General features: G+C 62.3%; 87 protein-coding genes, 1 tRNA gene, 1 other RNA gene and 2 pseudogenes (1 of these 91 cut by a window edge). 46 read left to right on the top strand and 45 right to left on the bottom strand.

The window, feature by feature from the left end:
* Window positions 1-8 precede the first annotated feature (8 nt).
* From ACYU7Q_RS02205 to ACYU7Q_RS02175, 7 genes and pseudogenes are all read left to right on the top strand, one after another.
* Window positions 9-724 (top strand): annotated as a pseudogene (locus ACYU7Q_RS02205) (SDR family NAD(P)-dependent oxidoreductase).
* A 39-nt stretch (window positions 725-763) separates the two neighbouring features.
* A complete protein-coding gene (locus tag ACYU7Q_RS02200; RefSeq protein WP_460607799.1) occupies window positions 764-2,089 on the top strand; it encodes a cryptochrome/photolyase family protein in 1,326 nt (441 codons plus the stop codon).
* 61 nt (window positions 2,090-2,150) lie between these two features.
* On the top strand, window positions 2,151-2,780 hold the full coding sequence (locus tag ACYU7Q_RS02195) for a TetR/AcrR family transcriptional regulator (protein WP_460607798.1): 630 nt from the start codon (window positions 2,151-2,153) through the stop codon (window positions 2,778-2,780).
* 7 nt (window positions 2,781-2,787) lie between these two features.
* Window positions 2,788-4,098, top strand: a complete 1,311-nt coding sequence (locus tag ACYU7Q_RS02190; RefSeq protein WP_460607797.1) for an ABC1 kinase family protein — start codon at window positions 2,788-2,790, stop codon at window positions 4,096-4,098.
* A 70-nt stretch (window positions 4,099-4,168) separates the two neighbouring features.
* Window positions 4,169-4,714, top strand: a complete 546-nt coding sequence (locus ACYU7Q_RS02185) for a hypothetical protein (RefSeq protein ID WP_460607796.1) — start codon at window positions 4,169-4,171, stop codon at window positions 4,712-4,714.
* A gap of 40 nt (window positions 4,715-4,754) precedes the next feature.
* Window positions 4,755-5,627, top strand: a complete 873-nt coding sequence (locus ACYU7Q_RS02180; protein ID WP_460607795.1) for a dienelactone hydrolase family protein — start codon at window positions 4,755-4,757, stop codon at window positions 5,625-5,627.
* A 157-nt stretch (window positions 5,628-5,784) separates the two neighbouring features.
* On the top strand, window positions 5,785-6,255 hold the full coding sequence (locus ACYU7Q_RS02175; RefSeq protein ID WP_460607794.1) for an Mpo1 family 2-hydroxy fatty acid dioxygenase: 471 nt from the start codon (window positions 5,785-5,787) through the stop codon (window positions 6,253-6,255).
* A 114-nt stretch (window positions 6,256-6,369) separates the two neighbouring features.
* On the opposite strand, the gene ACYU7Q_RS02170 is transcribed toward ACYU7Q_RS02175, so the two are convergent.
* The 11 genes from ACYU7Q_RS02170 to ACYU7Q_RS02120 all read right to left on the bottom strand — a co-directional run bounded on the left by ACYU7Q_RS02170 (window position 6,370) and on the right by ACYU7Q_RS02120 (window position 17,399).
* A complete protein-coding gene (locus ACYU7Q_RS02170) occupies window positions 6,370-7,086 on the bottom strand; it encodes a phenylalanine-4-hydroxylase (protein ID WP_460607793.1) in 717 nt (238 codons plus the stop codon).
* Between the two features lie 261 nt (window positions 7,087-7,347).
* Window positions 7,348-8,352, bottom strand: a complete 1,005-nt coding sequence (gene aroF / locus ACYU7Q_RS02165; protein WP_460607792.1) for a 3-deoxy-7-phosphoheptulonate synthase — start codon at window positions 8,350-8,352, stop codon at window positions 7,348-7,350.
* 77 nt (window positions 8,353-8,429) lie between these two features.
* Entirely contained in the window at window positions 8,430-9,209 is a 780-nt protein-coding gene (gene trpA, locus ACYU7Q_RS02160; RefSeq protein WP_460607791.1) for a tryptophan synthase subunit alpha, read from the bottom strand.
* Between the two features lie 27 nt (window positions 9,210-9,236).
* Window positions 9,237-10,439, bottom strand: coding sequence for a tryptophan synthase subunit beta (gene trpB / locus ACYU7Q_RS02155; RefSeq protein ID WP_460607790.1), 1,203 nt, complete (start codon window positions 10,437-10,439; stop codon window positions 9,237-9,239).
* Complete coding sequence (locus ACYU7Q_RS02150) at window positions 10,436-11,170, bottom strand: phosphoribosylanthranilate isomerase (protein WP_460607789.1); 735 nt, start codon at window positions 11,168-11,170, stop codon at window positions 10,436-10,438. Before ACYU7Q_RS02150 ends, trpB begins: the two co-directional genes overlap by 4 nt.
* 9 nt (window positions 11,171-11,179) lie before the next feature.
* The gene (gene trpC, locus ACYU7Q_RS02145) at window positions 11,180-12,007 is read right to left on the bottom strand and encodes an indole-3-glycerol phosphate synthase TrpC (RefSeq protein WP_460607788.1); all 828 of its coding nucleotides are present in this window, start codon (window positions 12,005-12,007) and stop codon (window positions 11,180-11,182) included.
* A gap of 50 nt (window positions 12,008-12,057) precedes the next feature.
* Window positions 12,058-13,053 carry an anthranilate phosphoribosyltransferase gene (gene trpD, locus ACYU7Q_RS02140; RefSeq protein ID WP_460607787.1) on the bottom strand — a complete coding sequence of 332 codons (996 nt, stop codon included), beginning with the start codon at window positions 13,051-13,053 and terminating at the stop codon, window positions 12,058-12,060.
* An 87-nt stretch (window positions 13,054-13,140) separates the two neighbouring features.
* Window positions 13,141-13,710 carry an anthranilate synthase component II gene (locus tag ACYU7Q_RS02135; RefSeq protein WP_460607786.1) on the bottom strand — a complete coding sequence of 190 codons (570 nt, stop codon included), beginning with the start codon at window positions 13,708-13,710 and terminating at the stop codon, window positions 13,141-13,143.
* A gap of 15 nt (window positions 13,711-13,725) precedes the next feature.
* Window positions 13,726-15,153 carry an anthranilate synthase component I family protein gene (locus ACYU7Q_RS02130; protein WP_460607785.1) on the bottom strand — a complete coding sequence of 476 codons (1,428 nt, stop codon included), beginning with the start codon at window positions 15,151-15,153 and terminating at the stop codon, window positions 13,726-13,728.
* A gap of 317 nt (window positions 15,154-15,470) precedes the next feature.
* Window positions 15,471-16,694 carry an alpha/beta hydrolase-fold protein gene (locus tag ACYU7Q_RS02125; protein WP_460607784.1) on the bottom strand — a complete coding sequence of 408 codons (1,224 nt, stop codon included), beginning with the start codon at window positions 16,692-16,694 and terminating at the stop codon, window positions 15,471-15,473.
* Between the two features lie 3 nt (window positions 16,695-16,697).
* A complete protein-coding gene (locus ACYU7Q_RS02120) occupies window positions 16,698-17,399 on the bottom strand; it encodes a hypothetical protein (protein WP_460607783.1) in 702 nt (233 codons plus the stop codon).
* A 643-nt stretch (window positions 17,400-18,042) separates the two neighbouring features.
* Between ACYU7Q_RS02120 and ACYU7Q_RS02115 the strand changes: the two genes are divergently transcribed.
* From ACYU7Q_RS02115 to ACYU7Q_RS02100, 4 genes are all read left to right on the top strand, one after another.
* Complete coding sequence (locus ACYU7Q_RS02115; RefSeq protein WP_460607782.1) at window positions 18,043-21,123, top strand: SusC/RagA family TonB-linked outer membrane protein; 3,081 nt, start codon at window positions 18,043-18,045, stop codon at window positions 21,121-21,123.
* 25 nt (window positions 21,124-21,148) lie between these two features.
* On the top strand, window positions 21,149-22,768 hold the full coding sequence (locus tag ACYU7Q_RS02110; protein WP_460607781.1) for a RagB/SusD family nutrient uptake outer membrane protein: 1,620 nt from the start codon (window positions 21,149-21,151) through the stop codon (window positions 22,766-22,768).
* A 66-nt stretch (window positions 22,769-22,834) separates the two neighbouring features.
* Window positions 22,835-23,626 (top strand): SusE domain-containing protein, encoded by a 792-nt coding sequence (locus ACYU7Q_RS02105; protein WP_460607780.1) that lies wholly within the window; start codon window positions 22,835-22,837, stop codon window positions 23,624-23,626.
* Window positions 23,627-23,923: 297 nt separating this feature from the next.
* Window positions 23,924-24,778 carry an N-acetylglucosamine kinase gene (locus tag ACYU7Q_RS02100; protein ID WP_460607779.1) on the top strand — a complete coding sequence of 285 codons (855 nt, stop codon included), beginning with the start codon at window positions 23,924-23,926 and terminating at the stop codon, window positions 24,776-24,778.
* A gap of 95 nt (window positions 24,779-24,873) precedes the next feature.
* Here ACYU7Q_RS02100 and ACYU7Q_RS02095 read toward each other — a convergent pair whose 3' ends face one another.
* Window positions 24,874-27,732: a DUF4961 domain-containing protein gene (locus tag ACYU7Q_RS02095; protein ID WP_460607778.1), complete on the bottom strand. Its 2,859-nt coding sequence runs from the start codon at window positions 27,730-27,732 to the stop codon at window positions 24,874-24,876.
* A gap of 321 nt (window positions 27,733-28,053) precedes the next feature.
* Between ACYU7Q_RS02095 and ACYU7Q_RS02090 the strand changes: the two genes are divergently transcribed.
* The 10 genes from ACYU7Q_RS02090 (at window position 28,054) to ACYU7Q_RS02045 (ending at window position 49,247) form a co-directional block, all read left to right on the top strand.
* Complete coding sequence (locus ACYU7Q_RS02090; RefSeq protein WP_460607777.1) at window positions 28,054-28,929, top strand: DUF2279 domain-containing protein; 876 nt, start codon at window positions 28,054-28,056, stop codon at window positions 28,927-28,929.
* A 134-nt stretch (window positions 28,930-29,063) separates the two neighbouring features.
* Window positions 29,064-30,305, top strand: a complete 1,242-nt coding sequence (locus ACYU7Q_RS02085; RefSeq protein ID WP_460607776.1) for a Smr/MutS family protein — start codon at window positions 29,064-29,066, stop codon at window positions 30,303-30,305.
* A 155-nt stretch (window positions 30,306-30,460) separates the two neighbouring features.
* The gene (locus ACYU7Q_RS02080) at window positions 30,461-31,957 is read left to right on the top strand and encodes a hypothetical protein (protein WP_460607775.1); all 1,497 of its coding nucleotides are present in this window, start codon (window positions 30,461-30,463) and stop codon (window positions 31,955-31,957) included.
* Between the two features lie 48 nt (window positions 31,958-32,005).
* A complete protein-coding gene (locus ACYU7Q_RS02075) occupies window positions 32,006-32,920 on the top strand; it encodes a hypothetical protein (protein WP_460607774.1) in 915 nt (304 codons plus the stop codon).
* Window positions 32,921-33,250: 330 nt separating this feature from the next.
* Entirely contained in the window at window positions 33,251-42,082 is an 8,832-nt protein-coding gene (locus ACYU7Q_RS02070; protein WP_460607773.1) for a beta strand repeat-containing protein, read from the top strand.
* 482 nt (window positions 42,083-42,564) lie between these two features.
* Window positions 42,565-43,194, top strand: coding sequence for a hypothetical protein (locus tag ACYU7Q_RS02065; RefSeq protein WP_460607772.1), 630 nt, complete (start codon window positions 42,565-42,567; stop codon window positions 43,192-43,194).
* Between the two features lie 298 nt (window positions 43,195-43,492).
* Window positions 43,493-44,413 carry a metallophosphoesterase family protein gene (locus ACYU7Q_RS02060; protein WP_460607771.1) on the top strand — a complete coding sequence of 307 codons (921 nt, stop codon included), beginning with the start codon at window positions 43,493-43,495 and terminating at the stop codon, window positions 44,411-44,413.
* Window positions 44,414-44,497: 84 nt separating this feature from the next.
* The gene (locus tag ACYU7Q_RS02055) at window positions 44,498-46,675 is read left to right on the top strand and encodes an RCC1 domain-containing protein (protein WP_460607770.1); all 2,178 of its coding nucleotides are present in this window, start codon (window positions 44,498-44,500) and stop codon (window positions 46,673-46,675) included.
* Window positions 46,676-46,864: 189 nt separating this feature from the next.
* Window positions 46,865-48,730: a M1 family metallopeptidase gene (locus ACYU7Q_RS02050; RefSeq protein WP_460607769.1), complete on the top strand. Its 1,866-nt coding sequence runs from the start codon at window positions 46,865-46,867 to the stop codon at window positions 48,728-48,730.
* Between the two features lie 34 nt (window positions 48,731-48,764).
* Window positions 48,765-49,247 (top strand): hypothetical protein, encoded by a 483-nt coding sequence (locus tag ACYU7Q_RS02045; RefSeq protein ID WP_460607768.1) that lies wholly within the window; start codon window positions 48,765-48,767, stop codon window positions 49,245-49,247.
* A 100-nt stretch (window positions 49,248-49,347) separates the two neighbouring features.
* Here the strand turns inward: ACYU7Q_RS02045 and ACYU7Q_RS02040 are convergent, their stop codons facing one another.
* The gene (locus ACYU7Q_RS02040) at window positions 49,348-49,770 is read right to left on the bottom strand and encodes a nuclear transport factor 2 family protein (RefSeq protein ID WP_460607767.1); all 423 of its coding nucleotides are present in this window, start codon (window positions 49,768-49,770) and stop codon (window positions 49,348-49,350) included.
* A 181-nt stretch (window positions 49,771-49,951) separates the two neighbouring features.
* On the bottom strand, window positions 49,952-53,353 hold the full coding sequence (locus ACYU7Q_RS02035; RefSeq protein ID WP_460607766.1) for an SBBP repeat-containing protein: 3,402 nt from the start codon (window positions 53,351-53,353) through the stop codon (window positions 49,952-49,954).
* A 356-nt stretch (window positions 53,354-53,709) separates the two neighbouring features.
* On the opposite strand from ACYU7Q_RS02035, the gene rnpB reads away from it, so the two are divergent.
* Window positions 53,710-54,122, top strand: an RNA gene (rnpB, locus tag ACYU7Q_RS02030) — RNase P RNA component class A.
* Window positions 54,123-54,197: 75 nt separating this feature from the next.
* Here the strand turns inward: rnpB and ACYU7Q_RS02025 are convergent.
* Together ACYU7Q_RS02025 and ACYU7Q_RS02020 are read right to left on the bottom strand one after the other, a co-directional pair.
* The gene (locus tag ACYU7Q_RS02025; RefSeq protein ID WP_460607765.1) at window positions 54,198-54,638 is read right to left on the bottom strand and encodes a c-type cytochrome; all 441 of its coding nucleotides are present in this window, start codon (window positions 54,636-54,638) and stop codon (window positions 54,198-54,200) included.
* An 8-nt stretch (window positions 54,639-54,646) separates the two neighbouring features.
* The gene (locus ACYU7Q_RS02020; protein WP_460607764.1) at window positions 54,647-55,927 is read right to left on the bottom strand and encodes a PQQ-dependent sugar dehydrogenase; all 1,281 of its coding nucleotides are present in this window, start codon (window positions 55,925-55,927) and stop codon (window positions 54,647-54,649) included.
* Window positions 55,928-56,087: 160 nt separating this feature from the next.
* Here ACYU7Q_RS02020 and ACYU7Q_RS02015 point away from each other — a divergent pair, with 160 nt between their 5' ends.
* Window positions 56,088-57,251, top strand: coding sequence for a sigma-54-dependent transcriptional regulator (locus ACYU7Q_RS02015; RefSeq protein ID WP_460607763.1), 1,164 nt, complete (start codon window positions 56,088-56,090; stop codon window positions 57,249-57,251).
* Between the two features lie 127 nt (window positions 57,252-57,378).
* On the opposite strand, the gene ACYU7Q_RS02010 is transcribed toward ACYU7Q_RS02015, so the two are convergent.
* Both ACYU7Q_RS02010 and ACYU7Q_RS02005 read right to left on the bottom strand, forming a co-directional pair.
* Window positions 57,379-57,756 carry a hypothetical protein gene (locus tag ACYU7Q_RS02010; RefSeq protein WP_460607762.1) on the bottom strand — a complete coding sequence of 126 codons (378 nt, stop codon included), beginning with the start codon at window positions 57,754-57,756 and terminating at the stop codon, window positions 57,379-57,381.
* A 216-nt stretch (window positions 57,757-57,972) separates the two neighbouring features.
* Complete coding sequence (locus tag ACYU7Q_RS02005; protein WP_460607761.1) at window positions 57,973-58,986, bottom strand: acyl transferase; 1,014 nt, start codon at window positions 58,984-58,986, stop codon at window positions 57,973-57,975.
* A 118-nt stretch (window positions 58,987-59,104) separates the two neighbouring features.
* On the opposite strand from ACYU7Q_RS02005, the gene ACYU7Q_RS02000 reads away from it, so the two are divergent.
* Window positions 59,105-59,683 (top strand): hypothetical protein, encoded by a 579-nt coding sequence (locus tag ACYU7Q_RS02000; RefSeq protein WP_460607760.1) that lies wholly within the window; start codon window positions 59,105-59,107, stop codon window positions 59,681-59,683.
* A gap of 32 nt (window positions 59,684-59,715) precedes the next feature.
* Here ACYU7Q_RS02000 and ACYU7Q_RS01995 read toward each other — a convergent pair whose 3' ends face one another.
* Window positions 59,716-62,136: an alpha-ketoacid dehydrogenase subunit alpha/beta gene (locus ACYU7Q_RS01995; RefSeq protein WP_460607759.1), complete on the bottom strand. Its 2,421-nt coding sequence runs from the start codon at window positions 62,134-62,136 to the stop codon at window positions 59,716-59,718.
* A 244-nt stretch (window positions 62,137-62,380) separates the two neighbouring features.
* Here ACYU7Q_RS01995 and ACYU7Q_RS01990 point away from each other — a divergent pair, with 244 nt between their 5' ends.
* From ACYU7Q_RS01990 to ACYU7Q_RS01965, 6 genes are all read left to right on the top strand, one after another.
* The gene (locus ACYU7Q_RS01990) at window positions 62,381-63,151 is read left to right on the top strand and encodes a DUF1573 domain-containing protein (RefSeq protein ID WP_460607758.1); all 771 of its coding nucleotides are present in this window, start codon (window positions 62,381-62,383) and stop codon (window positions 63,149-63,151) included.
* 232 nt (window positions 63,152-63,383) lie between these two features.
* On the top strand, window positions 63,384-64,373 hold the full coding sequence (locus ACYU7Q_RS01985) for a sulfatase-like hydrolase/transferase (protein ID WP_460607757.1): 990 nt from the start codon (window positions 63,384-63,386) through the stop codon (window positions 64,371-64,373).
* Window positions 64,374-64,478: 105 nt separating this feature from the next.
* Complete coding sequence (locus tag ACYU7Q_RS01980) at window positions 64,479-65,567, top strand: hypothetical protein (protein WP_460607756.1); 1,089 nt, start codon at window positions 64,479-64,481, stop codon at window positions 65,565-65,567.
* Window positions 65,568-65,660: 93 nt separating this feature from the next.
* Entirely contained in the window at window positions 65,661-66,182 is a 522-nt protein-coding gene (locus ACYU7Q_RS01975) for a VOC family protein (protein ID WP_460607755.1), read from the top strand.
* A gap of 97 nt (window positions 66,183-66,279) precedes the next feature.
* The gene (gene ald / locus ACYU7Q_RS01970; protein WP_460607754.1) at window positions 66,280-67,407 is read left to right on the top strand and encodes an alanine dehydrogenase; all 1,128 of its coding nucleotides are present in this window, start codon (window positions 66,280-66,282) and stop codon (window positions 67,405-67,407) included.
* A 191-nt stretch (window positions 67,408-67,598) separates the two neighbouring features.
* On the top strand, window positions 67,599-69,509 hold the full coding sequence (locus ACYU7Q_RS01965) for an LTA synthase family protein (RefSeq protein WP_460607753.1): 1,911 nt from the start codon (window positions 67,599-67,601) through the stop codon (window positions 69,507-69,509).
* 44 nt (window positions 69,510-69,553) lie between these two features.
* Here the strand turns inward: ACYU7Q_RS01965 and ACYU7Q_RS01960 are convergent, their stop codons facing one another.
* From ACYU7Q_RS01960 to ACYU7Q_RS01940, 5 genes are all read right to left on the bottom strand, one after another.
* On the bottom strand, window positions 69,554-70,906 hold the full coding sequence (locus tag ACYU7Q_RS01960) for a TolC family protein (RefSeq protein ID WP_460607752.1): 1,353 nt from the start codon (window positions 70,904-70,906) through the stop codon (window positions 69,554-69,556).
* On the bottom strand, window positions 70,875-72,104 hold the full coding sequence (locus tag ACYU7Q_RS01955) for an HlyD family efflux transporter periplasmic adaptor subunit (RefSeq protein WP_460607751.1): 1,230 nt from the start codon (window positions 72,102-72,104) through the stop codon (window positions 70,875-70,877). Before ACYU7Q_RS01955 ends, ACYU7Q_RS01960 begins: the two co-directional genes overlap by 32 nt.
* Entirely contained in the window at window positions 72,079-74,544 is a 2,466-nt protein-coding gene (locus tag ACYU7Q_RS01950) for an ATP-binding cassette domain-containing protein (RefSeq protein WP_460607750.1), read from the bottom strand. The genes ACYU7Q_RS01955 and ACYU7Q_RS01950 overlap by 26 nt, the downstream gene beginning before the upstream one ends.
* A gap of 10 nt (window positions 74,545-74,554) precedes the next feature.
* Window positions 74,555-75,721 (bottom strand): serine/threonine-protein kinase, encoded by a 1,167-nt coding sequence (locus ACYU7Q_RS01945; RefSeq protein WP_460607749.1) that lies wholly within the window; start codon window positions 75,719-75,721, stop codon window positions 74,555-74,557.
* Window positions 75,722-75,925: 204 nt separating this feature from the next.
* On the bottom strand, window positions 75,926-76,084 hold the full coding sequence (locus ACYU7Q_RS01940) for a hypothetical protein (RefSeq protein WP_460607748.1): 159 nt from the start codon (window positions 76,082-76,084) through the stop codon (window positions 75,926-75,928).
* A gap of 657 nt (window positions 76,085-76,741) precedes the next feature.
* Between ACYU7Q_RS01940 and ACYU7Q_RS01935 the strand changes: the two genes are divergently transcribed.
* Window positions 76,742-77,038: a hypothetical protein gene (locus ACYU7Q_RS01935; protein ID WP_460607747.1), complete on the top strand. Its 297-nt coding sequence runs from the start codon at window positions 76,742-76,744 to the stop codon at window positions 77,036-77,038.
* Window positions 77,039-77,177: 139 nt separating this feature from the next.
* Here ACYU7Q_RS01935 and ACYU7Q_RS01930 read toward each other — a convergent pair whose 3' ends face one another.
* Both ACYU7Q_RS01930 and ACYU7Q_RS01925 read right to left on the bottom strand, forming a co-directional pair.
* Window positions 77,178-78,524, bottom strand: a complete 1,347-nt coding sequence (locus ACYU7Q_RS01930) for a T9SS type A sorting domain-containing protein (RefSeq protein WP_460607746.1) — start codon at window positions 78,522-78,524, stop codon at window positions 77,178-77,180.
* Window positions 78,525-79,418: 894 nt separating this feature from the next.
* On the bottom strand, window positions 79,419-79,880 hold the full coding sequence (locus ACYU7Q_RS01925) for a type I restriction enzyme HsdR N-terminal domain-containing protein (protein ID WP_460608725.1): 462 nt from the start codon (window positions 79,878-79,880) through the stop codon (window positions 79,419-79,421).
* A 121-nt stretch (window positions 79,881-80,001) separates the two neighbouring features.
* Here ACYU7Q_RS01925 and ACYU7Q_RS01920 point away from each other — a divergent pair, with 121 nt between their 5' ends.
* Together ACYU7Q_RS01920 and ACYU7Q_RS01915 are read left to right on the top strand one after the other, a co-directional pair.
* Entirely contained in the window at window positions 80,002-80,772 is a 771-nt protein-coding gene (locus tag ACYU7Q_RS01920) for an AMP nucleosidase (protein WP_460607745.1), read from the top strand.
* Window positions 80,773-80,901: 129 nt separating this feature from the next.
* On the top strand, window positions 80,902-82,569 hold the full coding sequence (locus ACYU7Q_RS01915) for an amidohydrolase (protein WP_460607744.1): 1,668 nt from the start codon (window positions 80,902-80,904) through the stop codon (window positions 82,567-82,569).
* Between the two features lie 205 nt (window positions 82,570-82,774).
* Here ACYU7Q_RS01915 and ACYU7Q_RS01910 read toward each other — a convergent pair whose 3' ends face one another.
* Together ACYU7Q_RS01910 and ACYU7Q_RS01905 are read right to left on the bottom strand one after the other, a co-directional pair.
* Window positions 82,775-83,284: a DinB family protein gene (locus ACYU7Q_RS01910; protein WP_460607743.1), complete on the bottom strand. Its 510-nt coding sequence runs from the start codon at window positions 83,282-83,284 to the stop codon at window positions 82,775-82,777.
* A gap of 96 nt (window positions 83,285-83,380) precedes the next feature.
* Window positions 83,381-84,811 (bottom strand): MFS transporter, encoded by a 1,431-nt coding sequence (locus ACYU7Q_RS01905; protein ID WP_460607742.1) that lies wholly within the window; start codon window positions 84,809-84,811, stop codon window positions 83,381-83,383.
* Window positions 84,812-85,040: 229 nt separating this feature from the next.
* On the opposite strand from ACYU7Q_RS01905, the gene ACYU7Q_RS01900 reads away from it, so the two are divergent.
* The 6 genes and pseudogenes from ACYU7Q_RS01900 (at window position 85,041) to ACYU7Q_RS01875 (ending at window position 92,229) form a co-directional block, all read left to right on the top strand.
* On the top strand, window positions 85,041-85,856 hold the full coding sequence (locus ACYU7Q_RS01900; protein WP_460607741.1) for a DUF5602 domain-containing protein: 816 nt from the start codon (window positions 85,041-85,043) through the stop codon (window positions 85,854-85,856).
* Between the two features lie 275 nt (window positions 85,857-86,131).
* Entirely contained in the window at window positions 86,132-89,638 is a 3,507-nt protein-coding gene (locus tag ACYU7Q_RS01895) for a DUF7948 domain-containing protein (RefSeq protein ID WP_460607740.1), read from the top strand.
* Window positions 89,639-89,948: 310 nt separating this feature from the next.
* Window positions 89,949-90,119, top strand: a pseudogene (locus ACYU7Q_RS01890) (sensor histidine kinase); the annotation flags it as partial.
* Between the two features lie 92 nt (window positions 90,120-90,211).
* Window positions 90,212-90,868 (top strand): response regulator transcription factor, encoded by a 657-nt coding sequence (locus ACYU7Q_RS01885; RefSeq protein ID WP_460607739.1) that lies wholly within the window; start codon window positions 90,212-90,214, stop codon window positions 90,866-90,868.
* Window positions 90,869-91,018: 150 nt separating this feature from the next.
* Window positions 91,019-91,882: an SDR family oxidoreductase gene (locus ACYU7Q_RS01880; protein WP_460607738.1), complete on the top strand. Its 864-nt coding sequence runs from the start codon at window positions 91,019-91,021 to the stop codon at window positions 91,880-91,882.
* Between the two features lie 89 nt (window positions 91,883-91,971).
* Window positions 91,972-92,229, top strand: a complete 258-nt coding sequence (locus ACYU7Q_RS01875; protein WP_460607737.1) for a hypothetical protein — start codon at window positions 91,972-91,974, stop codon at window positions 92,227-92,229.
* A gap of 78 nt (window positions 92,230-92,307) precedes the next feature.
* Here ACYU7Q_RS01875 and ACYU7Q_RS01870 read toward each other — a convergent pair whose 3' ends face one another.
* From ACYU7Q_RS01870 to ACYU7Q_RS01835, 8 genes are all read right to left on the bottom strand, one after another.
* Window positions 92,308-93,264, bottom strand: a complete 957-nt coding sequence (locus ACYU7Q_RS01870) for a cyanophycinase (RefSeq protein WP_460607736.1) — start codon at window positions 93,262-93,264, stop codon at window positions 92,308-92,310.
* 212 nt (window positions 93,265-93,476) lie between these two features.
* Window positions 93,477-94,388, bottom strand: a complete 912-nt coding sequence (locus tag ACYU7Q_RS01865) for an isoaspartyl peptidase/L-asparaginase family protein (protein WP_460607735.1) — start codon at window positions 94,386-94,388, stop codon at window positions 93,477-93,479.
* 2 nt (window positions 94,389-94,390) lie between these two features.
* Window positions 94,391-94,810, bottom strand: a complete 420-nt coding sequence (locus ACYU7Q_RS01860) for a hypothetical protein (RefSeq protein WP_460607734.1) — start codon at window positions 94,808-94,810, stop codon at window positions 94,391-94,393.
* Between the two features lie 11 nt (window positions 94,811-94,821).
* Entirely contained in the window at window positions 94,822-95,208 is a 387-nt protein-coding gene (locus tag ACYU7Q_RS01855) for a hypothetical protein (RefSeq protein ID WP_460607733.1), read from the bottom strand.
* Between the two features lie 51 nt (window positions 95,209-95,259).
* Window positions 95,260-96,018, bottom strand: a complete 759-nt coding sequence (locus tag ACYU7Q_RS01850) for a thioredoxin domain-containing protein (protein ID WP_460607732.1) — start codon at window positions 96,016-96,018, stop codon at window positions 95,260-95,262.
* 12 nt (window positions 96,019-96,030) lie between these two features.
* A complete protein-coding gene (locus tag ACYU7Q_RS01845; protein WP_460607731.1) occupies window positions 96,031-96,534 on the bottom strand; it encodes a YciE/YciF ferroxidase family protein in 504 nt (167 codons plus the stop codon).
* Window positions 96,535-96,700: 166 nt separating this feature from the next.
* Window positions 96,701-96,985, bottom strand: coding sequence for a KGG domain-containing protein (locus tag ACYU7Q_RS01840; protein ID WP_460607730.1), 285 nt, complete (start codon window positions 96,983-96,985; stop codon window positions 96,701-96,703).
* Between the two features lie 197 nt (window positions 96,986-97,182).
* On the bottom strand, window positions 97,183-97,311 hold the full coding sequence (locus ACYU7Q_RS01835) for an ATP-binding protein (RefSeq protein ID WP_460607729.1): 129 nt from the start codon (window positions 97,309-97,311) through the stop codon (window positions 97,183-97,185).
* 32 nt (window positions 97,312-97,343) lie between these two features.
* Here ACYU7Q_RS01835 and ACYU7Q_RS01830 point away from each other — a divergent pair, with 32 nt between their 5' ends.
* Window positions 97,344-97,493 (top strand): hypothetical protein, encoded by a 150-nt coding sequence (locus ACYU7Q_RS01830; RefSeq protein ID WP_460607728.1) that lies wholly within the window; start codon window positions 97,344-97,346, stop codon window positions 97,491-97,493.
* Between the two features lie 492 nt (window positions 97,494-97,985).
* Here ACYU7Q_RS01830 and ACYU7Q_RS01825 read toward each other — a convergent pair.
* Both ACYU7Q_RS01825 and ACYU7Q_RS01820 read right to left on the bottom strand, forming a co-directional pair.
* Window positions 97,986-98,073, bottom strand: a tRNA-Ser gene (locus tag ACYU7Q_RS01825).
* Between the two features lie 118 nt (window positions 98,074-98,191).
* Window positions 98,192-99,268, bottom strand: coding sequence for an asparaginase (locus tag ACYU7Q_RS01820; RefSeq protein WP_460607727.1), 1,077 nt, complete (start codon window positions 99,266-99,268; stop codon window positions 98,192-98,194).
* Here ACYU7Q_RS01820 and ACYU7Q_RS01815 point away from each other — a divergent pair.
* Window positions 99,195-100,904, top strand: coding sequence for a malate:quinone oxidoreductase (locus tag ACYU7Q_RS01815; protein WP_460607726.1), 1,710 nt, complete (start codon window positions 99,195-99,197; stop codon window positions 100,902-100,904). The two genes, ACYU7Q_RS01820 and ACYU7Q_RS01815, sit on opposite strands and share 74 nt — an antisense overlap.
* Before the next feature lie 84 nt (window positions 100,905-100,988).
* Here ACYU7Q_RS01815 and ACYU7Q_RS01810 read toward each other — a convergent pair whose 3' ends face one another.
* Window positions 100,989-101,729 carry an SDR family oxidoreductase gene (locus ACYU7Q_RS01810; RefSeq protein WP_460607725.1) on the bottom strand — a complete coding sequence of 247 codons (741 nt, stop codon included), beginning with the start codon at window positions 101,727-101,729 and terminating at the stop codon, window positions 100,989-100,991.
* 123 nt (window positions 101,730-101,852) lie between these two features.
* Here ACYU7Q_RS01810 and ACYU7Q_RS01805 point away from each other — a divergent pair, with 123 nt between their 5' ends.
* Window positions 101,853-102,395, top strand: coding sequence for a GNAT family N-acetyltransferase (locus tag ACYU7Q_RS01805; RefSeq protein WP_460607724.1), 543 nt, complete (start codon window positions 101,853-101,855; stop codon window positions 102,393-102,395).
* A 99-nt stretch (window positions 102,396-102,494) separates the two neighbouring features.
* Here the strand turns inward: ACYU7Q_RS01805 and ACYU7Q_RS01800 are convergent, their stop codons facing one another.
* Complete coding sequence (locus ACYU7Q_RS01800; RefSeq protein WP_460607723.1) at window positions 102,495-103,364, bottom strand: SDR family oxidoreductase; 870 nt, start codon at window positions 103,362-103,364, stop codon at window positions 102,495-102,497.
* A 134-nt stretch (window positions 103,365-103,498) separates the two neighbouring features.
* On the opposite strand from ACYU7Q_RS01800, the gene pncA reads away from it, so the two are divergent.
* Window positions 103,499-104,125, top strand: coding sequence for a nicotinamidase (gene pncA / locus ACYU7Q_RS01795; RefSeq protein WP_460607722.1), 627 nt, complete (start codon window positions 103,499-103,501; stop codon window positions 104,123-104,125).
* A 13-nt stretch (window positions 104,126-104,138) separates the two neighbouring features.
* Here the strand turns inward: pncA and ACYU7Q_RS01790 are convergent, their stop codons facing one another.
* From ACYU7Q_RS01790 to ACYU7Q_RS01780, 3 genes are all read right to left on the bottom strand, one after another.
* Window positions 104,139-107,030, bottom strand: a complete 2,892-nt coding sequence (locus ACYU7Q_RS01790) for an endo-beta-N-acetylglucosaminidase (protein WP_460607721.1) — start codon at window positions 107,028-107,030, stop codon at window positions 104,139-104,141.
* A gap of 204 nt (window positions 107,031-107,234) precedes the next feature.
* Complete coding sequence (locus ACYU7Q_RS01785) at window positions 107,235-108,068, bottom strand: phosphatase PAP2 family protein (protein WP_460607720.1); 834 nt, start codon at window positions 108,066-108,068, stop codon at window positions 107,235-107,237.
* A 112-nt stretch (window positions 108,069-108,180) separates the two neighbouring features.
* Complete coding sequence (locus tag ACYU7Q_RS01780) at window positions 108,181-109,377, bottom strand: DUF1624 domain-containing protein (RefSeq protein ID WP_460607719.1); 1,197 nt, start codon at window positions 109,375-109,377, stop codon at window positions 108,181-108,183.
* 126 nt (window positions 109,378-109,503) lie between these two features.
* Between ACYU7Q_RS01780 and ACYU7Q_RS01775 the strand changes: the two genes are divergently transcribed.
* From ACYU7Q_RS01775 to ACYU7Q_RS01765, 3 genes are all read left to right on the top strand, one after another.
* Complete coding sequence (locus tag ACYU7Q_RS01775) at window positions 109,504-110,784, top strand: zinc dependent phospholipase C family protein (protein ID WP_460607718.1); 1,281 nt, start codon at window positions 109,504-109,506, stop codon at window positions 110,782-110,784.
* Window positions 110,785-110,802: 18 nt separating this feature from the next.
* A complete protein-coding gene (locus ACYU7Q_RS01770; RefSeq protein ID WP_460607717.1) occupies window positions 110,803-111,645 on the top strand; it encodes an ion transporter in 843 nt (280 codons plus the stop codon).
* Window positions 111,646-111,750: 105 nt separating this feature from the next.
* Window positions 111,751-112,836: a mechanosensitive ion channel family protein gene (locus ACYU7Q_RS01765; protein ID WP_460607716.1), complete on the top strand. Its 1,086-nt coding sequence runs from the start codon at window positions 111,751-111,753 to the stop codon at window positions 112,834-112,836.
* Here ACYU7Q_RS01765 and ACYU7Q_RS01760 read toward each other — a convergent pair.
* Both ACYU7Q_RS01760 and ACYU7Q_RS01755 read right to left on the bottom strand, forming a co-directional pair.
* Window positions 112,829-115,114, bottom strand: a complete 2,286-nt coding sequence (locus tag ACYU7Q_RS01760) for a GH92 family glycosyl hydrolase (protein ID WP_460607715.1) — start codon at window positions 115,112-115,114, stop codon at window positions 112,829-112,831. The two genes, ACYU7Q_RS01765 and ACYU7Q_RS01760, sit on opposite strands and share 8 nt — an antisense overlap.
* A gap of 93 nt (window positions 115,115-115,207) precedes the next feature.
* On the bottom strand, window positions 115,208-115,343 hold the end of the coding sequence (locus ACYU7Q_RS01755) for a glucosidase family protein (RefSeq protein ID WP_460607714.1). 2,507 nt of this gene lie beyond the right edge of the window; 136 of the gene's 2,643 nt are visible here — the last part of the coding sequence; its start codon lies beyond the right edge, outside the window; its stop codon occupies window positions 115,208-115,210.

Genomic DNA, 115,343 nt, shown 5'->3' with positions numbered 1-115,343 from the left:
CCCACTCCATGCAGTTTTCTGACAAAAACATCCTGATTATCGGCGCTTCGTCCGGCATTGGCCTGGCTACGGCCACGCTGCTGAGCGGCCTCGGGGCGAATCTTTTCACCGCCTCGCGCCACCGCTCGCCGGAGTTGCAAGCACTGGGCATCGCGCACTTCGACTACGACGCCACACAGGATACCGGCACCGCTTTCGATGCGCTGCCCGAGGTGCTGCACGGCGTGGTATACTGCCCCGGCAGCATCAAGCTGCGGCCCTTTGAGCGGATTCCGGTGGCTGATTTCGCGGCTGATTTCGACCTGAATGTACTGGGTGCGGTGCGCGTCATCCAGGCCACCATCAAACGGCTGAAAAAAGCCGAGGGTACGGCCTCTATCGTACTTTTCAGCACCGTGGCGGCCGATACCGGCATGAGTTTCCACGCCAGCATTGCCACCGCTAAGGCAGCCGTGGAAGGCCTCACCCGCGCCCTGGCCGCCGAGTATGCCGCCAGCGGCGTGCGCGTAAACTGCATTGCGCCTTCGCTCACCAACACGCCGCTGGCCGCCGCCCTGCTCAACTCGCCCGAGAAGGTGGAGGCCGGCGGCAAGCGCCACCCCTGCAGCGCATCGGCCAGCCCGAGGACCTGGCTTACACCGCCTCATTTCTGCTGTCGGACCACAGCTCGTTTGTGACCGGGCAGGTACTGGCCGTGGATGGCGGAATGGGGAAATTGAAGTAGTCAGCCACATGAAAATCTGCATCTGAAGTAGTCAGCCACATGAAAATCTGCATCTTCTGGCACCGACGCGACCTGCGTATTCACGACAACGTGGGCCTAGCGGCAGCCCTGGCCAGTGGCCTTCCGGTGCTGCCGCTGTTTATCTACGACAAGGAAATCCTGGACCACCTGCCCGAGAAGGCCGATGCCCGGCTCACCTTTATTCATGATGAGGTGGAGAGGATAGCAGAGGAAACTGAGGCGGCCGGCGGCACTTTTCTGGCCCGCTACGGCCAGCCGCTGGCGGTACTGGAGCAACTGGTGAAAAACTTCGACGTGGCCGCCGTGTTCACCAACGAGGACTACGAACCCTACGCCACCCAACGCGACACCGCCGTAGCCGCGATGCTGAAGAAGCACGGCGTAGAATTTCATACCTATAAGGACCAGGTCATCTTCGCCAAGGAGGAAATCATGACCAAGTCGGGCACCGTGCCCAAGGTTTTCGGCGCTTACCTGAAGGCCTACACGGCGAAGCTGACCGATGAGCTGCTGGAGCCGCACAATTCCAGGCAAGCCTTTCAGAAGGCCAACCTGTACCACGTGTCCACCGAAAAAGCCGGCCCGCGCCCCACGCTTCAACGCATGGGTTTTGAACGCAAGGAGCAATACTTCCCGCCGGTGAAGCTGCCGGCCGAAAGCATCGTGCGCAACTACCACAAAACCCGCGACACGCCCGCCAACGAGCACGGCAGCACACGCGAGTCGCTGAACCTGCGCTTTGGCACCCTGAGTGTGCGCGAGGTGATGCGCCAGGCCAAAGAGATGAACCCGAAGCTGCTGGCCGAGATTATCTGGCGCGATTTCTTCATGATGCTGCTTTGGCATTTCCCTAATACCGCCACCGAGAGCTACGACCCCAAGATGCGGCACATCCATTACCGCAACAACGAGAACGAATTCCAGGCTTGGTGCGAGGGCCGCACCGGCTACCCACTGGTAGACGCCGGCATGCGCCAGCTCAACGAAACCGGCTATATGCCCAACCGCGTGCGCATGACCGTGGCCGGTTTTCTGGTGAAACACCTCTTCATCGACTGGCGCTGGGGCGAGCGGTATTTCGCCGACAAGCTCCTCGACTACGACCTGGCCAACAACGTGGGCAACTGGCAGTGGATGGCCGGCACCGGGGCCATTTCGGCCCCGTGGTTCCGGGTGTACAGCCCCGAGAGCCAGATGGCGCAGGTCGACCCCGAAATGAAGTACGTGAAGCGCTGGGTGCCCGAAGTGGGTACATCGAAATATCCGGCTCCGATTGTGGAGCACAAGTTTGGCCGGGAACGGGCCGTGGAAGCCATCCGGGCGGCGCGCATTGCCGCATCGTAGCGCGGACTAAAAGTCCACGCTACAATCCGAACCGTACGGCAACCCAACCGGTTGTACTGGCATGGAAAAGGACCGCATCAAACAAGCCTATCTTGACTTCGTGCTCAACGAAGGCCACCCGCCGCAGTCGGTGTTCAAGCTCACGCAGCAGCTGGGCCTGAGCGAGTCAGAATTCTACCAAAGCTACCCAAACTTCGAGGCCATCGACCGCGAAATCTGGGCTGACTTCGGGCGACAGGCGCGCGAAACCGCCGCTGCAGAGCCCGTGTGGGAAAGCTACGGCAGCCGCGAAAAGCTACTGGCGTTCTATTACACGCTCCTCGAAATCCTTAAGAATAACCGCTCCTACGCCCTGATGAGCCTACGCCGCTCGTTGCACCGCATCCCGGCGCTGTCGCCCCGCGTGCTCGACGATTTTCGGCAGGACTTCGAATACTTTGTGAGCGACTTGTTGCGCGATGGTCGCGTGACCGGCGAAATCGCCAACCGCCCACTGGTGCAGGATAGCTACCCGCGCTTTTTCTGGCAGCAGGCGCTATTCGTGCTCGGCTACTTCGCCAAAGACGACACGGTGAATTTCGAGCGCACCGATGCCGCCGTGGAAAAGGCCGTGACGCTGAGCTTCGATTTGGTGGGCCGCAACACGATTGACTCGGCCGTGGATTTCGTGCGGTTTCTGGTGCGGAAGTAATTACATAATGGACGAACCCCAAACTTCCCTGCCGACCACCAAGGTGGCCCGCGCCGCCCGCTTCGCCAAAACCGGCTTCAGCGTTGGCACCAACTACATCAAGCATTACGCCAGGAAGGCCGTGGGTGCCGAATCAACCACTGAAAACCTGCACGCCGCCAACGCCGCCGAGCTCTACGGCACGCTGAGCGAGATGAAAGGCTCCGTGCTGAAAGTGGCGCAGATGCTGGCCATGGAGAAAAACATGCTGCCCACGGCCTATGCCGAGCAGTTTGCCCAGGCCCAGTATTCGACGCCGCCCCTCTCCGGCCCGCTGGTAGTGAAGGCCTTTCGGGATGCGTTCGGGAAGTCGCCGTTTCAGCTCTTTGATGAGTTTGAGCCGGAGGCGCGGCAGGCGGCCAGCATCGGGCAAGTGCACTTCGCGCGCCAGGATGGCAAAACCCTGGCGGTGAAGGTGCAATACCCCGGCGTGGCCGACAGCATCAAGTCGGACATCCGGCTGGTGAAGCCCATTGCCCTGCGCATCATGGGTTTGAACGAAGCCCAGGTGCGCCCCTATCTGGAAGAAGTGGAAACCCGCCTGCTCGAAGAAACTGACTACAAGCTGGAGCTGCGGCGCGGCCAGGAAATTGCGGCCAAGTGCCAGGAGTTGAGGCATCTGCAATTCCCGGCTTATTATCCCGAATTTTCTACGGCCCGTATTCTCACCATGGACTGGCTGCCCGGCCAGCACCTTAAGGAGTTTCTGGCAACGAATCCGTCGCAGGAAATCCGCAACCAGATTGGCCAGGCGCTGTGGGATTTCTACCAGTTCCAGTTCAATACGCTGCACCAACTGCACGCTGACCCGCACCCCGGCAATTTCCTGATGCGGGCCGATGATGGCGGCACCCTCGGCGTGCTCGATTTTGGCTGCGTGAAAGAAGTGCCAATGGATGTGTACGAGCTGTTCATTGCCCTACTGGCACCCGAAACCTTCGCCAACGAAGCCCGCCTCGCTGCCCTGCTCACCCAGGCCGGCGTGCTCCGTGCCACCGATGCGCCGGCTATGCGGGCCCTTTACCTGCGCACCATGCAGGTTTCGCTGGAGCTTGTGGGCCGCCCTTTCCGCCAGACCACTTTCGATTTTGGCGACCCGACCTATATGGCCGCTCTATACGCCCTCGGCGACGACCTGATGGCCGACCCCGAGCTACGCAAGCAGCGCGAGCCCCGCGGCTCCGAGCACTTTATCTATTTGAACCGGACCTACGTGGGGCTTTTTGCGCTGCTCACGGAACTGAGCGCTTCGATTACAACCGGCACTTCGGCCGCATAGCAACCCAGGATTCGGCTTGTGCCCGGGCTGGCCGGCATCGATAAGCGGCAGCCTGGGCTACATTTCGGCCATGAACCTCCGAACCGAGCTACTGCGGGAACACTCGGCGCGCCAGACCAAGCGGCTGGCCGACTATGCCTGCGCCCACCCCACGGCCCTGGCCGAGCTGCTCCAACTATTCTGGTACGGCGCGGAGCGCGAGCGCCAGCTGGCCGCCGACGTGCTAGGCTGGGTGGGCGAGCGGCGGCCCAAGTGGCTGGTGCCCCACCTGCCGGGCCTGCTGGCCGCCGCCCAGCCCGGTCCGGAGCAGCACCCGGCCGTGCGGCGGGCCGTGGCGCGGGCGCTGCAATTTGTGCCCGTGCCCGAAGAATGGCAGGCGCTGGCTTTCGATACCTGCCTGGCGATGTTGCGGGCGCCCCGCGAGCCCGTAGCCATTCGGGCCTACGCCCTCACGGCCGCCGCCCGGCTGGCCGGCCCCTACCCCGAGCTGGCCGCCGAAGTGGTGGCCGCCGCCGAAACTGCCCTGAGCACCACCGACTCAGCCGCGCTGCACAGCCGGGTGGCGCGTGAATTGCCAAAACTTCGCACCATTGCGCGGGAAGTTTTGCCGGGTTAGCTGTTGGATAGGCTCATTCGTTTCAATTCTTACCATTTCCATGAAAAAGATTCTTACTCTCGGCGCGGCGCTGCTCAGCCTCACCTTCTCCGCTTCGGCCCAAAAGATGGCCAGCTGCTGCGCCCGTCCGGCCGGCAACTTGTCGGCCTCGGCCACCGAGGCCTTCGCTATGCTCGCCACCGACAAAGATTTCTCGGGCGGCCACGACGCGCCCCTGCCCTATTCCTATGCCGGCGAGGGCAAAATGATTGAGTTCAAAACCCCGGACGGCACACCCGGCCACGGCTTTGAAATCAAAAGTGCCAAGCCCAGCAACAAATACCTGTTCGTGATTCACGAATGGTGGGGCCTCAACGACTACATCAAGAAGGAAGCGGCCACCTTCGCTAGCGAAATGCCCGACGTCAACGTCATCGCCGTGGACCTCTACGATGGCAAAGTGGCCACCACGCCCGAAGATGCCGGCAAATACATGGGCGAGGTGAAAACCGAGCGCGCCACGGCCATTCTCAAAGGGGCCCAGATGTACGCCGGCCCCAAGGCGCAGCTGGCCAGCATCGGCTGGTGCTTCGGCGGCGGCTGGAGCCTGCAGGAAGCCCTGCTCGGCGGCAAGCAAACGGTGGGCTGCGTAATGTACTACGGCATGCCCGAGAAGAATGTAGCCAAGCTCAAAACCCTGAATTCCGACGTGCTGGGCATCTTCGCCAGCCAGGACAAATGGATTAACCCCGAAGTGGTGGCCCAGTTCAAAAAAGACATGACCGCCGCTGGCAAGAGCGTCACCATCGAAAGCTACGATGCCGACCACGCCTTCGCCAACCCCTCGAACCCCAAGTTCAACAAGGAATACGCCGCCAAAGCCCACGGTCAGGCGCTGGCCTACCTGCGCGGTCGCTTCAAGTCAAAAGCGTAGTTTTTGGGTTTGAAACAGAAAAGCCTTCCCGATTGGGAAGGCTTTTTTTGTGCTACTTTGGTGAGTCTGAAATCCAAGGCCGTAGCGTCGACTTTCAGTCCGCGCCCGTGCTACCCGATTCACACTAAAAGTCCGCGCTACTTCAATTCCCACCGCCATGGTCCCGCTCACTGCCCTCCTCTCCGAATACGGCGAAAGCCACCAGAACCCCACCAACAAGCTGGTGCATTGGGTGTGCGTGCCGCTGATTATGTTCTCGCTCATCGGCCTGCTGTGGGCCATTCCGGTGCCAACGGCCATCCGGCAAATCAGCCCGTGGCTGAACTGGGGTACGTTGGTAATGGCGCTGGCCCTCGTGTACTACGTGCGGCTGAGCGGACGGCTGGCCCTGGGCATGGTGCTGGTGTGGGTGGCCATGGCGCTGGCGTTGCGCGTAGTAGCGGGCGCGGCGGCGCTGCCACTGTGGGGTATTTGCCTCATCATCTTCGCGCTGGCTTGGGTGGGCCAGTTCTGGGGCCACAAGGTGGAAGGCAAGAAACCCAGCTTCCTCAAGGACCTGCAGTTTCTGCTGATTGGGCCGCTGTGGCTGCTGCATTTCGTGTACCGCCGCCTGGGCTGGGGGTATTGATGCTTCGCCTGGTGATAGTCTGTCATCCTGAGCGCAATGAAGGACCTTACCACGTCAGCACAATCTAACGTGGTAAGGTCCTTCGCTGCGCTCAGGATGACAGACGCACTCTCTTTACCGCTGCGCCAGCAGGCCAGCCAACTCCTCCACGCATTCGGTGAGCTGCTCCCAGGCGGGCAGCATGAAGTACTGGTTTTGGTAGCGGGCCCCGGTCACGGGCGTGCGCAGTACGGTGGCCAGGTCGAAGGCCGGGCGCGGGGTTAATTCGTTCACGCAGTGGTGGATTTCACCGGCCGACGACAACAGGCCCGCCCCGTAGAGGTGCGGCTTGCCTTCGTACTGCACCATGCCAAACTCGGCTGTGAAGAAGTACAGTGCCCACAGCTGCTCCCGCGCCGGCGAGCCCGCCGGCTGGGCTACGTAGGCCTGCCCCAACTCGTGCAGGAAGTTGGCCAAGCCCTCATCCAGCAGCATGGGCACGTGCCCGAACAGGTCGTGGAACAAGTCCGGCTCGGGGCTGAAATCAAACGCCTGCATGGACCGGATACGGGTCACAATCGGGAACTTACGCTCAGCCAAAAGGGCAAAAAACGCGGCCGGCTCAAACGGGCGGCCCACCGGGGCCAATTGCCAGCCGGTTTCCTCAAAAATCGTGGCGCTCAGCTCCCGGATGTCGGGGATGGCCTCGCGCCTGTAGCCCAGCCGGGCCAGGTTTTCCCAGAACACCGGCACGGCGCGGCGATGCAGCAGCGCGGTCTGGCGGTCAAACAGCATCTTCCAGATGAGCTGGTCCTGGCTGGCGGGGGTGGCAGGGTTGGGCTTGGTAAACATAGCGTAACGAAAAAGGTAAGCGTGGTTAAAACAGGGCGAAAAAAAAGCCCGATATCCTGACGGATTCGGGCTTTTGAAGGTTTCTAGAGAAAGTCGGGTTTCATGCCTCGTCTTCCGGTAGCGCCAATCGCAGCCCGTACCTGCCCTGTTTGGGGGCAGTCATTAGGGTGTTAATGCAATTGACGAATTGGTGGCGCATGAGTGAGACGAATTTAGGAACCGATTCTGGAAATGCAAGCATCTGCTCACATTAATTTTTCTTTATTCCAGTTCCTGGCGCAACGCATACACGCGCCGCAGGTTGCGAATCAGGCGGGCCGATTCGTCAAAATCCAGCGTCTGGGCCCCGTCCGAAGCAGCGGTTTCGGGCGTTTCGTGGGTTTCGTACACGATGCCGTCGGCTCCGGCCATCACGCCGGCCAGGGCCATCGTGGGCACGTACTCGCGGATGCCGATGCCGTGCGAGGGGTCGACAATCACGGGCAGGTGGCTCTTGGCTTTTAGAATCGGCACTGCATTCAAATCCAGGGTATTGCGGCTAGCGGTTTCAAACGTTCGGATGCCGCGCTCGCAGAGAATCAACTTCTCGTTACCGCCCGAAAACACGTACTCGGCCGAGGACAGTAACTCCTCAATCGAGCCCGAAATGCCGCGCTTCAGCAGCACCGGCTTATCCACGCCGCCCAGCGCATCAAGCAGGTTGAAATTCTGGGTATTGCGCGCGCCTACCTGGAATACATCCACGAAATCGTGCATCTCCTCCACCTGCGACACCTGCATGACTTCGGTCACAATTTTGAGGCCGCGCGCCCGGGCCATGCGGTGAAAATCGCGCAGGCCTTCCAGCCCCAGCCCGCGGAAAGCGTAGGGCGACGAGCGGGGCTTGAACACGCCACCGCGCATCAGGCGCACGCCGTTGGCCACGAGGTGGTCCATCACCTTTTCCATCTGGGCCTCGCTCTCGATGCTGCACGGCCCGGCACAGATGGCCAGCGAGTTACCCCCAATGGTTACGCCGTCGCCGAGGTCGAGCACGGTGGGTTTCACGCGCCACTTGCGGCTCACGAGCTTGTAGTCGTCGCTCACGCGGTGCACGTCGCGCACGCCCGGCAGCTGGCCGATGGTGCGGATGTCGAAGTCCTTTTTGCCGATAGCCACCAAATAGTGGGCGTGCTGGGTCGTGACTTCGGTGGCTTTGTAGCCCTGCTGTTTCAGGTGCTCGGTGATGGTGGCTACCGAAGCGGATTTTTCGAGTTGGATTATCACGGAATGAACGTGTTAGAGTTAGGATGTCGTGCCTCGGCGGCACTCAGCACAACGCCCTTTGGATTGGATGAAACTGATTACGCCTCCTTAATGCCCCGCACGAAGCGCCCGGCGGCGGCCGGTGCATCGGCCACATCTTCCAGCGCGCGGATGAGGGCTGAGCCGATAATAGCACCTTCGGCGTGCTGGCAGGCGCGGTCGAAACCGGCTTTGTCGGCAATGCCGAAGCCGATGAGGCGGGGATTGCGCAGCTTCAGGGCGGCGATGCGCTCGAAATACTGCTCTTGCGCGACAGCATCGGGCAGCGTGGTGCCGCCGGTAGTGCCCGGGCCGGAAACCAGGTACAGGAAGGCTTCGGAGAGGCTGTCGAGGCGCCGGATGCGCTCCTCCGAAGTTTGCGGCGTGATGAGAAATACGGCTTTCAGGCCGTGTTTTTTGAAGGTTTCCTGATAGAACTCTTCGTACTCATCAAGCGGCAAATCAGGCAGGATAAGGCCGTCAACGCCCACAGCGGCGGCCTGGCGGCAGAATTCCTCCACGCCAAACTGCATCACCGGGTTGAGGTAGCCCATGAGGAGCACCGGCGTCTCGGGCACAGCGGTGCGCAGGCCTTTGAGCTGCTCGAACAGCACGGGCAGGTTCATGCCATTGGCCAGGGCCACCGTGCTGCTGCCCTGGATGATGGGGCCATCGGCCAGCGGGTCGGAGAAGGGCATGCCGATTTCGAGGATATCAGCCCCGGCTTCCACTAAGGCTTGGGCCAGCGGAATGGTGTCGTGCAAGCTGGGGTAGCCGGCGGTGAAGTAGGTATTGAGCAGGTTGTGCTTGCTCGCGAAGGCGTGTTTGATGCGGTCCATAAAGTATTAGCGTTGGGGAGCCGCAGGCTACACCAGCTTGTCCATGTTTTTGAGGTAGGTTTCCAAGTCCTTGTCGCCGCGGCCGGATAGGTTTACCACCACCACGTCATCCGGCCCGGCCCCAAGCTGGCCAAGGGCGGCCAGTGCATGGGCCGTTTCCAGGGCTGGGATGATGCCTTCGAGGCGGCTCAGCTCGGCCACGGCGGCTAGAGCGTCGTCGTCGGTGATGGCAATAAACTCGGAGCGGCCCACTGCGCCCAAATAGGCGTGCAGCGGCCCGATGCCGGGATAATCAAGGCCCGCGCTTAGGGAATACGGCTCGGTAATCTGGCCGTGCTCGTCCTGCATCAACAGGGTCTTGCTGCCGTGGATGATGCCCGGCGTGCCCAGCACCGACGTAGCCGCCGAGTGCCCGGAGTGGATGCCGTGCCCGGCGGCTTCCACCGCAATCAGGCGCACCTCGGGTTCATCGAGGAAGTGGTAGAACGCACCAGCCGCGTTGGAGCCACCGCCCACGCAGGCCACCACGAAATCGGGCAGCTCGGAGCCGGTTTTCTCCAGCAATTGCTTGCGCATTTCCTCGCTAATGACGGCTTGCAGGCGCGCCACCAAATCGGGGTACGGGTGCGGGCCGACGACGGAGCCGATGATGTAATGGGTATCAACCGGGTTGGCAATCCAGTCGCGGATGGCCTCGTTGGTGGCGTCTTTCAGGGTCTGGCTGCCGCTTTCGGCGCGGCGCACTTCGGCTCCGAGCAGGCGCATCCGGGCCACGTTGGGGGCCTGGCGCTCCATGTCGATAGCCCCCATGTACACCACGCAGGGCAGGCCCATTAGGGCGCACACGGTGGCGGTGGCCACGCCGTGCTGCCCCGCCCCGGTTTCGGCGATGATGCGCGTTTTGCCCAACCGCTTGGCCAGCAGAATCTGCCCCACGGTGTTGTTGATTTTGTGCGCGCCGGTGTGGCAGAGGTCCTCGCGCTTGAGAAATATGCGGGTGTTGTACTTGGCCGACAGGCGCTTGGCTTCAAACAGCGGCGTGGGCCGGCCCACGTAGTCGCGCAGCAGCCCATGCAGCTCGGCCTGGAATGACGGGTCGGCCATGATGTCCAAGTACTGCGTGCGTAGCTCTTCCACGTTGGGGTAGAGCATTTCGGGCACGAAAGCGCCGCCGAACTGGCCGTAATAGCCGCGGGTCGTGGGCTGTTTGTAAGAGGTTGTAGAAGTCATATCGATGGCGCGCCGGGGCGCAATTGAGTGAGCATTTGGGCCAGGCGGGCAGCGTCTTTCACACCCGGCGCGGTTTCAAAGCCGCTGTTCAAATCGACGCCAGCCAGGCCGGGCAGGCGCAGAGCCGCCAACTCGGCGGCGTGTTCCAGCCCCAGGCCACCGGCCAGAAAATAGGGCACGGGCAGGTGGTAGGCTTGCAGCAAATTCCAGTCGAACGTAGCCCCGTTGCCACCGGGCGCGGCTCCTTTGGTGTCGAAGAGGAAGTAGTCGCAATACGGCACGTAGGGTAGCAGAGCGGTAAAATCAACCTCCTCCCCTACCGAAAAAGCCTTCATCACCAGCAGGCCCGCTTCGTTGAGTTCCGCACATTGCGCGGGCGTTTCCTGCCCGTGCAACTGCACGGCGGCGAGGCCGAAGCGCTGCGCCACGGCGAGGATGTTTTCGGTGGTTTCGTTCACGAACACGCCCACTTTCCAGATGGCCGGCGGCAGGGCGCGCACCAGTTCGGGAGCCAGCGCCCCGCCCACAAAGCGCGGTGATTTCGGCGCGAAAATGAAGCCCAGAAAATCCGGCCCCAGTTTGGCAATGTCGGCCAGCGCCGCCGCGTCGCGCATGCCGCACACCTTCACCAGCAGCCGCGATGGGGTAGCTGGCGCCGCCGAAGTAGCTTCCGCGCCGGGCACGCCAGCGGCGGCGGCTAAATCGGATAAGTTGGGGCGGGGCGTCTTCATTTCGGGCAGCTACGCAACCGCGGCTTCAGTTTTCGGCAGGGCGGCGATTTCCTGCACCAGCATGGCGCAAGCGCGCTCGGGGCGGGCGTGGCGCATGAAAGCCTCGCCCAGCAGGAAGCCGCGGTAGCCGACTTCGCGCAATTGGCCGATGGCGGCGGCGGTGGAGATGCCGCTTTCCGACACCTTCACAAAATCGCTCGGAATGGTTTCGGCCAGCGCCAGCGAGGTATCGAGGCTAAGGCTGAAATCGTGCAGGTTGCGGTTGTTGACGCCGATGAGATTAACGGCCTCGGCATTAGCGGAGCGGGCCAGCTCTTCGCCGTCGTGCACTTCGAGCAGCACTTCGAGGCCCAACGAGCGGGCCAGCCGGCCCAGGGTATCGATTTCGGCGGGCGTGAGGACGGCTGCAATCAGCAGCACGGCATCGGCCCCGATGCTCTTGGCTTCGAGAATCTGGTACTCATCCACCACAAAATCCTTGCGCAGGATAGGGCAGAAATTGAAGCGCCGCGCCGTGGTCAAATCTTCGTTTTTGCCACCGAAAAACTCGGCGTCGGTGAGGATGGACAGCGCCGCCGCGCCGGCCTGCATGTAGCCGAGCGTGGTGCGCTCGACGGGCGCGTACTGATTAATCCAGCCTTTGGAGGGTGACTTGCGCTTGAACTCGGCAATAAGGCCGCTGCCGCCTTCGCGCAGCAGATACTTGCGCAGCGAGAGCGGCTGCGAGTTGAAATAGAGGCTGGTTTCGAGCAACTTGACGGGCACCAGCTCGCGGCGGCTGGCAACTTCCTGGCGCTTGTGCGCGACGATGGTATCGAGAATCGTGGATTGGGACATGACTTGGAGAACAGCAGCGCGCAGCATTTGCTTCGCGCTATGTAGAAAATTTATTGGGTGGCCAGCATCGTTTCAAAGGCCCGCCGGGCCGCGCCCGAGTCCAGCGACTCCCGGCTGAGGGCCAGGGCATCGGCCCAGCTTAGGGCGGGGCGGGCGCATTGCAGGGCCAGGGCGGCATTGGCGGTGGTCACATTACGCTGAGCGGCCGTGCCGTGACCATCGAGCACGTATTTGAACAACTCGGCAGCGGCGGCCACAGTGCTGCCGCCGGCCAGGTCGTCGGCGGTGCAGGCGGGCAGGCCCAGCGTGTCGGCGGTCAGCATCCGCTCGCCTTCGAAGGAGGAAACCACTTTGGCCGTCCCGGTGAGGGCCAGCTCGTCGTAGCCGTCGAGGGCATGCACCACGGCGTAGCGGGTTCCGGTGGGCTGCATCAGGTAATGGTAGAGGCGCTGCAATTCGAGGCTGAAAACGCCCAACAGCTGGGCCGCCGGCCGGGCCGGGTTCACCAGCGGGCCGAGGATGTTGAAGAAGGTGCGCAGGCCCAGCTCGCGCCGCACGGGCCCGGCGTGCCGCATGGCCGGATGGAAGGCCGGCGCGTGCAAAAAGCAGATGCCCGCCCGGTCAAGCTGCCGCCGCAGCTGGTCGGAGCTGGCCTCGAAGTTGTAGCCAAAGTGCGCCAGTACGTTGGAAGCGCCCGACACCGACGACACGCCAAAATTGCCGTGCTTGGCCACCAGCGTGCCCGCCCCAGCCACAATAAAACAGGCCAGCGTGGAGATATTAATCGTGTTTTTGCCATCGCCACCTGTGCCCACGATGTCCACTACTTCGTGCGTGCCCAGCTCCGGGTCGCGGCTGAGGTCGAGTAGCGCCTGGCGGAAGCCGGCCAGCTCGGCCACCGTAATGGGCCGCATACGGTAGACAGCCAGGAAGGCCGCCGTTTCGGCCGGGTTCGCTCCGCCCTCGCCCAACTGGCGCATGGCGGCGTGGGCCTCGGCGTGCGTGAGCGGCTGGTGGTCGAAAAGCTTGGTGAGAATCTGTTTCATGTTTTGAGCTACCGGCTGCTGTCTCCAGGCAGCAAGCATTCATCATTAAATTTTAAAACGCGTGGCTTGAAGCCCGAAGCTTGCTGCTTACGAAAGCCAGTTTTCCAGCAGCTGCGCGCCGTGTTCGGTGAGGATGCTTTCCGGATGAAACTGCACGCCGCGCACATCATAATCGCGGTGGCGGAAGGCCAGCACCTCGCCGTTGGCATCGCGGGCCGTCACTTCCAGCGTCGCGGGCATCGACTCGGGCCGCACTGCCCAGGAGTGGTAGCGCCCCACTTGGAACCGCTTGGGCAGTCCCGCGAAAAGCCGCTCGTCGCTCACAGTTACTTCGGCTTCGTTCGCCACGCCGTGTAGCACGACCGGGATGTTGTAGAGTTCCGCGCCGAAGCTTTCGGCCAGGCCCTGGTGGCCCAGGCACACGCCCAGGATGCGCTTGGTGGGCGCGTATGTTGAGATAATGGCCGGCATCAAGCCCGCTTCGGTTGGAATGCCCGGGCCGGGCGAGAGTAAGATAGCATCGTACGCCGCCACATCTTCCAGTGCCAGCTGGTCGTTGCGCGTCACCGTCATATTTGGGCCGTGGCCGAGCTCGCGCAGCAGGTGTACCAGGTTGTAGGTGAAGGAGTCGTAGTTATCGAGAACGAGGATTTTCATGGCGAAAGGCTGTAATTATTTAACATCTTCAGCAGCCCGTAGCGCGGCGCGCAGGGCCCCCAGCTTGTGGTGCACCTCCTCCAGCTCCGACTGCACTTTGGAAGCCGCCACCACGCCCGCGCCGGCCTGGAAATACAGCTGGTTGCCGGTGCTCAGAAACGAGCGAATCATGATGGCGTGGTTGAAGCTGCCATCAAAGCCCAAATGCCCCAGGCAGCCGCCGTAGTAGCCGCGCGCGGTAGGCTCCAGGCCATCAATCAGTTGAACAGCTCGAAACTTGGGCGCGCCCGAGAGCGTGCCGGCCGGGAAGGTATCGGCCACCACTTGCAGGGTGTCGGTGTTTTCGGCCAGCTCGGCCGTTACCTTGCTTACGAGGTGAATGACGTGCGAGTAGAACTGGATTTCGCGTAGGGTTCGCACCTCTACTTTGGTGCCGTGGCGGGCCAGGTCGTTGCGAGCCAGGTCCACCAGCATCACGTGCTCGGCGTTTTCCTTGGGGTCGGCGGCCAGGCGCTGGGCGGCGGCAGCATCGGCGGCATCGTCGCCGGTGCGGCGGTAGGTGCCCGCGATGGGGAATAGGGTGGCTTCGCGGCCCTGTACCAGCACCTGCGCCTCGGGCGAGGAACCGAAGATTTTGTAGTCGCCGTAGTCGAAGTAGAACAGGTAGGGCGACGGGTTGATTGACCGCAGCGCCCGGTACACGTTGAACTCATCGCCCGAAAAACCCTGCTGGAACCGCCGCGACAGCACAATCTGGAACACGTCGCCGCGCAGGCAGTGGGCTTGGCCCTGCGTGAGGCGCGCCAGGAACTCCTCATCGGTCTGGTTGGTCTGCTCCTCGCCGGCCGTGGCGAAACCGAAGTTGGGCACGCTGGGGTGGCGCACCAGGTTTTCGAGGCGGTCGAGGCCGTCGGCTTCGGCCGGGGCCTCGCCGGCTACGCTGTGCTCGAACAGGTGCAGCTCCTGTCGGAAGTGGTTGAAGGCGATGACGTAGCGGTACACGCCATAGCGAATCAGAGGGATGTCGCCAGCCGGCACCTTCTCCGGATTCAGCTGCACGTCCTCAAAGCTTTGCACGGCCTCGTAGCCCATGTAGCCAAACAGCCCGGTACTGATGAAAGGCAGCTTTTCGGCCGAGGCATCGGGCGTGCCGGCGGCGGCGAAATCGCGCAGCCGCGCCAACGCCTCGCGAGCGTGGCCCAGGTTTTCGGTGGTTTCGGGGGCGCCGGGCAGCACTTGGTGCAGTACGCCGCCGCGCCGCAGCTCAAACGTGGCCAGCGGCTCGCACACCAGGTAGCTGAAGGCATTTTGCTGGCCGTGGTAGTCGGCGCTTTCCAGCAGAAGGCAGTTGGCGTACTGGTCGCGCAAGCGCAGAAACAGACCTACCGGCGTCACGGTATCGGCAAGCAGGCGGCGGGTGCGGGTGATGAGTTGGTAAGACACGAGGATTAAAAAGGGAAGCAGCAAAAACGAAAAAAGCCCAGCTTGTGGGCCGGGCTTTTTGTGATTGCAGGGTAAAATCAGGTTGACTTCACGAGGCGCACAGGAAGGCCGGTCCGATGTTTCGGAGCTGCCACCACCAAGCCTGAGAAATGCGAGTCGAGTTCATGTCGAAAAAGCCGCTTCGGTTGAAACGTGTTGCAAAGATAGAGCTTCGTTTTTGAAATTCCCGCAACTACCAGTGAAATTCTATACAAAGCCAGCAAGTACACGGTTCCATTATCACCAATATTCCAATCAGCAAAAAGGCTTGACATTAACTACTGCGGCTGCCGTTTCGCCCCAGAAGCGTTGGTTTTCACCGCCGAGCCAAACAGAAACCGGTAGGCCGCCGGGAACTCCCGCCGCCAGAACCACTCCCGGTGCTCCCCATCGGCCGGGGCTGAAAATGCCAGGTTGGCAGCCGGCACACCCTCGGCCCGTAGCTCATCGCGCCACTGCGTCATCAGCGGCAGCATGGTTTTCGATTCCTTGGGGCCACACACGAAATAGAAGCGCGCTGTGCGCGCCGCCGGGTGGGTTTTGGCATAGGCCCGCAACGAGTCGTTGCACACCCAGAAGGCCGGCGAAAACGCACCCACCTCGCCAAAAACCTTCGGGTATTTCAATGCGGCGTACACCGAAATCAGACCACCCAGGCTGGAGCCGGCGATGCCGGTATGCGCCGCCTCGGGCCGGGTGCGGTAGTGCGCATCCACGTAGGGCTTGAGCGTGAGGGCCAGGAAATCGACGTAAGCGCTGCCCTGGCCGCCCTGGTGGGGCTGGTCCTTCAGTTCGGCACTGGCCCAGGGAATGTATTCGTCGGAGCGGTACTGGTCGCCGTTATCAACGGCCACCACGATGCTGCCGGTGGCGTCCTGGCCGGCTTTGCGCAGGCGGTCGAGGGTTTCGTCCACGCCCCATTCGCCGCCGAAACTCGTGGCGTCGTCGAACACGTTCTGGCCATCGTGCAGGTAGAGCACGGGGTAGCGCCGGGCGGGGTTGGCTGCGTAATCGGCGGGCAGGTACAACCAGATGCGCCGCTGCCGGCCCAGTTGCGGCATGGAGAAAGAGGTGGACAACAGGCGCACCTGGGGCGTAGTGGTGTGCTTTTTAGAAGCGTCGCTCTGGGAATTCCAGGCCAGCACCTGGTTGGTGATTTCGCGAGCAGTCGTCAGGTCGGCTTTGCGGTTGGCAACCTGGTCGTTTTTGCCGTCTACTTCCACCGTCGGCCAGCTGCCGCGAGTAAACTTGTATTCGATGCTGCCCAGGCTGGACGGCAGGCTAATTTGGTAGGTGCCGTCGGCCTGCTTCTGCAAGGCGTAGCGGGAGCTGTGTGGGTTCCAGTTATTGAAAGAGCCCGCCACGAATAGCGTGTCTTTGGCCGGCGTGGTAGCCGGCACCTGGGTTAGTTTCAGAATGGTCTGGGCACTGGCAGCGCCCCACGCCAAGCTGAAAGCGCTGGCAAGCAGCACCGTGCGTTTCACCTGCAATTGATAATTCATTGGTTAGCGAATGGTTTCGCCAGTGCCGGCGCCTCGCTCGGCGGCTTCGGTTTTGCGCAGGGTGTACACGGCCCGCACCGAGTCGACCCCCGGCAGGCCGTTGGCCTGGAAATCCAGCAAGGCCCCCTTCTTTTGCGGGCCCTTCACGAAATGCCGGTACTCTTCGGCCGATTCGCGTACCACGTACAGAATGCCCGGCGACGGCACTTTCAGGCGGGAGAAAAAGCAACGGCCATCGCCGGCCGGGCGACGGTTGGTTTCGGCCACGGCGCTGGTGCCCAGCAGCCGGTACTTGGCCTCATCGGCACCCGGCGGGGTCAGGTTGCCCAGGCCATCCACAAACACCTCGCGCCGGGACATAAGGTGCTCCAGGTCCAGCGTTTTGAGCAGGGGCAGGTTTTCCTCCGACATGATGAGCTGCTGCACCGTTTTGCCGGGGGCGGGCTCTTCGTAGTACACCAGGACCGGCTTCTTCAGCTTCAGCTTGCTCACCACGATGGGCGGCGGCGCATCCTCGTTGTCGGTGGCGTGCTGGATGGTGATGGGCGTATACACCGGCGGCGGCTTCACCACCCCCCGGGCACCGGGCGCGGGCTTGCCTGCGCTCTTGGGGGCTGGCTTGTGGGAGCCAGGTCGGGACTGGGCCACGGCACCGGTCACAGTGCCGGCCAGTAGCAACGCAAGTAATGGTAGGTGCTTTTTCATTTTCTAAGGAAAAGCCAAAAGTAACGAGGAGAATATGGCCCGGCAAGGCAATTACTGCGCCAAGTGGGGTAAAACAGTGCCATTATGAGCCAGGACCTGCCGGGGTAAGGTAAGGGCAAAGGTGGTTAATCAGAGATTGCCCGGCAGCAGGGCAGCACTTGGGCCTCTGTTTAGCAACCGATTCTGGTGCGCGGTCCCCTTGGGCAAAGGAAAGCACTTGGCTAACGGAAAACCGGCTGAATGAGGAATTACACACCCCAGATGAGGAACTACACACCCAAAATTTTTAGCTCTTTTAAATTTATTTTTTTCTGAAAAATCTCAAAAAAAGCCTCATTCCAAAGCATTGTGCACGTCAATTCCGAATCGTTTGCATTGCACACCTGGAAATTGCACAGGTTACACCACGTATTATAAGCTTACTAAACAGTGTTTTGCTGATTAAATTAATATTATTTTTAAACTGCTTCCTCCCTAAATATCGGCAAAAAATCGTCGAATTTGAGCAAACGTTTTTTCGCTTTCGTTCAAGGCCAGGAATTTTTAAAAAATGCCTTTAAACCTTCTCTGAAGCAAGTTTTTGGTAACTTGCAGCCCCAATCTTTTAAAATTTCCCACCATCAACACATTTAAGAAGTTTCCCATGAGACACCCTTATTTAGCGAAGCTCCTGTTTCTGCTATTGTTAGCGGGCTTTGGCTTCCTCCCTTCGGCGGCCTTCGCTCAGTCGACCGGCTTGGTTAGCGGCCGGGTCACCGACGGCAAAAACGAAGGCATTCCCGGCGCCACGGTCCTCATTGAGGGCACTTCGCTGGGCAGCTCTTCGAGCGTAGACGGCACCTACAGCATTCAGAACGTACCAGCCGGTCCGCACACGGTTGTGATTTCGTTCGTGGGCTACAACGCCGTTCGCCGTCCGGTGACGGTGGTGGCCGGCCAGAACGCCGAAGTCTCGGCGGGCCTGACCGAGAATACGACCCAACTGGCCGAGGCCGTGGTGGTAGGCTACGGCTCGCAGCGCCGGCAGGACCTGACCGGTGCCGTAGAGCAAATCTCGGAGAAGCAGTTTGTGAAGGGCCAAGTAACCAACCCCGAGCAGCTGGTGCAGGGCAAAGTAGCCGGTGTGCAGATTACCACCGGCGGTGGTGCTCCCGGCTCGAACTCGCAGATTCTGATTCGCGGTGGCTCGTCGCTGTCGGCGTCGAACTCGCCGCTTATCATCATCGACGGCGTGCCGGTGGACAACACCAGCCTGGCCGGGGTGTCCAACCCCCTCAGCCTCATTAACCCCAACGACATCGAGAGCATCACCGTGCTCAAGGATGCTTCATCGACCGCCATCTACGGGGTGCGCGCTTCGAACGGTGTGATTCTGGTGACCACCAAGAAAGGCCTGCAAGGTGATGCTCTGCACGTCAATGTTTCGTCGCAAAACTCGGTAGCCAGCGCTTACAAGTACGTGCCCGTGCTGAGCGCCGATGACTACCGCGCCGTGGTGAACCAGTACGGCTCGGCCTCCCAAAAGGCTACGCTGGGCAAAGCCAGTACCGACTGGCAGAAGGAAATTTTCCGTCCGGCCTTCAGCAGCGACAACAACGTGAGCGTGAGCGGCTCGACCGGTGTGATTCCGTACCGCGTTTCGGGTGGCTACCTGAGCCAGCAGGGCATTTTGAAGCGCAACGACCTGAAGCGTTTCAGCGGTGCGCTGAACCTGTCGCCGGTATTCCTCGACGGCAAGCTGCGCGTGAACCTGAACGTGAAAGGCACCTGGATTGACAACAACTTCTCGGACCAGAGCGCCGTGGGCAATGCCGTGAGCTTTGACCCCACGCAGCCCATTACGGTGGACGCCACCGGTGCCCCCACTGCCATCTACACCGGCGCCGCCGGCAACCCCTTCGGCCTGACCAACGCCCAAATCAGCCGGTACGGCGGGTACAGCGAGTTCAGCCAGTTGAACGATGATAAGACGGTTTCGCTGAACACCCTCTCGCCCCGCAACCCCATCGGCCTCATCAACCAGAGCCGCAACCGCAGCACCGTGAAACGGAGCATCGGCAACCTACAGCTCGACTACAAACTGCCCTTCATCGATGGCCTGAGCGCCAACCTGAACCTGGGCTATGACATCCAGCGCGGCCGGGGCACCAACTTCGTGCCGGCCGAAGCAGCCTCGAACTTCAACCGCCAGGGCATTAACAACATCTACGCCCAGGATTTGAACAACACCATTCTGGAAGCTTATGGTAAGTACGAGCACACCGTGGGCCCGGGCCGCTTGGAGCTGCTGGCCGGCTACTCGTACCAGCGCTTTGAAAACCGCAACTATGTGTTTGCCGACTTCCGCGCCAATGGCACAGAGCTGAACCCGGTTTCGCTGAGCTACTCAAATCAGGACACTTACTTGAACACCAACGTGCTGGTGAGCTACTACACCCGCCTGAACTACAATATTCAGGACAAGTACCTCTTCACCGGCACCTTCCGCGCCGACGGCACCTCGCGCTTCAGCCCCAACCACTTCGGCTACTTCCCCTCGGGTGCGTTTGCCTGGCGCATCAAGGGCGAGGAATTCCTGAAGAACTCGACCGCTATTTCGGACCTGAAGCTGCGCGTGGGCTACGGCAAAACCGGCCAGCAGGACCTGGGCGGCAACTACTACCCCTTCCTGGCCAACCTGACGCTCAGCAACCTGTCGTCGTCGTACCAGTTGGGCTACAATGCCGATGGAACTCCCCGCTACATCCGCACCCTGCGCGCCGACCAGTACAATGCCAATATCACCTGGGAAACCACCACTACCTACAACGTGGGTCTGGACTACGGTTTCTTCGGCGGCCGCCTCTATGGCTCGGTTGATTTGTACAACCGGAAAACCGAGGACCTGCTCAATTTCGTAAACATCTCGGCCGGTTCGGGCCTGTCGAACGGCGGCACCTACAACGTGGGTTCGCTGACCAACAAAGGCATCGAAGTAATTACGAACGTGGATGCCGTGAAAGGCGACCGGTTCAACCTCACGATAAACGCCAACGCTACGTTTAACCAGAACCGCCTCACGAAACTCACCGGTGCTGATGCTCCCGGCGACCTGGGCCAGCCCACGGGCGGCATTTCCGGCGGTGTTGGCAACAACATCCAAATCAACACGGTGGGCTACGCCAGCAACACCTTCTACGTAAACCAGCAAGTGTACGGTGCCGATGGCAAGCCGCTGCAGGGCATCTACGTGGACCGCTCCGGCGATGGCACCATCGACAGCAAAGACCGGTACCGCTACAAGTCGTCGCGCCCCACGGTTATCCTCGGCGGCGGGGCCAACATGACCTACCAGAAGCTGAGCCTGGCCTTCACGCTGCGCGCCAACCTGGGCAACTACGTGTACAACAACGTGCGCTCGAACTCTTTCTACGACATCAGCACCAACGGCTTCGTGCCGAACCGCAACCGTGAATTCCTGGATTCGCGCTTCAGCGCGGCTCAGTACTTCTCCGACTACTTCGTGGAGAATGGCTCGTTCCTGCGCATGGAGAACTTGACCCTGGGCTACAACTTCGGCGAGATTATCCGCAAGGGCTCGAACGTGAGTGTGTCGCTGGCCGCCCAGAACCTGTTCCTCATCACCAACTACAAAGGCCTCGACCCCGAAGTAATTGGCGGCATCGACAACACGATTTATCCGCGTCCGCGCACCTTCACGGTGGGCATCAATGTTGGCATCTAAATCAAGGCTTTATTCCTCCCTTACCATGAATCTAAAATTCACCCGTACCCTTGGAATGCTGGCCCTTGGTGCCATGCTGCTCCCGGTTGCATCCTGTAATAAAGACCTCGACCAGATTCCGAGCTACTCGGCTAATGCCGAGGTGGTTTATAAAACCGCGGCCAGCGCCGAGCAGGTACTGGCCCGTCTCTACGCCACCTTCGCGGTGAGCGGCCAGACCGGTCCCGCCGGTAACCCCGACATTTCGGGCATCGACGAAGGCTTCTCAAACTACCTGCGCCAGTACTGGCAGCTCCAGGAAATTACCACCGACGAAGCCATTCTGGGCTGGAACGATGGCAACCTCATCTTCGTGAACACCCTGCAGTGGAACGCCGACAACGAGTTTGTGCGCGCCACCTACGACCGGATTTTCTACGAAATCGGTCTTTGCAACGAGTTCATTCGCCAGACCACTGATGCCCGCCTGAGCGAGCGCGGCGTAACGGAATCGGATGCCAAGCTCATCCGCCAGTACCGCGCCGAAGCCCGCCTGTTGCGCGCCCTGAGCTACTGGCACGCCATTGACCTATTCGGGGGTGGTCCGTTCACCGATGAGAACTCGGCCCTCGGCGTGAACCCACCCTACTACACCCGTCAGCAGCTTTTCACCTACGTGGAGAACGAGTTGAAAAATCTGGACAAAGGCAAAGTGTTGCTGAACCCCCGCCAGGTCTACGGCCGCGCCGACCGCGCCATGCGCTGGACGTTGCAATCCAAGCTGTACCTGAACGCCAAGGTGTACACCAACACCGACCGCTCGGCCGATGCCGTGGTGTATGCCGACAGCGTAATCAACGCCGGCTACACACTCACACCGACTTACGCCAACCTGTTCCTGGCTGACAACAACGTGACCGGCGCCAACGAAATCATCTTCCCGATTACGTTTGACGGACTGCGCACCAAGACATATGGTGGCATGACTTACCTCGTACACGCTCCCGTGGGCCGGGCCGTATCGGCCAGCAGCGCTGGCATCAATGGAGGCTGGGCCGGCCTGCGCGCCAAGCCGCAGCTGACCAACATCATCAACAACACGGGTGCCACCGACTCGCGCAAGGACATGGTGTTTACCCGCGGCCAGAACCCGAACGTGGACACGATTGGTGTATTCAGCAGCGGCCCGCTCATCACCAAGTACCGCAACGTGACCTCGGGTGGAAAGCCCGGCTCCGATACCGTGGGTGACTTCCCGGACACCGACTTCCCCATGTTCCGCTTGGCCGACGTGCTCCTGATTAAGGCCGAAGGCTTGCTGCGCAAAGCCAGCCCCGACAAAGCTACCGCCCTGACCCTGATTAACCAGGTGCGGGCCCGTGCTACCGGTAACCTGAGCAGCCACACCAACGACCTGCCCGCCCTGACCGGCGACGGTCTGGACGACGTGTTCAACGAGCGTACCCGCGAACTGTTCTGGGAAGGCCAGCGCCGCACCGACCTCATCCGCTTTGGCAAGTTCACGGGCTCGACCTACCCGTGGCCTTTCAAAGGCGGTGTGAAAGCCGGTACCGATGTGCCCGCTACCCGCGCACTGTTCCCGCTGCCCACTACCGACCTGGTGGCGAACCCCAACCTGGCCGGCCACCAAAACCCGGGCTACTAAACTTTTTTCGGCCGGCCCGCTGTTCTCGGGCCGGCCACAATGGTTTTAAACTTCTCTTTGATTTTTATGAAAAATTGGTTTCTCTCTTTTGCCACCGGTGCGGCAATTCTGCTGGCGGTTGGTTCCTGTAAAAAGGACGAAAGCCAAGCCGTTCTTGGTGCCAACGCGGCACCACAGCTGACGGCATCGGCTACCACGGCCACCATCAACCGGAACGACACCAGCCCGGCAGTGACGTACAGCTGGAAACCGGCTGACTTCAACTACCCAGCAGCTATAACCTACACACTGCAGTTTGCCAAGGCAGGCACCAACTTTGCCACCACGGTAGACTATAACGTGGGGAATGCGCTGACCAAGTCTTTCAACCAGACCGAGCTCAACGACGTGTACAACTCGCTCGACTGCACGCTTACTCCCGTACCAACGGCGTTGGATGTGCGGGTAAAATCGAGCGTGGGAGATGCGGCGGCCGCTCAAATGTCGGCCTCGAAAACCATCACCGCCACGCCCTATCTGGCCGTGACGCTGCCCAATGACCAATGGGGTCTCGTAGGTCCAGCCGGCGACGGCTGGCCCGGTGCTACTGCTACTGACCGTATGATGCCTTACGACTGCAAAGTCCGGGCATTTGTACAGCGCATGGCGCTGAATGCCGGTGCTTTCAAGTTCCGTCGCAACCAAGACTGGTCTATTAACCTGGGTGGTGTGACCGGTGACTACACCAAAGGGGTAGCACTCACTAAAAACGGTGCTGACCTGGTTATTACTACGCCGGGTACCTACACCGTAAAGCTGGAGGTTAACCGCGATGCTGCCGGGATGCCGGTTGATGGCAAAGTGACCATTACCCCCTGATTTTAGCCGTCGGTCATTCCTGATTGACTCCCTTAAGAAGCCACTAGCCTAAGGCCGGTGGCTTCTTTGTTTTTGGGAATGAAGGTGCCACGGTGCGGGTGCGGCAATGCTGGCGGAATTAACGCGTCCATCTTGTAGATGAACGATGCCTATTAAAGGGTCGGATTTGGCCATTTCAAGCACGAATCACCTTTTTTTATTACAAAAGCTTTTTGCAATCGTTTGTTCAGGTTCGCCCACTCCCCACTTTCCAACCCGAATTACTACTTTCGTTGCCCCTTTATAATTCCCTCTCCTATGATACTTATTGCCGACGGCGGCTCAACGAAGTGCAGCTGGTGCCAGCTCGATGATGCGCACAACCGCGTGTACTTTAACACGGAGGGCTACAACCCCGATTTTATGGATACGGCGGCCATTGTGGCCTCGCTCAACCAGAACCTGCCCAGCACGCTGCCCCACGAAGAAGTGACCGACGTGCATTTCTACGGCGCGGGCGTTTCATCGGCGCAGAAGGCGGAGGTGATTGCGGCGGCCCTGCGCCAGGTGTTCCCCAAGGCCAAGGCCCACGTGACCGAGGACCTGCTGGCCGCCGCCCGGGCGCTGCTGGGCCACAAGCCTGGCTTTGCGGCCATCCTGGGTACGGGCACCAACTCCTGCCTCTACGACGGCGAGAAAATCATTTACAACGTGGATTCGCTGGGCTACTTCCTGGGCGATGAGGGGTCGGGCTCGTATTTCGGCAAGCGGCTGCTGCGCGACTACCTGCGCGACCTGCTGCCCGATGGCTTGCAGGAGATTTTCAAGGAAACCTACTCGCTGGGCACCCGCAACGACATTCTGGACCGCCTCTACAACCAGCCGCTGCCCAACCGCTACCTGGCCAATTTCGCCAAGTTTGCCTACGACCACAACAACGTGAGCTACTGCCGCGAAATCGTGCTCGAAGGCTTCGAGACCTTCTTCCAGAACCTGGTGCTGCACTACCCACGCTTCCAGGAGTACACGTTCAACTGCGTGGGCTCGGTGGGCTATAATTTCCGCGACGTGCTGACGCAGGTGGCCAAAACCCACGACATGGAAGTGGGCAAGATTATCCGCTCCCCCATCGACGATTTGGTGGCGTACCACGACGAGATGCCGGTGCGCTAAATACCGGATTCATTGGCGCTGCCAATATCAATTCCGCATAAAAAAGGCCGCTTCCAAATGGAAGCGGCCTTTTTTGTTGCCTTACCGGGACAGCGCTAGTGCTGCACCACGAGGCGGGTAGTTTGCATCAGTTGGCCGGTGCTCAGGCGCACCACATAAATGCCATTGGCCAAGTCCTGCACGGGCAAGGTGAGCTCGTGCGCGCCGGCGGCCTGCGTGGCGCGGCTGCTGATGGTGCGCACGGTAGCGCCAAGCACGTTGTGCACGGTAACCGTGACGGCGGCCGGGGCAGCCAGCTCATACTGCAGGCTGGCGGTGCTGCTGCTGGGGTTGGGCACGGCCACGAGGCGCAGGGCATCGGTGCGGCGGGCGGTGGTGCTCAGCAGAGTGGCCTTTTTAAGGCGGCGCGTGGTGTAGACGGCGTAGGCCCCGGGCTGCAGCGTGATGAGGGCGTTGGCGTTAGTTACGGTGATGCTGTCGCCGGACAGGTAGTTGTACCACTTGCCGGTGCGCTGGAAGGCAGGGTCGATGGTGGTGCTCACCACGTCGAAGTTGCCGATGACGGTGATGTTCTGAGTGGCGTTGCTCACGTGGATGGACTTGGCGGCGCCGGCCAGCTGCTGGGTGTAGCTGGTGGGGTTCGCGAAGGCGGGCTCCTGCTTTTTGAGGGCGATGAGGGCGCGCTGCACCTCGTAAAGCTGGCGGCGGTTGGCGTCCTGGTAGTAGGTCCACACGGGCTGCTTGGCGCTCAGCTTGCACTGGTCGTTGCCGTAGGGCGTGGGCACGGTGCCATTGCTGCACTGGAAGATGGACTTGTCGTAACCGAGCTCACCAAACTGCCACACCATTTTGGGGCCAGGCACGGTGAAGAAGAAGGCCGAGGCCAGCTCGATGCGCGCCAGGGCGGTGTTGAGGTCGCGGGTGCTGTAGCTGCCCGAGGAGTTGCCGAAGGTGAGGTTTTTGTACATCAGGCGCTCCTCGTCGTGGCTTTCCATGTAGGTCACCAGGTTGGGGCTGTTCCAGCCGCGGCCGCCCTGGGCGGTGCTGCCGTAGTAGCCGTAGCTGAAGTTGGAGTTGGACAGGTAGCCCATCGTGGCCTCGTTGTAGTTAGTAACGGCGTTGCCCCATATCATGAAGCCGGCATCGGCCAGGGTTTTGGCTTCGCGGTTTTCGGGGAAGTGCTCGAGGATGGGGTACAGGTTGGCATCGACGCCAATCATGTGCTGGTAGTAATCCAGCCAGATGTTGATGCGGCTCTGGTCGTAGTTGCCGTAGGTGTTGGTCGTACTTTGCTGCTGCGTGAAGCCGCCGGCCAGGTCAAAGCGGTAGCCATCAATGTGGTACTCCTGGAGCCAGAACGACATCACCTGCTTCGAGAAGTATTTGGTGAAGGCGCTTTCGTGGTTGAAGTCGTTGTAGACGCTGTACGGGTGCGGGGCCGTCACGTTGAACCAGGGGTTGTCGGCCGTGGGGCCGGCCGTGCTGCCGTAGAGCTGCACCATCGGGCTCTGGCCGGTGGCGTGGTTGAGCACCATGTCCATAATCACGGCGATGCCGCGGCGGTGGCACTCGTCAATGAACTGCTTGAAGGCCTGCTTGGTGCCGTAGTATTTATCGGGCGCGAAGAAGAAATCGGGGCTGTAGCCCCAGTTGTCATTACCATCAAACTCGTTGACGGGCATCAGCTCGATGGCATTCACACCCAGGCGCGAGAGGTAGCTCAGGGTGTCGCGCACGGTCTGGTAATCGTGGAAGCCGGTGAAGTCGCGCATCAGCAGCTCGTACACCACCAGGTTGGTGCGGCTGGGGCGCTGGAAGTTGGTGGCCGTCCACACGTAGGGCGTCTGGTTGGTTTGCAGCACCGATACGATGCCCGTGGTGCGGCCCGTGGGGTAGGCCTTCAGGTTGGGATAAGTACGGGCGGGAATGTACTGGTCGTCGTTCGGGTCCAGGATTTTCTCGCAGTAGGGGTCGGCCACGCGCAGGGTGCCGTCCACGAGGTACTGGTAGGCGTATTCGCGGCCGGGCGTGAGGCCGTTGATTTGCACCCACCAGCGGTTGCCGTCGGGCGTCTTGTTCATGTAGCTGGCGTCGGTGGTTTGCCAGTTGTTAAACTCGCCAATGGCGTAGGCAAACTGCTTATTCGGGGCCGTCAGGTTGAGGATAACCGACGTGCCGCCGTTCAAATACGTGATGCCATCCTTGGCCCCGGTGGGCAGCGCGGCAACGGTGACGGCGGGGCGCACCACAAAAACCAGCGAATCGACGCCCTGGCTGGCGCCGCTGGTGGCGGTGAAGCGCACCACGTTGCGGCCGGCGGCGGCCGTCACAGTCGTGGTGAGGGTGGTGGCGCTGGCCTGGGTGGCTACCTGCGTGCCGTTGAGGCTAAAGGCCAGGTTGGCGGTGGCCGAGGCCGTGCCCGTCACGCTGATTTGCGCGCCCAGGTTCACGAACAGCGGGTTGCCGCTGGCGTTGGGCGTAGGGCTGGTGATGCGGGCCGACAGGGCAGCCGTCGAAGCGTCCACGAAAATGTCGCCGCCGCTCGCGGTCCGGCCCACCACGGAGCCGTCGGCATTCTTGAAAATCATGCCCAGGCGCAGCAGCGTTTCGGCGGCCGGAATGGGGTAGAACGTGCGCGGCGTGAAGGTGATGGTGTAGATGTTGGGGTTGCTGGCGCTGCGGGTCATCAGCGCGCTGGGGTCGGCCACGCCGAAGCTGGGGCTGTGCACGTTGCGCCAGTTGGTGTTGCTAGTGCTCAGGTTGGTCACGGTTCCGGTCCAGATATAGACGTTGCCGGTGAAGTTATTCAGCGCCCCGTTGCCCTGGCTGGCATCGTAGGTGATGGTAACTGGGGTGGTGTCGGTGAAGAACACCGGCGAGGTGGTGACCTGGGCTTGAGCGGTCCAGGCCACGAGGGTTAACAGCAGGGCTGTCAGGCGTCGAAATGTTTGCATTGGGAATTTTTAGGATGCGAAATGGTGAGGAAACAGCTAAGGAAGAATGGGTTTGGGTGACTAAAATGGGAGCTTGTCGAAACGTTTGCCAAGCCTGTAATTAATTGTTTTTGTTGGCAAACCAAGTCGCAAGATACGCTACGGGGGCCGTCAGCCGGCTTTATGGAGCATACCTTTGGGCACTATTTCGTAGCCCGCATGGCGCTTGTTTCATTGTTGTTGAATTTGTTTGGGCGCAGGCGTTGGGCTGGGCTGGCGGTGGCCGGCGCGCTGGCAATACCATCACACGGCCACGCTCAGGTTCCGCTTCGTACCGACAGCGTGACCGCCCCGCAGGTTCCCACGGTTCGTACTTCCTCACTCAGTAGTTTTCCGGTCGATTCGGTGGCGCTGCGCAAGCGTCGTTTGCGCCTGCTGGTGGGCGGCTCGGTGCTGGGCTACGGGGCGGTGTATACCGGCCTGGCCACTTCCTGGTACACCGGCGCGCGGGTGCCCCTGCACTGGTTCAACGACCTGCCCGAGTGGCAGCAGCTCGACAAGTGCGGCCACTTCTGGGGCGCGTTTCAGGAAAGCCGGGGGGCCGTGGACATGCTGCGCTGGGCCGGTCTGAGCGAGAAGAAAGCCATTTGGTACGGCTCGTTCGTGGGGTTTGCCCTGCAAAGCCCCATCGAGTACTTCGACGGCCAGGACCCCGAATACGGCGCTTCGGCCACCGATTTGGCGGCCAACTTCCTGGGGTCGGCCGGGCTGCTGGCCCAGCAGCTGGCCTGGCACGACGTCCGCATCATGCCCAAATGGTCGTTTCACCTTACCAGCTACGCCAAGATGCGCCCCAACGTGCTGGGCAGCAACGTGCCCGAGCGCCTGCTCAAAGACTACAATGGGCAGACCTACTGGCTTTGCGCCGACGTGGGCGCGTTCCTCAAGCCCGGCAACCGCTGGCCGCGCTGGCTTCAGCCCGCCTTCGGCTACGGCGGCCAGGACATGGTGTACAACGACGACGGCACCAACGCCGCCCAGGGCCTGCGCCCCTACCGCCAGTTCTACCTCTCGCTCGACGTGGATTTGCGCCGCATTCCCACCCGCAGCGTGCTGCTCAGGCGCGTATTCTACACGCTCAGCATTTTCCATTTGCCGGCCCCGGCGCTGGAGTATAACCCACGCAACGGTTTCGGCTTCCACGGGCTCTACATGTAGGCCGGCCGGGGGCGAAAAAGCGAATATTCAGCCGCAGCGCCCCATCTACCCGTACTTTTGACGAACCCACCCCGTCCCGGCCGCTGTTTCATCCATTCAAGCAACCGCGCCCGCCGGTGTAAATCTGTGATATTATGAACGTAGGAGATAGAGTCCGGCTTTTGACCGGCACCGAAGAAGGAATTGTTACCCGCCTGCTCGACAGTGAGTTGGTCGAAGTGGCAATTGACAATGATTTTACCATTCCCGTGCTGCGGCGCGAGGTGGTGGTAGTGGCCCAGGAAGAAGGCAAGAACTTTGACCGGGCCGCCCCCGACTACGGCCCCGGCCAAACGCCCGGCAAAAACGCCAACGCCAGCAAGAAGGACAACAGCAAGCGTCCGTCGGCCACGCCCACGGCGCCTAAGCCGGTGCAGCCTTCGTTGCAGGAAGCGCTGGCAGCGGCCGCGTCGAGTGGGGCGGGCGTGGCCCGGCCCGTGAACACCGGCCCGGGCAGCCGTGGGACTGCTGCCGCCAGTGGCAAGCAGCCAGCCGCAGCCAAAGGCCTGTTTCTGGCCCTGGTGCACCAGTCGCCGGAGCTGCTGGGCGTCACGCTCATCAACAACACCGAGGCCGACGTGCTCTTCACCTACGGCGAGGAAACCAGTGCCCGCCCCTACCGCGCCCTGGCCGCCGACAAGCTCGGCCCCAAAACCAGCACCAAGCCCCTCTCCTTCCTGCACATGAAGGACTTTGAGGCCTGGCCCGCCGTGGTGTTCCAGCTGCTTCCCACCAAGCTGAATGGCGACGCTGCCTACGAGCTGCTTACCAAGCGCCAGGCCTTCAAGGCCAGTACCTTCTACAGCAGCCAGCGGCCCGCGCCGGTGATTGGCAAGGATGCTTACCTCTTCCAGCTGGATGAGAAAGCCGCCGCTGCCATCGCGCCCGAGAAGCTTGCGGAGGAAGTGCCCGCTCCTGCTCCCGCCGCGCCGGCCAAACCGGCGGGCGTGGATGCAGCCGCCCTCAAGGCCCAGCTCAGCGGCGATGCGCCGGCCAAGCCCGCGGCCGTGGTGGCGGCCGCTGCGCCGGCCCCGGCCGCGCCGGTGGTGGCTCCACCCCATGAGCTTGACCTACACCTCGAAGCCCTCCGCCCCGACAGCAAGGAAGAACTGAGCAACACCGCCATTCTGCGCCTCCAGCTCGACGCGTTTGAGGATGCGCTGAGCCGGGCGCTGGCCACCAACATGCACGAAATCGTGTTCATCCATGGCATGGGCAACGGGGTGCTGCGCAAGGAAATCCACCGCCAGCTGAGCCGCAACAAAGACATTAAGTTCTTTGAAGATGCCCGCAAGGAGAAGTTTGGCTTCGGGGCCACGCTGGTGCGGCTGAAGTAGTTGTTCTGATTCGGCGCTAACTACGCCTTTCCCCTACGAAAAGCACCCATCTGGCCCCGGCGGCCGGATGGGTGCTTTTTATTTGGCAATGAGCATAGATTGGACTGTACTTTTGTAATCCTAAAAATCACTCTTATCACATTGCGGCCAATTTAATGACCAAACTCTACTTTGCGGTGGCCCTGCTGCTGGCGACGCCCGTCGCGGCTCAGGACCTGACCAATGCCGGCGCGACCATCACCGTGCAGCCCGGCACAGACGTGTACGTGGGCACCGGCGGCTTCAGCAACCAGGCAGGTGGCACGCTCACCAATGCGGGCACGCTGCGTGTAGACGGCCCCACCACCAATGCCGGCACCCTGGACCTGGGCAGCGGCGCGCTGGAAGTGCGCGGCGACTTCGCCAACTCTGGCACCCTCGTGCCCGGCACCAGCGCTGTCACTTTCAGCGGCACGGCTGACCAACTGTTGACGCCCGGCGGAGCCACGCTCTACCAATTGTTGCTCAACAAGCCCACCGCCGGAGCCAACACCCTGCGCTTGGCCGGCGACCTCACGGTGAGCAACCTGCTCAGCCTGAGCAATGGGTTCATCAACACCAAAAACGGCGCGACGGTTAATACCCTACGCCTACCCAACGGAGCCACCCTCGCGGGCGAGGCTTCCGGGCGCTATGTGCTGGGCAGCCTCGAAATCACGCGCAATGCCGTGAGCGGGGCGGCCGTGGATTTCGGCCACGGGGCCGTGCTCGACCCCACCACCAACACCCTGGGCACGGTGGCCATCACCCGCACGGCGGGCCTGCTGACGGATGATGTGAGCCGGGGCGTGAACTTCGCCAACACCACCTACAAAGGCATCGACCGCATCTGGACCGTGGTGCCGGCCGCGCAGCCCAGCGCTGCCGTGCAGCTCACCCTGAGCTGGCTGACGGATAACGATAATGGCCTCAGCGACTTTAGCCAGGCCCGCGTGTGGCAGCAATCGGCCCCCGGCCAGCCCTGGGCCGTGCGCAGCCCCGTGGCGAATGCCAGCAGCCGTAGCATCAGCATGAACCCCACTTCGCTCAGCCGCTTCACGGTGAGCAACGCGGCCAACCCGCTGCCCGTGACACTCGTGGACTTCGCGGCCCAAGCCGACGGGCCGGCCGCCGTGCGCCTGAGCTGGACCACGGCCTCGGAGCTGAATAACGCCGGCTTCACCGTAGAGCGCAGCCTCGATGCCCGCAGCTTTGCCGCCATCGGCACGGTGGCTGGGGCGGGCACCAGCGCCATTCGCCACGACTACGCGCTGCTCGACGCGAAGCTGCCCGGTGGCGCGACGCTGCTCTACTACCGCCTGCGCCAGACCGACCTAAGCGGCGACTTCAGCTACTCGCCCGTCCGCACGGTGGCCCTCGCGCCGCAGGCGGCTGGCTTTGTGGTGTACCCCACCCATGTGGCCATCGGTCAGGCCGCCACCTACCTCTACACTGGCCCGATGGAGGCCGGCACCCTGCAAGTGCTCGACCTGCTGGGCCGCACCGTGCGCACCCTGGCCGTGGACGGCCGTGGCACCGGCGAAATGCCCCTGGTCGGCCTGGCCATTGGCAGCTACCTGCTGCGCTACACCACGGCTACGGCGCACTTCACCAGCCGCTGCGTGGTGGAGTAGCCCGTTATTTTTCTTCAATATTATCCCACCCATTATTTGCTGTTCTTGATGAAGGACCTTTTTACTCCTGCTTATTTTTATCGGGGCCTGGCCCTAACGGCATTGCTGGCGGCCGCGAGCTTGGCGGCTCAGGCCCAGGGCGTGCGCATCGGCACGACCGGCACGCCCGATGCCTCGGCCATTCTCGACCTGGTGAGCAGCACCAAGGGCGCACTGCTGCCCCGCGTGGCGGCCACCACCGACGTGGCCAGCCCGGCCCCCGGCCTGGTGGTGTACCAGACCGGGGGCACCGCCGGCTACTACTACAACGCGGGTACCACTACCAGCCCAAACTGGCTGCAGCTGGTGAATTCGACGCAGCTGGCAGCTGCCAATGCCAGCATAAGCAGTCTGAATAACCAGCTGACTACCCAGACAGTCTCTTTGAACACACAAATCAGCTCGCTTAGCTCCAGCGCCGTGATGTCGGCCAGCAACGGCCTGACGAAATCCGGGCAGAATGTTGTGCTCGGCGGCACCCTCACGCAGGCTACCACCATTGCCACGGGCGGCAACAACCTGACCGTTACGGGCACGGGCAACGTGGGCATCGGCACCAGCAGCGCGCCCACCAGCACCCTGCAAGTGGCCGGCACCGTGGCCGTGGGCGTGGTCAACGGCCTGGCCGGCAGCGGGGCTGGCACTCCGCTGGGCAACGCGGGCTACGTGGGCCTCTCGCCCGTCGCCGGGGCCGACTTCTACCGCCTGCCCGATGCCACCTCCTGCCCCGGCCGCATTTATTACGTGCGCAACAACAGCACCAGCAACATTGCTTATCTGAGCACGTCGGGCGGGGCCATTTTTGAGGGCGGGGCTACGAGTGCCGCCGGCCTGCCGTACTTCATGCAAACCAACGGCCTCACCAAAACCGTCATTGCCATCTCCGACGGCACAAACTGGACCCTGCTTAAGAACGGCAACTAGTCAGGAACTACACCAGCTCTCCAGTTCGCCCCTGCTGCCTGGCCGCGCTCCCGGCGGGCGTGTACATGGTGCGCATCGGCAGCAAAGCGGGGCGCCAGACGGTAGAGTAAGACGCCGTTGTTACCAATACCGACGAAGTCGTCGCCCCGCCCGGGGCGGCGGCTTCCGGCGTTTGGGGCGGGGCCGGGCATCGCATCAACATGCGATACCGCCGCATGGAATTAAGCAGGACCTTTGCGGGGAACAGCCCGCACCAACTTTTTAAGCGGGCACCGCGCCTTGCGCTCGGCTTTGTGCCTTACCCCGGGAGCTGGCACTCCCATCTCCTGCATGGTTGTCTTTACCTATCTGATTTCGTGGGCCGCGCGGGCCCGCCGCACCGGGCCGCTGGCCCAGCTAACGCTGCTGCTGGCCCTGCTGGCCATGCTGCTGGCCGGCCGCGTCGCCCGCGCCCAGACCTGCCCCGGCGGCACGCGCCTGTACGTGAACGCAGCCAACCCCACGCCCGGCAACGGCAGCAGCTGGGCCACGGCCTACGCCAGCCTGGCCGACGCCCTGGAAGTAGCTCACGCCTGCCCGGCCGTGGCCGACATCTGGGTGGCGCAGGGTACCTACCTGCCCGGTTACGATGGAGCCGGCAACGCGGCCCCCGCCGACCCGCGCAGCCGCACGTTCTACCTCAAAAGCGGGCAGAGCCTGTACGGCGGCTTCGTGGGCACCGAGACGGCCCTCACCGACCGCACGGCCGGCCACGTCACCGTCCTCAGCGGCGACTTCAGTAGCAACGATGCAGTGAGCGGCAGCGGCGCCACGCTCAGTATCAGCAACAATACCGAGAATGCCTACCACGTGGTGGTGGCGGTGAATGTGAGCACCGCCACCGGGCTCGACGGCTGCACCATTCAGGGCGGCAACGCCAGCGGCGGCAGCATGTACGTGGGCGGCACCTACGTGCCGGGCAACTACGGTGGGGGCCTGTACACGGATGCCCTCACCCTGAGCAACTGCACCTTCACCGGCAACGCGGCCTATTTTGGCGGGGGCGTGTACCGGGCATCGGGCCCGGGCACTATCACGAACTGCGCCTTCACCAGCAACTCCGCTACGACTGGGGGCGGCGCGCTAACCAGCCTGAACGGCGGCACGGGATTAGTGCTGACCACTTGCACCTTCACGGGTAACTCGGCCCCCAAGGGGGGCGCGGCCTTTCTCCAGGGCAGCCCCACGTTCAACGGCTGCACCTTCACCGGCAACTCCTCGCCTCAGGGCGGCGCGCTATACAACGACTCCGGCTCCCAGGCCGCGCTGAACAACTGTACGCTGACCGGCAACACGGCTCCCAACGGCAAGGGCGGTGCCATGTACAGCTACTTTGGCGCCACCCCGGTGCTCACGGGCTGCACCATCAGCAACAACTCCGCCACCAGCGGCCAGGGCGGCGCGCTCTGCATCGACGGCGCCGGGTCGGTTCTGAACAACTGCCAGCTCACCGGCAACTCCGCCAGCCTGGGCGGCGCGGTGTATACGTTTAATACCTTGGGCACCTCCTCCACCACCATCACGATGACCGGCTGCACCCTCAGCAGCAACACCGCTGCCTCGGGCGGGGCCCTGTACACGCAGCCCACCGGCAGCATCACGTATGGCCTAGTGACACTCACCGGCTGCCTGCTCACCAACAACACGGCCAGCGGCACCGGCGGCGCCCTCTTTTCCAGTGGTTTTGTAGGACAGTTCCTCACCGGCTGCACGTTTACGGGCAACACGGCCACCGCCGGCAACGGGGGCGGCATCTACAACACCGGCGTATCCAACTCTTCCATTGCCCCGCTCACGGTGGTGGGCTGCACGCTAAGCGGCAACAAGGCCGGTGGCAACGGCGGGGGGGTATGCAATGCGGCTTCTCTCTACGGGACTACACCCGTGTTCACCAACTGCGTATTCACCGGCAACCGGGCCAGCGGCCTGGGCGGCGGCATGTATTGCAGCGGGGTTACGTCCGGCTCTTCGTTCATTCCGGCACTCACCAACTGTACGCTGAGCGCCAACACGGCCACCACCAACGGCGGCGGGCTCTACTATGACACCAACGCAGGCGGCACGGTAAAGGGCTGCATTTTGTGGAATAACACCAGCACCAGCGCCACGGCCAACCGCCAGAACATCTTCAAAGTGGCCGCCGCCGCCACGCTCACCGTGGGCTACTCCACGGTGGGCGATTTCCTGAGCACGGCCACCAACAACTACACCGTGAGCCCGGCCAGCAGCGTGACCACCGCCGACCCGCGCTTCGTGAACGCCGCCGACCCCGACGGGGCCGACAACGTGTTTGCCACCGCCGACGACGGCCTGGAACTGCAAACCGGCAGCCCCGTTATCAACGCCGGCGACCCCAACGTCACCACCCCCACCACCGACATCACCGGCGCCGCACGGGCGCGCACCTTCGACCAAGGGGCCTACGAATACCAGCCCGTGCCGGCCTGCGCCGGCGGCACGCGCCTGTACGTGAACGCAGCCAACCCCACGCCCGGCACCGGCGGCAGCTGGGCCACCGCCTACGCCAGCCTGGCCGACGCGCTGGAGCGCACCTCCTTTTGCCCGATTACCGAAATCTGGGTGGCGCAGGGCACCTACCTGCCCGGCTACGATGCCAATGGCAACGCCATTCCTACCGACCCGCGCAACCGGACCTTCCTGCTGCGCAGCAGGGTGAACCTGTATGGGGGCTTCGTGGGCACGGAGGCGGCACTGGCCGACCGCACGCCCGGCCACGCCACCATCCTCAGCGGCGACTTCCTGGGCGATGATGCGACCAGCGGCAGCGGGGCCACGCTCAGCCTGACGGGCAACGCGGAGAATGCCTACCACGTGCTGCTGGGCGCGAGCCTGACGGCGGCCTCGGCCACGGCGCTCGACGGCCTAACCATCCGCGGCGGCAGCGCCACGGGCGCGGGCAGCGTCACGGTGGGCGGCTTCGCCATCGCGGCCACCAGCGGCGGCGGCCTCTACAACGTGAGCGCCGCGCCGCTGCTCACCAACTGCACCTTCCTTAACAATGCCGCCACCAGCAACGGCGGGGGCCTGTTCGACACCAACGCCTCGGCGCCTAATCTGACGGGCTGTGCTTTCACTAGCAACACGGCGGCCAACGGGGCCGGGATGTATAACACCAGTTCCTCGCCCACGCTCACCGGCTGCACCTTCACCGGCAACCGGGCCGCCACCAGCGGCGGCGGGCTCTACAACACCAGCTCCTCGCCCACGCTCACCAACTGCGCGTTCGGCAGCAATGCCGCCACCAATGGCGGCGGCCTGTTCAATACCAGCGGCTTGCCGGTGCTCACCACCTGCACCTTCACCAGCAACACGGCCACCAACGGGGCCGGGATATACAATAGCGGCTCCTCGCCCACGCTCACCACCTGCACGCTGAGTGCCAACTCCGCCACCAGCGGCGGCGGACTCTACAACAGCAGCGCTTCCCCCACGCTGAATGGCTGCACCTTCGGCGGCAATACGGCCTCCGGCGTGGGCGGCGGCATGTACAACACCGCTAACTCCGGGCCGAACCTGACCAACTGCACGTTCAGCAACAATACCACGGCGGGCCAGGGTGGCGGGCTGTATAATACCAGCTCCACGCCCCGGCTCACCACCTGCACGCTGAGCGGCAACGCGGCGGCCAACGGCGGCGGGGTTTACAATTCCTCTGCTTCCCCCATGCTGAGCGGCTGCACGTTCAGCGCCAACACCGCCACCATTGGGGCCGGGCTCTACAACTCCTCTGCCTCGGCGCCGGGGCTGACCAACTGCTTATTCACCCTCAACGCGGCCACCGATGCGGGCGGGGGGCTCTGCAACGTCAACTCTTCTCCCACGTTGAGCGGCTGCAACTTCAACGGCAACACGGCCACTAATTCCGGCGGCGGGCTCTACAATGTCTCCTCCTCGCCTAACCTCACCAGCTGCGTGCTGAGCGGCAACGCGGCCGACAATGGCGGCGGGCTCTATAACCGAGACTCTTCCGCGCCGAATCTCATCGGCTGCGTCTTCAGCGGCAATACGGCGGGCAGCGGCGGCGGCGTCTACAACATCGTGTCCGCCGCGCCGAACCTGAACAACTGCGTGCTGACCGGCAATGCGGCCAGCAGCGTGGGCGGGGCCATGTACAGCAGCAACGCCGCGCCGAACCTGGCCAACTGCACCCTGAGCGCCAACACGGCCACCACCAATGGCGGCGGGCTCTACTACGACAACGACGGGGGCGGCACGGTAAAGGGCTGCATTTTGTGGAACAACACCGGCCCCACCGCCAATCGCCAGAACATCTTCAAGACGGCAGTCGTCGCCACGCCCCTTACCGTGTCTTACTCGACCGTGAGCGACTACCTGAGCACGGCCCCCAACAACTACACGGCCACGGCCGTGACCACGGCCGACCCGCAGTTTGTGAACGCGGCCGACCCCGACGGAGCCGACAACGTGTTTGCCACCACCGACGACGGCCTGGCCCTGCAGGCCAGCAGCCCCGTCGTGAACGCCGGCGACCCCAGCGTGACCAGTCCCACTACCGACATCACGGGTGCGCCCCGCCAGAACACCTTCGACCAGGGGGCCTACGAAGCACCCGTGCCGGCCTGCCCCAGCGGCACGCGCCTGTACGTGAACGCGGCCAACGCCACGCCCGGCAACGGCACTACCTGGGCCACGGCCTTTACCAGCCTGGCCACCGCCCTGGAGCAGGCCCGCGCCTGTAGCAACTTCCTCGAAGTATGGGTAGCGCAGGGCACCTACCGGCCCGGCTACGATGCCTTCGGCAACGTGGCCCCGGCCGACCCGCGCAACCGGACGTTCCTGCTGCGCGAGGGGATGAGCGTGTACGGCGGCTTCGTGGGTACCGAGGCAAACCTGACCGACCGCACGGCCGGCCACGCCACCATTCTCAGCGGCGACTTCCTGGGCGATGACGCGGTGAGCGGCAGCGGGGCCACCCTCAGCCTGACGGGCAACACGGAGAATGCCTACCATGTGGTAGTGGCAGTGAGCGTGAGCGCGGCCACCGTGCTCGACGGCTTCACCATCCGGGGGGGCAATGCCAACGGAAGCGACAGCTACTCCGTGAGTTCTTACAACATCGCCAACAACAACGGCGGCGGGATGCACAACAGCGGGGCCTCGCCGCTGCTCATCAGCTGTACGTTTACCAATAACGCGGCCGATAATGGTGGAGCCCTGTATGACGCCAACAACTCGGCCCCCGGCCTGACGGGCTGTGCCTTTAGCGCCAACGTAGCCATCCTGGGCGGGGCCGGGATGGCCAACGACAACTCCTCACCCACCCTCACCAGCTGTCCGTTTACCGGCAACGCGGCGGCTTACGGTGGCGCGATGTTCAACGGCAATAATTCCACGGCCCGGCTCGTCGGCTGCACGCTGAGCGGCAACGCGGCCACCACCAACGGCGGGGCCCTCTACAACGTCAACTCCGCGCCGGTGCTGACCGGCTGCGTCCTCAGCGGCAACACGGCCATTTTGGGCGGTGGGCTCTACAATAACATCAGCCCGCCGAACCTGACCAACTGCGTACTAACCGGCAACACGGCTACCAGCCTGGGCGGGGGCATGTACAGCCTCGGCTCCTCGCCGGCACTGACTAACTGCACCCTGAGCGCCAACACGGCCACCACTGACGGCGGCGGGCTCTACTACGATACCAACGCGGGCGGCACGGTAAAAAACTGCCTGCTCTGGAACAACACCAGCGCCACGGCCAACCGCCAGAACATTTTCAAAACCGCAGCGGCCACCACGCTCACCGTGGGCTACTCCACCGTGAGCGACTTTCTGAGCTCGGCCACCAACAACTACACCGTGAACCCGGCCAACAGCGTGACCACCGCCGACCCGCGCTTCGTGAACGCCGCCGACCCCGACGGGGCCGACAACGTGTTTGCCACCGCCGACGACGGCCTGGAACTGCAAACCGGCAGCCCCGTTATCAACGCCGGCGACCCCAACGTCACCACCCCCACCACCGACATCACCGGGACCGCACGAGTACGCACCTTCGACCAGGGCGCCTACGAGGCCCCGATGCCCACCTGCCCCGGCGGCACGCGCCTGTACGTGAACGCGGCCAACCCCACGCCCGGCACCGGCAGCAGCTGGGCCACGGCCTACGCCAGCCTGGCCGACGCCCTGGAGCTAGCCCGCACCTGCACCAGCATCACCAATATCTGGGTGGCGCAGGGCACGTACAAGCCCGGCTACGATACCAACGGCAGCGTCAGTCCGCCCGATGCGCGCAGCCGCACCTTCCTGCTGAAGAGCGGGGTGAGTTTGTACGGGGGCTTCGTGGGCACGGAGGCGGCGCTGGCTGACCGCACGCCGGGCCACGCCACCGTCCTCAGCGGCGACTTCCTGGGCGATGACGCGGTGAGCGGCAGCGGGGCCACGCTCAGCCTGACGGGCAACGCGGAGAATGCCTACCACGTGGTAGTGGCGGTGAGCGTGACGGCGGCCTCGGCCACCGCGCTCGACGGCCTGACCATCCGCGGCGGCAATGCCACGGGCGCGGGCAGCGTCACGGTGGGCGGGTTCAGCATCACGGTCCTCAACGGCGGCGGCCTCTACAACGTGAGCGCCTCGCCCCTGCTCACCAACTGCGTCTTCCTCAACAACAACGCCTCTTCCAGCGGCGGGGCCCTGTTTGATACCAACGCTTCAGCCCCCAACCTGACGGGCTGTGCTTTCAATAGCAACCTGGCCAACAGCGGGGCCGGGGTCTACAACACCAGCTCCGCGCCCCCGCTCACCAGCTGCATCTTCACCGGCAACCGGGCCACCTTCAACGGCGGTGGGCTCTACAATACCAGCTCCTCGCCCACGCTAAGCGGCTGCGTCTTCAACGGCAACGCGGCCTCCAATACCGGTGGCGGACTCTACAATGCCGGCTCCTCGCCCACGCTCACCAACTGTGCGTTCGGCAGCAATGCCGCCACCAGTGGCGGCGGCCTGGTCAACACCAGCAACTCAACGGCCCGGCTGACCAACTGCTTACTGACCGGCAACACGGCCACCAGCCTGGGCGGGGGCATGTACAGCCTCAGCTCCTTGCCGGCACTGACTAACTGCACCCTGAGCGGCAACAGCGCCACCACCAACGGCGGCGGGCTCTACTACGACACCAGCGCGGGCGGCACAGTGAAGAGTTGCCTGCTCTGGAACAACACCGGCCCCACGGCCAACCGCCAGAACATCTTCAAAGTGGCCGCCGCCACCACGCTCACCGTGAGCTACTCCACCGTAGGCGACTTTCTGAGCTCGGCCACCAACAACTACACCGTGAACCCGGCCGGCAGCGTGACCACCGCCGACCCGCTGTTCGTGAACGCGGCCGACCCCGACGGAGCCGACAACGTGTTTGCTACCGCCGACGACGGCCTGGAACTGCAGGCCGGCAGCCCGGCCATCAACGCCAGCGACCCGGCCACCACCACCCCCACCACCGACATCATCGGGGTTCCCCGCGCGGGCGTATTCGACCGGGGGGCCTATGAATTTGGCGCGGCGCTGCTGAGCGTGAGCCCCAACCAGGGCCCCGTGGGCACGGCCATCGTCCTGACCGGGGCCAACCTGCAGGGCGCTACGGCCATCACCTTCACCGGCAGCAGCACGGCGGTAATCAACTCGGGCTTCACCGTGAACGGCACCGGCAGCAGCATCAGTGGCCTGAGCGTGCCCGCGGGCCTGGCCCTCGGCACCTACACCCTCACCGTGACCACGCCCAGCGGCACCACCAACGGCCTGCTGTTTACCGTGGCGCTGCCGGCGGTGCCCACCCTCACCGCCGTGAGCCCGGCCGCCGAGCTGCCCGGGCAAACGGTTACCCTCACGGGCAGCAATTTCACCGCCGGTAGCAGCGTCAGCTTCGGCGGGGTAGCCGCGGCCAGCGTTGCCTACAGCTCGGCTACCTCGCTCACCGCAACGGTGCCCGTGGGGGCCGGGGCCACCGTCAGCGTTACTACGGCCAACGGGACCAGCCCGGCCAGTGCGTTCACCCTGCTCAACGTGGCCGATGCCGCTACCCTCCCCGTGGGCACCTGCACCAGCGCCACGGCCGCCGCCACCGGCCCCGACAGCAACTGGCACTACCTGCTGGCCGGCGGCCAAGTGGCGCTGGCCTACAACACCCAGGGCCTGAACCTGGGCACCGTGAGCGCCGAGCTGCTGCGGGCCGACCCGGCCGCGCCCGTGCGCGTCGACGGCAAGGGCCACTATTACCTGGGCCGCAACTGGCACCTGACCACCAGCGCCGGCCCCTTCACCGGCAGCACGGTGCGCGTGCGCTTCTACGCCCTGACCACGGAATTCGACCAGCTAAAGATTGCCGACCCGGCCAACGTGCCCACCCTGGCCGCCCTGCGCCTGACCCAGTACAGCGGCCCGAATGAGGACTGCGACCTGGCCAACAACGGCAACCCCGCCGAGCGCCGCCTCCTCACGCCCGCCACCACGGCCGGCCCCGCCGGCAGCAACTTCTTCGTGAGCGAAACCGCCGTGCCCGACCACTTCTCCGAGTTCTACCTCAACGGCGGCGACAAACCCCTGCCCGTGGAGCTCACTGCCTTCACGGCCACGGCCGAGGGCAGCACCGCCGTGCGCCTGGCCTGGGCCACCGCCACGGAGAAGAACAGCCAGGCCTTCGAGGTGGAGCGCAGCGAGGACGGCAAGGCCTTCGGGCGCATCAGCACGGTGGCCGCCGCCGGCAGCAGCAGCGCCCCCCGCGCCTACGAGCTGCTGGATGTCCGTCTGCCCGCCGGAGCGGCCACGCTTTACTACCGCCTCAAGCAGCTGGACACGGATGGCAGCTTCAGCTACTCGCCCGTGCGCAGCGTGGCATTCGCCCATTCACCCATTCACCCATTCGCTCTCTACCCCAACCCTGCCGGGCACGGCCCCGCCCACGGCGGCGCGGTCACCCTCACGGGCGCACAGCCCGGCACCCTGGTCACGGTATTCGATGCGCTGGGCCGGGCCGTGACCACCGCCACGGCTGATGCCGCCGGCACCGCCGCCCTGGTGCTGCCCGCCGGGCTGCCCACCGGCGTGTATGTGGTACGCGCCGGCTCCCGCGCCCTGCGCCTCACGGTGGAGTAAGCGCCCCCCTGCTATTCTCGGCCGCCTGCATGTCGGCCGGGGTAGTTTCCGAAAGCCTCCGGCCAATGGCTGGGGGCTTTTTTGTGGGCAATGGGGTGGAAGCAGGCAGCGGCTTTGGGAGCAGGGCTTTGCTGCTGGAGGGCTCCCCACCGGCCGTGGGGAATGCACCGCCGGAAATGGGGAGCTCCCCGCCGGAAATGGGGAGCTCCCCGCTAGGAATGGGGAGCGCACCGCCGGCCGTGGGAAGCGCACCCCTGATAAAAGCAAGGCTGCGGTTGGGACCGTTGGCAGGCTTTTGATGACGGGGGAGGCCGGTGGGCATTCACAGGCCTTTGCCAAAGCCTGGGGACCGGTGTGGCAACCACGTAGAAGTAAGTGTTTTCAAAATCAGTTATTTACCCGCTATTCAGCAGCTGCCCCGCGCCTAATTTTGGCTTCGCCTTCGGATAATAATTAATCCCGCCACATTTTATTTCTACGAGATGCCCATTGACTGGTACCCCAGACGCGAAGCCGAGCGACGGCTTTTTCTCCAAAACTTTGTCTATGCCATCGACGAGGCCACTGAGCTGATGAAGCTGCCCAAAGACACCTTCAAAGCCGCTACCGACGGGGCGCAGGCCGAGCTAGATGCTTTCGGGCAGCGCGATACGGCCCAAAAAAACCTGGACACGGCCCAGCGCAGGCTCAACGACCAGGAGGAGCTGACTGCGGTGGCCGTGCGGGCCGGTGTGAAGCAAATCAAGAACACCATGAACGTGCCGGCCGATGTGCTCAACCTCCTGGAGCTGAACACCACCTCCGCCAAGCCGATGGACCGCGTGGCCGCCGAGGCCCCCGTGCTCAAGCCAAAGATGGACGGCATTCATCCCAGCATTGGCGGCGTGAAGAATGGCTTCGATGCCATTCAAATCTGGTGCTGCTGCACCGGCGAGAAGGAGTTTACGCCCCTGGCTACCGTCACGCACCTGCCCTATTTCGACAACCGCCCCAATGGTAACCCCGCCGTGGCCGAGCAGCGCGACTACTACGCCTACTACCTGAAGAAGAACGTGGTGGGGGGCCAGAGCGCCACCTACACCCTGCTGGTGCCCGCCGGCAGCCACGTCTAAGCCGGGCAGCTGGCCCCATTGAGCGGCTGAACCCCGCCGCTTGCCCGTATCTGCTGCCCCGAACAGGCCCGCACAGCAGTTGTGCGGGCCTGTGTTTCGTTAATGGGGGTTGGGGAAGCAACTGTAGGGGCGGGGCTTGCCCCTGCCCGTCGTTGAACGGCATCGTTGGTTTTGCGCAAACGCCCGGGCAGGGGCGAGCCCCGCCCCTACATCGTTTGGGCTTTACATTTAAGCCGAAACTACTCCAGGCTGCCCAACGGGCTGGCTCTTCCTCCTGTCATTCCTTTCCTTTTCCCCCATGTACGACCTCATCGGCGACATCCACGGCCACGCTACCGAGCTGCGGCAACTGCTCCGGCAACTCGATTATATCTCTGACACCCACGGCGTGTACCGCCACACCGGCGGCCGGCAGGTCATTTTCGTGGGCGACTTTATCGACCGCGGGCCGGCCATCCGCGAGACGCTGCAAATCGTGCGCGGCATGGTGGACGGCGGCGCGGCCCTGGCCGTGATGGGCAACCACGAGTACAACGCGCTTGCTTTCTGGAGCTTTTATCCCGGCGGCGGGCACGTGCGCCCCCACCTCCCGAACCACATCCTGCAGCACATCGAAACCATTAAGGAATTCCGCAGCAAAGAGCTTTTTGCTGAATGGCAGGAATACCTGGCGTGGTTCTACACGCTGCCGCTGTTTCTGGAGCTGCCCGGCCTGCGCGTGGTGCACGCCTGCTGGGACGCCCGCTACATTGCCTACTTGCGCGCGCAGTTGCCCGATGACCGCCTCACGCCCGAGTTCCTGCTGCGCGCCAGCCGCAAGGGCTGCGCGGAGATGGATGCCGTCGAAATCACCCTCAAAGGGCACGAAACCGCCCTGCCCGGCACCCACCATTTCTTCGACAAAGACGGCCACCGCCGCACCAAGATGCGCACCGCCTGGTGGCGCGACCCGGCCACCTCTACTTACAACGACTATTTCCTCGAGCCCATCGAGGCGCTGGCCGGCCAGCCCGTAGATGTAGCCGCCCTTCCCAACGCCAGCTACTACCAGGACGAAACGCCCGTTTTCTTCGGCCATTACTGGCTGCGCGGCGAGCCCCGGCTGCTCACGCCCCACTCCGTGTGCCTCGACTACAGTGTGGCCCGGGGCGGCGAGCTGGTGGGCTACCGCTGGCACGGCGAGCAGGTGCTCACACCCGCCGGCCTGGTGCGGGCGTGAGCCGGCGGGGTGCCCCGGCACGGCCGGAGGAATATATTTAGGGCCGATTGTGCCCTTCCCCTTCATTTCTTTTTTCTCTTCCTGATGCCCGACAACTCCCCCGCCGCCAAGCCACTGCTACGCGCCCTGCCCCTGCTGCCCACGGGCGCATTCTACGCCGCCGCCGGCCGGTATCACTCGCTGGCCATTCGGGCCGAGGGTTCGCTCTGGGCCTGGGGCGGCAACAGCTACGGCCAGCTCGGCGACGGCACCACCACCCCGCGCAACGGCCCCGTTCGGGTAGGCCAGGACAACGACTGGCGCAGTGTGGCCGCCGGCCCCGGTCATAGCCTGGCCATCCGCACCGACGGCACCCTCTGGGCCTGGGGTCAGAACAGCTATTGTCAACTAGGCGACGGTACCAGCGAAACCCGCCACCGGCCCGTGCAAATCGGCACCGCCACCGACTGGCAGTGCGTGAGCGCCGGCGACAGCCATTCGGTGGGTGTGCGCGCCAACGGCACCCTCTGGGCCTGGGGCTACAACGAGCACGACTTCCTGGGCGAGTTGGGCCCGGACAACACCATCTGCCACCAGGCCCCCACCCAGGTCGGCACCGACACCCGCTGGCGCAGCGTGAGCGCCGGCCTGCGCCACACCCTGGCCGTGCGCACCGACGACGAGGTATTTGCCTGGGGCTATAATGAGCAGGGCCAGCTGGGCGACGGCACCACCGAGCTACGCCTGCGCCCCGTCAGCCTCGGGGCCGTGCGGATGCGCACTGTGAGCGCCGGCACCCACCACAGCATGGGCGTCAGCGCGGACGGCTCGCTCTGGGGCTGGGGCAACAACGGCTGCGGCCAGCTCGGAGACGACAACCCGAACGACCGCCTCACCCCCACCCGCGTGGGCACGGGCAGCAGCTGGAAAAATGTGAGTGCCGGCGAACTGCATACCCTGGCCCTGAGCAGCGAATCCGGCGATACGCCCCGCAGCGGCCATCTCTACGCCTTCGGGCTAAACCAAACCGGCCAGCTTGGCGACGGCAGCACCGAAATGCGCTACGCCCCCGTGCGCGTGGACTCGGCCAATGACTGGGATGCGCAGGGGTTCGGTGCCGGGGCCAGCCACTCGGTGGCGCTGCGGTCCTACGGCCAGATTTGGGCCTGGGGCTACAACGACCAGGGCCAGGTGGGGCACCGCAGCCTGGGCGCGCACGCTAACCCTATTCCTCTGCAAGTGGGCAAGGACCGCAACTGGCGCAGCGTGAGCGCCGGCGGCATGCACACGCTGGCCATCCGCACCGACGGCACCCTCTGGGCCTGGGGCAACAACGGCTACGGCCAGCTCGGCGACGGCACCATCACCGACCGGACCGAGCCGGTGCAGATTACCCGCTACGGCGGCTGGCGCACCGTGCTGGCCGGCATGGCCCACAGCCTGGCCCTGCGCGATGACGGCACCCTCCACGCTTGGGGGGCCAACTTTTCGGGCCAGCTCGGGGTGGGCCAACTGCTAAAGGACTGCTTCTGGCCGACCGCCATCAACAACGAGATGCGGTGGCAGTCGGTGAGCGCCGGCCCCTCGCACACCCTGGCCGTGCGCGACGACGGCACCCTCTGGGCCTGGGGCGAAAACGAGCGGCACGAGCTCGGCATCGGCAGCGTTGACCCCTACTTCGAGCCCCGGCAGGTGGGCCGCGACAGCCACTGGCGCAGTGTCAGCGCCAGCGTTGCCAGCAGCCTAGCCCTGCGCACCGACGGCAGCCTCTGGGGCTGGGGCGAAAATCCGCAGGCCCAGCCCGACCCCGCCCCGAACTACCCCACGCCCACCGCCCTCGCCCCCGGCCAAACCTGGCAGGCCGCCTACGCCGGCAACGGCCAGCTCCTGGCCCTGCGCCCCGATGGCAGCCTCTGGATGTGGGGCCAGCCCCCCGCCGGCCCCTACACCGAGGCTCCGCACGAGCTGCGTCAACTACCCGCCCCGGCCACCGGCGGCTGGCGCAGCATCAGCTTGGGCACCACCCACGCGCAGGCCCTCGACACCAACGGCACCCTCTACGGCTGGGGCTACAACAGCTCCGGCCAGCTCTGCGACGGCACCACCGACGCGCGCCAGCAGCCCGCCGTGGTGTTTCGCGGCCAGCAGTGGCAGTCGGTTGGCGCGGGCAGCAGTCACTCCGCCGCCGTGCGCGACGACGGCACCCTCTGGATGTGGGGAGGCAACGAAGCCGGCCAGTTAGGCCTGACGGTGATGAGCGCCGTGCCGCTCCAGGTGTTCTAGGACTGAATGATGTAGAGCCGGGGCCTGCCCCCGCCCGCCGGTCGCACTGTTTCGACGATTCCGTTCCACGACGGGCGGGGGCAGGCCCCGCCTCTGCATCGTGCGGGCTGCTATCCGGTCTTTCGCCTTGCCCACCGTTCTTTTGTGCTTTGGCGGCGCTGCCGTCGCTTCTTCTGCTTCTTCCCCTTCATGCGTTTCCTCCCCTTTGCCCTGCTACTGCTGGCCGGCCCTGCCCTGGCCCAGCGCCCGCTGCCCTTGCCGCGCAATCTGCAAGCCCCCTACACCAAAGGCACCCGCGCCGAAACCGGCGCGCCCGGCCCCCGCTACTGGCAAAACACCGCCGATTACGACCTGGCCGTGAATTTCAACCCCGGCACCCGCCTCGTGTCCGGCACGGTCGACATCAAGTACATCAACAACAGCCCCGATTCGCTCCGGCAAATCTGGTTCAAGCTCTACCCCAACCTCTACCAGAAAGGCGCCCCCCGCAGCCGCGCCATCGCCCCGGAGGATGTGAGCGACGGCGTTAAAATATTCAACCTCACCATCAACGGCGAAACCTTCGATGTGAGCAAATTGAACCCCGATGCCACCAATATGCCCGTGACGCTACGCCGCGCCCTCAAGGCGCACCAGGTGGCCACGGTGCGCGCCACCTATGCCTACACCCTCAACAAAGGCTCGCACCAGCGCACCGGCGAGATTGAGCCCGGAGCCGATTTCGTGGCTTATTTCTTCCCGCGCATCGCCGTGTACGACGACCTCGACGGCTGGAACAAGGTGCCTTACACCGGCGACCAGGAATTCTACAACGACTTCGCCAATTTCAAAGCCGCCATCACGGTACCCAAAAACTTCGTGGTCTGGGCCACCGGCGACCTCACCAACGCCCCCGAAGTCCTCGCTCCCAAATACGCGCAGCGCCTGCGCGACGCCGAGCAGCAGGACGCCGTGGTGAGCATCATCGGCGAGGACGACGCCAAGCGGCGTGACATCACCGCCCAGGCCGACCAGAACACCTGGCGCTTCGAGGCGAAAAACGTGACGGACTTCGTCTTCGCCACCGCCGACCATTACGTGTGGCAGAGCACCAGCCTGGTGGTAGACCCCGCCACCAAGCGCCGCACCCGCGTCGATGCCGCCTACAATCCCAAGCACGAGGACTACAAGGAAGTCATCAATTTCAGCCGCAAAACGGTGGAGGCCATGAGCTACACCTTCCCCCGCTGGCCCTTCCCCTACGCCCACGAAACCGTGTTCGACGGGCTGGACCAGATGGAGTACCCCATGATGGTGAACGACAACCCCACCGCCACCCGCGAGGACGCCATCACCCTCACCGACCACGAAATCTTCCACACGATGTTCCCGTTCTACATGGGCATCAACGAAACCAAGTACGGCTGGATGGACGAGGGCTGGGCCACCATCGGCGAGTGGCTGATTTCGGGCATCATCGACCCCAAGCTCGACGACGACTACGGCGTGGCCCGCTACGCCCAAAACGCCGCCTCCGAAAACGACCTGCCCATCACCACGCTCAGCACCCAGCAGACGGGCATGCCCTTCTTCCTCAACTCCTACCCCAAGCCCGGCATGGGCTACCTCTACGTGAAGGATATGCTCGGCGACAAGCTCTTCACGCAGGCGCTGCACACCTACATCACCAACTGGAACGGCAAGCACCCCATGCCCTACGACTTCTTCAACAGCATGAACACCGGCGCGGGTCGCAACCTCAACTGGTTCTGGCAGCGCTGGTTCTTCGATGATGGCTATCCGGACCTGGCCATCGCCCGCGTCACAAAAAGCGCCGCCGGCGGCTACGACATCCAGGTGCAGGCCAAGGGCAACAAGCCCGTCCCCGTCGACCTCACCATCACCTTCGCCGACAACACCACCCAGAAAATTCACCGCAGCATCGCCGTTTGGGAAACGGGGGCCAATTCCATCACCGTACCCGTCCCCACCAAGCAGCCCCTGAAGCACGTGACGCTGGGCAGCACCCTCGTGCCGGACAGCAACCCGAAGGATAATGTGTGGGAGGGGAAGTAGTGGCTATATTTAGCCTTCTACTTCAAATAGCTATATGCAAAACAGTGACAATTCGTTGTTTTTCGGCGGCCTTCCTATTCGCAGAAGAGACTTGCTTCCCTGGTGGATAAAAGCATTCTGCTGGCTATTTATGCTCATGGGGGCAGTTGCCGTTATTTGCTTGCTTGCTGGGCTGCTGGGCTATCCAGCTAATTTGTCGTTCTACGGATTTGAAACAACGGCTCCCCTGTCTCAAATTGGCCTTTTGCTCATTGCCGTGATGCTTTTCAAAGGCTATAGCGCTTATCAGCTATGGTTTGAGAAAGATAGGGGCATTGCCATTGCGCGGGCAGATGCCATTATTGGCGTGGGCCTGTGCATTGTTTCAATGTTTGCAATGCCTTTTTTCCAGGACGACTTTAAGCTTTCATTTCGGCTTGAACTGGTTTTGATTTTCTTTTACTGGTATAGATTAAATAAAATTGCAGACGCTTGGGCAGCAGCAGCCTCATCCAGCAGCGTACCTCTGCCGCAGTGAGGTGACCCATCACCGCGGCAGAGGTACGCTGCTGGATGAGGAAAGTCCGGGCAACGCGGTGCTCTGGCACCACCAAATCGTGAGCCGTGGCTCTCGCAACTTACATCGCCAGTTGGCTGCTGCTCTGGAAGGCCTGCGCTACCGCCGCCGTATCCGTGTAGACCTGGAAGCGCGACACTTTCCCGTCCCGCATCTGAAAGACGTGGGCCCATTCTTCTTCTTCGGAGTGGCCCGTGGCCCGAACCTGGCCTTTGCCGTAGCCCAGCGCCACCAGCTTATCGCCGTGCGCGATGAATTCCACCGGCTCGAAGCGTTCGAATTCCATGGCCTCGTGCAGTTTGGTGAAGAACGTGGCCACCTCTTCCTTGCCGCGGTACACGCCGGCATACGGAATGCCCTGCGCCGCGCCGGGAATAATAAACTCAACATCGTCGGTGTACAGCTTCAGCAAGTTGGGGATATCGCCCTTGCCAAACAGCTCGTATCCGCTTTGCACTATCTGGGTGTTCTGTTGCTCATTCATGGCCGTGAGATGGATAAAAGTGAAGGGTTGCTACACAGCTCATCTCTTCCCGCAACCCCATCGGCAACAGACGCTTTTTGCGGCCGGGGCGGCGCTCACGACTAGCGTTCAGCTCGCCTCTGCTGCTACCTAAATATACCGATTTCCCTACTTATTTCCCAGAGCGCGGGCGTCTTCATGCTTACTCGCGCGCCAGGCGCAGGCGGGCTTGGCCCTGGGTGCTGTTCAGCAGCAGGTAGTAGATGCCGCCGCTTCCCATCTGTCGGGAAAGGTCCAGCTCCACCGCCGCGCCGGCGGTGTTGGCGGGCAGCAGGCCGGTTCCCACCTGCTGGCCCAGCGCCGACACCAGGGCGTACGCCACCGGGCCCTGTAACCCCTCGGACAACACCAGCGTGAACCGGCCGGTGGCCGAGGGATTGGGGTAAGCCTGCACTTGGAAAGCCCCCAGGGGTTCGGCTTGCGGCTGGCTGGCGGTTGCCAGGCGAGCGACTGGTGGCGCACCGATTTGCTGCCACAGCTCAACGCCAGAAAAGTTGGCCCAGCCGCTGCCGGAGGTGGTGAACCGAATGCTGCCGGCCGCGGCAAGCGTGACCGGGTAAGGCCCGAGCTTGGCCCAGGTGCCGGCCGGGCCGCTGTTGTAGTTGGCCCGCACCACCTGCCCGTTCAGGCTCAGGCTATACACTTCCGGGTTATTGTCTTCCCACACGTAGAGGTAGGCCATGTAGGTGCCGGCCGGCACGGCCGATAGCGTCAGTTTCAGGTTGGGGCCGTAAACCGAGGCCCGAATCATGCCCGCCCGGGCCGCGTCGGTGGCTGGCACCAAGGGCACGTTCTGGCTCTGGAAGCTTGCCCCATTGGTAGAATAGTTGGGGGCCGTGCTGCCGGCCCAGGCATGGCCGTCCAGGGTCAGGGCCGGGCCGTTTAGGTTGATGGCCCGGTAAAAGGCATAGGTGTTGTCCAGCGCCTGGCTGTATTTCAGGGTAAGAAAGTCGGGGCCGTTGACGGCCCCGGTGCTGCTGCCGGTCACCAGCACGTTGCCGCTATTGTCCACGGCCAAACCTATGGGTCTGAGGATTTCATTCCTTTTTCCCCATGCAGCCGAACCATCCAGGCTATTGTAACGCACGGTGAAGGTTCCGGTTGAAGCTGTATTGAGGCTGTTGCCCGTGACGTAGACGCCGCCGCTGTTATCCACGGCAATAGCGCAGGGCTCGTCGTAACCGTTGCTCGGGCCATTGTACGTGCTGACCCAGCTCTGCGCCCCGGTGGCTGCGGCGTAGCGCATCGTGGTATAGTCACCGTGGTTGGCACCGAAACTGTCGGTACGGCCCGTGACGTAAACCCCACCGGCATTGTCCACGGCTATTGCGCTGGCCAAATCGTCACCGTTAGCGGGGCTGTTGTAGCGGCTGGCCCAGCTTTGCGCCCCGGTAGCGGCGGCGTAGCGCACCGTAGCCATGTCTTTATCTGATATCCCGGTGACGTAGACGCCGCCGCCGTTTACAGCGATGCCATAGGCCGCATCGTCGCCGTTGGCAGGGCTATTGTAGCGGCTGGCCCAAGTTTGCACGCCCGTGGCGGCGGCGTAGCGCACCGTGGCGTAGTCGTTATCGTAGAGTACGCCGTTATTGCTTAGGCCCGTGACGTAGACGCCGCCGCTGTTGTCCACGGCGATGGCAAAGGCTTGGTCATAGCTATTGGCGGGACCATTATAGCGACTGGCCCAGGTTTGCACGCCCGTGGCCGCCGCGTAGCGCACCGTGGCAAAGTCCCGGCTTGCGCCATTGGTTGAGCCCGTGACGTAGACGCCGCCGCTATTGTCCACGGCAATGGCCCGGGGCCTGTCGTCGCCGTTGTCGGGGGCGTTGTAGAAGCTGACCCAGCTCTGCGCGCCCGTGGCAGCATCGTAGCGCAGCGTTACATAGTCACCACCAGGGGTGCCGTAGAGGTTGTTATAGCCCGTGACGTACACCCCACCGGCATTATCTACCGCAATAGCACTGGCTTGCCCGCCACTGTACTCGCTCACCCAGAGCTGTTGGCCGGCGGGCGAATACTTTACCGTTACCACCCTGATACTGCCCACTGTATTACCGCTGGATGTTCCGGTCACGTAGCTGTTCCCGGCGTTATCAACCGCTATCGACTTCGCCAGGTCCCACAGACTGGCGGCCCCGGAATATGCATCCGACCACCCGGCCGCGCCGGTAGCGGCCTGGATTTTTACCGTGTAAAGGATTGGGCTGGCCCAAGGCGGCTGGCTGCTGCCTGTGACGTAGACGCCCCCGGCGTCTACCGCCAGGGCGCGGGCCTGGTCGTCGCTGCCGCTGGCCGGGCCGCTGTTGCGGCTCACCCAGCTTTGCGCGCCCGTGGCCGCCGCGTAGCGCACCGTGGCATAGTCATTATCCGAAACACCGGGGCTGATGCCCGCGACGTACACCCCGCCGCTGTTATCCACCGCAATGGTGCGGGCGTCGTCGTTGCCATTAGCCGGGCCATTGTACGTGCTGGCCCAGCTTTGTGCCCCCGTGACCGCGGCATAGCGAATGGTCACGTAGTCCCCGTTTTTGGTCCCCGTCACGTATACGCCGCCGGTGTTGTCCGCCGCAACGGCCTGGGCGCTGCTGCCGGAGTAGGTGCTCACCCAGTTCTCGGCTCCGGTAGCCGCGGCGTAGCGCACCGTGGCCTGGCCGCCATGGCCGGTGCCCGTGACGTAAACCCCGCCACTGTTGTCCACCGCGATGGCGCTAACATCGCTAAAATTGTACGTGCTGGTACTTACAATGGGGTTGTAGGTATTGGCCCAATCCTCGGCGCCCGTGACGGCGTCGTAGCACACCGTGTCGTAGTAGCGTTGGAGGACGGTGGTAGGGTTGTCGCGACTGGTCCCGGTGACGTAGACCCTGCCGGCGTTGTCTACCGCAATGGCTCGGGCGCCGGAGAAAGTGCCGTGTATCCTGGCCCAACTCTCGGCTCCGGTGGCCGCGTCATAGCGCACAGTACTGTAGACACTCGCTCTGGCCCGGGAACTGGTGCCCGTGACGTAAACGCCGCCGACATTATCTACGGCGATGGCAATGGGGTTGTCCCGGCCTATGGTGGGGTCGCCGTAGGGGGCGTTGAAGGTGCGGGCCCAGCTTTGCGTTCCCGTGGCGTCGTCGTAGCGCACGGTCAGGTAGTCGGTATAGGAGTAGGTGTCTATCACGGTGCCCGTGATGTAGACGCCGCCGGTATTGTCCACCGCAATGGCCCGGGCACTGCCACCAGCGTAGGTGCGTACCCAGAGCTTTTCGCCGGTGGGCGAATACTTTATCGTCACCATTTTCGAGACCGTCGCGCCACTGTCCAGCGCCGTGCTGGTGACGTAGCTGTTGCCGGCATGGTCCACCGCTATCGAAATGGGTTCGCCGGGAAGAATGGGGGCTCCGGCCGACATGCGCCCCTGGCCATTGTAGTACGCGGCCCATTCCTCCGTGGCCTGCTGCGCCCGCAGCGCCGGGGCCATAAGGAAGCAGCAGCAAATCAGCAGCAAACGCGTGCAAACCGTGCCGACATAAAAGCGGGAGTAGGAAGTATCAGCCATATGGAAAGGGGAAAAAGTGGCACAAGCAGCCCTGCCCCTCCCGTGAGAGGGGGCCGAGGGGAAGGGGCAGCGCGAACAACTCACAGCCACACCAGGAATGGGAATCGACTTTACTGCCGGGGCCGGTGGGGGAACGGGTACCCGGGGGGTAATGGGCAGGGCTGATAAGCGTAGCCGTCGCGTCAGTACAATTGTAAATGTATATATTTAATTTATAATTGCAATAATTTAATTTGATTACCCCGCGAAACTTTCTGAATGGGCCTCTTTCGAGCAGAAACAAGCCCCGAATGTCCTTTCAGGTCATTCGGGGCACGTATACTTCCATTCCGGCGGCGTGCGTACCTTTGCCCGCAGTGATGGGTCGCCTCACCGCGGCGCTTTCGGGCGACGAGGAAAGTCCGGGCAACGCAGAGCACCTTGCTTCCTAACGGGAAGGACTGGCAAGCATAATGCGAACCAGGACAGCGAGTGCCACAGAAAATTACCGCCTACGTGCCAGCCTTCGGGCCGGTGCCGGTAAGGGTGAAAAGGTGCGGTAAGAGCGCACCAGCGGGCGGGCAATCGTCCCGGCTGGGTAAACCTCAGGGGTTGAAAGACCAAATAAGCTGGTACGCGGCAAGCTGCGCAAGTAGCTTGCCGCACCGGGCGGCTCGTCCGGCGCCAGCGGGTAGGTTGATGGAGCCTTTCCGCGAGGACTGGCCTAGATAAATGGTGAGGCAGTGGCTTCGGCCACGGACAAAACCCGGCTTACAGACCCATCACCTCACATCAAAAAGGCCACTCCCGTGCGGGAGTGGCCTTTTTTGTTTCCAAGCGTCGGGGCTGCCCCGTAGCCCAGGTGCTACTTCTTATTGGTGGCCCGCACGGCTTTCACCTCGGCCGCGGTCACGGCGCTGGCTTTGTTGCCGAAGCTATTGCGCACGTAGGTGAGCACGTCGGCCATTTGCTGGTCGGTGAGGTAGGCCTGCGAGGGCATCACGCCGTGGTATTCCTCGCCGTTGATGTCCTCGCCTTTCAGGCCATTGACCAATACACTTATCAGCCGGGTTTTGTCGCCCAGCACGTAGTCGGTTTTGGCCAGGGGCGGGTTCATGCCCTCCACGCCGAGGCCGTCGGCTTGGTGGCAGGTGAGGCAGTATTGGGTGTAAATGGACTTGCCCTTGAGTACCCCGGCCGAGGCAGCGGGCGCTTTGGCGGCAGTTTTGGCGGCCGGTTTTTTCTGGGCGAAGGCCGGGGCGCTGGTCAGAGCCAGCAGGGCTAGAATGGCAAAAGACTTCTTCACGAACACGCTTATTTCTGGTTGTACACAATGCGGTAGATAGTGCCGGCCTTGTCGTCGCTCACGTAGAGCGAGCCGTCCGGGCCCTGGGCCAGGCCGCAGGGTTTGTGGTCGGCGCGGCCGCTGGCCACCTTCTCCGGAGAGCCGGCGAAGTTGTCGGCAAACACTTCCCACTGGCCGCTCGGCTTGCCGTTTTTGAAGGGCTGAAACACCACGTAATAGCCTTTCTGGGGCTCCGGGGCGCGGTTCCAGGAGCCGTGGAAGGCGATGAATGCGCCGTTGCGGTACTTCTCCGGAAACATGGTGCCGGTGTAGAACAGCAGGCCGTCGGGGGCGGTGTGGGCGGGATAGGCGGCGGTGGGCTCCAGGTACTTGGGGTCGGCCAGCTTCTTGCCGTCGCCACCATACTCGGGGGCCAGTATTTTCTTGTGCGTCAGGCCGTCGTAGTACAGGAAAGGCCAGCCGGCATTGGCTCCTTTGGTGATTTCGTAGAGGCACTCGGCCGGCAGTTCGGCCGACTGCTTGGTGGTGTACATCTCGGGGAAGATGTCGTGGAGCTGGTCGCGGCCGTGCTGCATCACGAAAAGCTGGTTGTTCTGCGTGTTCCAGTCGAGGCCCACCACGTTGCGCAGGCCGGTGGCGTAGCGCGTACCCGAGCCATACGTCTGCCCCGCCTTATCGGCCCGGAACTGCCAGATGCCGCCCGCCGAATCCAGAATCGGGCAGTTCTGCCGGCCCATCGAGCCCTTCTCGCGGTCCTTCACCTGGCAGGAGTTCGAGTAAGCCCCGATGTTCACGTAAATATTCCCAGCATTGTCCAGCACAATGGATTTGCTTTCGTGCTCGCCCCGGTTCAGCAGGCCCGACACGATTTTCTCGGGCTGCGTGGGGTTGGTCACCTCCCCTTTCGCGTCCAGCTTATAGCGGTACACGTCCTCATCCGAAGACGCGTAGAGATAGCCGCCCTTGGCGTAAATCCCCGTACCGCCGTAGCTCCCGAAACCACCCGAAACGGTGGCCTTGCCAGTGGCGTTAGGCTTCAACTCCAGAATGCCCTTGCCGTCTTTCGGCTTATTGAGTTTCACATAAATATTGCCCTGCGGCGTCACGGTGAGGTGTCGGGCGCGGCCGCCGGTTTCGGCCACCACCAGCGCCCCGAAGCCGGCGGGCAGCTTCAGGCCGGCATTATTAGGGTCGGGGGCGAGGGCGGGCCGGCTGGTAAGCGAGTAGAGGCTGAAGCTGCCAGCCAGCGCCGCCGTGAGCAGCAGCGGACGGGTTATGATGTTTTTCATGCGGGGAATTTGGGTTGGATTGAGCGAAGGTAAAGCGGTTTGCAGACCGGTGTAGCAACGACTGACCGCAATTGTTGTTTACTAGGCCCTTAAACTCCAAGCGCCGCTTTTCGTTACCTTCGCTGCTTTCTGTTTGCATTCCATCCGTATTCCGCCCCGCATGCCCCGCATCCTCATCATCGACGACGAAAAAGCCATCCGCAACACGCTGAAGGAGATTCTGGAATTTGAGAACTACAAAGTCGACCAGGCCGAAGACGGCCCCGCCGGCCTCGACCTGCTCATCCAGCAGAAATACGACGTGGTGCTCTGCGACATCCGCATGCCCAAAATGGACGGCCTCGAAGTGCTAACCCGCGCCCAGGCCATGGGCACCGACGCCGCCTTCATCATGGTCTCGGCCCACGGCAGCATCGACACGGCCGTGGAAGCCACCAAAAAAGGCGCCTACGACTTCCTGCCCAAGCCCCCCGACCTCAACCGCCTGCTCGTCACCGTCCGCAACGCCCTCGACCGCACCAAGCTCGTCACCGAAACCAAGACGCTCAAAAAGAAGCTCTCCGTCACCAAAGGCTCAGAAATGGTAGGCTCCTCGGCCGCCCTCGGGGCCGTGCGCAAAGCCATTGAAAAGGTCGCTCCCACCGATGCCCGCGTCCTCATCACCGGCCCCAACGGCGCCGGCAAGGAGATGGTGGCCCGCCAGCTCCACGAGCTCAGCAACCGCGCCAGCGGCCCGCTGGTGGAAGTAAACTGCGCCGCCATCCCGTCGGAGCTGATTGAAAGCGAGCTGTTCGGCCACGAAAAAGGCTCCTTCACCTCGGCCGTGAAGCAGCGCATCGGCAAGTTCGAGCAGGCCGACGGCGGCACCCTCTTCCTCGACGAAATCGGGGACATGAGCCTCTCGGCCCAGGCCAAAGTGCTGCGGGCATTGCAGGAAAGTAAAATCACCCGCGTGGGCGGCGAAAAGGAGATTTCAGTAAACGTACGCGTCCTCGCCGCCACCAACAAAGACCTGCTCCAGGAAATCGCCGACAAGAACTTCCGCGAAGACCTCTACCACCGCCTCTCGGTGATTCTGATTCAGGTTCCTTCGCTGAATGACCGCCGCGAAGACATCCCCGAGTTGATTCAAAAGTTCCTCAACGACATCGCCGCCGACTACGGCAACAAGCCCAAGAAAATTGATGCCGCCGCGCTGGAATACCTCAAAGGCCTGGACTGGCGCGGCAATATCCGCGAGCTGCGCAACGTGGTGGAGCGCCTCGTAATTATGAGTGACGACACTATTTCGGAAGGCGACGCGAAAGCATTTGCGGGAAAATGAAAGACAACACAAACATACTGTGACTAAAAAAGCAGCGCCAGAATCAAACGATTCTGGCGCTGCTTTTTTAGTCACCAATAGCCTACCGCTCGGCTGTATATCAGCATTTAAAAATTCGCTATCAACATTATCTATAGTTATCAAAATTTAGTTTTGTTGGCAAGTAGAAGGTTCCACTAAATCTTTGCTTAAACCTGTCAATTCCATTTTCAAAATGAATTGCACCCGTCGAAGCATAAACAAACCCCGATTTAGCTACTGCATTGTCTTTAAGTTTTATATCCAACAAAATATGACTGGGCTTAATTAAAAGCCCACCCGCAAATTTAGCTTGTTTGAGCTCCAATTTTAGAGCCGTTAATTCTTTCATTGTCAAAGTATGTTTCCCATTATTGTTTGTCACTTTAATACTCGCAATATTTTCTATTGGGTAAATCGAATCTAGCATTTCTATTTTGTCCTTTTTAGCAGTGTCAGACTTTGTTTGTTGTTGAGCAAAAGTCATAGATGCTGTCAAACCAAATATTAATATTAGCAAAACCCTCATTTTTAAAGCTGTTTAACGGTACGTCAATAGAAAAGTAAATATCACTACTTAAATCAGTGGTCAGTTGTAATTGCCACTAACACTTGGGTTTCCAAAAATCTAAAGGTTGCAAGACTAAGCTACTATGTAGTCAGCTTTGCGAAGCTAAGGTAATGCACTTTATTCCGCTGATATTTACACCATCTGATTGCACCCCCGCACGTCCGAATTATCCATCCGTCCCAGCACTTCAAAACTTCCGTCTGGGTGCATGCGCGCCAAGTCCTTCGTCTCGATGAAAGCGCAGGAATCGATATTAGCCAAATCAATCACATTGATGGCCCCATCGGGTCTATCACCAATCGAAAAAGGGTCCGACGGGTCGCGCAGCAGCACTCGTAGCGGCGCGGGGCAGTGGAACCGGCCATCGCCGAGCGAATAGGCTTGGCTCAGCAATTCCGTCATGCCGTACTCGGAATGAATGCCGGCCGGGCCAAACGCCTGCTGCAATTCCGCGTGCAGTTCTTCCCGAATCATCTCGCGGCGGCGGCCCTTCATGCCGCCGGTTTCGAGCACGGTGAGGCCTTGCAGCTCCGGCACGGGGCCAGCTTCCAGGGCGAAATCCAGCAGCGCATAGCTCACGCCGATGAGCATGACGCGACGGCCCGCCACCTGCTTGGCCTCGGCCAGCGCGGTGCGCAGGGCGGCGTGGTCGTGCAGGAAAAAGGCCGGCTGCTTCTGCCCCGACTGCTGCGCGAAATAGTCCACCATCGCCACCAGCGAGGAATTGCCTTGCTCCAGGTACGACGGCAGCAGCGCCAGAAACGTCCAGCCCGTGAGTGGGCCGTAGTATTGCTCGAAGATACGGGCGGCGTTTTCGCGGTACAGCGCGGGCTCGCGCACGAGGTGGCGGCTGCGCTGCTGGAGCGTGGTGCCGCTGCTGAGAAAAACCTCCTGCGCTTCCCAGCCGGTCGGTCCGTGCCCGGCAGGGTCGGTGCGCACTTCGTGGGTCTTGAAAAACTCAATGGGCAGGAACGGAATATCCGTAAGTCGGGCTACAGTGGCGGGGTCGCGGCCTAGCTGCGCGAGGTAGGCGGCGTAGGGCGGGCAGTGCACAGCCTGGTGCCGGAACAGCGCCAGCGCCGCTGCCTCGAATGTCGCGGCCGTAATGGAAGGTAGGCGGGATAGAAAATCGGAACGGAAACTCATGAGCAGATAACCATATTAGCGGGTGCCACCGAACCAACGAGGTTGGCTATTCGTTGGGAAGAACGTACTTTGGGGCCGTTTCGGCCGTTGTGCTCCTGACTTCTCACTTCCTGTCTTTATGAACCTGTTTCGTACCCTGCGCGGAGTTGCCTTCTTTAGTCTGGCCGGGGCGGGCCTCAGCGGCTGCCTCAGCGCCCCTAATTACTCAAACACACCCGAAATTGAGTTTAAGGAGGTTAGAGTTACCCGAATTGCGGCCACGAACACTGATAATCTGGAGTTCGTGCTGGGCTTTCGTGATGGCGACGGCGACCTGGGCCTCGACCCCGAAGACCTCAACACCCCGCCATTCAACTCCACCACTGGCGGTCATAACGGCAAAGGCTATGGCTTGAATTATTTCATCCAACCCTACAAGAAAAATCCGGTTACCGGGAATTTCGAGTTTTTCGTGACCCCGGCCCCCTTTGGCAAGGTTGGTGAGTACGATAGCCGTTACCCGCGGCTCACCGGGGCCGATGGCCGCCCGGCCCCGCTGCGGGGCGAGCTGCGCTACCTCCTGCCCCTCGTCACCGATGGCGACGCTACGCACCCGGGGGTTCTCAATGTCGGCGACGTGTTCCGATTCGAAATCAGCATCCTGGACCGCGGCCTGCACGAGAGCAACAAAATCACCACCAGCGAAGTGACGCTGTAGGCCGACTCGCAAGCCGGCCTACCGTCAATTACCTAATAGATAGCCGGGAACTGCTCCGGCGCGTCCTCACTCATCATCTCGTAGATGGTGTCGAACACGTCCTCGGCATTGGGCTTGCTGAAGTAGTCGCCGTCGGAGCTATAGGCCGGGCGATGGGCCTGCGCGGCCAGGCAGCGCGGCTGCGCGTCGAGGAAGCGGTAGGCTTGCTGCTCGTCCAGCACCTGTTGCATCATGAAGGCGGTGCCGCCGCCGGGCACGTCCTCGTCGGTAAATAGCACGCGGTTGGTTTTCTGGAGGCTGTCGGCGATGAGGTGGTCAGTGTCGAAGGGCAGCAGCGTTTGCACGTCGATAACTTCGACGGAAATGCCCACGTCGGCCAGCTGCTTAGCGGCGTCCATCACAATGCGGCACATCGAGCCGTAGGTGACCACCGTTACGTCCGTGCCTTTTTTTAGTACTTCGGGGCGGCCCAGCGGCAGGGTGAATTCGCCCACGTTGCTGGGCGTTTTTTCCTTGAGGCGGTAGCCGTTCAGGCACTCAATCACGATGGCGGGCTCGTCGCTGCGCAATAGCGTGTTGTAGAAGCCGGCGGCCTGCACCATGTTGCGCGGCACGCACAAATGAATGCCCCGGATGCTGCCCAGAATCATCTGCATGGGCGAGCCCGAGTGCCACACGCCTTCCAGCCGGTGCCCGCGGGTGCGCACGATGAGCGGGGCCTTCTGGCCGCCCTTGGTGCGGTACTGTAGGCAGGCCAGGTCGTCGCTCAGAATCTGGATGGCATACAGCAGATAGTCAAGGTACTGGATTTCGGTGATGGGCCGCAGACCGCGTAACGCAGCGCCAATCCCTTGCCCCACAATGGTGCACTCGCGGATACCGGTATCGGTTACGCGCAGCTCGCCAAACTTGTCCTGCAAACCGGCAAAAGCCTGGTTCACATCGCCAATCTTGCCCACGTCCTCGCCGATGGCGAAGATTTTGGGGTCGCGCTGGAAGTTGGCGTCGAAGCACGCCTGCAGCACTTCGCGGCCGTCCACCACGGGCGCATCGGCGGCGTAGGTGGCGGGCACTTCTTCGATATTGCCCACCGCCAGCTCGCTCTGACTGAAAAGGTTGGAGTTGTAGCGGTCGGCATTTTCGGCCAGCAGCTGCTCCAGGTGGCGCTGCACCGAACGCCGGGCGAAGCTGCGCTTCTCGTTGCGCACGGCGCGCAACACGCGGCGCAGGGTCCGCACAATGTCGGCCCGGATGGGCGTGGGGTTGGTTTTCAGTTGCTCCACCTGCTCGTGCAGCGTGTTTTCGGTGCCGGTGTCGGCCACCAGCTTTTCGAGCAGGGCCACGGCTTCGTCTCGCTCGGCTTTAATGGGGTCGAAGAACGCAGCCCAGGCGGCCGTGCGGGCCGTTTTGATGACGGCGGCGGCATTTTTCTCGATTTCGTCCAGCTCCATCTCGGTGGCATGGCCCTCGGCCAGCAGCCATTCGCGCAGCTTGTGCAGGCAGTCGTGGTCTTCCTCCCAGGTCAGGCGCTCCTTGCTTTTGTAGCGCTCGTGCGAGCCGCTGGTGCTGTGGCCCTGCGGCTGCGTGAGTTCCGTGACGTGGATGAGCACGGGCACGTGCTGCTCGCGGCACACGGCGGCGGCGCGCTGGTAGGTGTCCACCAAAGCAGCGTAGTCCCAGCCGCGCACCACGTAAATCTCGAAGCCCGACTGGCCTTCGCCGTCGCGCTGCAAGCCCATCATGATGTCGCTGATGCTCTGCTTGGTGGTCTGGTACTCAGCCGGTACAGAGATGCCATAATGGTCGTCCCACACGCTCACCAGCATGGGCACCTGCAGCACGCCGGCCGCATTCAGCGCCTCAAAAAACATGCCTTCCGAGGTGCTGGCGTTGCCGATGGTGCCAAAAGCCACCTCGTTGCCGTTGGTCGAAAGGGTGTCGAACTGGTGCAGCTCGGGGTTCTGGCGGAACAGCTTGGAGGCGTAGGCCAGGCCCAGTAGGCGGGGCATCTGGCCGGCGGTGGGCGAGATATCGGCCGAGGAATTTTTGGTGTGGGCGAGGTCGGTCAGGTTGCCGTCTTCGTCCAGCATGCGGGTGGCGAAGTGGCCGTTCATGGCGCGGCCGGCCGTGGCGGGCTCGGCTTCCACGTCGGGGTTGGCGTAAAGCTGGGCGAAATACTGCTCCCAGGTAAGCTGGCCGATGGCGGCCATAAACGTCTGGTCGCGGTAGTAGCCGGCGCGGAAATCGCCGTTCTGGAAGGCCCGGGCCATGGCCAGCTGCGGCACTTCCTTGCCATCGCCGAAGATGCCAAACTTGGCCTTGCCCATGAATACTTCTTTGCGGCCGGCCAGCGAGGCGTGGCGGCTTTCCCAAGCCAGGCGGTAATCGGTGAGGAAGTCGGCCTTGGTGAGGGGCGCGGCTAGCGCGGGCACGGCGGTTTCGGCTGCGGACATATAATAAGGGTCAGGATACGTGGGAATTTTGGAGCGGAAGAGGCGGCCGGCCGGGGCCGTGGTGCAAAAATACGGAATCGGGACCGGGTGGGTGGCGTGGCAGGGTTTGGCCGTATATTTGGGGTGCGGTGGTAACCGGTATTCCGTGCTGATTGTCAGCCCGGCACTGTTGCCACCGGCTTTGTTTTTCTACTTCAAAACCGCCCGCCCCGGCTTTTGATTGCCGGCTTAGGGTTTAGAAATCATGAAGAAACTTCTTACTATTTGCCTGCTGGCGTTGGCCGGCGCGGCCCACGCCCAGGGCGTGATGCAGTTTGCCACCGACAACCACGATTTCGGCAACGTGCCCGAAGGCACGATGGCGACCTACGAGTTCAAGTTCAAAAACACCGGCAATCAGCCCGTTATCATTGCCAACGTGCAGGCCAGCTGCGGCTGCACCACCCCGGACTGGACCAAAACCCCGGTCCTGCCCGGCAAGATGGGCGTCATCAAAGCCATGTACAGCAGCGCCGGCCGCCCCGGCGTATTCAACAAGACGGTAACCGTGACCAGCAACGCCACCGAGGCCAGCAAGGTCCTCAGCATCAAAGGCACGGTGCTCACCAAAGACCAGATTAAGCCTACGCTTACGCCCGCCCAGCTGGCCGCCTCGCCACACCTCGTGCTGGACCGCAGCACCCACGATTTTGGCAAAATGGAAGCCGGCCAGCAGCCCATTGCCCGCTTCACGGTACGCAACACCGGCAAAACCGAGCTGGTGCTCGGCGCGCTCTCGTCGGGCTGCTACTGCGTGGGCTACAAAAACAACCCCGCCCCCATCGCGCCCGGCCAGAGCGAAGTGGTGGAGCTGCTCTACAGCCAGCGCCAGCTCGGGCAGGTGAGCGACGCCGTGACCATCACCTCCAACGACGTGAGCGGCGATGCCAAAATCACGCTCAAGGCCAACATCGTACGCGACCTCAGCGGCAACAGCATGGTGAAGGAAAGCGGCACGGCCGTTCCGTTTAAATAAGCACGGGTTTCCAGCTAGCCTATAAACGGGCTCCGGCAACGGCCAGCACCATACAGTGCTGGCCCGTTGTCGGAGCCCGTTGCTATTTCAGGGAGGACTGGTCCAGCTGCTTCAAATTGGAGAGCTAGAGCCTTTCGTGCTTTTAGCTGGACTGCCGCAGGCTGGTTCTTTTCAATAGATTACATTAAATATATTATAATGTATATTTATATGTTTTATTTCAATAAGCGCCATGGCTTTCTTTGCACCTGCTGGGCGGCGAAGCCCCTTCCTCACAGCCACTGGCTGGCTGAAGTATGTGCTGGGCGGGGTGCTACTGCTGCTCTTCGCCGTGGGTGGGGCACCGGGCCCGACTAAAAAGGGCCTGCGCACCAAAAACGTCATCATTGTCGTCATCGATGGCCCCCGCTACTCTGAGACGTGGGGCAACATTCCGGGCAATATTCCCAACATGTCGACCACGCTCAAGGCCCGGGGCGTGTTCTTTCCTACATTTTATAACAACGGGTACACCTACACCAACTCTGGGCACACCGCCCTGACTACGGGCATCAACCAGCCCATTGATAACTACGATAAAGAGTTTCCGCAGCAGCCCTCCATCTTTCAGCTCTGGCGCAAGGCCACCGGCAAGCCTGCCACCGCCGCCTGGCTCATCACCAGCAAGGACAAGCTCTACATCCTGGCCAATACCCTCAACCCCGAGTGGAAGGACCAGTACCCCCCTTCCGTCGACTGCGGCATCAGCGGCCCGGGTACCGGCTACCGCCCTGATTCCCTGACACTCATAGCCGTCAAGCGCATTCTGACGCAGTATCAGCCCAACCTGGTGCTCATCAATTTTATGGAGCCCGACGGCTTTGCCCACGCCGGCAACTGGCCCAACTATATCCGGGGAATTAACCGCGACGACCGGTATGTGATGCAGCTCTACGAGTTTCTGCAGAAGAGCAAAGCCTATCGCAACAACACGGCGCTGTTCGTGACCAACGACCACGGCCGCCACCTCGACACCGTGCCCCCGGGCTGGACCGAGCACGGCGATGGCTGCGAGGGCTGCCGCCACATCAGCCTGCTGGCCCTGGGGCCGGATTTCAAAAAAGGCCGCATTGTGAAGGATACCTGCACCTTGGTCGACGTGCCGTCCACCGTGGCCTACATGCTGGGCATTCCCTTCACCCAGGGCCAAGGCAAGTCGATTGACGCGCTGTTTAAGCGTTGATAATCATGCGTGCTTGGTCCGTTTCGGGCTGAGCCATCATTGCTCGGTTGATTGCATCGCCGGGCCGGTTGTCTTTAAAGGGCCGCCTCGCGCCGGCCCGCTGCCGTGATGATTTCGCTGCTGTTGGTTCTGGTATGTTACGGCCTGCGGCTTGGGCAGCCGGCGTTGGCACCGGCTGGCTGGCCGGCGCAGGAGCGGGCATACGCTACCAATAACCCCTTCTTTATCAGCGAAGAAATCGTCGAGCTAACGCTTTCGCTGCCGCTGGAGCAGGTCTTGAAGGACCGCGGCGCCAGTCCTGGCCTTCACCCGGCGCTGCTCTCCTACCGCGATGCCAACGCCACCCCGCAAACGCTGGCCGTGCAGGTACAGGTGCGCGGCAACCGACGCAAAGACCCCGGCGTGTGTGACTTCCCGCCGCTGCTGGTAAAGTTTCCGCCGCCCAACGGGCCGAACCCCTTTTTCGGGCCCGTTGCCGAGCTGAAACTGACCACCCACTGCCTATCCGACGACTATACGCTGCGGGAATACCTGGTGTACAAACTCTACAACGTACTGACCGACATGAGCTACCGGGTCCGGCTGTGCCGCATCACCTACCGCGACAATAGCGGCCGGGCCAGTACGTCGGTGCACTACGGCTTCTTTCTGGAAAACACCGAGGCCCTGGCGCGGCGCAACCAGGCCACGGTGGTACCCAAGCCCTTGTCCATCGGCATGAACAACCTGGACCAACCGGCTACGGCCACGATGGTCGTGTTTCAGTACATGATTGGCAACACGGATTGGTCGGTGCTTTACCGGCACAACATCCGGCTGCTTGCCCGCAGCCTCAGCACCCCACCAATCCCGGTGGCGTACGATTTCGATTACAGCGGGCTGGTGATGGCCCCCTACGCCGTACCGCCCGAGCAGCTCGGCATCACGTCGGTGCGGCAGCGCCTGTTTCGCGGGTTTGACTTCCCGCCGGAGACGTATGCTGCCGTCCGGGACCTTTTCAATGCCCGGCGCGCCGCGCTCTACAACGTGTACCTGGCCTGCCCCTACCTCCACCGCAATGAGCAGGAATTCGCTACCCACTTTTTAGATGAGTTTTACAAAACCCTCAACGACCCGAAAGATTTTGAGCGCCGCATTGTGCGGGTGGGGCGGCAAAATGAGAAGAAGTACACCCAAATCAGGGGCTTCGATTGATTAGAAGCTCTGCCAATTTGGCGGGGCTTTCTTTGGAACGATTTTGGATTAATGTTGGTACATTAATTCATCAATTACCCGCTTCATCATATCATGGCAAACGAAACCAGCAGCGCCGCTCCCGTAGCCAGCGCCCCCTACGTGGTCCCGGCGCAGACCCGCATCGGCCACATCCATTTGCAGGTCACCGACATCGACAAAGCCCTGGGCTTTTACCGCGACATTCTGGGCTTCCAGGTGATGCAGCGTTTTGGCAATCAGGTGGCGTTTATCTCGGCCGGCGGCTACCACCACCACATTGGGCTCAACACCTGGAACAGCCTGGGCGGGCCGCCCGCCCGCAAGCACGGCGCGGGGCTGTACCACACCGCCATTCTCTACGCTACGCGGGCGGAGCTGGCCGGCGCGCTGCGGCAGCTGGCAAACGCCAATTACCCCATTACCGGCTCGGCCGACCACGGCGTGTCGGAAGCCATTTACCTCGACGACCCCGACGGCAACGGCGTGGAGCTGTACTGGGACCGGCCGCGCGAGCAGTGGCCGCTGGCCCCCAACGGCGACGTGCAGATGTACACCCGCGCCCTGGACCTGAATGCGCTGCTGGCGGAAGCGTAAGCTGAACCAAATCTTGGCGTACCGGGTACTACCCCCGCGCCCTATCTTTGCGGCTCGAAAGCTCACCTCCCCACTCCCATCACTTCCCCCTTCGCTCATGATTATTGGCGTTCCTAAGGAGATTAAAAACAATGAAAACCGCGTGGGCCTCACGCCCGCCGGCGTAGCCGAACTGCGCAAGCACGGCCACAACGTGCTGGTGCAACACACCGCCGGCGAAGGCTCGGGCTTCTCGGACGAGGAGTACCAGACGGCCGGCGCGACCATCCTGCCCACCATTGCCGACGTGTACGGGCAGGCCGAGATGATTATCAAAGTGAAGGAGCCGATTGCCGAGGAGTATCCGCTCATCAAGGAGAACCAGCTGCTGTTCACGTACTTCCACTTCGCCAGCGGCGAGGAGCTGACCCACGCCATGATTGAGCGCAAGGCCATTTGCCTGGCGTATGAGACGGTGGAGCTCAGCAACCGCGCTCTGCCCCTGCTCATTCCGATGAGCGAAGTGGCCGGCCGCATGGCCCCGCAGGAAGGCGCCAAGTACCTGGAGAAACCCCTGAAAGGCCGTGGCATTCTGCTCGGCGGCGTGCCCGGCGTGAAGCCTGCGCACGTGCTGGTGCTGGGTGCCGGCATCGTAGGCACGCAGGCCGCGAAAGTGGCCGCCGGCCTCGGCGCGCAGGTTACCATCATGGACATCAGCCTGAACCGTCTGCGCGAGCTTGACGACTTCATGCCCAAAAACGTGGTGACGCAGTACTCGAACGAGTACAACATCCGCGAAGCCATCAAAACCGCTGACCTGATTGTGGGCGCGGTGCTGATTCCGGGCGCGAAGGCCCCGCACCTCATCACCCGCGACATGCTGAAGACCATGCGTCCCGGCACTGTGGTGGTTGACGTTGCTGTGGACCAGGGCGGTTGCATCGAAACCTGCCACCCCACCACCCACGAAAACCCGACCTTTATCATCGACGACGTGGTGCATTACTGCGTGGCCAATATGCCCGGCGCGGTGCCCTACACCTCGACCCTGGCCCTGACCAACGCCACCCTGCCCTACGCCGTGAAACTGGCCAACCAAGGCTGGCAGGAAGCCTGCCGCCGCGACGAGGCCCTGCGCCTCGGCCTGAACGTGGTGCACGGCGAGGTGGTCTACAAAGGCGTAGCCGAAGCCTGGGGCCTGCCCCTGGTGAACGTGGAAACAGTGCTGGAGCTGGCTGCCGTATAGGCAGTTGCTCAGTGCGCTACGCACAGTTGTTTTAAGACAGAAGGTCTTTCCAGCGCACGCATTGGGAAGGCCTTCTGCTTTTTAAAAGTAAACGGTTACGCAACCCGGCTGGCTTCTTCGCACCTTTCCTGAGTTGGACCGGTTGCGGTTTTCGCCCGCTGGTATTTCTGATTTCTCACGCCATTCTGCTCTTGGTTCCCTCTCCTGCCATCCGCCTGCTGCTGCGCCGCTTTGCGCTGCTAATGGCCGTTTATACGCTGCTCCGCCTGGGTTTTTACTGCTTGAATCTGGTCACGTTCCGGGGCATTGCGCCGGGAGCGGTGGCGCATGCATTCGTGCACGGGCTGCGGTTTGATGTGGCCGCCCTGCTGTGGCTGAATTTGCCGCTGGTACTGCTTTCGCTGCTGGTGCCGGTGGAGGCGCGGCGCGGGCAGCAGTGGCTGCGCGCGCTATTTGTGCTGCTGAACGTGCCGGGCTTCCTGCTCAACATCATTGATTGGGAATACTTTAAGTTCATCGGACGGCGGCTGAGCAATGAGTGGAGCACCATTGGCGACGACATTGCCCGGCAGGCCGGTCAGATTGGCTTGCACTACTGGTACCTGGCCATTCCGCTGGCGGGGCTGGTGTATGTGCTGTGGCGGCTGTGCCCCATGCCCACGCCAGCCGAGCAGGTTGCTTCGGCCGGCCGCTGGGGCTGGGTGCAGCGCGCCGCGGAGTTCATGCTGGTGGTGGGCCTGGTGGTGCTGGGCCTGCGCGGCGGCTGGCAGCTCAAGCCGCTGCGTACCGGCATTGCCTTCGAACAGCAGCCCGCCGTGCTCGGCCACCTGGCCTTGAACAGCACGTTCACGGTGCTGAAGTCTTTTGATGAAGTGCAGATTGACCGGGTAGGATATTTCCCCACCGCCACGGCGCTGCGGCCGGCCCTGAACGCCGCCCCGCTGCCCGCCCGGGCCGCCGCGCCCACCCCGCCCGACAACGTGGTGGTGCTGTTGATGGAAAGCTTTGGGTCGGAGTACAACGGCGTTGAAAACGGCGGCAAGGGCAGCTTCACGCCCTTTTTTGATTCACTGGCCGTGGCTCCCGGGGCGCGGCTCATGCGCGACAATTACGCCAACGGCCGCCGCTCCATCGAGGCGCTGCCGGCCGTGCTGGCGGGCCTGCCTTCGCTGATGGATGAGCCGTTTATCACCTCCAGCTTCCAGACGGCGGAGCTGCACGGGCTGGGCGAAATCCTGGGCCGCCACGGCTACACCACGGCCATGTTCCACGCCGGCTCCAACGGCACCATGGGCTTCGATATGTTTTCCGGCATCGCCGGCATGCAGCATTATTACGGCCTGAATGAGTACCCCGGCGGCGCCGCCAGCCCCGACTATGACGGCCACTGGGGCATTTTCGATGAGCCCTATCTGCAATACTTCAACCGCAAGCTCACGGCCACCAAGGAGCCCTTTCTGGCCGCTGTGTTCACGCTCAGCTCGCACGAGCCGTTCTCACTGCCCGCCAAGTACCAAGGAAAATTCCTGGTAGGCACGCAGCCCATTCACCCCACCATTGCTTACGCGGACCTGGCGCTGCGGCGGTTTTTCGCGGCGGCCAGCCGGGAGCCGTGGTACGCGCACACGCTGTTCGTGCTCACGGCCGACCACACGTCGCAGTCGGACCGCGCCGGTTACCAAAACCCGCTGGGCGTCCACAAAACGCCGCTGCTGTTCTTCCGCCCGGGCCAGCCGCTGCCGGCCGCCAACCCGCACCGCATCAGCGAGCAGGTGGACGTGCCCGCCTCGGTGCTCGATGTGCTGGGCCTGGCGCAGGAGCAGCCGGCGCTGCTGCCCTTTGGCTCGTCGGTGTTCGATGCGGCTAGCCCGGGCCGGGCCGTGTTCCGCGACGGCGACTCCTACTACCTCGTGCATTCCGACTTCGTGGCCGAGCTGACTAACAGGAACGAAGTGCGCCTCTACCCCTACCAGACCCATTTCATTCCCAACGAACCCGTGGCTAATCCCAACCCGGCATTGGTGAAAAAATACGGCAATGAGCTCCGCGCATGCGTGCAGTTCTACGTGAATGGGCTGCTGGATAACCGGCTGTACAAGTAATAGCTACAAGTTGCCTGGCAAATTCAATTTCCCGCTTTTATCAGTTACAATGCCATGGGCAGACCTTTGTAAAAATCGACGAGCCGGGAGCGCAAAATCAATTCATATTTTGCTCTGAACAAATTGGTTTGTGCGCTTAGATAAACTGTTTTTGTTTGGTTAAGCTCAAATACGGAAATGGTGCCGAGTTCGTATTTCAAATTATCGGCTTCGTAACTTTTACGAGCAAATTCTTCGGCTTTTTGGGCGGCATTCCAGCTTTGGCTGGCGGCCTCAGCATCATACACGGCTTGTTGCACAACCTTGGTTAACCGGTTGCGCTCAATATCGGTATCAAGCATGCCCTGTTGGTACCGCAGACGGCTTTCCCGGATAAGCAGGTTATTGCGAAAGCTGTTAAATAGCGGGATTGATAATACCAGTCCTGTCCCGTAGTACATATTATTATTTATCTGGTTGCTGAAATTGTATTCCCGATTGGTGTTGCTATAATCAGAGCCCAGTGAGCCGGTTAGTTGCAGGGCAGGGTATTTATCGGCCCGGGCCACGGCAATCTGGTGGTAGAGCCGGGCGGCATTGTGCCGCTTCGCTACCAGGGCCGGCTGTGTTTCTATGGCCTGCGCTACTTCCTCCCGGGCGGGGGTCTGAAAATCGATATTCGATAATGAATTGGCCGATAGCGGGCTGATAACGATGTCTTCCGTGGGCGGCGCATTGATGAGCTGCCGCAGGTCCAGGTAGGCCAGGCTCAGCTCGTTCTGGCTGGTAACGACATTCAACTGCTCGGTGGCCTGTTGCGACTGCAGCTTAAAGAGTGCGCTGGCCGGCACCCGGCCCGCACTGAGTTTGAGCCTGGTCAGACTCACCAGATGCTCGCTTAATTTCACTTGCTGCTGTTGGCTTTTGATTAATTCCAGCAAATAATTAATGCGAATATAAACCAGCGCAACATCGACCATTATTTCGTTTTTAATGGCCTGTGTCTGATTCACATTTTGCTCAACTTCCTGCTTGGCCGACTTAATTGAATTAGCCGTTTTGAACCCTTGAAATAAATAAACCGACGAATAAGCCGTACCGCTCAACGAACTGTATTGGCTGTTGATAAAATTATTGGTGAGCGGGTCGATGCTGCGCCCTACCGAATTGCTGTTGCGCACCTGCCCGTTGAGTGTGGGCAGCATGTCGGCTTTTTTCAGCTTCAGCTGCACGGTGGCGGCCTCCCAGTCGAGCAGCGCCCGCTTGAGCTGTAAATTCTGCTGAAATGCCCGCTCTACGCAGTCGGCATACGCCAACACGGTCTGGCCATGGCCAGGCCGGGCAATAATCAGGAGCAGCAAAAGCAGGGAGCAAGCGGCCCAATGATTAGGTCTCATTGTAGTTGTCAATTTTGTCAAACAACTTTTTCACGGCGTACCGCAGCAAGGTGTACTTGGCGGTAATTATTTCGCCTTTAAGCTTGTATCCGGCTTTCAGGGGAAAGCGGGGCCGGCCGGTGAGCTGGACGATGGTGTAAAAATGGTCGTCCACATTGGCTGGGGAAATAAAGGACACGGTGCCGTGCACGGCACCGTACTGGTAGTAGTAATAGGCGTTGATTTTCAGGTTTACGGCCTGGCCGGTGCGCACGAAGGCCATCTCGCGCTCGGGCAGTATCACCTTGGCGTAGAACTGTTCCTGCTGCGGGGCAATGACGGCCAGGGGCTGGTTGCGGTCCAGCAGCTCGGTTTTTTGCCGGTCGTTGTAGAGGTTGATGATGTGGCCGGCCACGGGCGCCCGCACGATGAGCTGGCTGGCCACGTCGCCCAGCACCACGGCCGTGTTGCGGGCACTGGCCAGCTGGGAGCGCAGGTCCAGCAGCTCGCGCTGCTTGCTTTGCTCGTCCTGTTGCAGCGTATTCAGGTCAATGTTGAGGCTGGCGACCTGCTGCCGGAAGTTCTGGAGCAGGGTGGTCTGGTAGGCGCGCTTCTGTTCGTAGGTGGCGCGGGTTTCGGAGGCTTCTTTCCGCTTGAGCAGGCTGCGCACTTTCGATTCTGAGGCTTCCACGCGGGAAAGGGCGTGGCGCGCGTACAGAATTGAATCGGACCGGTACTGCTCCCGGGTCATGGCGTTTTGCTGCCGGGCATAGCCCATGGCGGCGGCCAGCGTGCGCAATTCCCGCTGGTTTTGCTGGAGGTCGGCGGCATAAATCTGATGGAACAGGGTGCGCTGCTGCTCAATGGCCGCCCGGCGCTCGCGGGTGTAGGCCAGCATGCGCTCGGCCACCGCAATTTTGTTCTCGATGAGCCCCACTTCCTGCCGCGTGGTGGCGTAGTCGTATTGCACCTTCTTGTTTTCCAGCACGAAAAGGGTATCGCCTTGCAGCACGTTGTCGCCTTCGCGCACCAGCACTTTCACCACGTGCACATCGGTGGGCGTCCGAATAACCGACTGCGGGTTGCGGGAGTAAATCTCGCCTTCCTTGAAGTCGATGGTTTCGTTGATGTGCATGAAAATCAGCAGGCCCAGGGCGATGACTAGGAAGCCCGCCAGCAGGCCCGCAAACACCCGGATGAGCCGGAGGGCCAGGTTAGGCCGGTACGACAAGGGTTCCATTTTCGAGGGCGAAATGCTTGTTGAAGTGGAGGTAATCGATGTTCTCGTGCGAAATCACAATCAGGATTTTGCTGGTAAACTCGTTGAGCAGGTGCTCAATCTGCTTGCGCGAGGCCGCGTCAATTCCGGACAGCACTTCGTCGAGAATCACCACATCGGCCGCCGAAAACAGCGCGCGCAGCAGCAGTATCTTCTTGCGCTGGCCGGTGGAAAGGTTGCGGCCGTTTTCATTGATGAGAAAGCCCAGCGCTTCTTCTTTCGAGGCGATGAAATCGTAAAGGCCAATTTTGCGGGCCATGTGCAGGATGCGCTCCGGCGACACGTCGCGGCCGAAAGCAATGTTGAACTCGATGGTATCGTTGAACAAAATGTCCTCGTTGGTCACCAGCAGCAGTTTGTCCTTCACCTTTTCGGTGGCGTAGAAGCGGCTGTCGATGTCGTTGAGCAGCATGCGGCCGGCGGCCGGCTCGTAGAGGCCAGTCAGGACCTTGCTCAGGGTGGTTTTGCCGGAGCCGTTCAGGCCTTCGATGCGGATTTTGTCGCCGCTCACCGCCTCAAACGAGAGGTTGTGCAGCACCAGCTGCTGCGGGTTGTAGCCAAAGCCCAGCTCGCACATTGCCAGGCTGGTAATCGTGAAATCTTCGATGCCCCGGGCCGCGGAAGTTGCCGCTGGCGCTTCCTCAAAGTCCAGATAACGCCGCAGGACCACCTCGTTTTCCTGCAGCTCCAGGTTTTCGGACAGAATGCCGCGCAGCGACGAGAAGACCCGCTCCGAAAGGGCGATAAAGGTGATGATTTGGCCTAGCGAAATGGCGTTGTTGAGGATGGCCTTTTTCGTGAGCACCACAATTATCAGCAGCGAGGCCAGCATGGTAATGATGGACACCACGGCCACGTTCACCAGGTCGACGTACTTGTTGTTTATCTGCACTTTCAGCAGCTGATTCACGATTTGGAGCAGCTTGCGCGAGTAGGTTTCCTCGATGCGGAACGACTTGAGCACCTGAATGCCGTCGAGCTTCTCAATCATGCGGGTGAAGAACTCGGACTTGCGCAGAAAGCGCAGCCGCTCGTTGCGCCGGAGCGTGGGCGTGACCAGCCGGAACCAGCCGTAAAAGGCCACCATCACCACGCAGATAACCAGCGTCAGCTTGGCATCGATGTAGAAGAGAATGCACAGCGAGTAGAGCGACACGAACACATCGACCAGAATGCTGGTGAAAAAGCGCAGGAAAAACCCCTTCAGCTTGAAGGCGTCGCTCATGCGCTCGGTCAGGTCGCCGCGCTTGAAGGACTGGATATAGGGCAGGGAATACTGGTTCAGCTTTTCGTCGAAACGGGTCAGGAAATACTTATCCAGGATGTTGCCCATGTGAATGCCCACGAAGGACACGTTGAGCCGGGTGGCCAGGTCGAAGAGCTTGAATACGCCCAGCCCGATGGCAAACACCACCAGCGTATTGAGCTGGTAAGACGGCAGCACGTAGTCAATCAGCACCTGGTTGATAAATACCGACAGCTGGGCCGTCATGGCCGAAAACAGGGCCGCGAAAACGTAGATGAACCAGATTTTGCGGTACTGGCCCAGCTCTTTCAGAAGCGTTAGGTAGGGGCTGGGTTCCGGCTGCGTGCCGGCGGGCCGGGGCGCTTGCACCTTGGAGGCTATCTGGTCTGGCTTGGGAGGCAGCGGGGCCACGGTGAGCACCAGCGGGGCCTGCAGCATCATCTGGGTTTCGCTGTTTTTCAGGGCCCGGAAGTGCTTGGGCAGGGCCCCGGCTTCCTGGTTGAACAGGAGGTCGTGCAGGAAATTCTGCTCGGCCTCTTTGTCCTTCAGCCCAAAATTCTCCTTCAGGTAAGAGAAGTAGCTGAGCTTGTTGAACAGCGTACTGGCGTTGTTGGTGGTAAGGGCCTGTTCAATTTTGACGTCGTAGGGCGACAGCTCCTGGTTGCAGAGTACCATGAGCTTCTGCTCCATCTGCACCAGGTTCCAGTAGCTTTTGCTGAAGTACGCCATGTGCTTCAGCTCGGGCAGCGTCACGTAGTATTCGTTGGCTTTGGCGGGGTCCAGCACCCGCAGCTTGGCACCCCTGATTTTGTCCACCACCACGTAGTGCAGCCCATTTTCGTGCACGATGGGCATGATAAACGGAATCAGCTCCTGCCAGCCGGCCGGATTCGCCTGCAGGTGGTTGATGTCGAGTATCCGCAGCAGGGCCGAAAACTCGTGCTGCTGCAGGAAATTCTGCAAGTCGGTCAGGCTCGAGCCCTGCTCATCCAGAAAGATATTCTGCTGGATGTACTTGCGGCTAACGTCCTGGTCGAAGATGTTGAAGATGGTCTTCACCGCGCTGATGCCGCAATCGTTGTTTTTCAACTGACAGTCTACCATGGCGTTCCGAAAAAAAAGGGTGAAGATGCCGCCGATTTCGGCGCGCAGCAAGGTGCGGGCGCTAGGGCGCTACCGCCAGGGCGGCCGTACTTTCCACGGCGAGGGCCTGCTGCCAGGCGGCCAATAGCTCCTGGCCGCTGGCATAGCGCGCCTGGGGGTCCTTGTGGAGCGCGCGCAGCAGCACCTGCTCGTGCGGCACGGCGGGACTGAAATGCGGGCCAAAATCATACGCCGCAATCGAAGCGGCCCGCTCCAGCCATGTTTCGCCCGCAAAGGGCAGTTCCTTGTGGTAGAGCCTGAAAATGACGAGGGCAATCTGGTACACTTCGGCCCGGAAATCGGCCGCCTGCTTACTGAACTTATAGTTGTGCTGCTTAATGCGTTCCGGGGCCATGTAAGTGGGCACGCCGCCCCGGCAGATGAACTGCTCGCGCTCGGAAACGCCCACGCGGTAAGCGAAGCCAAAATCAATCATGGTCACCCGGTCGGCATCCACCATAAAATTGCGGGCGTGAATGTCGCCGTGCACAATGCCGTGGCCATGCAGGTGGGCCAGCGCCGACAAAATCTGCGTAGCCAATTCCGTCGCGGTGGCCTCGCTGATGCTGACATTCCGGGCGGCCTCGGACAAGGATGCGCCCGGCAGATATTCCAGCACGGCGTAGTGGTACGGCTTGGTGTGGTATGCGTGCAGACGGCAAATGCCCGGGTGCGGCGGCAGGGCGCGCATGATGTCAAACTCCTGCTGAAACAGCTCAAAGTCATCGTCCAGGCGGGTATCGGGGTGGATGCTCTCCGGCTTGTGGGAAAACAGCTTTACCACCACCGGCTGGCCGGTTTCGCCGTCGGTGGCCCGGTACACCTGCACGTCGTCGTGCAACGACAGCAACTCGGTAATCAGGTATTGCCCAACCTGCGCGCCCGGCTCGTAAATGGCCACTCGGGGCACGAGGTCCGCCTCCCCTTCTTTGCGTACCACGTCGAGCCGGTGCAGGTCTTTCAAAAACCGGGCGACCAATGGCTCTATATCCGCCGCGCCGGCCCCAACGATGAGGGCTTGCAGGCCGGTGGTCAGCTCCGGGGCCGTCTTAGGGGCATCCAGCAGACCGATGAACGTGGCAATCGTCCGGTTGATTTTATACTCGTTTTTAAGGGTTTCGATGTAGAATTCACCTTCGTGCTCGCGCACGCTCACCCCTTGCGAAAGGTAGAATTGTTGGGCTTTCATAGGCGCAAAGGCTAGAAGTATGATTGCAGAAAAGGCGGTGCATAAAGGCGCGGCGCCCGAATCGATTGCGGCTCTTGCCAGAACCCAATACTCAGGAAAAGCAAGAGCTGGAAAAACAGAATAAGTCCCGCTTTTCCAGCTCTTGTTTTTCGTTGGTGCAATCCAATACAGTTACTTCCTCATATCAGATTGCGGTGCGCCGACTTAGCGACGGCCGCGACGGCTGCTGCGGCGGCGGGTGCTGCTGCTGCGGGTGGTGCTGCTGTGGCTGCTGTGGCTGTAGCGACGGCGACGGCCACCGCCGACGATTAACTCAACTTGCTGCATTTGCAGGTCCGACACGAGGTTATCTAGAGTAAGCATGACAGTAAAGGTTAAAGTGTGAGAGAAATGTTAGAGAAAAAAGGGCAGCTGCTTTATCAAAAGTATATATATGATTTTATATAATTGTTAATTTTCAAAGTGACAATAATTACATTTTTTTAAAGCTGATGCATGCCAAAATCATAAATATGATATATCATCCTGTTTTACTAGCTTTAATTCAACGATATAGCTGAGCAAAAATTTATTACACCACATTTTAATGGCATTTTAATTGCTTAGCTAATTTTATACTATTCCGATACAGACCAGGTTTTGCTATTAAATACCCAATAAGTCAGCGGCTTGCTTATGCCATTGCTTGAGGCATTGCCTCTGGCGCTGAGCGAATGGAGCACAACCGTAATTGCTATCGGGACGGCTCGCCGGATTTTCGTCCGTTTCCAGCCAAACCGCAAGTGTAGCCGGGAACTCCAGTAATTGCCGGGACAGTTTTGGCCGCACCAGCTAACTGGCACACTCCTCCCCATAGGGGCGCATGCACACCTGACATATAAATCACCGGCATCATAAGGCACTTCTTAATAACATCTTACATCCAAATCGAACCCGGTTTTCATTTTCCTCGTTAAAGGCAACTCAATTGCCGCGTTCTAACCGACGTGGGCATTTTGTTTCACTCAACCCACCGGTCCTATGAAAAAGCAACCCCTCGTTCTCGCCTTGTTCCTCGCCATTTGCGGTTTCTCGGCCAATGCCCAGAGCACGACCAGCACGACCACCACGCGCCAGACCACGGTGACGCCCGCCCCGGCCACCTACCCCACGGCTACGCCTGCCCCCGCTACTTCGACCACCACGGAATCGACCACGACCACCACGGACCCGGCCTCCACTACGGTCATTCAGGCAGCGCCCGCGCAAACCAATATCCCCGCCGATACCAAGGTGAAGGGCAAGCGCAGCAAGACGAAAATCAAGCCGAAAAAATAAGGCTTTCTGCCCATCATTTTCAATTTGAAAAGCCCGGTCGCAAGCAATTGCGGCCGGGCTTTTTTGCATCAATACTTATTGGCTTGAAATAACCGCAACGGGTGTGTGCTACTTTAAGCCAGGCATTACCTACTCATTCCTACCGGCGCAGCAATTTGAGGTGCGCCTGACCGTGCGCGCCGGTCAGGTGCAGCATGTAGACGCCGGTGGCCTGCATCTGCCGGGAGAAATCAAGCGGAATGGCGTTGGCCCCGTTCACGGCCGGGAGGGTGCCGCTGCTCACTTTGGCCCCGAGCGCCGACACGAGCGTGTAGGAAACCTCGCCCTGCAAAGCCTCGGGCAACACCAGGCTTACCTGGCCGTCCGACGGATTGGGGTACGCATTCACCAGCACCATTGGTCCCGCACTGCCCGCTGCTTTACGGGCCACGGCGGCCGGGCTGCCAGCGGATGACGCGGCAGCCGTGCGGGCCGCGCCGTCGATAACACTGAAGGCGATGGAGTTCGGGGTGCCCGCAGTGCCGTCGGCCGCGTAGGATGTCGCGGTGAGGGTGTAGTTGCCAGCCGCGGGGGTCCAGTCAGAATAGTCGCCCGCGCCGTTGTCACCGAATAGCGCGTACGGGACCAAAAATTCGGTCTGGCTCCAGGTCTGGGCGCCCCCAAGTTCAAACTCGACCCGGCCCACCGTCGCCGGGTTGGTGTTGGCCCGAATGTTCAGGTTGCGCGTGGGCAGCGTGGCCAGGTTGAGCGTGGCCCCGTCTGTGAGGGCCATAAACTCGAAGCCGGTATTGGCGTTGACCAGGGTGTAGGTGATATGGCCGGGTGTAGTAGGCTCATTGATTACGGTAAAGGCGATTTCCAGCGGGGTGCCCGCGCAGCCGGTGGCAGAGAACGGCCGGGCCGATAAGGAAACGTAGCGTCCCAGGGCCAGGGTATGGCCGAAGTAGTCGCCGGCGGCATCGTCGCCGAACAGCGTGTACGGGGCATACCGCTCGGTCTGGTTCTGGCTGGTGGGCCCATTGAGGCTGAATATGAGATGGTCAATACGGGCCGAGGTGGTATTGGCCCGGACGCTCAGGTTTTGCGTGGGCAGTGTAGCCAGGTTAAGCACCATCCCGTTGGTGAGGGGCATAATATCGGTATCGGCATCGGCATCGACCAGGGTGAAGCTGGTGACGGCTTGTTTGGCGCGCTTGATAACGATGGTCAGCGGAGCCGAGGTGCAGCCGTCCACCGTTAGCGTCAGGCGGTAGGTGCCGGGCACCAGGTACGAGAATAGGTAAGGGTTGCCCCCGGACGGTTTGGGTGCATTCGGTGTGAGCTCGGCCACGCTGTTAAATGGCGCATTCAGCACCTGAATAAAACCGGTGGGGCTGGTGCAGGTAGGTTGCGTTACCCTGACGTTAGCGCTCGACAGTACCGGCGGCGATGGGCAGGTGGTGGCCGCGGCCATAGCGCCAGCGCCGGGCGCGGTGCCCAAGGGCATTACACGACCAAAACTCACAGTTGAAAAGCATAAGACGGCGACCAGCACCGCCAGCACCAGCTGTTGCCAACCGGCTGCAGGTTTCAGGCTTCGTTCACAATCTATTGGCTCATGCTTGCAGGATGATACTACGCCGCCCTGGGGGTTTCCGGGGGCACTGACACATGCGGTAATTAATTCATATTTTTTCATGGCTATTGGCAAAAAAATTAAATGAAAAGAAAAGATGCTGGGCAGCTGTTATACTGCCGAATAGCCGCAGCACAGCCCCAGGCGCTGGGCCGGCACACCTTTCTAAAATGCGGAGTCATTGGGTGCGCCCCTGCTGCGGCGCAATGCGCGGCCGGGCCAGCAGCGGGGCTGCCGGGCGCAAGCGCGTAGGGGCTGTAATGCAGCACCAGCTGGAAGGAGGCCCGATTATCAAACGGTAGCCGGGAGTGGCACATCAGTGCTCAGAGAGTTGCGCGCGGGGCTTCAACGCCTGGTTCGGCGTATTCGATGGCGGGCGCTACGCGGCGGTATTTCGGGGTGAAGCAGGAAATACCCCACCGCTTTTCGGGCCGTAAATCACGGCCTCATCCGGGAATGAAAAGCCTGGCTATCCATCCCTAGTTATATATTGTATTGTCGAAAACATGTAGTTATGGTGGCATAGGAATGATATTTTAAGGTGAACAAAAAACCATCCTACCGCTCAGCTTTCCCTCAATAGGCCACTACCGGCGCATTGAAGCGTCTCCTCTACAGGCAGTCAAATATAACATATTATATAGTATATATAATAACTATTTCAGCAGCACCCCATTAATAAAATACCATGCGCTACCCAGGCCGGGTCTAACCGGAATAATTCATTAGCCAGCCGGGTAAACAGCTCCCCAAAAGGCCTTTGCCCTATAGCCTCACTGCCACCGCAAACGCCGGAATCTCCTCCAGCCGCTCGTTGGTGCGCGTCGCAAAATCCACGCGCCAACAGTAGTGCACCAGGCCATTGGTGAGCAGCAGCAGCGGCGCGCCGATGGTTTGGTTGTAGGTGGTGGCCTGCCGGGCCACTTCCTGCGTGATGGGCACCGAGGGCGCTTTGCACTCCACCAGTAGCAGGGGCTGGCCGTTGGGGTCGAGGGCCAGCAGGTCGGTGCGCTTCTGGCGCTGGTTGTAGCGCAGGCCGCGCTCCAGGGCCAGCAGGCCGCGCGGGTAGCCCAGGTGGTTGATTAGGTAGTGTACTACGTGCTGCCGCACCCACTCCTCGGGCGTGAGCACGACGTGCTTGCGCCGCAGTCCATCCCAGATGAGTGGTTGATTTGTGGCCGATTGCGTAAGTTTGGCGTCGAAAGGCGGCAGGTCCAGGGCTTGCATCACCTCCAAAGGTAGGGGTCTGGTATCGAGTGACTGAGCAACTGAGTGGCTAAGTGACTCCGAAACGCATACCCTTTTCTCACTCCCTAACTTAGCCATCCCGCCACTCAAACTCTGTTTTATGAAGACCAAAGAAGAAATTGTCAATAACTGGCTGCCGCGCTACACCGGCGTGCCGCTGAGCGACTTCGGGCAGTACATCCTGCTCACCAATTTCAGCAACTACGTGTACATGTTTGCCGAGCAGTTTGAGTGCGAAGTGCGCGGACTGGACAAGCCAATGCAGACGGCCACGGCCAACGGCATCACCATCATCAACTTCGGCATGGGCTCGCCGATGGCGGCCACGGTGATGGATTTGCTCTCGGCCATCAAGCCCAAGGCGGCGCTGTTTCTGGGCAAGTGCGGCGGCCTGAAAAAGACCAAGCTCGGCGATTTGGTGCTGCCCATCGCGGCCATTCGCGGCGACGGTACTTCGGATGACTACCTGCCCAAGGAGATACCGGCCCTGCCCTCCTTCCGCCTGCAACGCGCGGTTTCTTCGATGATTAAGAAGCACGAGCTGGACTACTACACCGGCACGGTGTACACCACCAACCGCCGCGTGTGGGAGCACGACCAGGATTTCAAGGACTACCTGCGCCGGGTGCGCGCCATGGCCGTGGACATGGAAACGGCCACCATTTTCGTGGTCGGCTTCATGAACGACATCCCGCACGGTGCCCTGCTGCTGGTAAGCGACAACCCAATGACCCCGGAAGGCGTGAAAACCTCGGAATCGGACTCGAAAGTGACCACCGATTTCGTGAAGCGCCACCTGCAAATCGGCATCGAGTCGCTGCAGGAGCTGCAGTTCTCGGGCGAGTCGGTGAAGCACATGCGCTTCGAGTAAGGACCGCGAATTTTAATGGATTTGACGGATTTCGCGGATTCGACAGACCGTCATGCTTCGCTTCGCGCTGCATGACGGTCTTTTTTGTTCTTCGTTCACTACCCATTCTTTACCCCTGCACTTCCCGACATGGCCCTTTTCTCCCCTATGCTCACCTTCAAAATCACCGCGCCGCTGCTGGCGCTGGCATTGCTCAGCAGCTGCTCCGCGAAACGCGAAGCCGTGGATTTGCTCGTGACCAATGCCACGGTTTACACCGTCGATTCGACCTTCTCCAAGGCGGAAGCTTTTGCGGTGCGCGACGGCAAATTCGTGGCTGTGGGGCCGGCGGCTGAGCTGAAGGCGAAGTACCAGGCGGCGCAGGAAGTAGACGCGGGCGGCAAGTTCATTTACCCCGGCTTTTACGACGCGCACTGCCATTTCTACCGCTACGCGCTGGCGCTGCCCAGCGCCGATTTGGTGGGCACGAACTCCTGGAAAGAGGTGATTCAGAAGCTGCAGGAGAACCGAAAAAAGTATCCGCAGGCGGCCTGGCTCACGGGGCGCGGCTGGGACCAGAACGACTGGGCGAACAAGCAATTTCCGACCAAAGACACGCTCGACCAGCTGTTTCCCGACGTGCCGGTGCTGCTTGTCCGCGTGGACGGCCACGCCGCGCTCGTGAACCAGAAAGCGCTGGATTTGGCGGGCGTCACGGCCCGTACGCCCATCAGCGGCGGCACCATCACGCGCGATGCGCAGGGCCGCCTCACCGGGCTTTTGGTGGACAATGCCACGCGCCTGGTGAGCAGCAAAATCCCCGACCCGGCCCCGGCCGAAGCGGCCCAACTCCTGCTGCAAGCGCAGCAAAACTGCCTGGCCGTGGGCCTCACCAGCCTCGCCGACGCCGGCCTCGATAAGGCCAACATCGACCAGATGGCCGCCCTGCAGCAGCAAAAGAAGCTCAAGCTGCGCCTCTACACCATGCTGAACCCCACGCCGGAAAACCGCGCCTACTACCTCAAAAACGGCCCGGTGCTGACCGACCAGCTCACCATCAGCTCCTTCAAAGTGTACGCCGACGGCGCGCTCGGCTCACGCGGTGCCTGCCTCGTGAAGCCGTACGCCGACCGACCGAAGGAAACCGGTTTCCTGCTTTCTACCGAAAAGCAGTTCCGCGACCTGGCCAAGGAGCTGGCGGCCTCGAAATTTCAGATGAATACCCACGCCATCGGCGACTCGGCCAACCGCATCATCCTCAACATCTACGGCGAGGCGCTGAAGGGCCAGAAGAACCGCCGCTGGCGAATCGAGCACGCCCAGGTCGTCACCCCGGCCGACATGCCCAAGTTCGGGCAGTTCGACATCGTGCCCTCGGTGCAGCCCACCCACGCTACTTCGGATATGTACTGGGCCGGCGAGCGCCTGGGCGCTGAACGTCTGAAAACGGCTTATGCCTACAAAGAATTGCTGAAGCAATACGGCCAACTGGCCCTGGGCTCCGACTTCCCGGTGGAGAATATCAACCCGCTGTTCGGCTTTCATGCGGCCGTGGCCCGGCAGGATGCCAAGAACTACCCGAAAGGCGGTTTTCAGATGGAAAATGCCATTTCGCGCCCCGATGCCCTGCGCGGCATGACCACCTGGGCCGCCCACGCCGGCTTCGAGGAAAAGCGCAAGGGCCAGATTAAGCCCGGCATGCTGGCCGATTTCGTGGTGCTGGACACTGATTTGCTGACCGCGCCAAAGGAGCAGTTGCGCAGCGCGGAGGTGCTGCAAACGTGGATTGGCGGGGAGAAGGTGTTTGGGCGGAAATAGCCTCATCTGTCATTGCAAGGCCATAGGCCGTGGCAATCCGTCCTGTTCCCAGCGACCAGCCCTGAGACGTTACACACTTTCTAACCACGCCTCATAAAAAAGCCCCGACTCTCAATGAAGAGCCGGGGCTTTTTCACATTTCAGGGTTAGTCGCATTGAGAGGACGGGTTGACGCGCTGCGCCTCCCAATGACAACTCCGGCGTCCTACTTCTCGTCGGCGCTCGGGCCGTAGAGGCCGGGCACCGGGATATCGAGCAGGCGCAGATACACCGTGAGCTGGCCGCGGTGGTGGATGCTGTGGTTGAGGCCCATGATGCGGATGGCCGCGCCTTTGGGCATTTCCATGATGGTGTGCTCGCCGCGGTGCAGCCTGAAGTTGTGGGTCAGCTTCTCGTCGGCGCTGGCGCGCAGGGCTTCGCGCAGGGTTTTGGAATACTCGTCGAAACGGGCCAGCAATTCCTCGGGGCTGGAGGGCGTGGGGCCGGGCTTGGGGGCGTTGGGGTCGAGGAAATCGCGCGAGTCGTGCGTGACGAACAAGGTATTAAAGGCCAGCAGGTTCACCACGTGAGTGGCCAGCTGCCACAGGCTCATGCTCTTGGGGTGGGGCTTATAGTCGGCCTTATCAAAAGGCACGCGCTCGATGGTTTTGCGGGTTTGGGCCAGCTCGTGGTCGAGCTCGGCGAGGATGTTTTGCTGGAGGGAGGAAGTGTGCATGGGCTGCTAAAACGGGGTGAGAAGGTGTAGCGCGGACTTTTCGTCCGCGAGTCAAAATTATTTCATTCGATTTCACTCGCGGACGAAAAGTCCGCGCTACCGCGCCATCGGTGTGCCCATTTCGGCAGCTGCCGAGGCGGGCGGCGGGCCGGGCACCGGTACCGGCCCCAGCGAGTCTTCGCGCAGCTTCTTGCCGCGTAGCTGCAGCAGGAAAATCAGGCCCAGCACGAAGAACACAATCAGGGCCAGCAGGCTGTTGCGCATCGAGCCGGTAACCTGGTTGATGATGCCGAACGTGGCCGTGCCAATGACGATGCTCAGCTTCTCGGTCACATCAAAAAAGCTGAAAAAGGCCGCCGAGTTGGGCGTGTTTTCGGGGATGATTTTGGAGTAGGTCGAGCGGCTCAGGCTTTGGATGGCGCCCATGGTGAGGCCGATGACGGAAGCCAGCGCGTAGAAGCTCCAGCCGGCCTGCACGTAGTAGCCGGCGATGCAAATCAGCATCCAGATGAACACCGACCAGCTCAGGGCGCGCGTGTTGCCGATGCGCTCCGAGAGCTTGGCGAACAGGTAAGCGCCCGCAATTGCTACTACTTGCAGCAGCAGAATGGTGAGGATGAGCGCGCCCGATTCGAGGTGCAGCTCGTCGGTGCCGAACAGCGTGGCCACGTACATCACCGTTTGCACGCCCATGTTGTAGGTGAAGTAGGCGAGCAGGAATTTCTTCACGTTGGGCAGCTGCTTGAGCTGGTCCCACACCTTGCCCAGCTCGTGGAAGCCGTTGAGCAGCCAGCCGCCTTTGGCTTCGGCAGCGTCGGCGGGCCGGCCGCGGTCAGCCGGCAGCGTGGCGAAGGGAATCTGGGCGAAACCGGCCCACCAGAGGCCCGTGAGCAGAAAGGAAAGCTGCGCAGCCAGTTCGGCTTTTATTCCGATTTTATCGTGAAACTGGTTTATCACCAGGCAAATAATTAGCAGAATTACCGAGCCGATGTAGCCCATCGAAAAGCCTTTGGCCGAGAGCGAGTCGAACTTTTCCTCCGAGCTGATTTCGGGCAGGTAGGAATTGTAGAACACGATGCTGCCCGAAAAGCCTACCGTGGCCGCCACGAAAATGAACGTGGACAGGGTGAGCGTGGCCGGCGAGAAGAAAAACAGCCCCGCGCACGAGGCCGCCCCGATGTAGCAGAAGATTTGAAGGAACAGCTTCTTGCGCCCCGAAAAATCGGCCAGCGACGTCAGGAACGGGCTGACGATGGCAATGAGCAGGAACGATACGGAAATGGCGTAGTTCAGCAGCGAGGTGCCCGGCACCATCATGCCCAGGAAGCTGATGGGGCTTTGGCCGCTGTCGGAGTGCGTAATCTGCTTGATTACGCTGGACCAGTAAATCGGAAAAATTGAGCTGGTAATCACCAGCGGGTACACCGAGTTGGCCCAGTCGTAGAAGGTCCAGCCGGTGGTGATGCGCTTGTTGTCTTTTTCGACCGCGCCAGCGGCGGCGGCAGGTTGCGTCGGGGTTGGGGTCATAAGGAGGCGCCGGGAATGTGCGGAGTTGCGCCGGGGAAGGTAACGGGTTTTTACGGCTCAGGTTGAGCCGGGCCGGAATGCCAGCGGCCCGCGCGGCTTCGCCACCTCCAGGCAAGACGAATTTACTCACCGCCCGGAAGAGGCAGTTTGGGAAGGCCGGATAAATATTCAAAATTAACTATATTTAGTCTGTGAGGGCACCGTCGCTCTCGCGCACATCCTTTCAGCTATGGCTACATATTCTTTCCTCCCCCTGGGCGGCTGGTGCCGCGCTACGGCACTTATGGCCCTGGGCATGCCGCTGCTGCTGGCTTGCAGCAAAGACAGCGACAGTCCTGCAACCCAGCCCTCCACCTCCTATGGTGCCCCGGTAACGATAGGCACCGGCGCAGCCCGCAGCTTCGTATCGACCGATGCCAACGGCAAGCCCACCGAAATCGGCGTGGCCGTGAACGAGGCGGCCCTGGGCAGCCTGCCCCCCACGCCTGCCACCGGCACCATGTACGATGTGCCCCTGCCGGCCATCAGCGCCACTTCGCAGATGCCATTCGACCACATTTCCTTCGACTGGAACCCCAACGGCCACGAGCCCGCGCCCATCTACACCCTGCCGCACTTCGATGCCCACTTCTACATGCAGCCCATGGCCGCGCAGCACGCCATCACGCTTGATGACCCCAAGGGCGATATTTTCCCGGCCTCCAGCAAGCTGCCGGCCGGCTACATCACCCCGCCCAACGTGGCCCCCGGCCGCACCGTGCCCATGATGGGCCGCCACTGGGTAGACCCCACCAGCCCGGAATACACCCCGGGCACGGCCTTCACCCACACCTTCATCTACGGCACCTACGACGGGCACGTCACGTTCGTGGAGCCCATGTTTACCAAGGCCATTCTGGTGCCCGCCGTGAGCGTTGAGCGGGACATCAAGCAGCCGGCCGCGTATGAAGTCCCGGGCAAGTTCTTCCCCACCAAATACACCATCCGCTACAATTCCGACACCAAGGAATACATCATTTCGCTGAAAGACATGGTGCTGCACTGAGGCAGTATATTCCGGTTTTAGCGCCGCTCTGCCCAAGCTTCATGCGTTGGGCGGGGCGGCGTTTGCGTTTGTTTGAATAGGGAATATCGTGGATTGGGGCAAAACAGCGCGCTATTGGACCAATAGCAGCATAAATAAAATTATCAAATCGCTAAGCAGGACGGTAATTCCCCGATTTCACCGGAACTTCACCCCCGGAAAGTCAGGCCCTGCCCCCAGCGGGGCTTTTTGCTTTCCATAAGCAGTTCTTTTTCCCTCCACCTCCACCCCGTTTCATGCGTCGTACTCTTACGCGTTGGCTCTGCCTTGGCAGTGCCGTGTTTGCCTTTTCCAATGCCTCAGCGGGCACGCCGCCCGTGGCCCCCGTGCCTACCGATGCCCACCCGCTGCGCTTCGTGCCCAACCAGCGGCAGTGGCAGAGCCCCATCCTGTTTGCGGCTGATATTCCGGCCGGGCGGCTCTTTCTGGAGCGCGGCCGCCTACTGGTGGCCCGCTACGATGCCCCGGCCGTGGACCGCCAGCACCACGCCGCGTCCACGGCGACCCGCTCGCGCATCGGCGGCCACGCCTACTCGGTGAGCTTCGTGGGGGCCAATGCCCAGCCCGCCGTGCGCGGCGAGCAGCCCACCGGCGAGCACCTGAACTACTTCCTGGGCAACGACGAAAGCCGCTGGGCTACCAACGTGCCCGCCTTCACCGATGTACGCTACCAGCAGCTCTACCCCGGCACCGACCTGCGCTTTTACTCGCGTGGCCCGGTGATGGAGTACGATTTTGAGCTGGCCGCCGGGGCCGATGCCGCCCGCATCAAGCTCCGCTACGAGGGGCAGGAGTCGCTGACAGTGGTAGATGGCGCCCTGCACATCGGCACCAGCGTGGGCCGCGTGACGGAACAAAAGCCCTATGCCTACCAGGTGGTGGAGGGCCACCGCGTGACCGTGCCCTGCCAGTACGTGCTGGGGCCGCAGCACACGGTGAGCTTCGGCCTGCCGAAGGGCTACAACCACGCCCTCCCCCTCGTCATCGACCCCGTACTGGTGTACTCCACTTACTCCGGGGCCACGGCGGCCCTGAACTGGGGCTACACCGCCTGCCCCGATACGCTGGGCAACCTCTACGCGGCCAGCATCAACTTCTCGGCCGGCTACCCCACCACCACCGGGGCCTACGACGTGAGCTACAACAGCAGCAAGGACATCGTTATCAGTAAATACAACCCGCGCGCCACCACCGGCACCAGCAGCCTGGTGTACGCCACCTACCTGGGCGGCTCCGACGACGAGTATCCGCACAGCCTGGTAACCAACGACCGGGGCGAGCTGGTGGTGCTGGGCTCCACCGACTCGAATAACTTCCCCACCACCGCCACCGGCTACGACCGCACCCTGGGCGGCACCACCGACCTGGTGGTGACGCGCCTCTCGGCTGCCGGTAATGCTCTGCTGGGCTCGACCTACGTGGGCGGCACCGGCGTGGACGGCCGCATGGCCACGAGCACGGCCCTGTACGTGAACTTCGGCGATGACTTCCGGGGCGATGTCATCCTCGACCGGCAGGACAACGTGTACTTCACCTCGGTGAGCCAGTCGACCAACTACCCCAGCACCGGCGGGGCCCAAATCAGCCGCCAAGGCACGCACGACGCTGTGGTGACCAAGCTCAACCCCAACCTGACCGGCCTGGTGTGGAGCACTTACCTGGGCGGCACCGGCGTGGAGTCGGGCTACAGCATTCAGCTCGACAGCCTGAACGGCGTGTTTGTGGCGGGGGGCACCACCAGCACCAACTTCCCGGGCACCACCGGGGGCCTCAATGCCACCGCCCGCGGCGGGGCGGCCGACGGCTTCGTGGCCCACCTCAGCCCCAATGGCAGCCAAGTGGTGCAAAGCACTTACCTGGGCACCAGCAGCTACGACCAGGCCTTTTTTGTGCAGCTGGGCCACAAGGGGTCGGTGTACGTGCTGGGCCAAACCAGCGGGGCCTACCCCGTGACGGCCGGCGTGTACCGCAACGCCAACAGCCGGCAGTTTATTCACCGGCTGAACTACCAGCTGAACACTACGCTGTTTTCGACAGTGATTGGCAGCAGCAGCGTGGGCAGCGTGCCCAACATTTCGCCCACGGCGTTTCTGGTGGATAACTGCGGGCAGATTATGCTCTCGGGCTGGGGCGCGGCCAACGTGGCCGGCCTGCCCACCACCCCCGATGCCCTGCAAGCCACCGCGCCCAACTACCGCACCACCGGCACCCTGTCCAACGACAACATCGACAACAGCTTCGGCTACCTGTACGTGATGCAACTCTCGCCCGGGGCGCGACGCCTGGTGTACGGCACGTACTTCGGCACCGGCACCACGCACGTGGACGGCGGCACCTCCCGCTTCGATAAGAAGGGCATTATTTACCAGGCCATTTGCGTGCGCCAGACCCAGAGCGGGCAGCGCGCTCCGGCCATCCTCACCACGCCCAACGCCCTGGCCCGCACCCAGACCGGCTCGAACCAGACGTCCAACGCAGCCTTCAAGATGGACATTGCCCGCCTCGATGCCAGCTTCGTGCCGGCCGCCAACGGCGTGGCCAACACCCGCGTGGGCTGCGCGCCGCTCGCCGTGCTCTTCACCCGCGCCACGCCCTCGAACAACGGCACCACCTGGAGCTTCGGCAACGGCCAGACCTCGACCCAGGCCAACAACGTGCTGGTGACCTACGCCGCGCCCGGCCGCTACCCGGTCACGCTCACCGCCTACGACTCGACCAGCTGCCAGGCCGCCGTGGTGGCCCGCGACACCGTGACGGTGCTGGGCCTGCCCCGCGCCGCGCTCGGCCCCGACCAGACGGTGTGCCCCGGCTCCTCGGCCACCCTCACCGTAGCCGCCACCCCGGGCCAAACCGCCACCTACGCCTGGAGCCCGACCGCCGGCCTTAGCGCCACCACCGGCGCCAGCGTAGTGGCCACGCCCGCCGCCACCACGCAGTACATCGTGACGGCCACCACGCCCGGCGGCTGCGTGAGCCGCGACACCGTGGTAGTGAATGTGCGCAACCTTTCCGTGACCATTCCGGCCGTGGCGGCGCTCTGCCCCGGCACCACGGCCACTCTCACGGCTTCTGATGCCGGCACAGGCGCAACCTACGTGTGGAGCCCGGCCGCCGGCCTGAGCAGCACTACCGGCCGCACCGTGACGGCTAACCCTGCCGCCACCACTACTTACACCGTGCGCGTGACCACGGCCGCCGGCTGCTCGGGCAGCGCCACCGTGGCGGTCACCCGCCTGGGCGTGCCGGCCATCCGGCTGCACGCTGCACCGCTGCTGCCCATCGCGGGCAATCTGGTCACCTTCAACGACACCCTGCCGACCACTTCGCTGCTCACCAACCGCCGCTGGGATTTTGGTGATGGCCAGACGGCTATCGGTCTCGCGCCCACGCACACCTATGCCGCGCCCGGCACCTACACCGTGCGCCTGAGCGCCGATGTGGCCGCCACCGGCTGCCCGGTAACGTCTACGCTCACGCTGGTGGTGGCACCGGCCCGTGCCTTCGAGTTTCCCAACGTCATCACGCCCAACGGCGACAAACTGAACGACGATTTCCGTCCCTACGTGAGCACGGAGCCCGTCACGGTACAAATCTTCACCCGCTGGGGCCGCAAGGTGTTCGAGCAGGCCAACTACACCCAGGGCTGGGGCAGCGCCCCCGACGTGGCCGCTGGCATCTACTACTACCAGCTGCGCACCGCCGCCGGCCAAACCTGGAAAGGCTGGCTGGAAGTGGTGAAATAACTTCCGCATCGAGACAAACAAAAAGGCCGTTTCCAAATTGGAAACGGCCTTTTTGTTTGCTTGTGTTGAGGGAATGGGATTCGAACCTTTGCGACACCACCTGACTCAATTCAGCAAAATATTCAGCTAAAAACGTCGAATGCAACATTTGGACGCAGGCGGTTATCGGATGGTATCGGATGGTCCTTCGAGCCAGTGAAAACCCAGCTCTTATTCAGGCTTTCGGCAAGCCCCTGCGCACCTTGCGCAAGTCACACGGTATCAGCCAACAAGTCATGGCCGACGAGGCAGAAATCAGCTAGTCCAAAACATCGTCAAGCACGCCCACGGGGCCACCGCGGCCACGCTGGAGCTGGAAACCATGCCCGGCTGGGTGCTGCTGCGGGCGGAAGACAACGGCGCCGGGTTTGCGGCGGCCCCGGCCGAACGCCCGGGCCTGGGCCTGCGCAGCATCCGTGACCGGGTGGCCCTGCTCGGCGGGCAGCTGCAAGCCGGTTCGGCCGCCGGCGGCGCGTACGTACGCATTCGCATCCCGCTCCCCGATTCGCATCCCGCTGCTGATTCCCCCGCGCCATGCCCCGCCTCTTCCTCGTCGACGACCACGCCGTGCTGCGCCCCGGCCTGCGCGCCCTGTTTCGGCAAGCGCCCACGCTGCAGGTGGTGGGCGAAGCAAACAGCGGCGAACAGCTGCTGGCCCAGCTGCCGGCCACGCCCTGCGACGTGGTGCTGCTCGACCTGCACATGCCCGGCCTCGACGGCCTGGCCACCACCGAGCGGCTGCGCGCCGAGTTCCCCGCCGTGCGGGTGCTCGTGCTCTCGATGGTGGACCACGAGCGGGCCATCGGGCAGGTGCTGGCCGCCGGGGCCAGCGGTTACATCCTGAAAAACGCCGGCCACGACGAAATCATCGTCGGCGTGCGCGCCGTGGCCGCCGGCCGGCGCTTTCTGTGCTCCGAGCTGGGCCTGGCCATGCTCGAGCGCGTGCTCACCTGCGTGCCCGAGCCCCACGCCAAGCCCGCCGGCGGCCTCTCGCCCCGCGAGCAGGAAATCCTGCAGCTCGTGGCCGAGGGCCTGGCCACGGCCCAGATTGCCGACCAGCTCTTCACCAGCCCGCGCACCGTCGAAACCCACCGCCAGAACATCATGGAGAAAACCGGGGCCAAAAACACCGCCGCCCTCATCAAAACCGCCGTCAGCAAAGGCTGGCTGGCCAGACAATTAATATATTGAATAATAATTAGTTATAACATATATTAATTACCTCATCTAGCGGTAAACCCGGAGTTCGCCAATTTATACGGAGGAAAAAACCGTATTAATCTTTCCGACAGTCGCTGGACTGCAAGCGTATAGTTGGCAAGAAACAAGCTCCCAACATCTATGGAAACCAAACCCACTTCGGTGCCGCCCCAACAGCAAGCCCAACAGCCGGGCCTTGAATCCGAAATGCACCCGCAGCCCGAATACATCCGTGCCAATTACCGGGGCAGCGGCAAGCTGCAAGGCAAAGTGGCCCTCATCACGGGCGGCGACTCCGGCATTGGTCGCGCCGTGGCCGTGCATTTTGCCCGCGAGGGCGCCGACGTAGCCATCAGCTTCAGGCCCGAGGAGCAGGCCGATGCAGATGAAACCCGCCAGCTGGTGCAGCAGGAAGGCAGCCGCTGCCTGCTGCTGCCCGGCGACCTACGCAACCCAAAATATTGTGAAGACCTTGTGGAAGAAACGGTTGATGAACTGGGCCAGCTCAACATCGTGGTGAGTAACGCGGCCGAGCAATTCACGAGTACCGACGTGGCCGAGATGCCCAACGAACAGGTCGAAGACACGTTTCAAGTCAACTTTTTTCCGTTGGTGCGGATTGTGAAAGCCGCCGTGCCGCACCTGCACAAAGGCGATTCCATCATTGCCACCTCGTCCATCAACGCCTACCGAGGCAATCAGCAACTGGTCGATTATTCCGCCACGAAAGGGGCCATCACGGCGTATATCCGCTCCATCGCGCAGCAGCTGGCCGACAAAGGTATTCGGGCCAACACCGTCGCGCCCGGACCTATCTGGACGCCGCTTATCCCGGCCAGCTTCCCGCCCGACAAGGTGGCCAAATTCGGCCAAGATACCATCCTGAAGCGCCCTGGCCAGCCATCGGAAGTGGCGCCCGCCTTCGTGTTCCTGGCCTCGGAAGATGCGTCATACATCACGGGGCAGGCCATTCATCCCAACGGTGGTGAGGTGCTGAATACTTAATTCTACTGAAGTCCTGCCTTGGGTTGTTGCCCCATGCGCACGTTCTGCTCTTCGACTTTCATACTCTCTCTTCACATTGCCCCAGCCCCATGCCATTACACCCTGAACTGGCCAAAAAACTCAGCAAAATTTACGAGCCCAAGACCACCATCGACGATGTATTCAAGGGCTACGACATCACCTTCACCACCAACGAGCACGGCGAACCGGTGCTGCTGTTCTTCGGCAAGCGCCGGCCCGACGGCCTCATCGCCGGCGAGCGGTACACGCGCACCATCAAGCGCCAGCCGGGCAGCCTGGAAGTGAAATCGAGCCACTGGGACAACCAGGGCAAAATAATGCGCTAACGCAAAAAGCACGTCCTGCTGAGCTTATCAGAGCAGGGCGTGCTTTCCTTTTCAAACTAGTCGCCTTCGCGCCGGCTGCTATTCCGGCTTCTCCAGCGGCGGCTTGTTGGAGGCGAAGCCGGGCAGGGTGAAGCGCTGCCCCTTGCCCAGCAAGTGCAGGCGCAGGTCACGGATGGAAAAGACCTCGCCGGGCTTCACCTCGGGAATGGTGTTGCCGGTGCATTCGTGGCCATCAAGCAGCACCACGATGCCGTTGCCGAGGACTTCCAGCTCCTGGCCTTTGGTGACGAGTACGGCCGTATCTTCTTCCAGGCCAAGGCCGATGCAACCGGGGTTGGTGGCAATAATCTGGGCCATGCGCACAATGCGGCCCCGGGCAATGAAGTGCGTGTCGACGGCCACGTCGCGCAGCAGTTGCAGGCCGGTGGTGATGTGGATTTCGTCTTTCACAAAGCCGGCGTCGTTGCGGCCCTGGTAAATCATGGGCGTGCTCATGGCCGTGGCACCGGCGCTGGTGCCCGCAATGATAATGGGCTCGCGCAGGTAGCGCTCGGTGAGGCGCTCGAGCACCAGCGTGCCGCCGAGCAGCGCCGTGAGTCGCAGCTGGTCGCCCCCCGTGAACATGACGCCGTCGGCCCGGTTCAGCATGTCCAGCGCTTCCACGCTGTTGGCCTGCTCGCGGCTTTGCACGTTGAGCACTTCGACGTGTTTGAGACCAAGGCTATTAAATAGGTCGACGTACTCCTGGGCCGATTCTTCGGGCGATTCTGAAGCGGTGGGAATGACGACAATAGTGCCCTTTTTGGGCAGCTCATCCACGAAGCGCTGCAGGATAAATTCGGGCGATTGTTCGTGCGAGGGGCCGGCTTTTTCGCGCTGCTCGTGGCCGCCGATGAGCAGCAGCTTGCCTTTAGGCGTAGGGAACAGGCTGGGCATGAGGAAGAAAAAGGATTGAAAAGGGCAGCTAAGCTGCCCGGCACCGGCACCCCAGCTGGCCCACGCCAGTGGAGCGTCGGTGGTGGAAAAACGGGGCACGGCAGCTGGTGTGAGTTGCCCACCGCCCCAGTTTATCGCCGCCCGGTTGAAGTGGGCAGTGATAAGCTCAAAGAATTTTACGGCGCAGCGGAAAAGCGAATAGCGCCAGAAATACGGATTTTGGGGTTCGGGAAATGCGTATTTGAGGCCGGGCGCGGGCGGGAAAAACAGCACGTCATGCTTCGCTATGCGCTGCTTTCCCGCCCGCGCGGCTACTCGTCCTTCCACATGGCCACCACGGGCTCGCCGGTGCCCACGCGGTAGGCGCGGCGCATAAGGTTGGTGTTGAATTCCAGCGCAATGTTGCCGTGTTTATCGATGGCAATCATGCCTTTGTCGCCTTTCAGCTCGTCGTCGCGCAGGGCGATGGCGGCCTGGCAGGCTTCGGCCAGCGGCAGGCCTTTGTATTTCACCAGCGCATGGACTTCGTGGGCCAGCGCGCCGCGGATAATCACCTCACCGTCGCCGGTGCAGGACACGGCGCAGGCGTCGTTGCTGGCGTAGGTGCCGCCCCCGATGATGGGGCTGTCGCCCACCCGGCCCTTCAGCTGGCCCTCGATGCCGCCGGTGCTGGTGGCCACGGCCAGGTTGCCATCTTGGTCGAGGGCCACGGCGCCCACCGTGTCGTGCATGGCCATAGCCCCCTCTTTCTGAACGATATTCAGCCATTGCTGGCGGGTTTTCTCGGTGAGAAAATAGCTGGGCGGCTTCACGGCGAGGCCTTTTTCGAGGGCCAGCTCCAGGGCGCCCAGCTCGGCGAGGCAAACGTGGGGGCTGTGCTCCATCACGGCGCGGGCCAGGCTGATGGGGTTTTGCACGTAGGGCACGGCGCTCACGGCGCCCGCTTTCAGGTGGCGGCCGTCCATGATGGCGGCGTCCATCTTCACCTCGCCCTGCTGGGTGAGGCCGCTGCCGCGCCCGGCGTTGAAGTGCTCATTGTCTTCGAGGAAGCGCACCACGGCCTCCACAGCGTCAAGGGCAGGGCCGCCCCGGTGCAGAATTTCCCAGCCGGCATGCAGGGCTTCGGCCAGGCCTTCGCGCTGGGCGGCTTCTTCTTCCGGGCTGAGTTCGCCGGGGTTCATGGTCACGGCACCGCCGTGAATTACCAGAGCGTATTTTTTCATGCTTAGATGTGGCCGATGGGGGTGAGCTGCCAGAGCTGCCCGCACCCGGTGGGCAGGCACTGCAGGCGGTAGTAGCCGCGCAGCAGCTGGCCGTTAAAATTGAGCCGGAGCACGCCCTGGGCTAGCTCGTGGCGCAGGGTGGCCGTGGTGCCGGGCCGGGCCGAAGCCAGTTGCATGGTGCCGGTTTCGACGCAGGCCAGAGCTCCGAGCATGGGCGAAGCCGACAGCAGCCACAGCAGCACGGGGCGCTTGGCCAGCTGCTTCAGGGGCATGGGCACCACCCAGTGGGCCTGGCTGCCTTGGTCGTCTTCCAGCGCCAGCTCGTAGTAGGAGGGCATTTCGCGCGAGTTGCGCACGGCAAACGAGAGGCCGGGCGTGGCGGCCAGGACTGCCTCGTCGGCGTAGGTGAGGGTGGGATTCATAGCGTGTAAGATTAGGAAAGAACAGACCGGCTTATTACGAGTCTTAAGCTCGGCATAGCGACGCAAAAAAGACGGATTTTACGGGGGTTATTCCGGTTTTGTATTGCGGGTTCTACGCACTGGCGGCCTTCAGGCGCGGTGCCACTCCCCGTTTTGCAGCCAGCAGAGCAGTCGGTGGCGGCTCTGCCCTCGCGCAGCACCCAGTTGCCGGGGCGGCCCAGCCACTGCAGGCGGCCGTTGGGGCCGGCGGCCCGGGCAATGTTGAGGGAGTGCACGTCCAGCACGTCGGTATCGGGCGAGACGTGCTGCACGCGCAGGTGCTCCACGTAGTCGAGTGTGAGCTTGCCGGCATCGAGGCAGCTGGGGTGCAGGGCCAGGTTATGGGCGGGCGAGGCCATGGCGGCCGACGGGTACAGCAGGCCATCAAACGCCCGGCCCAGCTGGCAAGCCTAGGCCACGGCAATGGAGAGGCGATAGTGGTGCTGGTTGTCGTCGGCCACGGTACGGGTGAAGGTGCTGGTGAGAAAGGTGGCCAGCGCGCGGGTTTCGGCGGGTAGTTGGGCCAGGGCCTGGTGCAGGGCCTTTTCGCGGTCGGAGTGCGGGTCGTCGGCGCAGGTGTCGGCGTAGCCGAAGCTGAGGATGCGCAGCGGCTGCCGCGGCTGCCAACAGCTGATGACGATGCCGTCGCCGGGCCGCACGCGGGCCTCGAAAAACGGTGGGTGCCAGGTGGCGCTGCAATAGAACATGGGCGCCCCGGCCCGGTTGGCGCGCTCGTCGTGGCGCACCGCCTCGGGCGGCGGGTACGACACATCGGCCACCCGTGCGGGCAGTTCCTCGCCCGGAATGCCGCGGTAGAGCAGCCGGCCGGGGGCCAGCTCATCGGCCACGGCGGCCAGCACCTCGGGGCGGGCCACGTTGCGGCCGGGTCGCCCCGCGGCATCGGCCACCGCGTGCAGGTACCGCTCGCCGGCCTGCGCGCCTTGCCGCTCGGCGCACTTCACCGCCAGGCAGGCGGGGTACGACGCGACGGAGGGGCCGCCCAGGCGGTAGCGCCAGGCAAACCGGTGGCCGAACTCGGCCCGCAGCCGCTGCCAGTGCGGCTCAAAGGCCCGGCTTTGCGGACAAAGCGGGTCGGTGTAGCACTCGAGCAGCACGGGCCGGGCCGGGGGCGGGTTTAGCGAAGCGGGCAGTTCTACCGCGTGTTCCATCAGCAGTAGCTTTTATGAAGAGCTCAGGGCTTTCTCATCGATGCAGTTGATGGCCAGCTGGTTCAGCAATTCATCGGCGTTTTTCTCCTCGGCCAGCGTGGCACCCAGGGTGTCGGCCGCCCCGGCAAAGCCCAGGCGCTTGGCAAAGTGCACTACCGTGCCGTATTGGGCGATTTCGAAGTGCTCCACGCCCTGCGCGGCGCTGATGATGGCGGCGTCCCGCACCTCGTCGGAGGCACGCAGGGCCATCAGCTGCTCGCCTTCCTCAATCAGGCCCTTCATGGCTTTGCAGCTGGGGCCGTTCAGGTTCATGTCGAGGCTTTTGGCCACTTGTTCGAGGCGGACAACGTGGTTTTCGGTTTCGCGCAGGTGCATTTCCAGCCCCATTTTCAGCTGGGGGTCGGTGGCCTTGGCGGCCATCTTGGGCAGAGCTTTGACGAGCTGATTTTCAGCGTCGTACAAACCTTGTAGCTTGATTTCGAGCAAGCCTTCAAGGGATTCTATTTTATCGAACATGGGAAAGGGAATAAAAGGGTGAAATGAAACCAGGGAATGTGCCGGCCCGCCAACATCCGACGGGCGGCACATTTGCATAAAAAGCCCGTGGAGTATACCCAGGGGCTTTTTCACGGCTGAGTGCCGGGCGGCTGGCGCCATTGGTCAATTCCCACCAGGGCGCGGGCTAGCGGTTGCCGCCGCGGCTCTTTTCGCCGCCTTTGCGGCCGGCCTCGCGGGCCTCTTCCGACGTAAACTCGTGGCCCTTGCCACTCTCATGCGAGGCTTTGCTGCCTTCGCTGGCAATGCGGCGCTGCTCCTCGGGGTCCATGGCAGCAAAGCCCCGGCTGCCCTGATTACTGCCTTGGTTGCCACCCTGGCCTTTCTGCGCTTTGGCCTCGCCGCCTTTGCGGCCGGCTTCGGCGTGCTGCTGGGAGTTGCCGCCGCGGGTGTTTTTCTGGTTGTCTGCCATGAGTGATAAGCGTTAAAAGTGAACGATGATTACCCCTCTCTAACGACGCCACTTGGCCCAACGGTTACGCCAAAATGACTATAATCCACTACATAACAATCAATTGGTGGTTTATCCGGAGGGCGACTACGTAGCTTTCGCCGCGGCTGCGTAGTTGCTGCACCCGGCTCCGCATTGCAGCCGGCGACCCGGCTGGCTCAGTGCAGCTCCACGAAAAAGCAGGTGCCCGTGCCCTCCTGGCTTTCCACCCACAGCTTGCCGCGGTGCAGCTGCACAATCTGGCGGGTAATGAACAGGCCCAGACCCGTGGCCGCTTCGCCCCCCACGCCGGGGCGGGCCGCGGGGCTGAACTTCTGCCGTGTTTCAGTACCACCCCGGCAAGCGCAGACTCACCGATTTGCAGGCCCTGCTCACCCATACCCGCAACCTGCTCAACCGCAACCAGTGGCACCGGCTGCTCGGCGACCAGCGCCGCATGTCGCCCTTCACCGAAGAAGAAAGCGCCTAGATAAGCACGTACTGGCTCGACAGCAGCCGCCAGCGCCCCGGTGGCATTTACGGCGCCATCATCCTGGCCCACGACGTTTTTGCCCGCTTGGCTATGAACCAGGTCATGCACGAATCCAAGGCCTCGGCCCTTACCTACCGCCTTTTTGAAAGCGAAGAAACCGCCGTGGCCTGGCTTCGGCAGGTAGCCTAGCGCCGGCCCTCCACGCGCCCCTGATGAGGACCCCGCCCGTGGTTCTTACCTGTATTTTCATCAAAAAGGCCCTGAACCAATTTCCGCCGACATACTTTGACTTGGTTATGCCGACCGGGATTTTGTCTTTGGTGGTCCAAGAGTGGGAGCTGAAAGCCCTGGGCGAAGCGCTATTCTACGTCAATCTGGTCGTGTAAATGAATAAAAATGAGAAGAGGGGATATATTTCACAACCTGTCCCCCACTTGTCCCGTGAAAAAGCAAATACCCCGTTCCTACATTGGGAAACGGGGTATTTTGTTGAGAGGATGGGATTCGAACCCACGATGAGCTTGAGACCCATACACACTTTCCAGGCGTGCTCCTTCGACCACTCGGACACCTCTCAAGGTTTGTGGTTGATGGGGCAAAGATAGAGCAACTACGCTGGCCGGGCAAGCAGAATGTAGCGTGGACTCTGCGAGTCCGCGCGTGCTCCATTCGACGCGTAGACTCGCAGAGGCACGCTACAGCGTGATTTCTCCTCGTAAGTTGGTGGCCAGCAGCTCGCGGGTGCGGGCCTCGCTCACGCCCAGGCCCAGCACGAACATGAGCTTGGTTACGGCTGCCTCGGTCGTAATATCCTCGCCGCCCACGATGCCCATTTCTGCGAAGCGGGCGCTGGTTTCGTACTTGCCCTGCACCACTCGGCCTTCCTCGCACTGGCTCACGTTGAGGAGCCACACGCCGCGTCGGCGGGCTTCGGCCAGGCAATTGAGGAACCACTCAGCGGTGGGCGCGTTGCCCGAACCGTAGGTTTCGAGCACGCAGCCGCGCAGGCCCGGCACACTCAGCACGGCCGACACCACCGCCTCGGTGATGCCGGGAAACAGCGGCAGCACGGCCACGCCGCTTTCAAGCTGCTGGTGCACGGTGAGCCGTGCGCCGGGCAGCAGACGAATGCTTTTGTCATCGAATTCCAGCCCAATGCCGGCGCGGGCCAGCGGCGGGTAATTTTCGCTCTTGAAGGCCGCAAACTGCTGGCTTTCGACCTTTTTGGCTCTGGTTCCTCTGATAAGTACGTCGTTAAAAAACACGCACACTTCGGGCACGCGCACGGTGCCGGCGCGGGGATGCCGCGCCGCCGCAATTTCCAGCGCCGTGATGAGGTTGCGCTGGGCATCGGAGCGGTTGGCCCCCACCGGCACCTGCGCCCCGGTGAACACCACCGGCTTGCCCAGGTGCTCCAGGATGTAGCTCAGCGCCGCTGCCGAGTAGGCCATGGTATCGGTGCCGTGCAGCACCACAAAGCCATCGAAATCAGCATAGTGCCGGTCGATAAGCTGCGCCAGAAACAGCCAGTCGGCGGGCGTCACGTTGCTGCTGTCGATGGGTTCGGGCAGGCTCAGCAGCTCCAGCCGGAAGGTCAGGCGCTTGAGTTCGGGCATCTTGCGGTCGAGCCGACCGAACTGCATGGGCACCAGGCCGCCGCTGCGGTTGAAGGCCATGCCCACCGTGCCGCCGGTATAAATGATGAGCAGGCGCGGGGCGGTGGCATCGGCGCGAGTGGGCAGGGGCAGCAGGGGCAGGTCGAGGTCGGGCATGGGTGGGAGGCGGGCCGCAAGCGAGTGGGGGCGTCACGGGTTGGCGAAGGTAGGGCGCTTGATTTTTTCCCCAACAAACAGCCCCGCTTCCCTGTCCGCCGTATTGCCTGCGGCACTCTTACCTATTATCATGAATTCAACCGACTCCTCCCCTGCCAAACCCGTTTCCGACGTCATCATCATCGGCGCGGGCATCATGAGCGCCACGCTCGGCGTGCTACTGAAAGCGCTTGACCCCAGTCTCACCATCAGCGGCTACGAGCGGCTCGATGCCGTGGCCGCCGAAAGCTCCGACGCCTGGAATAATGCCGGTACCGGCCATTCGGCTTTCTGCGAGCTCAACTACACGCCCGAGCGGCCCGATGGCTCGATTGATATTAGTAAAGCCGATAAAATTGCCGAGCAGTTCGAGCTCAGCAAGCAGTTCTGGGCCTCGCTGGTGCAGGAAGGCCAGTTGCCCGACCCCACGGCCTTTATCCACAGCATCCCGCACATGAGCTTCGTGTGGGGCGCGGCCAACGTGGAATACCTGCGCAAGCGCCACGCCGCGCTGCTGCACTCGCCGCTGTTTCAGGGCATGGAATTCAGCACCGACCCGAAGCAGATTGCCGAGTGGATTCCGCTGGTGATGGCCGGCCGCGACCCCGCCCAGCCGGTGGCCGCCACCCGCATGGCGGTGGGCACCGACGTTAATTTCGGGGCCCTCACCCGGGCGCTTTCCGATTACCTCAAAGGCCTGCCGGGCGTGGACCTGCACCTGGGCCACGAGGTGGAGAGCTTCAAGCGCAAGGAAGACGGCATCTGGCGGCTCAAAGTCCGCAACCTGGCCACCGGCCAGAAGGTGGTGGCACGGGGCCGCTTCGTGTTCATCGGGGCGGGCGGCGGTTCACTGCCGCTGCTGGAAAAATCGGGCATTCCGGAGGCCAACGGTTTCGGCGGCTTCCCCGTGAGCGGGCAGTGGCTGAAGTGCCAGAACCCGGCCGTGATTGCCCGGCACGAGGCCAAAGTATACGGCAAGCCCGCCGTAGGCTCGCCGCCCATGTCGATGCCCCACCTCGACACGCGCCAGATAAACGGCCGCAAAGAGTTGCTGTTCGGACCTTATGCCGGCTTCAGCACCAAGTTTTTGAAGAAGGGCTCGTACACCGATTTGTTTAAATCCATCGAGCTGGGCAACATCCGGCCGCTGCTCTACGCCGGGGCGCGCAACCTGGGCCTCACCAAATACCTCATCGGCCAGGTGCTGCAAACGCCCCAGGAGCGCACCGCCGCCCTGCGCGAGTATTACCCCGAAGCCAACCCCGACGACTGGCAGCTCGAAGTGGCCGGCCAGCGCGTGCAGGTTATTAAAAAAGACAAGAAGCAGGGTGGCGTGCTCGAATTTGGCACCGAGATAGTGACTTCGGCCGACGGCTCTATTGCGGCGCTGTTGGGGGCTTCGCCGGGCGCCAGCACAGCCGTGGCCATCATGCTGGAACTGGTGCAGAAGTGCTTCCCCGCGCGCGCCGCCTCGCCCGAGTGGCAGGCCCGGTTCCGGCAGTTGGTGCCCTCCTTCGGCCAGAAGCTGGCCGATAATCCGGCCTTGGCCGCCGCCGTGCGCGAGCACAGCCGCGAGGTGCTGCGGCTGGAGGCGTAACGATAATGATTAATGGTCAGTGGTTAATGATTAATGGCAAGCCCACCATTAATCATTAACCACTGACCATTAATCATTATCAAACTACCGGTTGTTCATCACCCGAAACTGCTCGTCCAACTCGGCCCGCGAGGCCAGGCGCGACTTCTCGGAACTTCCATAGCCCACTTCCTGCTCGCCGGCCGCCAGGCGCGCCATCACCGAATCGGCAAATTCGTCCACGTTCACGCCGAAGGTGTGCAGCCCCGGCCCGCCGAGGTCGGTATCCACGGCCGGAGGCACGATTTCGAGCACCGAAATGCCCATCGGGGCCAGCTGGTGGCGCAGCGAAAGCGTGAAGGAATGCAGCGCCGCCTTGGTGGCGCTGTAAATCGGCACAAAGGCGGCCGGCGCAAACGACAGACCCGAGGTGACGTTGATGATGGCCGCGCCCGGCCGCTGGCGCAGGTGCGGCACCAGCAGCGTGACCAGGTGGATGGGCGCTTCCACGTTGATAACCAATTCCTCGCGGCGCTGCTCCCAGTCGGTAGCGGCATCGTCGGCCAGCTGGATGCGGTTTTGGATGCCGGCGTTGTTCACCAGCACGTTGAGGGCGGGGTATTCGGCGGTGGCCCAGCGCACCAGCTCGAGCCGTTCGGCCACGTCTGCGATGTTGGCCTGGCGCGTAATCAGGCCGGGGTAACGCTGCTGGGCTTCGGCCAGCTTATCGGCCCGCCGGCCTACGATGATGACGGTGCTGCCGGCCCGCAGAAAACGGACGGCCAGCGCCAGACCGATGCCCGAGGCCCCGCCGGTGAGCAGGATGGTGTTGGTGGCTAAGTTCATGAAAAGAAATAGAGGATTTGAGAAGCAGGCGGCTAACAAGCCAGCGGCCCGGTTGGTTAGCAAGGCAGCCCTGCGGGGCCTTAACTTGCGGGCTTATCGGCCCGGCTCCTCCCCTTTTGAAATATGATTAAACTGGAACCCTTCACCTCCGACGATTTCACCCAACTCATGGAATGGGTCGACGACGAGCGGCTGATGAAAGAGTGGAGTGGCTCGATGTTTTCCTTCCCGCTCACCAAGGCCGGCCTGAGCTGGTACGTGGAGGGCGCCAACGACGTGAATGACCCCAACGTCTTCATCTACAAAGGCGTGGATTCCAAAACCGGCGTCACCGTCGGGCACATTTCGCTGGGCGGCATTAGCGAGCGCGACCGGGCCGGCCGCATTACGCGGGTGCTGGTGGGCAACACCACCGAGCGCCGCCGGGGCATCTGCCAGGGCATGGTGAAGGCGCTGCTGCGCATCGGGTTTGAGGACCTGAAATTGCACCGCATCAGCCTGGGCGTCTACGATTTCAACCATGCGGCCATCAATTGCTACCTCAAGTGCGGCTTCCGGCAGGAAGGCGTGATGCGCGACGTGGTGCGCCACGGCGAAGGCTACTGGACGCTCATAGAAATGGGCATTCTGGAGGACGAGTGGCGGGCGCTGCACCCGGTCGCTTAGCAGGTCGTTGTCATTCCGACGAAGGAGGAATCTGAGGGAAGCCATTCAAGCAGTTTTTCTCAGATTCCTCCTTCGTCGAAATGACAGGCTTGCAGTGGCTTAATCCAGAAACCTCGTTCCCGTCAGCACCTCGCTCAGAGCCCAGAGCCGCGCGGCATTTTCGGGCGTATTGAAGGCATGCTTCACGGGTTCGGCCTTTTTCTCGTCGAAATACCCGCCGCTGATGGCCGCCACCTCGGGCGCGGAGGCCAGGAAAATGCTGGTTTCGGCACCCTTTGCCACCGAAATCATGAAGGGACGACCTAGCTGCGTAAGGAAGCCCATCAGCCCACCCGAGCCGTTGCCGAAACCGCTGGCCACCACACCGGGGTGTAGTACGTTGGTGGTAACGTTGGCGATGCCGTGGGTGCGCAGGCGGCGGGCCAGCTCCTGCGTAAACATGATGTTGTAGAGCTTGGTGTTGGCGTACACGCGCAAGCCGCCGTAGCCCCGCGTCGACTGAAAATCAGCCAAATCGGGCCGGGCAATGCGGTAGACTTTCGAAGCCACGTTGACCACGCGAGCGGCGGGGCTGGCCCGGAGCTTGTCAAACAACAGGGCCGTGAGCAGGAACGGGCCGAGGTGGTTGGTGGCGACGCCCAGCTCGTTGCCATCGGGCGAGAGCTGGCGCTCGGAGCCAAAAATCAGCCCGGCGTTATTCACCAGCACGTCGAGGCGCGGGTAGCGGGCGTTGAACTCGGCGGCGGCGCGGCGCACCTGGCCTAGGTCGGCGAGGTCGGCCAGCAGCACGTCCACCCTATCGTGACCGGCTGCAGCTTTGATTTCCTGCTGGGTGGCGGCGGCTTTTTCGGCGCTACGAGCCAGGATGACGACGTGGGCACCCATTCTGGCCAGCTCGGTGGCCGTAACGGTACCAATGCCGGACGTGGCCCCGGTGACGAGTATTATCTGGTTTTGAAGGTCGGGCATGGGGAGTGAGCGTAAGTTCGTTTTCGGATAAACGTAACTACGGGCCAAATGCTTGGTTTATTTATGCAAAACGTCCTGCGACGTGCCGACGGAGCCTGACGTTCTTTTGCCTTTCGCCACCCCTTCCCCTGCCCATGAAAGCACTCCTGCTCATCGATATTCAAAACGATTTTCTGCCCGGCGGCCAGTTGGCCGTGCCCGCGGGCGACGCCATCATTCCGCTGGTGAATGAGTTACAGCCGCGCTTCGACCTGGTGATCGCAACGCAGGACTGGCACCCGGCCGGCCACGAAAGCTTCGCCAGCAGCCACGCCGGCCGCAATCAGTTCGAGCAGATTAACCTGCACGGATTGCCCCAGGTGCTCTGGCCCGACCACTGCACGCAGGCCAGCAACGGCGCCGAACTAGCCCCAGCCCTGCATATCGAGCGCATTGAAGCCATTTTTCGCAAGGGCATGAACCCGGCAATCGACAGCTACAGCGCGTTTTTCGACAACGGCCACCGCAAAAGCACCGGCCTGGCCGACTACCTGCGCGGCCGGGGCGTGACCGAGGTTTTCGTGGCCGGTCTGGCCGCCGATTACTGCGTCTACTACTCCGCCCTGGATGCGCTGGAAGCCGGTTTCTCCACCACCGTCATCACCGACGCCACCCGCGCCATTTCGGCCGAGGGCTGGACGACGGCGCAGGCCGATTTGCAAGCAAAAGGGGCTCACCTCGCGGCGAGCCCCTCCCTGCTATCAATGCCAGCGGCATCCTGATTTAAAGCATTTTCTACGGTTTAAGCAGCTTCACGGTGGCGGTGCCGCTGGCCGTGCTGGCGCGCAGCAGGTAAACGCCTGCCGCGCCGGGCAGCGGCACGCTGAGGTGGCTAGCGGCACTGGCCGGCACCGTTTGGCGCCACACCACAGCGCCCAGCGCGTTGCTCACCTGCAGCGTTACGGGCTGGTTTTGGGCACCTTGAATTTCGATTTCGGCCCGGCCGCCGGGCACGGGATTGCCGAAAACCTGCACTTGCAGACCAGTGGCCGAGGCCGAGCGCGTGGCCGTGGCCGTGGCGCACTGCGTGGGCACGTCGAGCGACCAGTCGCTGGCGGCCATGTTGGTTAGGGTGCCGGGGTGGCCGTGGCCGCTAACGTCGGCAGCCGTCAGGTTGGGCGAGTCGTTGCACTTCCAGTAGGCGGCCAGGGCGGTGCTGGTGGCAGGCACGCCGCAGGCATTGGCAGCCACTTCAGCAGCGGTGAGGGCGCGGGTCCAGGCGCGCACTTCGTCGAGGCGACCGTCGAGGCCGCGCGAGGCCGCGTAGTTGCGGGCTAATGTGAAGGGGGCGTTGGCCGTCAGGCTGCCGCTGGCGGCTTGAGAATTATCGAGCACACCGTTGACATAGAGCCGTAGCGTGGTGCCGTCGTAGGTGCCCGCCAGGTGCGTCCACTGCCCGGCGGTAAGGCGCGCTACCGAGGCCACTTTGCGGGTGCTGCCGCCAATCTGGGCCACAAACTGCACCTGGCTGGCGTCGATGCCGGCATCGCCGAGGCGCAGCATCAGCGTGTTCACGCCGCCGTCTTCGATGCCCATCAGGCTGGAAATGTAGGGCGAGGTGGTTTTGAACGAGTTGGGTTTAACCCAGCATTCGAGGCTGAAGGCCGCGCCACTCATATTGATGATGCCGGCGTCGACGTACTTGCTCAGGCCGTCGAAGCTGAGGGACGTGTTGCTGCCTGCGGCCGGGGCCGTAAGCACGGTGATGTAGGCCGGACGGGTGAGCACGTTCTGGCCGGCCGCGTTGCTGGCCGTGAGCGTTACGGCGTAGATGCCGGCGGTGGCGTAGGTGGCGGTGGCGTGCACGGCGGTGCTGCTGGCGGGCGTGGCGCCGGGCAGTGTCCAGGCGTAGCTGGTGGCGTTGGTAGATGAATTGGCGAAGGTGACGGGCTGGCCCGTGAGCACGGTGGTGGCGGTGGCCGCGAAGTTGGCTACCGGGGCCACGGCGGCGGGCGTGCCGTTGTACAGTTTCAGCTTGCCCAGGTTGAAGCGATAGGCCGTCAGGGCCGTGGCCGAGGTGGCCTGCACGCCGATGATGGCCAGCTCGCGGTTGGCGTAGGCGGCCAGGGGAACGGTGGTGCTGGCCCACAGCGTATCGGCCAGGGCCGGCACGTTCACGTATTCGGGCGTGGTCAGGTTGTCGCTGAAATATAGGGCCAGGCGGGTGCTGCTGGCGCCGGCGGCCAGGCCTTTGTAGGTGAGGTCAAGGTTGGTGGTGGCGGTGATGGGCAGCTTGGTTTGGTAGAGTTTGACGGTGGTACTGGCTCCGGCGGCCAGGCTGCCGGCCAGTTTCACGCTGGTGCCGCCGTACCAGGCGCGGCTGAAATCGAAGCCCACGCTGACGGTAGCCGCGCCGGTGCGCGCCCACTGCCACGACGGCAGGATGGCCTGCTTGGCCATGTCGGTCCAGCCCTTCACGGCCACGGCGCCGTTGTTGGCGAAAATCTTGCCCTGGCCCACGCAGAAGTTGGTTTCAAACGGCAGCGCCGTGATGGCGCAGCGCACCGGCTGGTAGTAGCCGAAGCCCTGCCAGCCGCTGGCGTCGGCGGTGGTGATGTCAAGGTCATCGCCGGCGAAGAGGCGTACCTCGGTGTTGTAGAAGTTCTGGTAGTCGGCCGGGTTGCTGTTGAAGTTGTTCAGGCCGCCGTTGAAGGTGAGGTTGGGGGCGAACACGGCCAGCGAGGTGCGCGGGGTGGCGGGGTTGTTGCCGGTGTAGTAGTTGCCCAGCCAGGTGGTGCTGTTGAAGAGCTGCTGAGGGTTACGGCCCGGCCAGATGTCGGCCCCGCTGTACACATCGAACGGGCTGCGGCCGATGCTGGCGGCCGTGGTCACGGCGGTGTTGATGGCCGTGGCACCCGACCAGAAATAGTTGGTGAACATGGCGTCGCTCACGCGGTCGGGGCCGCTTTGCAGCAGCGGGGAGTTGCTGGTGTTCAGCGTGTTCTGATACGACACCACGCCGCTGGGCAGCATGGCATCGTACCAGTGAATTTCCATCCCGGCCGGCCGAATGGCTTGCAGCTGCTTGAGCAGGTTAATCAGCTCGGCGGCCTGGGCCGTGGTCAGGCGCGATTCTTCGTTGAAAAACCAGCCGTCGAAGCCGTAGTAATTGGCCACATCCACCAGTTTTTGCGCACCGATGTAGTTGCCGGCCGCATCTTTCTGGGTGAGGGTGACAAAGCCCGGCCCATCGGTGAAAATGGTGCCGATAATCTTCACACCATTGCGGTGTGCGGCCTCCACCCACGGCCGACACGGAATGCCCACCGGGCTGGCAAACCACGTCAGCACATCGATATACTGCCAATGGGTAAAGTTGTAGAGGTTGAACTGGGGCTGCTCGTTGAGGTAGCCCACAAAGTTGTTCATGCCATCGGGGCACCAGTTCACCTTGGAGCTGAAGCTCTGATTGGGGTTGAGCTGGGGGGCCAGCGAATTCTGGCGGGTGGCCAGAGGCACGGTGCTCACGTTGGCCGGCACGGCGGTGGGGCCGGTGCTGGTCCAGGCCATGAGCTGGGCTGGGGTGAGGGTGGTGTACTGGGCGGCCGGCTCAATCTGGGCCTGCGCGACGAGGGTGGCCGCTAGCAGCGTCAGCAGCAGGCAGAATCGGGAGTAGCAGTGTTTCATGGGGTGGTAATGGGGTAGTGAGGGGGTGGATGGGGAAGCCGGGGCTCAGCAACCCCACGGCAAGGTAAAGCCCAACCACTCACGCCCCTACCCTGCCTCGGGATAAAATATTTTCCGGCCGCAATCTCACTAAACCAGAAAAGCCCGCCGGACATCATCCGGCGGGCTTTTCTGGTTCTGAAATGGTCTAAGCGCGACCGTTAGCTATAGCTTTTTGCTTAGCAGCATGCCCGAATAGGCGTAGCCGTTGGCGTTTAAACCCTGCAACGGCATCAGGGACATGCCGTTGCGACCAGCCACTTTGTGCAGTTGCGGCACCACCACGCCCATGGTTGCGCCCACGGCGTAGCCCACGAGGTTATCGGTCAGAAAATGTTTGCCGGCCTCGATGCGGAAATAAGCGACGGCCGCCGGTACCACGGCCGCCGCGCCCCACACGAAAGGCTCGCCGGCGTAGCCGGGGTTGAAATCGTGCATGACCTTGGCGGCGAAGAAGGTAGCCGTGGCGGTGTGCCCGGTGTGCCCCGCGAAGAAGGAATTGGTGGCGATTTTGCCGGAGCGCCCGCTGCCGCCCTCGGGGCCGTAGAGGTAGGGCCGGTAGCGGTAGATGTTGCCCACCGAAGTAGTGAACAGGGCATCGGTGGCCAGCATGGTTTCGACGTAGAGGCCCAGCACCTGGCCGTAGTGGCCGCGCACGTTGTCGTTGAGGGCCAGCAGGCCGGGGGCAATAGCCAGTGTGGGATAGCAGATTAAGTCGCTGGTAGTTTGGGCGCTTTCGCTGTACCAGCCGGCCGAGAAGCGGTCGATTTTCGGCACGTCGTTTTTGTTGAGGGCGGCCAGCTCGGCATCGCTCAGGCCGCTTTTCTGCTGCACGCGGTACAGGCCGAAGGCACTCACGGCGCCCAGGCCCAGGATGATGGGCCCATCAACGGCGAAGCGGGTGTGGTAGGGCGAGCCGGCCCGGTTCTGGGCCGATGCCGTGGGAGCCGCGGCCGTCAGCAACGTGCCGGCCAGGGCGAGAGAGGCAAGAAACTTCATCGAAAGATAATCTGGTGATGAAGTCCGAAACGGAGAATCAGCGCGCAGGGTTAATCACGGCTGAGCTTTCGGATTTATTCCTCTCAAACTGCTAACGGCCGTCGTTTACGACTTACAGGTAGGACAACCACCAGTGCGCGTGCCGCTGCTTATAGCCCTGGTACCAGCGGCAGGGCCAGTACAGCAGCAAAACCACTGCGGCCCACACCACATAGGCCCGCAGCAGGCTGGGCTGGTAGCCCGCGGGCCAATCTTTGGGCTGGGCAAAGGAGAAATTGAAGGGCTTGCCAAATTGCAGCCACGTCCAGACCAGCGCGCCGCCGCTGATGAGGCAGAAATGCATCAGGTAATAGCCCATAGGCACTTTGCCGTAGGTGCTCAGCCACCGAGTCAGGCGGCCGGGCGCATCCTCGGTTACCGAGAGCAGCAGCAGCGCCGTGCCCAGCGTGAGGCTCAGAAACAGCAGCGACGGCGGGTACTTGGTGATGTTGATGAACGAGAGGGCCGTGTAAAGCGGCCCGCGCTCCTGCACGGCCCAAGGCTGCGGGTCGCCGTATATATTGCTGAACCGCAGCACTACGAACAGCAGCAGCGCGCCCGCCCCGGCCAGCTGCAGCCGGCGGTTGCGCGCGGGCAGCGGCAGCTGAAACCACGGGCCGATGCAGTACCCGGCGGCCAGCACCGCCACCCAGGGCAGGATGGTATAAGCCACCAGCACAGGCAGTTTGGGGGTTAGCTGGTAGAGGAATGGACTGTCGTAAATCAGGGCCGGCAGCAGCGTGGCGGCCGTTACGGGCTGAATATTGGGCAGGGCGTTGTGGCCCAGAATCACGGCCAGGGCCAGCGTGGCCGTCAGCCAGCGCGGCAGCCAGATGAAGCCGGCCAGCGCCACCATGCCCCAGCCTATCGACCAGATTACCTGCAGCAGAATCAGATTAAACGCGCCCCATTGCAGCAGGAAGTTGATAATTACGATTTCCATGAAAATCAGCCACAGGCCCCGCGTGAGCAGAAACCGGCTCACCCGCCCCCGGTCGGCCTGCTTTTGCTGGTACAGGAACACGCTGGTGCCGGCCAGAAACACGAAGGTGGGCGCGCAGAAGTGCGTTATCCAGCGCGTGAAAAACAGCGCCGCCGAGGCGTGGGCCACGTCTTCGGGCCGCACGGCGGTGGGCGTCCAGAATTCGCGGATGTGGTCGAGGGCCATGATGACCATGGCCAGGCCGCGCACTACGTCGACGGCCTGCACGCGCGGCGTGGTGGCGCGGCTGGCAATTACTTGAGGGGGAAGTGTAGTAGTCAGGTCCATGGGCGGGAATGGTGGGAAAAGACGAAGCCAAGTTAGGGGATTTCCCGATGCCTGCGGGTCCGTGGCCAGCAACGGGCGGGTGGGTTTCCACGTTGCCCAAGTTACGCTCGTCTCGCACCCGTTTTCATGTTCTTTCGTCTGCTGTTTTTCCTGCTGCTGGGCTCCGCCGCGCCGGCATCGGCCTATTCGGTGCTCACCCACCAGGCCATTGTCGACACGACCTGGGCCGACTGCATTGCCCCGCTGCTGCAGCGCCACTACCCCGGCGGCACTGCCAACGAAATGAACGAGGCCAAAAGCTATGCCTACGGCGGGGCCATTTTGCAGGACATGGGCTATTACCCGCTGGGCTCCACGTTCTTCACCAACCTCACGCACTACGTGCGCGCCGGCGACTTCGTGCGCAACCTGCTGCGCCAGGCCCGCAACCGCAACGAGTACGCTTTCGCGCTGGGCGCGCTGGCCCACTACGCCGCCGACAACGTGGGCCACCCCGAGGGCACCAACCTGATTATCCCGACCGTATATCCCGATTTGAAGGCGAAATTCGGCCCCGTCGTCACCTACGAGCAGGCCACCGTGCGGCACACCGAACTGGAGTTTTCCTTCGACGTGGTGCAGGTGGCGGCCGGCCGCTTCCGCAGCCAGACCTACCACAAGGCCATTGGCTTCCGGGTGAGCAAGCCGGTGATGGAACGCGCCTTCCGGCAAACTTATGGGCTGGAAATGAAGCAGTTTTTTTTCAACGTGGATGCCAGCGTGGCCATGTTCCGCTTCGCGGTGAACCAGCTGCTGCCGGCCGCGGCGCGGGCCGCCTGGCAGAACAAGCACGATGAAATACGGGAGCTGAGCCCCCGCGCTCGCCGAAGCGATTCGCTCTACCACAACAACCGCCGCCAGTTCCGCCGGGAGTTTGGGCACGACTACGAGCGGCCGGGCTTCGGGGCGCGCCTGATGGCGGGCGTGCTCAGCGTGCTGCCCAAGATTGGCCCCCTGAAACCTTACGCCTTCACCCTGCCCGACGCGGCCGGGGCCCTGCAGTTCCACCGCAGCTACCGCGCCTCGATGGCCCGGTTTTGCGCCCTCACCAACGAGCAGCCCACCGACACCACCCGCACCCTGCCCCTGCCCGATACCAACCTCGACACCGGCCAGCCCACCCGCCCCACCGCCTACGCCCTGGCCGACCAGACCTACGGTGAGCTGCTGCGCAAGCTGCGCCGGCACAAGTTCGAGCACCTCACCCCCGCCCTGCGCGAGGCCCTGCTGAGCTACTTCGCGAGCGGCGTGCCCACCCCCGGCCAGGAACAGGAGCACGACGACGTGAAAAAAGAGAAAAAAGCCCAGAAGAAACTCCACGAAACGCAGGCCGCCCTGGCGGCCTTGCAGGCCCGCCCCACGCCCTAGCCCCACCACATCGGCCCCATGGATATTCGCCCCCGCGCCGACGCGCCGCCCTGGCAGCGGGTCGCCTATCGCATTATTTTTGAGTCTGATACCCGCGCCGGGCGGGCGTTCGACATTGTGCTGCTCGTGGCCATTGTGCTCAGCGTACTGGCCGTGATGCTGGAAAGCGTGGGCAGCATCTCGGCCGAATATGGCCGCTTTCTGCGGGCCGTGGAATGGGGGTTTACGGGGCTGTTTCTCGTCGAATACCTGGTGCGGCTGCTGGTGGTGCGCCGGCCGCTGGCCTACGCGCTGAGCCTGCTCGGCATCGTTGATTTTCTGGCCATTGTGCCCGCGCTGGCGGCGCTGGTGCTGGCGGGCAGCCACTACCTGCTGGCCATTCGCACGCTGCGGCTGCTGCGGGTTTTCCGGATTTTCAAGCTGGGCCGCTTCGTGGGCGAGGGCGAGTTCATTGTGCAGGCGCTAAAGGCCAGCCGCTTCAAAATCCTGGTGTTTCTCACGGCGGTGCTCACGCTGGTTATCGTGGTGGGCACGCTGATGTACGTGGTGGAAGGCGGCGAGCATGGCTTCACCAGCATTCCAAAAAGCATTTATTGGGCTGTGGTGACGGTGACGACGGTAGGCTACGGCGATATTTCGCCCGTCACGGTGCTGGGCCAGTCGCTGGCCTCGGTGCTTATGGTGTTGGGCTACGCCATCATTGCCGTGCCCACGGGCATTGTATCGGCCCAGATGGCCACGCCCGCCGCCCCGACCACGCCGCCGGCCCCAGCGTTCAAGCAGGCTGTTTGCCCGGCCTGCCAGGCCAACGGCCACCGCCCCGACGCCAAATTCTGCTGGCGCTGCGGGCAGCCGGTGTAGCACCAGCCCAGGTGTTGCCAGCGCCATGCGGCTAACCTTTCCGGCGTGGGCGGGGTACACCCTGCTCACCCAAAGGCCGCCTGGCAGGCCGCGCAACTGGCAACTATGAACGAACCGCTGGCGCATCTCGTCTCGCATTTCCCCGATATTGTCACGGGTATGGCCGTGCTGCTGGGCGGGCTGGCCGCCGGACTGGTGGTCCGGTTTGTCATCTTCGCCGGGCTGCGGGCGTATAACCGGCGCGAAGATTCGGCCCTGGCCCGCTCGCTGGCCCGGCACCTGCGCATGGCCAGCGCGTGGTTTCTGCCGGTGCTGGCCCTGTCGCTGCTGCTGCCGCTGGTGCCCTTGCCGCCCAAGCCGTTTGAGGTGCTGCGCCGCTTCATCGAGTTTGTGCTGATTCTCACCTTCGCCTGGGGCCTGATTAAGACGCTGGATGTGGCGCAGGACCTGGTGCAGCTGCGCTACCAGCTTGGGCAGCCCGATAACCTGCGGGTGCGCAAGCTCTTCACGCAGCTCCAGTTTCTGAAGAAGCTGGCGGCTTCGCTGGTCGCGTTTGTGGCGGTGGGCCTGGTGCTGATGAGCTTTGAGACGGTGCGGCGGCTGGGCACGGGACTTCTGACGTCGGCCGGCATTGCCAGCGTGATTGTGGGCTTTGCGGCACAACGGTCCATCAGCAACTTGCTGGCGGGCTTTCAGATAGCCTTCACCCAGCCCATTCGCATCGATGATGTGCTGGTAGTGGAGGGCGAATGGGGCCGCGTGGAGGAAATCACGTTCACCTACGTCGTGCTCAGCATCTGGGACGAGCGCCGGCTGGTGCTGCCGCTCAATTACTTCATCGAAAAGCCCTTCCAGAACTGGACGCGCACCAGCGCCCGCCTCACCGGCACGGTCTTCCTCCAAACCGATTACACCGTGCCCGTCGACGCCCTGCGCGCCGAACTGCGCCGTCTGCTGGAAGCCAGCCCGCTCTGGGACGAGCGGGTGTGCGTGCTGCAAGTGACGGACTCCAAGGAGCGCACCCTGGAGCTGCGCGCCCTCGTGAGTGCCGCCAACGCCAGCGCGCTGTGGGACCTGCGCTGCGCGGTGCGCGAGGGGCTGGTGGCGTTTTTGCAGCGGCAGTATCCAGAGAGCTTGCCGCGCACGCGGGCCGAGGTGGCCGGGCCACCGGAGATAGGCGCGGCTACTTAGCGGCGGGCTTGGAGGCGGAAAAGGGCGCGTCTTCGGCGGCGGTGCCGCGGGTGGTGGCGGGCGCGGGCACCATATCAAAATCCAGCGTAGCGCCTTGCTGCAAGGCCGCGTGGCTGAGCCAGTTGTGGCCGTAGGGCTGGCCATTGAGCTTTAGCTGGCCGATGTAGCGGTTGGCGGCGCTGTTGGCGGGGGCGCTCAGCACCACGTCGTGGCCGTTTTCGAGGTGCAGGGTGGCTTTGGGGAAGAGCGGTGCGCCGAGCACGTACTGGTCCGAAGCCGGGCACACGGGGTAGAAGCCCAGGGCCGAAAACACGTACCAGGCCGAGGTTTGGCCGTTGTCTTCGTCGCCGCAGTAGCCGTCGGGCGTGGGGCGGTAGAGGCGGTTCATGGTTTCGCGGGCCCAGTACTGGGCTTTCCAGGGCTGGGCGGCGTAGTTGTAGAGGTAGATGATGTGCTGGGCCGGCTGGTTGCCGTGGGCGTACTGGCCCATGTTGGCAATCTGCATCTCCCGAATTTCGTGGATGACCTCGCCATAATACGCTTCATCGAAGATGGGCGGCAGGGTGAACACCGAATCCAGCGTGGCCAGGAAAGGCCGGGGGCCGCCCATCAGGTTCATCAGGCCCTGCACGTCGTGAAACACCGACCAGGTGTAGTGCCAGCTGTTGCCCTCGGTGAAGGCATCGCCCCACTTGAAGGGGTTGAACGGGGTTTGGAAGGTGCCGTTCTGGTTGCGGCCGCGCATCAGGCCGCTCTGCTTGTCGAAGAGCTTGCGATAATTCTGGCTGCGCTGGGTATAGAGGGCAATTTCCTTTTTTGGGCGTTTCAGGGCCGTGGCCAGCTGCGCGATGGCGAAATCATCGTAGGCGTACTCGAGGGTGCGGGCGGCGCTTTCGTTGATTTTTACGTCGTAGGGCACGTAGCCGAGCTTGTTGTAGTAGCTCACGCCGGCGCGGCCCACGGCTTCGAGCGGGCCAGCGTTGTTGGCCCCGTGCGTCAGGGCCTGGTAGAGGATGTTGATGTCATAGCCGCGCCCGCCTTTGAGGTACGCCTCGGCCACCACGGAAGCGGAGTTGTTGCCCACCATGATGTTGCGGTAGCCGGGGCTGCCCCACTCCGGCAGCCAGCCGCCCTCGCGGTAGGCATTGGCCAGGCCGGCCTGAATTTCGGCATTCACCGACGGATACATCAAGTTCAGCAGCGGAAACAAGGCCCGGAACGTGTCCCAGAACCCGGTATCGGTGTAGAGAAAACCGGGCTGCACCTGGCCATTATACGGGCTGTAGTGCACCGGCTGGCCGGCCGCGTCCAGCTCATAAAACTTGCGCGGAAACAGCAGCGAGCGGTACAGGCAGGAATAAAACGTGCGCTGCTGCTCGTCGGTCCCGCCCTGGATTTCGACCCGACCCAGGGCTTTGTTCCAGGCCTCGCGGCCTTTTTGCTTCACTGTTTCGAAGTCGTCGGACCCGATTTCCAGCAGGTTGCGCTCGGCCTGCTCCGGGCTGATGAACGAGGACGCCACGCGGGCCTGCACCTGCTCGCCCCGGCCGGTGCGGAAGCTGACGACCGCGCCCGCGTGGGCGGCCGTGAGCTCGGTGCCGGTGCTGGTCAGGGTTTTATCGTTGAATAAATGGGTGGCCGTGAACGGGCGGTCGAACTCGACGACGAAGTAGTTTTTGAAGTTGGCGGGCACGCCGCCCCGGTTTTTGGTGGTGTAGCCGATGATGCGGTTCTGGGCCGGCAGCAGCTTCACAAAAGAGCCTTTGTCGAGGGCGTCGAGCAGCACGTAGGCGCTGTCGGTTTTGGGGAAGGTGAAGCGGAACCGCACGGCGCGCTCGGTGGGGGCCAGCTCGGTGGTAATGTTGTAATCGGCCAGGTACACGCTGTAGTAGTAGGGCCGGGCGATTTCAGATTTGTGCGAAAACCAGCTGGCCCGCTCGTCCTCCCCCACCCTGATTTTGCCGGTGCCGGGCATGAGCACGAATTGCCCGTAGTCGTTCATCCAGGGCGAAGGCTGGTGCGTCTGCTTGAAACCGCGGATTTTATCGGCCCCGTACTGGTAGGCCCAGCCGTTGCCCATTTTGCCAGTTTGGGGCATCCAGCAGTTCATGCCCCAGGGCCGCGAAATGGCGGGGTAGGTATTGCCGTTCGAGAGGTCGGGCTTGGAATCGGTGCCCATGAGCGGGTTCACCAAATCGGCGGGCGCGAGGGTTTGGGCCGAGGATTGGGCGGCGCCGAACAGCGCAAGCAACAGAACCAGAAGTAGCCGGAGGGACATAGGCGGGCGGTAAAACAGTTTGAAGCGCGCAAAGTAGCGCGGACTCTGTAGTCCGCGAGTGGATTGGTTGACTCGCGGACTACAGAGTCCGCGCTACTGCGCATCCGCCTTGTGCAGCAGGCGCACCACCAGGCCCGTCCAGCCGGTTTGGTGGCTGGCGCCGAGGCCGTGGCCGTCGTCGCCGTGGAAGTATTCGTGGAAGAGCAGGTTGTCCTGGAAGTGTGGGTCG

The sequence above is a fragment of the Hymenobacter terrigena genome (assembly GCF_054776515.1).
This window is presented reverse-complemented; position numbering and strand designations above follow the sequence as displayed.

Excerpts from the sequence above, each read along its gene's own strand:
- trpD (WP_460607787.1), bottom strand. The coding sequence starts at position 13,053 with ATGAAACAGATTCTCACCAAGCTTTTCGACCACCAGCCGCTCACGCAC.
- ACYU7Q_RS02135 (WP_460607786.1), bottom strand. The coding sequence starts at position 13,710 with ATGAAAATCCTCGTTCTCGATAACTACGACTCCTTCACCTACAACCTG.
- ACYU7Q_RS01885 (WP_460607739.1), top strand. The coding sequence starts at position 90,212 with ATGCCCCGCCTCTTCCTCGTCGACGACCACGCCGTGCTGCGCCCCGGC.
- ACYU7Q_RS01760 (WP_460607715.1), bottom strand. The coding sequence starts at position 115,114 with ATGTCCCTCCGGCTACTTCTGGTTCTGTTGCTTGCGCTGTTCGGCGCC.
- ACYU7Q_RS02020 (WP_460607764.1), bottom strand. The coding sequence starts at position 55,927 with ATGAAAAACATCATAACCCGTCCGCTGCTGCTCACGGCGGCGCTGGCT.
- ald (WP_460607754.1), top strand. The coding sequence starts at position 66,280 with ATGATTATTGGCGTTCCTAAGGAGATTAAAAACAATGAAAACCGCGTG.
- ACYU7Q_RS01780 (WP_460607719.1), bottom strand. The coding sequence starts at position 109,377 with ATGGACCTGACTACTACACTTCCCCCTCAAGTAATTGCCAGCCGCGCC.
- ACYU7Q_RS01805 (WP_460607724.1), top strand. The coding sequence starts at position 101,853 with ATGATTAAACTGGAACCCTTCACCTCCGACGATTTCACCCAACTCATG.
- ACYU7Q_RS02115 (WP_460607782.1), top strand. The coding sequence starts at position 18,043 with ATGAGACACCCTTATTTAGCGAAGCTCCTGTTTCTGCTATTGTTAGCG.
- ACYU7Q_RS01860 (WP_460607734.1), bottom strand. The coding sequence starts at position 94,810 with ATGAATCCCACCCTCACCTACGCCGACGAGGCAGTCCTGGCCGCCACG.
- ACYU7Q_RS02040 (WP_460607767.1), bottom strand. The coding sequence starts at position 49,770 with ATGAATGAGCAACAGAACACCCAGATAGTGCAAAGCGGATACGAGCTG.
- ACYU7Q_RS02070 (WP_460607773.1), top strand. The coding sequence starts at position 33,251 with ATGGTTGTCTTTACCTATCTGATTTCGTGGGCCGCGCGGGCCCGCCGC.
- ACYU7Q_RS02005 (WP_460607761.1), bottom strand. The coding sequence starts at position 58,986 with ATGAGTTTCCGTTCCGATTTTCTATCCCGCCTACCTTCCATTACGGCC.
- ACYU7Q_RS01895 (WP_460607740.1), top strand. The coding sequence starts at position 86,132 with ATGCGTCGTACTCTTACGCGTTGGCTCTGCCTTGGCAGTGCCGTGTTT.
- ACYU7Q_RS01810 (WP_460607725.1), bottom strand. The coding sequence starts at position 101,729 with ATGAACTTAGCCACCAACACCATCCTGCTCACCGGCGGGGCCTCGGGC.
- ACYU7Q_RS02190 (WP_460607797.1), top strand. The coding sequence starts at position 2,788 with ATGGACGAACCCCAAACTTCCCTGCCGACCACCAAGGTGGCCCGCGCC.
- ACYU7Q_RS01880 (WP_460607738.1), top strand. The coding sequence starts at position 91,019 with ATGGAAACCAAACCCACTTCGGTGCCGCCCCAACAGCAAGCCCAACAG.
- ACYU7Q_RS02110 (WP_460607781.1), top strand. The coding sequence starts at position 21,149 with ATGAATCTAAAATTCACCCGTACCCTTGGAATGCTGGCCCTTGGTGCC.
- ACYU7Q_RS01765 (WP_460607716.1), top strand. The coding sequence starts at position 111,751 with ATGAACGAACCGCTGGCGCATCTCGTCTCGCATTTCCCCGATATTGTC.
- ACYU7Q_RS01775 (WP_460607718.1), top strand. The coding sequence starts at position 109,504 with ATGTTCTTTCGTCTGCTGTTTTTCCTGCTGCTGGGCTCCGCCGCGCCG.
- ACYU7Q_RS02065 (WP_460607772.1), top strand. The coding sequence starts at position 42,565 with ATGCCCATTGACTGGTACCCCAGACGCGAAGCCGAGCGACGGCTTTTT.
- ACYU7Q_RS01940 (WP_460607748.1), bottom strand. The coding sequence starts at position 76,084 with ATGCTTACTCTAGATAACCTCGTGTCGGACCTGCAAATGCAGCAAGTT.
- ACYU7Q_RS01995 (WP_460607759.1), bottom strand. The coding sequence starts at position 62,136 with ATGTCCGCAGCCGAAACCGCCGTGCCCGCGCTAGCCGCGCCCCTCACC.
- ACYU7Q_RS02120 (WP_460607783.1), bottom strand. The coding sequence starts at position 17,399 with ATGAAAAAGCACCTACCATTACTTGCGTTGCTACTGGCCGGCACTGTG.
- ACYU7Q_RS02185 (WP_460607796.1), top strand. The coding sequence starts at position 4,169 with ATGAACCTCCGAACCGAGCTACTGCGGGAACACTCGGCGCGCCAGACC.
- pncA (WP_460607722.1), top strand. The coding sequence starts at position 103,499 with ATGAAAGCACTCCTGCTCATCGATATTCAAAACGATTTTCTGCCCGGC.
- ACYU7Q_RS02100 (WP_460607779.1), top strand. The coding sequence starts at position 23,924 with ATGATACTTATTGCCGACGGCGGCTCAACGAAGTGCAGCTGGTGCCAG.
- ACYU7Q_RS01845 (WP_460607731.1), bottom strand. The coding sequence starts at position 96,534 with ATGTTCGATAAAATAGAATCCCTTGAAGGCTTGCTCGAAATCAAGCTA.
- ACYU7Q_RS02050 (WP_460607769.1), top strand. The coding sequence starts at position 46,865 with ATGCGTTTCCTCCCCTTTGCCCTGCTACTGCTGGCCGGCCCTGCCCTG.
- ACYU7Q_RS01910 (WP_460607743.1), bottom strand. The coding sequence starts at position 83,284 with ATGCACACTTCCTCCCTCCAGCAAAACATCCTCGCCGAGCTCGACCAC.
- ACYU7Q_RS01840 (WP_460607730.1), bottom strand. The coding sequence starts at position 96,985 with ATGGCAGACAACCAGAAAAACACCCGCGGCGGCAACTCCCAGCAGCAC.
- ACYU7Q_RS01925 (WP_460608725.1), bottom strand. The coding sequence starts at position 79,880 with ATGCAAGCCCTGGACCTGCCGCCTTTCGACGCCAAACTTACGCAATCG.
- ACYU7Q_RS02200 (WP_460607799.1), top strand. The coding sequence starts at position 764 with ATGAAAATCTGCATCTTCTGGCACCGACGCGACCTGCGTATTCACGAC.
- trpA (WP_460607791.1), bottom strand. The coding sequence starts at position 9,209 with ATGGACCGCATCAAACACGCCTTCGCGAGCAAGCACAACCTGCTCAAT.
- ACYU7Q_RS01975 (WP_460607755.1), top strand. The coding sequence starts at position 65,661 with ATGGCAAACGAAACCAGCAGCGCCGCTCCCGTAGCCAGCGCCCCCTAC.
- ACYU7Q_RS02080 (WP_460607775.1), top strand. The coding sequence starts at position 30,461 with ATGACCAAACTCTACTTTGCGGTGGCCCTGCTGCTGGCGACGCCCGTC.
- ACYU7Q_RS01865 (WP_460607735.1), bottom strand. The coding sequence starts at position 94,388 with ATGAAAAAATACGCTCTGGTAATTCACGGCGGTGCCGTGACCATGAAC.
- ACYU7Q_RS02170 (WP_460607793.1), bottom strand. The coding sequence starts at position 7,086 with ATGTTTACCAAGCCCAACCCTGCCACCCCCGCCAGCCAGGACCAGCTC.
- ACYU7Q_RS01790 (WP_460607721.1), bottom strand. The coding sequence starts at position 107,030 with ATGAAACACTGCTACTCCCGATTCTGCCTGCTGCTGACGCTGCTAGCG.
- ACYU7Q_RS02150 (WP_460607789.1), bottom strand. The coding sequence starts at position 11,170 with ATGAAGACGCCCCGCCCCAACTTATCCGATTTAGCCGCCGCCGCTGGC.
- ACYU7Q_RS02055 (WP_460607770.1), top strand. The coding sequence starts at position 44,498 with ATGCCCGACAACTCCCCCGCCGCCAAGCCACTGCTACGCGCCCTGCCC.
- ACYU7Q_RS02075 (WP_460607774.1), top strand. The coding sequence starts at position 32,006 with ATGAAGGACCTTTTTACTCCTGCTTATTTTTATCGGGGCCTGGCCCTA.
- ACYU7Q_RS01905 (WP_460607742.1), bottom strand. The coding sequence starts at position 84,811 with ATGACCCCAACCCCGACGCAACCTGCCGCCGCCGCTGGCGCGGTCGAA.
- ACYU7Q_RS02105 (WP_460607780.1), top strand. The coding sequence starts at position 22,835 with ATGAAAAATTGGTTTCTCTCTTTTGCCACCGGTGCGGCAATTCTGCTG.
- ACYU7Q_RS02015 (WP_460607763.1), top strand. The coding sequence starts at position 56,088 with ATGCCCCGCATCCTCATCATCGACGACGAAAAAGCCATCCGCAACACG.
- ACYU7Q_RS01855 (WP_460607733.1), bottom strand. The coding sequence starts at position 95,208 with ATGGCCTCGCCCGCCCATAACCTGGCCCTGCACCCCAGCTGCCTCGAT.
- ACYU7Q_RS01820 (WP_460607727.1), bottom strand. The coding sequence starts at position 99,268 with ATGCCCGACCTCGACCTGCCCCTGCTGCCCCTGCCCACTCGCGCCGAT.
- ACYU7Q_RS01850 (WP_460607732.1), bottom strand. The coding sequence starts at position 96,018 with ATGGAACACGCGGTAGAACTGCCCGCTTCGCTAAACCCGCCCCCGGCC.
- ACYU7Q_RS02125 (WP_460607784.1), bottom strand. The coding sequence starts at position 16,694 with ATGAATTATCAATTGCAGGTGAAACGCACGGTGCTGCTTGCCAGCGCT.
- ACYU7Q_RS02180 (WP_460607795.1), top strand. The coding sequence starts at position 4,755 with ATGAAAAAGATTCTTACTCTCGGCGCGGCGCTGCTCAGCCTCACCTTC.
- ACYU7Q_RS01815 (WP_460607726.1), top strand. The coding sequence starts at position 99,195 with ATGATGAGCAGGCGCGGGGCGGTGGCATCGGCGCGAGTGGGCAGGGGC.
- ACYU7Q_RS01875 (WP_460607737.1), top strand. The coding sequence starts at position 91,972 with ATGCCATTACACCCTGAACTGGCCAAAAAACTCAGCAAAATTTACGAG.
- ACYU7Q_RS02045 (WP_460607768.1), top strand. The coding sequence starts at position 48,765 with ATGCAAAACAGTGACAATTCGTTGTTTTTCGGCGGCCTTCCTATTCGC.
- ACYU7Q_RS01945 (WP_460607749.1), bottom strand. The coding sequence starts at position 75,721 with ATGAAAGCCCAACAATTCTACCTTTCGCAAGGGGTGAGCGTGCGCGAG.
- ACYU7Q_RS02085 (WP_460607776.1), top strand. The coding sequence starts at position 29,064 with ATGAACGTAGGAGATAGAGTCCGGCTTTTGACCGGCACCGAAGAAGGA.
- ACYU7Q_RS01990 (WP_460607758.1), top strand. The coding sequence starts at position 62,381 with ATGAAGAAACTTCTTACTATTTGCCTGCTGGCGTTGGCCGGCGCGGCC.
- ACYU7Q_RS01930 (WP_460607746.1), bottom strand. The coding sequence starts at position 78,524 with ATGCCCTTGGGCACCGCGCCCGGCGCTGGCGCTATGGCCGCGGCCACC.
- ACYU7Q_RS02035 (WP_460607766.1), bottom strand. The coding sequence starts at position 53,353 with ATGGCTGATACTTCCTACTCCCGCTTTTATGTCGGCACGGTTTGCACG.
- ACYU7Q_RS02175 (WP_460607794.1), top strand. The coding sequence starts at position 5,785 with ATGGTCCCGCTCACTGCCCTCCTCTCCGAATACGGCGAAAGCCACCAG.
- ACYU7Q_RS01935 (WP_460607747.1), top strand. The coding sequence starts at position 76,742 with ATGAAAAAGCAACCCCTCGTTCTCGCCTTGTTCCTCGCCATTTGCGGT.
- ACYU7Q_RS01900 (WP_460607741.1), top strand. The coding sequence starts at position 85,041 with ATGGCTACATATTCTTTCCTCCCCCTGGGCGGCTGGTGCCGCGCTACG.
- ACYU7Q_RS02195 (WP_460607798.1), top strand. The coding sequence starts at position 2,151 with ATGGAAAAGGACCGCATCAAACAAGCCTATCTTGACTTCGTGCTCAAC.
- ACYU7Q_RS01985 (WP_460607757.1), top strand. The coding sequence starts at position 63,384 with ATGGCTTTCTTTGCACCTGCTGGGCGGCGAAGCCCCTTCCTCACAGCC.
- ACYU7Q_RS02000 (WP_460607760.1), top strand. The coding sequence starts at position 59,105 with ATGAACCTGTTTCGTACCCTGCGCGGAGTTGCCTTCTTTAGTCTGGCC.
- ACYU7Q_RS01915 (WP_460607744.1), top strand. The coding sequence starts at position 80,902 with ATGGCCCTTTTCTCCCCTATGCTCACCTTCAAAATCACCGCGCCGCTG.
- ACYU7Q_RS01770 (WP_460607717.1), top strand. The coding sequence starts at position 110,803 with ATGGATATTCGCCCCCGCGCCGACGCGCCGCCCTGGCAGCGGGTCGCC.
- trpB (WP_460607790.1), bottom strand. The coding sequence starts at position 10,439 with ATGACTTCTACAACCTCTTACAAACAGCCCACGACCCGCGGCTATTAC.
- ACYU7Q_RS02010 (WP_460607762.1), bottom strand. The coding sequence starts at position 57,756 with ATGACTTTTGCTCAACAACAAACAAAGTCTGACACTGCTAAAAAGGAC.
- trpC (WP_460607788.1), bottom strand. The coding sequence starts at position 12,007 with ATGTCCCAATCCACGATTCTCGATACCATCGTCGCGCACAAGCGCCAG.
- ACYU7Q_RS01955 (WP_460607751.1), bottom strand. The coding sequence starts at position 72,104 with ATGGAACCCTTGTCGTACCGGCCTAACCTGGCCCTCCGGCTCATCCGG.
- ACYU7Q_RS01785 (WP_460607720.1), bottom strand. The coding sequence starts at position 108,068 with ATGAAGTTTCTTGCCTCTCTCGCCCTGGCCGGCACGTTGCTGACGGCC.
- ACYU7Q_RS02060 (WP_460607771.1), top strand. The coding sequence starts at position 43,493 with ATGTACGACCTCATCGGCGACATCCACGGCCACGCTACCGAGCTGCGG.
- ACYU7Q_RS01800 (WP_460607723.1), bottom strand. The coding sequence starts at position 103,364 with ATGCCCGACCTTCAAAACCAGATAATACTCGTCACCGGGGCCACGTCC.
- ACYU7Q_RS02095 (WP_460607778.1), bottom strand. The coding sequence starts at position 27,732 with ATGCAAACATTTCGACGCCTGACAGCCCTGCTGTTAACCCTCGTGGCC.
- ACYU7Q_RS01920 (WP_460607745.1), top strand. The coding sequence starts at position 80,002 with ATGAAGACCAAAGAAGAAATTGTCAATAACTGGCTGCCGCGCTACACC.